Source organism: Acrocarpospora sp. B8E8, from assembly GCF_039871605.1.
Taxonomy (GTDB): Bacteria; Actinomycetota; Actinomycetes; order Streptosporangiales; family Streptosporangiaceae; genus Acrocarpospora; species Acrocarpospora macrocephala.
Map to the genome: position 1 here is coordinate 1 of NZ_JBDPLV010000054.1, position 84,885 is coordinate 84,885.

At 68.5% G+C, this 84,885-nt stretch carries 64 protein-coding genes, 1 tRNA gene and 7 pseudogenes; 36 read left to right on the forward strand and 36 right to left on the reverse strand.

The features are described from left to right. From ABGB08_RS38040 to ABGB08_RS38065, 6 genes and pseudogenes are all read left to right on the forward strand, one after another. Positions 1-194, forward strand: a pseudogene (locus ABGB08_RS38040) (hypothetical protein); the annotation flags it as partial. A gap of 165 nt (positions 195-359) precedes the next feature. Continuing rightward, a pseudogene (locus ABGB08_RS38045) lies at positions 360-860 on the forward strand (ABC transporter permease subunit); the annotation flags it as partial. Further along, entirely contained in the window at positions 857-1,357 is a 501-nt protein-coding gene (locus tag ABGB08_RS38050) for a hypothetical protein (RefSeq protein WP_347600918.1), read from the forward strand. The pseudogene ABGB08_RS38045 and the gene ABGB08_RS38050, both read left to right, overlap by 4 nt. A 193-nt stretch (positions 1,358-1,550) precedes the next feature. After that, a complete protein-coding gene (locus tag ABGB08_RS38055) occupies positions 1,551-3,011 on the forward strand; it encodes a benzaldehyde dehydrogenase (RefSeq protein WP_347600920.1) in 1,461 nt (486 codons plus the stop codon). Between the two features lie 166 nt (positions 3,012-3,177). Further along, on the forward strand, positions 3,178-4,356 hold the full coding sequence (locus tag ABGB08_RS38060) for an MFS transporter (protein WP_347600922.1): 1,179 nt from the start codon (positions 3,178-3,180) through the stop codon (positions 4,354-4,356). A 22-nt stretch (positions 4,357-4,378) separates the two neighbouring features. Beyond that, a complete protein-coding gene (locus ABGB08_RS38065; protein ID WP_347600924.1) occupies positions 4,379-5,098 on the forward strand; it encodes a (2Fe-2S)-binding protein in 720 nt (239 codons plus the stop codon). Between the two features lie 31 nt (positions 5,099-5,129). On the opposite strand, the gene ABGB08_RS38070 is transcribed toward ABGB08_RS38065, so the two are convergent. Both ABGB08_RS38070 and ABGB08_RS38075 read right to left on the reverse strand, forming a co-directional pair. Next, positions 5,130-5,663 carry a cysteine dioxygenase family protein gene (locus tag ABGB08_RS38070; protein ID WP_347600926.1) on the reverse strand — a complete coding sequence of 178 codons (534 nt, stop codon included), beginning with the start codon at positions 5,661-5,663 and terminating at the stop codon, positions 5,130-5,132. Next, on the reverse strand, positions 5,660-6,607 hold the full coding sequence (locus ABGB08_RS38075; RefSeq protein ID WP_347600928.1) for an amidohydrolase: 948 nt from the start codon (positions 6,605-6,607) through the stop codon (positions 5,660-5,662). The genes ABGB08_RS38070 and ABGB08_RS38075 overlap by 4 nt, the downstream gene beginning before the upstream one ends. Before the next feature lie 147 nt (positions 6,608-6,754). Here ABGB08_RS38075 and ABGB08_RS38080 point away from each other — a divergent pair, with 147 nt between their 5' ends. Continuing rightward, positions 6,755-7,741: a LacI family DNA-binding transcriptional regulator gene (locus tag ABGB08_RS38080; RefSeq protein WP_347600930.1), complete on the forward strand. Its 987-nt coding sequence runs from the start codon at positions 6,755-6,757 to the stop codon at positions 7,739-7,741. Here ABGB08_RS38080 and ABGB08_RS38085 read toward each other — a convergent pair. Then, a complete protein-coding gene (locus ABGB08_RS38085; protein ID WP_347600932.1) occupies positions 7,724-9,013 on the reverse strand; it encodes an aromatic amino acid lyase in 1,290 nt (429 codons plus the stop codon). The two genes, ABGB08_RS38080 and ABGB08_RS38085, sit on opposite strands and share 18 nt — an antisense overlap. Beyond that, entirely contained in the window at positions 9,000-9,374 is a 375-nt protein-coding gene (locus ABGB08_RS38090; RefSeq protein ID WP_347601039.1) for a phage holin family protein, read from the reverse strand. Before ABGB08_RS38090 ends, ABGB08_RS38085 begins: the two co-directional genes overlap by 14 nt. A gap of 138 nt (positions 9,375-9,512) precedes the next feature. Here ABGB08_RS38090 and ABGB08_RS38095 point away from each other — a divergent pair, with 138 nt between their 5' ends. Beyond that, complete coding sequence (locus tag ABGB08_RS38095) at positions 9,513-9,812, forward strand: hypothetical protein (RefSeq protein WP_347600934.1); 300 nt, start codon at positions 9,513-9,515, stop codon at positions 9,810-9,812. Position 9,813: 1 nt separating this feature from the next. On the opposite strand, the gene ABGB08_RS38100 is transcribed toward ABGB08_RS38095, so the two are convergent. After that, positions 9,814-10,629, reverse strand: a complete 816-nt coding sequence (locus ABGB08_RS38100) for an FAD:protein FMN transferase (RefSeq protein WP_347600936.1) — start codon at positions 10,627-10,629, stop codon at positions 9,814-9,816. 101 nt (positions 10,630-10,730) lie between these two features. On the opposite strand from ABGB08_RS38100, the gene ABGB08_RS38105 reads away from it, so the two are divergent. After that, the gene (locus ABGB08_RS38105; protein WP_347600938.1) at positions 10,731-11,126 is read left to right on the forward strand and encodes an OsmC family protein; all 396 of its coding nucleotides are present in this window, start codon (positions 10,731-10,733) and stop codon (positions 11,124-11,126) included. Positions 11,127-11,467: 341 nt separating this feature from the next. On the opposite strand, the gene ABGB08_RS38110 is transcribed toward ABGB08_RS38105, so the two are convergent. Further along, entirely contained in the window at positions 11,468-12,547 is a 1,080-nt protein-coding gene (locus tag ABGB08_RS38110) for a monooxygenase (RefSeq protein ID WP_347600940.1), read from the reverse strand. Between the two features lie 218 nt (positions 12,548-12,765). Here ABGB08_RS38110 and ABGB08_RS38115 point away from each other — a divergent pair, with 218 nt between their 5' ends. The 4 genes from ABGB08_RS38115 to ABGB08_RS38130 all read left to right on the forward strand — a co-directional run bounded on the left by ABGB08_RS38115 (position 12,766) and on the right by ABGB08_RS38130 (position 16,975). Then, positions 12,766-13,470 (forward strand): siderophore-interacting protein, encoded by a 705-nt coding sequence (locus ABGB08_RS38115; RefSeq protein WP_347600942.1) that lies wholly within the window; start codon positions 12,766-12,768, stop codon positions 13,468-13,470. Continuing rightward, positions 13,470-14,966 (forward strand): ABC transporter ATP-binding protein, encoded by a 1,497-nt coding sequence (locus ABGB08_RS38120; RefSeq protein ID WP_347600944.1) that lies wholly within the window; start codon positions 13,470-13,472, stop codon positions 14,964-14,966. The genes ABGB08_RS38115 and ABGB08_RS38120 overlap by 1 nt, the downstream gene beginning before the upstream one ends. After that, positions 14,911-15,570, forward strand: coding sequence for a TetR/AcrR family transcriptional regulator C-terminal domain-containing protein (locus tag ABGB08_RS38125; protein ID WP_347600946.1), 660 nt, complete (start codon positions 14,911-14,913; stop codon positions 15,568-15,570). The genes ABGB08_RS38120 and ABGB08_RS38125 overlap by 56 nt, the downstream gene beginning before the upstream one ends. Positions 15,571-15,652: 82 nt before the next feature. Beyond that, positions 15,653-16,975, forward strand: a complete 1,323-nt coding sequence (locus ABGB08_RS38130; protein ID WP_347600947.1) for an FAD-binding monooxygenase — start codon at positions 15,653-15,655, stop codon at positions 16,973-16,975. Here the strand turns inward: ABGB08_RS38130 and ABGB08_RS38135 are convergent. After that, entirely contained in the window at positions 16,956-18,137 is a 1,182-nt protein-coding gene (locus tag ABGB08_RS38135) for an MFS transporter (RefSeq protein ID WP_347600949.1), read from the reverse strand. The two genes, ABGB08_RS38130 and ABGB08_RS38135, sit on opposite strands and share 20 nt — an antisense overlap. On the opposite strand from ABGB08_RS38135, the gene ABGB08_RS38140 reads away from it, so the two are divergent. From ABGB08_RS38140 to ABGB08_RS38150, 3 genes and pseudogenes are all read left to right on the forward strand, one after another. Beyond that, on the forward strand, positions 18,136-18,237 hold the full coding sequence (locus ABGB08_RS38140; protein WP_347600951.1) for a hypothetical protein: 102 nt from the start codon (positions 18,136-18,138) through the stop codon (positions 18,235-18,237). The genes ABGB08_RS38135 and ABGB08_RS38140 overlap by 2 nt on opposite strands. Position 18,238: 1 nt before the next feature. Continuing rightward, a pseudogene (locus tag ABGB08_RS38145) lies at positions 18,239-18,760 on the forward strand (sugar phosphate isomerase/epimerase family protein); the annotation flags it as partial. A gap of 398 nt (positions 18,761-19,158) precedes the next feature. Further along, positions 19,159-19,554 (forward strand): hypothetical protein, encoded by a 396-nt coding sequence (locus tag ABGB08_RS38150; RefSeq protein WP_347601041.1) that lies wholly within the window; start codon positions 19,159-19,161, stop codon positions 19,552-19,554. Here the strand turns inward: ABGB08_RS38150 and ABGB08_RS38155 are convergent. The 3 genes from ABGB08_RS38155 to ABGB08_RS38165 are packed head-to-tail and all read right to left on the reverse strand — an operon-like array spanning position 19,540 to position 23,784. After that, positions 19,540-20,841 carry a hypothetical protein gene (locus ABGB08_RS38155; protein WP_347600953.1) on the reverse strand — a complete coding sequence of 434 codons (1,302 nt, stop codon included), beginning with the start codon at positions 20,839-20,841 and terminating at the stop codon, positions 19,540-19,542. The two genes, ABGB08_RS38150 and ABGB08_RS38155, sit on opposite strands and share 15 nt — an antisense overlap. Before the next feature lie 10 nt (positions 20,842-20,851). After that, entirely contained in the window at positions 20,852-22,705 is a 1,854-nt protein-coding gene (locus ABGB08_RS38160) for an ATP-binding protein (RefSeq protein WP_347600955.1), read from the reverse strand. Then, positions 22,702-23,784, reverse strand: a complete 1,083-nt coding sequence (locus ABGB08_RS38165; RefSeq protein WP_347600957.1) for a hypothetical protein — start codon at positions 23,782-23,784, stop codon at positions 22,702-22,704. The genes ABGB08_RS38160 and ABGB08_RS38165 overlap by 4 nt, the downstream gene beginning before the upstream one ends. Positions 23,785-24,026: 242 nt before the next feature. Here ABGB08_RS38165 and fxsT point away from each other — a divergent pair, with 242 nt between their 5' ends. Continuing rightward, positions 24,027-26,915: an FxSxx-COOH system tetratricopeptide repeat protein gene (gene fxsT / locus ABGB08_RS38170; protein WP_347600959.1), complete on the forward strand. Its 2,889-nt coding sequence runs from the start codon at positions 24,027-24,029 to the stop codon at positions 26,913-26,915. A gap of 119 nt (positions 26,916-27,034) precedes the next feature. After that, a complete protein-coding gene (locus ABGB08_RS38175) occupies positions 27,035-29,083 on the forward strand; it encodes a serine/threonine-protein kinase (protein WP_347600961.1) in 2,049 nt (682 codons plus the stop codon). Positions 29,084-29,182: 99 nt separating this feature from the next. On the opposite strand, the gene ABGB08_RS38180 is transcribed toward ABGB08_RS38175, so the two are convergent. Next, positions 29,183-31,501 carry a helicase-associated domain-containing protein gene (locus ABGB08_RS38180; RefSeq protein ID WP_347600963.1) on the reverse strand — a complete coding sequence of 773 codons (2,319 nt, stop codon included), beginning with the start codon at positions 31,499-31,501 and terminating at the stop codon, positions 29,183-29,185. Between the two features lie 172 nt (positions 31,502-31,673). Between ABGB08_RS38180 and ABGB08_RS38185 the strand changes: the two genes are divergently transcribed. Together ABGB08_RS38185 and ABGB08_RS38190 are read left to right on the forward strand one after the other, a co-directional pair. Further along, positions 31,674-32,159, forward strand: coding sequence for a hypothetical protein (locus ABGB08_RS38185; RefSeq protein ID WP_347600965.1), 486 nt, complete (start codon positions 31,674-31,676; stop codon positions 32,157-32,159). After that, positions 32,156-34,504, forward strand: coding sequence for a bifunctional polysaccharide deacetylase/glycosyltransferase family 2 protein (locus ABGB08_RS38190; RefSeq protein ID WP_347600967.1), 2,349 nt, complete (start codon positions 32,156-32,158; stop codon positions 34,502-34,504). The genes ABGB08_RS38185 and ABGB08_RS38190 overlap by 4 nt, the downstream gene beginning before the upstream one ends. A gap of 11 nt (positions 34,505-34,515) precedes the next feature. Here the strand turns inward: ABGB08_RS38190 and ABGB08_RS38195 are convergent. Then, positions 34,516-35,323: pseudogene (locus tag ABGB08_RS38195) on the reverse strand (histidine kinase). Then, positions 35,303-35,845: pseudogene (locus tag ABGB08_RS38200) on the reverse strand (sensor domain-containing protein); the annotation flags it as partial. The pseudogenes ABGB08_RS38195 and ABGB08_RS38200, both read right to left, overlap by 21 nt. 732 nt (positions 35,846-36,577) lie before the next feature. Between ABGB08_RS38200 and ABGB08_RS38205 the strand changes: the two are divergent. Together ABGB08_RS38205 and ABGB08_RS38210 are read left to right on the forward strand one after the other, a co-directional pair. After that, complete coding sequence (locus ABGB08_RS38205; RefSeq protein ID WP_347600969.1) at positions 36,578-38,128, forward strand: pectate lyase; 1,551 nt, start codon at positions 36,578-36,580, stop codon at positions 38,126-38,128. A 303-nt stretch (positions 38,129-38,431) separates the two neighbouring features. Next, the gene (locus tag ABGB08_RS38210) at positions 38,432-38,713 is read left to right on the forward strand and encodes a metal-sensitive transcriptional regulator (RefSeq protein ID WP_347600971.1); all 282 of its coding nucleotides are present in this window, start codon (positions 38,432-38,434) and stop codon (positions 38,711-38,713) included. Positions 38,714-38,732: 19 nt separating this feature from the next. Here the strand turns inward: ABGB08_RS38210 and ABGB08_RS38215 are convergent, their stop codons facing one another. The 4 genes and pseudogenes from ABGB08_RS38215 to ABGB08_RS38230 all read right to left on the reverse strand — a co-directional run bounded on the left by ABGB08_RS38215 (position 38,733) and on the right by ABGB08_RS38230 (position 41,385). After that, a complete protein-coding gene (locus tag ABGB08_RS38215; RefSeq protein WP_347600973.1) occupies positions 38,733-39,089 on the reverse strand; it encodes an SHOCT domain-containing protein in 357 nt (118 codons plus the stop codon). Positions 39,090-39,219: 130 nt separating this feature from the next. Beyond that, positions 39,220-39,810: pseudogene (locus tag ABGB08_RS38220) on the reverse strand (cation transporter); the annotation flags it as partial. A 49-nt stretch (positions 39,811-39,859) separates the two neighbouring features. After that, complete coding sequence (locus ABGB08_RS38225) at positions 39,860-40,069, reverse strand: copper ion binding protein (protein ID WP_347600975.1); 210 nt, start codon at positions 40,067-40,069, stop codon at positions 39,860-39,862. A 368-nt stretch (positions 40,070-40,437) separates the two neighbouring features. After that, on the reverse strand, positions 40,438-41,385 hold the full coding sequence (locus tag ABGB08_RS38230) for an NlpC/P60 family protein (protein ID WP_347600977.1): 948 nt from the start codon (positions 41,383-41,385) through the stop codon (positions 40,438-40,440). Positions 41,386-41,578: 193 nt separating this feature from the next. On the opposite strand from ABGB08_RS38230, the gene ABGB08_RS38235 reads away from it, so the two are divergent. The 4 genes from ABGB08_RS38235 to ABGB08_RS38250 all read left to right on the forward strand — a co-directional run bounded on the left by ABGB08_RS38235 (position 41,579) and on the right by ABGB08_RS38250 (position 44,126). Beyond that, positions 41,579-41,947, forward strand: coding sequence for a BlaI/MecI/CopY family transcriptional regulator (locus ABGB08_RS38235; RefSeq protein WP_347600979.1), 369 nt, complete (start codon positions 41,579-41,581; stop codon positions 41,945-41,947). Next, positions 41,944-42,894 (forward strand): M56 family metallopeptidase, encoded by a 951-nt coding sequence (locus ABGB08_RS38240; RefSeq protein WP_347600981.1) that lies wholly within the window; start codon positions 41,944-41,946, stop codon positions 42,892-42,894. Before ABGB08_RS38235 ends, ABGB08_RS38240 begins: the two co-directional genes overlap by 4 nt. A gap of 98 nt (positions 42,895-42,992) precedes the next feature. Continuing rightward, positions 42,993-43,418, forward strand: coding sequence for a DUF6153 family protein (locus ABGB08_RS38245; protein WP_347600983.1), 426 nt, complete (start codon positions 42,993-42,995; stop codon positions 43,416-43,418). 87 nt (positions 43,419-43,505) lie between these two features. Next, complete coding sequence (locus ABGB08_RS38250; RefSeq protein ID WP_347600985.1) at positions 43,506-44,126, forward strand: DUF305 domain-containing protein; 621 nt, start codon at positions 43,506-43,508, stop codon at positions 44,124-44,126. Positions 44,127-44,175: 49 nt separating this feature from the next. Here the strand turns inward: ABGB08_RS38250 and ABGB08_RS38255 are convergent, their stop codons facing one another. After that, positions 44,176-46,638 carry a tetratricopeptide repeat protein gene (locus tag ABGB08_RS38255; RefSeq protein WP_347600987.1) on the reverse strand — a complete coding sequence of 821 codons (2,463 nt, stop codon included), beginning with the start codon at positions 46,636-46,638 and terminating at the stop codon, positions 44,176-44,178. Between ABGB08_RS38255 and ABGB08_RS38260 the strand changes: the two genes are divergently transcribed. Then, a complete protein-coding gene (locus ABGB08_RS38260; RefSeq protein ID WP_347600989.1) occupies positions 46,529-49,246 on the forward strand; it encodes a toll/interleukin-1 receptor domain-containing protein in 2,718 nt (905 codons plus the stop codon). The two genes, ABGB08_RS38255 and ABGB08_RS38260, sit on opposite strands and share 110 nt — an antisense overlap. Before the next feature lie 7 nt (positions 49,247-49,253). Here the strand turns inward: ABGB08_RS38260 and ABGB08_RS38265 are convergent, their stop codons facing one another. Next, positions 49,254-53,072, reverse strand: a complete 3,819-nt coding sequence (locus ABGB08_RS38265; RefSeq protein WP_347601043.1) for a hypothetical protein — start codon at positions 53,070-53,072, stop codon at positions 49,254-49,256. A gap of 133 nt (positions 53,073-53,205) precedes the next feature. Beyond that, a complete protein-coding gene (locus ABGB08_RS38270) occupies positions 53,206-54,204 on the reverse strand; it encodes an ABC transporter permease (RefSeq protein WP_347600991.1) in 999 nt (332 codons plus the stop codon). A gap of 187 nt (positions 54,205-54,391) precedes the next feature. On the opposite strand from ABGB08_RS38270, the gene ABGB08_RS38275 reads away from it, so the two are divergent. Both ABGB08_RS38275 and ABGB08_RS38280 read left to right on the forward strand, forming a co-directional pair. After that, the gene (locus tag ABGB08_RS38275; RefSeq protein WP_347600993.1) at positions 54,392-54,514 is read left to right on the forward strand and encodes a hypothetical protein; all 123 of its coding nucleotides are present in this window, start codon (positions 54,392-54,394) and stop codon (positions 54,512-54,514) included. Positions 54,515-54,596: 82 nt separating this feature from the next. Then, on the forward strand, positions 54,597-54,734 hold the full coding sequence (locus ABGB08_RS38280) for a hypothetical protein (protein ID WP_347600995.1): 138 nt from the start codon (positions 54,597-54,599) through the stop codon (positions 54,732-54,734). Positions 54,735-55,458: 724 nt separating this feature from the next. On the opposite strand, the gene ABGB08_RS38285 is transcribed toward ABGB08_RS38280, so the two are convergent. From ABGB08_RS38285 to ABGB08_RS38300, 4 genes are read right to left on the reverse strand one after another with little or no spacing between them, the layout of a single operon-like run. Next, positions 55,459-56,682 carry an OmpA family protein gene (locus ABGB08_RS38285; protein WP_347600997.1) on the reverse strand — a complete coding sequence of 408 codons (1,224 nt, stop codon included), beginning with the start codon at positions 56,680-56,682 and terminating at the stop codon, positions 55,459-55,461. Positions 56,683-56,697: 15 nt separating this feature from the next. After that, entirely contained in the window at positions 56,698-57,549 is an 852-nt protein-coding gene (locus tag ABGB08_RS38290) for a hypothetical protein (protein ID WP_347600999.1), read from the reverse strand. Between the two features lie 13 nt (positions 57,550-57,562). After that, positions 57,563-58,018, reverse strand: coding sequence for a hypothetical protein (locus ABGB08_RS38295; RefSeq protein WP_347601001.1), 456 nt, complete (start codon positions 58,016-58,018; stop codon positions 57,563-57,565). Beyond that, entirely contained in the window at positions 58,018-59,181 is a 1,164-nt protein-coding gene (locus ABGB08_RS38300) for a hypothetical protein (protein WP_347601003.1), read from the reverse strand. Before ABGB08_RS38300 ends, ABGB08_RS38295 begins: the two co-directional genes overlap by 1 nt. Positions 59,182-59,407: 226 nt before the next feature. Here ABGB08_RS38300 and ABGB08_RS38305 point away from each other — a divergent pair, with 226 nt between their 5' ends. Continuing rightward, positions 59,408-59,725 (forward strand): hypothetical protein, encoded by a 318-nt coding sequence (locus ABGB08_RS38305; RefSeq protein WP_347601005.1) that lies wholly within the window; start codon positions 59,408-59,410, stop codon positions 59,723-59,725. A 315-nt stretch (positions 59,726-60,040) separates the two neighbouring features. On the opposite strand, the gene ABGB08_RS38310 is transcribed toward ABGB08_RS38305, so the two are convergent. The 4 genes and pseudogenes from ABGB08_RS38310 to ABGB08_RS38325 all read right to left on the reverse strand — a co-directional run. Beyond that, positions 60,041-61,633 carry a serine/threonine-protein kinase gene (locus ABGB08_RS38310; protein WP_347601007.1) on the reverse strand — a complete coding sequence of 531 codons (1,593 nt, stop codon included), beginning with the start codon at positions 61,631-61,633 and terminating at the stop codon, positions 60,041-60,043. Positions 61,634-61,766: 133 nt separating this feature from the next. Beyond that, on the reverse strand, positions 61,767-62,204 hold the full coding sequence (locus ABGB08_RS38315; RefSeq protein ID WP_347601009.1) for a hypothetical protein: 438 nt from the start codon (positions 62,202-62,204) through the stop codon (positions 61,767-61,769). Positions 62,205-62,266: 62 nt separating this feature from the next. Then, the gene (locus ABGB08_RS38320; protein ID WP_347601011.1) at positions 62,267-65,041 is read right to left on the reverse strand and encodes a BTAD domain-containing putative transcriptional regulator; all 2,775 of its coding nucleotides are present in this window, start codon (positions 65,039-65,041) and stop codon (positions 62,267-62,269) included. Between the two features lie 349 nt (positions 65,042-65,390). After that, a pseudogene (locus tag ABGB08_RS38325) lies at positions 65,391-65,750 on the reverse strand (CHAP domain-containing protein); the annotation flags it as partial. A 9-nt stretch (positions 65,751-65,759) separates the two neighbouring features. Between ABGB08_RS38325 and ABGB08_RS38330 the strand changes: the two are divergent. From ABGB08_RS38330 to ABGB08_RS38345, 4 genes are all read left to right on the forward strand, one after another. Continuing rightward, positions 65,760-67,094, forward strand: coding sequence for a BTAD domain-containing putative transcriptional regulator (locus ABGB08_RS38330; RefSeq protein WP_347601013.1), 1,335 nt, complete (start codon positions 65,760-65,762; stop codon positions 67,092-67,094). Continuing rightward, a complete protein-coding gene (locus ABGB08_RS38335) occupies positions 66,992-68,647 on the forward strand; it encodes a tetratricopeptide repeat protein (protein WP_347601015.1) in 1,656 nt (551 codons plus the stop codon). The genes ABGB08_RS38330 and ABGB08_RS38335 overlap by 103 nt, the downstream gene beginning before the upstream one ends. A gap of 76 nt (positions 68,648-68,723) precedes the next feature. Next, positions 68,724-69,386 (forward strand): M15 family metallopeptidase, encoded by a 663-nt coding sequence (locus ABGB08_RS38340; protein ID WP_347601017.1) that lies wholly within the window; start codon positions 68,724-68,726, stop codon positions 69,384-69,386. A 128-nt stretch (positions 69,387-69,514) separates the two neighbouring features. Continuing rightward, positions 69,515-70,882 (forward strand): DJ-1/PfpI family protein, encoded by a 1,368-nt coding sequence (locus ABGB08_RS38345; RefSeq protein ID WP_347601019.1) that lies wholly within the window; start codon positions 69,515-69,517, stop codon positions 70,880-70,882. Positions 70,883-71,268: 386 nt separating this feature from the next. Here ABGB08_RS38345 and rpmB read toward each other — a convergent pair whose 3' ends face one another. Both rpmB and ABGB08_RS38355 read right to left on the reverse strand, forming a co-directional pair. Continuing rightward, positions 71,269-71,727 (reverse strand): 50S ribosomal protein L28, encoded by a 459-nt coding sequence (gene rpmB / locus ABGB08_RS38350; protein ID WP_347601021.1) that lies wholly within the window; start codon positions 71,725-71,727, stop codon positions 71,269-71,271. Beyond that, on the reverse strand, positions 71,727-71,972 hold the full coding sequence (locus ABGB08_RS38355; protein WP_347601023.1) for a type B 50S ribosomal protein L31: 246 nt from the start codon (positions 71,970-71,972) through the stop codon (positions 71,727-71,729). The genes rpmB and ABGB08_RS38355 overlap by 1 nt, the downstream gene beginning before the upstream one ends. Positions 71,973-72,000: 28 nt before the next feature. Between ABGB08_RS38355 and ABGB08_RS38360 the strand changes: the two genes are divergently transcribed. Next, positions 72,001-72,714, forward strand: a complete 714-nt coding sequence (locus ABGB08_RS38360) for a hypothetical protein (RefSeq protein WP_347601025.1) — start codon at positions 72,001-72,003, stop codon at positions 72,712-72,714. 397 nt (positions 72,715-73,111) lie between these two features. Here the strand turns inward: ABGB08_RS38360 and ABGB08_RS38365 are convergent, their stop codons facing one another. The 6 genes from ABGB08_RS38365 to ABGB08_RS38390 form a co-directional block, all read right to left on the reverse strand. After that, complete coding sequence (locus ABGB08_RS38365; protein WP_347601027.1) at positions 73,112-74,566, reverse strand: non-reducing end alpha-L-arabinofuranosidase family hydrolase; 1,455 nt, start codon at positions 74,564-74,566, stop codon at positions 73,112-73,114. Positions 74,567-74,701: 135 nt separating this feature from the next. Continuing rightward, entirely contained in the window at positions 74,702-76,387 is a 1,686-nt protein-coding gene (locus tag ABGB08_RS38370; RefSeq protein ID WP_347601029.1) for a cellulose binding domain-containing protein, read from the reverse strand. Between the two features lie 462 nt (positions 76,388-76,849). Continuing rightward, positions 76,850-78,283, reverse strand: a complete 1,434-nt coding sequence (locus tag ABGB08_RS38375; RefSeq protein ID WP_347601031.1) for an RICIN domain-containing protein — start codon at positions 78,281-78,283, stop codon at positions 76,850-76,852. 732 nt (positions 78,284-79,015) lie between these two features. Continuing rightward, positions 79,016-82,198 carry a glycoside hydrolase N-terminal domain-containing protein gene (locus ABGB08_RS38380; protein ID WP_347601033.1) on the reverse strand — a complete coding sequence of 1,061 codons (3,183 nt, stop codon included), beginning with the start codon at positions 82,196-82,198 and terminating at the stop codon, positions 79,016-79,018. A 524-nt stretch (positions 82,199-82,722) separates the two neighbouring features. Continuing rightward, positions 82,723-82,796, reverse strand: a tRNA-Lys gene (locus ABGB08_RS38385). Positions 82,797-82,866: 70 nt separating this feature from the next. Then, positions 82,867-83,643, reverse strand: a complete 777-nt coding sequence (locus tag ABGB08_RS38390; RefSeq protein ID WP_347601035.1) for a hypothetical protein — start codon at positions 83,641-83,643, stop codon at positions 82,867-82,869. A 415-nt stretch (positions 83,644-84,058) separates the two neighbouring features. Here ABGB08_RS38390 and ABGB08_RS38395 point away from each other — a divergent pair, with 415 nt between their 5' ends. Next, on the forward strand, positions 84,059-84,694 hold the full coding sequence (locus tag ABGB08_RS38395; protein ID WP_347601037.1) for a TetR/AcrR family transcriptional regulator: 636 nt from the start codon (positions 84,059-84,061) through the stop codon (positions 84,692-84,694). The last annotated feature ends 191 nt before the right edge of the window (positions 84,695-84,885 follow it).

An 84,885-nucleotide genomic window follows, 5' to 3' on the forward strand; every position in this document is an offset into this window, starting at 1 on the left:
TCGTCGAGCATGTTCTGGCCCGGCTCAAGGACTATCAGATCCTGCGGCAGTGCCGCCGGGAAGGAGATGCGATCAACGATGCGGTGCGCGGCGTCGCCGCGCTACACAACCTGAAGATCGACGTCCCTGCTTGTACAGCCAGGTCACGCGGGCGGGAAACGACGGCCTCAACCGATATACGGGGCAAGTATTAGCGCCTCCCTCTCAGCGCGCTAGCGGACATATGTTCATGATGCGAACAAATAGGACGCTTGTCGTTGACGGTGGCAAGCCTTCGACCTACGTTCCCTATGAGCACTCACGTTCGTATGACGAACATCTGGAGTGAACCCATGCGACGTCGCGGTGGGCGTGGTCATCCCGCGCTGCGGGCCGCGTCCAACTCGACCATTGAGTTCCTGCGGCCGATCCCCTCGGTGGCGCTGATCCCGCTGGCCACCCTGCTGTTCGGCGCGTCCCTCGGCTCCACCCTGCTGCTGGTCGCCTACGCGGCCTTCTGGCAGGTCCTGTACGGTGTCGCCGACGTGGACACCGTGGCCAGGGACACCGCCCGCTCGTACGGCCTGCGCCGGTGGTCCGTCATCCGGCACCTGGTGTGGCCGACCGCGTTGCCGTACATCATGACGGGGTTGCGGCTGGCGGCGGCGGTGGCGTTCATCCTGGCGATCACCGCGGAGCTGGTGATCGGCAGTCCCGGGCTCGGGCTGGAGATCCAGACCGCGCAGAGCGGCGGCGCGGTGCCGACCGTGTACGCGCTGGTGCTGACCGGCCTGATCGGGATCGCGGTGAACGCCGGCGTCCGGATGCTGGAGCGCCGGGTTCTGGCCTGGCCTCGGTCCGTGCGGGGAGCGACACGGTGAGGGCGATCGTGCGGGTGTTCGGGCTGCCTGCGCTGCTGGTGCTCGCCTGGTGGGCCTACGGCGCGGTGGCGGGCAACTTCTACATGCCGGACCCGCTCCGGGTCGCCCAGGCCTTCGCCGAAACCTGGTTAGGGCAGCGCTTGCTCGATGACGCGCTGCCGAGCGTCGGACGGCTGGCGGCCGGATACGTGGTGGCCACCGTCATCGGGGTCGGGCTCGGCGTGCCGATCGGGCTGTCCATGCGGCTGCGGGCCACGGCGGAGCCGGTGCTGGGGTTCTTCCAGCGCGGCTTCCAGATCGCCGAGATGTGGAGCGGCATCCTGCTCCTCGGCCTGCTGGGCTTCGCGCTGTCCTCGGCCTTCCGGTGGCTCGAACGCCGGATCCTATGGACCGGCTCGCCGAACGCAGCGGCCGGGGCAAGGCGCCCTGGTCGGCTTTCGACGAGGTCAGCCTGGCCGCTCTCGCCAGGTCCTTCGGCTGCCCGGCGCGCCGCGTGAGCGGCTACGACGGCCTGATCGCCGCCCTGGACGAGATCGTGCCCACGCTGCACTCTCGGGAGGAGCCCTTGCTGCTCGACGTGGCCGTAATTCCCGACACCGAATTCCATCCCTGAACCTGTGGAGCCTCCGCTGCTCGATGTGGCTGTGGTTCCGACGCCGAAATTCCACCCCTGAACCTGTGGAGGATCACATGTCGCTCATGGACCCCAAGATCTGGACCGGCCAAGTTTTCAGCGGCGGCTGGACGAACTCCCGCGCGGGTGACGCGGCCGTCGTCGAGCCCGCCACCGGCCACGAGATCGGCCGGACCGGCATCGCGGACGCCGACGACATCGCGGCGGCCGTGACCGTGGCCAAGGCCGCGCAGCGAGAGTGGGCGGCCACCAACTTCGAGGAGCGCGCCGCCGTGCTCCGCCGCGCGGGCCACCTGTTCGAGCAGCACGCCGAGGACATCCACCACTGGATCATCCGGGAGGCCGGGTCGATCCCGCCCAAGGCGGGTGTGGAAACCCATGTCGCCTCGCAGGAGTGCTACGAGGCCGCCGCGCTCGCCTCGGCCCCGATCGGTGAGATCATCCCGACCGCCAAACGCCGGATGAGCCTGGCCCGGCGCATCCCGGTCGGCGTGGTCGGCGTGATCGCCCCGTTCAACTTCCCGCTCATCCTCGGCACCCGCTCGGTCGCCCCCGCGCTCGCGCTCGGCAACGCCGTCGTACTCAAGCCCGACCCGCGCACCGCCGTCTGCGGCGGCGTCGCCATCGCCCGGGTCTTCGAGGAGGCGGGACTCCCGGCAGGCCTGCTCCACGTCTTGCCCGGCGGACCCGAAGCGGGTGAAGCCCTGGTCGCCCACCCCGACGTGCCGGTGATCTCGTTCACCGGCTCCACCGCCGCCGGACGCACGGTCGGCGAAGCTTGCGGACGCCTGCTCAAGCGCGCCCACCTGGAGTTGGGCGGCAACTCGGCGCTGATCGTGCTGGAGGACGCCGACCTGGACCTGGCCGCCTCCGCCGGAGCCTGGGGTTCCTTCCTGCACCAGGGCCAGATCTGCATGACCACCGGCCGCCACCTGGTCCACGCCTCGATCGCCGACGAGTACGTGGCCCGCCTCGCCGAGAAGGCCGACCACCTCCCGGTCGGCGACCCGGCCACCGAGCGCGTCGCCCTCGGCCCACTGATCTCCGTCGGCCAGCGCGACAAGGTCCACGCCCTGGTCACCGGCAGCGTCGACGGCGGCGCCCGCCTGGCCGCCGGCGGCACCTACGAGGGCCTCTTCTACCGCCCGACCGTCCTCACCGGAGTCACCACCGACAGCCCCGCGTACGCCAACGAGGTCTTCGGCCCGGTCGCCCCCGTCATGCCCTTCAGCACCCCCGACGAAGCCGCCGCCCTGGCCGGCAACAGCGAGTACGGCCTGTCCCTCGGCATCCTCAGCCGCGACGTCATGAAGGCCGTCGACCTGGCCGAACGCATCCCCTCCGGCATCGTCCACATCAACGACCAAACCGTAGACGACGAAGCCGTGGCCCCCTTCGGCGGCGTCGCCGCCTCCGGCACCGGCTCCCGCTTCGGCGGCCTCCGCGCCAACGCCGACGCCTTCACCCACACCCAGTGGCTGACCATGCAGGGCGACATCGCCGGCTATCCGTTCTGACCGGCAGTTCCGGCTGACCTTGGACTTAGGGCCGGTCGGCAGTCAATGGCGGGCTAGGTTCCGAGGCGTGGCCACTGATCACGGGATGGCCTCGCCTCCGGCCCATGGGTGGGAGAACCACGGTGCCGGGGTTGTCCGTCAGCCGGGGCAGTAGGGTTTGGTGCCTATGGGGCGTCCCGGCTGGTTGCTTCTGGTTGTTGGGTTTGTGTTGGCTGCGTTGAATTTGCGGCCTGCGTTGGCGGGGTTGTCGCCGGTGCTTGGGGCGATCATGGACGATCTCGCGCTTGGGCCGGCGGCGGGTGGGGCGATCACCACGGTGATGGTGGTTTGTCTTGGGTTGCTTGGGCCGGCCGCGCCGCTTATTTCTACGCGGTTCGGGCTGGATCGGGCGCTCCTGGTGGGGTTGCTGGTGCTCGCCGTGGGTGCGGTGTTGCGTAGTTCGGATGGGTTGTTCGGGCTTTATGGCGGGGCTGTGCTGGTTGGAACGGCTATCGCGATCATGAATGTGGTCATGCCGGGCCTGGTCAAGCAGCATTTTCCCGAGAAGATCGGGCTGTTCACGGGGATCTACGTCTCGTGTCTGGTCACCGGTGCGGCGGGGGCCTCGGCGTTGGCGGTTCCGCTGGCTGATGCCTACGGGTGGCGGGTGGCCGCGGGGTCGGTCGCGCTGCTGGCCGTGTTGGCGGCGATTGTCTGGATTCCGCAGGCGTGGCGGCCGGTTCCGGTGGCGAGCACCGGTCCGCGGCCGTTTCGGCGGTTGCTGCGCAGCCGGGTGACCTGGTTCGTGACCGCGTTCATGGGCATGCAGTCCATGTCGTTCTACATCATGCTCGCCTGGCTGCCGACCATCTTCCAGGACGCCGGTCTCCCCGCCGACCAGGCCGGATACCTGCTCAGCCTGACCAACCTCATCCAGATCGCCGCGACCCTGTCGGTGCCGATCATCGCCGGGCGGGCCCGCTCCCAGGTCCCGCACGTGGCCGCAGCGGCCGTCCTCACCCTCGCCGGATATCTCGCTGTATTACTCGCCCCGGCCACACTGCCCTGGCTCTGGATGATCATCCTCGGCGTCGGCCAGGGCGCCTCGATCGCGCTCGCCCTCCTGATCATCACGCTGCGCGCCCCCGACCCCACCTCGGTGACCGCCCTCTCGGCGATCGCCCAGTCCTTCGGCTACCTCCTGGCCGCCCTCGGCCCGTTCGTGATCGGCCTGCTCAACCAGCTCACCGGCGGCTGGACCTGGCCCCTGGTGGCCGGCCTGGCCGTCTGCGTGATCCAGCTGGCCTTCGGCCTGATCGCCGCCCGCCCTGTCGTGATCACCAAGGAAGAGGCTACGATTAGGTAAGGCTAACCTAAAGGAGCATCCCGTGCTGGCCGAGCTCAACGCCACCCTGGAGAAAGCCGCGGCCGAGCAAGACGGCATCCTCGGCGTGCTACCGGGCCTGGTGGCGGAATCTTCGTCGGGCGACGGCTGGATTCCGGCCCCGGAGCTGGCGCGGGAGCCGTACCAGGCGCTGGCCGGGTTCGTGGATGAGACGGCTGAGCGGTGGAACGCGCCGCGGCATGTGGCGGCGGCCGTGTTCTGGAAGACCTACACCTATTGGCACATCTTTCCGATCGCGCTCGGGTGGTCGATCAACCGGCGGGTCCCGTTGATGCGGCTTGAGCACACGATGGTGCGCCCGTCCGACGCGGGAGTGACGATCGCGGCCACCGAGATCACGGTCGCCGTCGAACCCGGGGATCCCGTCGCGGGAACCCCGGGCACGGTGGTGAGCGACGATCTCGGCGCGACCATCAGGGAGGCGTTACTCGACGGGCAGCAGCCGCTGATCGAGGCGATCTCCAAGCTGACCCGGATAGGGCGGCGCAACCTGTGGGGCTCGACCGCCGAGGCCTTCGCGGGCCCGCTCCTGGAGACCGGCCCCTACCAGCGGGCCGAGGACCTGCTGCGATCGATCGGCCGCCCGGTGGACGGCCTGATCGAACCGCACGAGGACGGCTACCGGCGGCGGACCTGCTGCCTGTGGGTCACCCTCCCCGACGAGGAAGCCTGCTCGACCTGCTGCGTGAAGAGAGTGTTTTGAGATGCACCTCGTGCCTCTCAAAACACCCTCTTCAGAGCGGGCGCAGCTCGTCGGCGTAGCTGACCGACTGGCGGCGCATCATGCCGTCGTCCCGGATCGAGTACTGCCCCAGACGCCATAACGGCGGCGAGTACGCGTGAATCGACACGCTGCCGTGCTCCGCGCCGGTCAGCCGGTGGATGTGATCGGGGCCGAAGGTGAACGACTCGCCCGCGCTGACCGTGGTCTCCAGGTGCTCGCCGCCGATCCGCGGGTTGCACTCGGTCAGCGCGCCGTTGACCACCCGGACCGCGCCCGAGGAGATGTCGTGGTCATGCCAGCCGGTGTCGTCCTCGGGCCGCCAGCAGAGCAGCCAGACATCCACGTACGCGTCCCGGTAGAGAGAGGCGTAGTGCCGCCCCCCGTCCTCCGCGCCGTCGAAGCCGAGGTGCTCCTCCCACAGCTCGGGCTGGGCGGCCAGCTCGTTGACGAGCGCGGAGAGTTCGCGCCGATCCAGGGCTCGCGCGGGCAGCTCGTCCAGGGGAGTCGGACATGTCTGAGGAACCGGGATAGTGGGCGTGCTCATGAGGGCGACTCCTTTCGGGACAGCAGACGGGCCGGATTGGCCACCTGGATGGCGTGGCGGGCGGCGTCGCCGAAGTCCAGCGACGCCGATTCGGCATAGGGCTGGTCGGATCCGTTCACGACCACGTCGATGCCGAGCTCGCGGATGACGGCGTCGATGGCGCGCGGGCCGTAGGAGGACGTCTCGACGTAGAGGCCGGAGTCCACCTGGCCGCGGCTGGTGCCGCCGCGATTGATCTGCCGCTCGGAGTGCAGCGGGGCGAGCCCGGCCAGCAGCGAGAAGCAGACTTTGAGGTCCGGGTGGCGGGGCCGCCCGAAAGCTTGGAACGCGTACCAGGACGCGTGCATTTGCTGGACATACGGGACCACGGCGGGCCACCAAGCGGGGGTGTCCTGGCTTGGCCGATCAGGAGCGGCCAAGCCCGCCGAGCCGGAGGCTCGGCCATGAACGCAGTTCGTCGCCGGGCCCGGGTGTACGAACAGGGGGAGGCCGCGGGCGGCTAGTTCGTCCAGCAGGGGAGCCACGTTCGCCAACCCCGCCTGGTCGGAGATCGCCGTCGCCGGGAGTTGGAGCCCGGCGAAGCCCGCGTCGAGGGCGTGCGCGAGCCGTACCGAATCGATATCGGTTACCGGAGCCGACGCCCAGGCCTGGAACGGCGCGGGGAGGGTGGCGGCGCCGGTGTGGAAGGCGTCGATGAGCGGCCAGGCCTCGTCCGGCGGGAGGTGTTCGATGCCGAGCGGGCTGGACAGGGAGACGAGCGCGAGGTCCAGCCCGGCGTTGCGTTTCACCCGGAGGTCGATGTCGTGGTCGTCGGGATTGACCTGGTAGGGAGGCTCGCCGTCGAGGACGAGGGTCCAGCCGTCCAGGTAGGGGGGCGCGGTGCGGGCGCGCAGCGCGGCGACGAACGAGGACGGCCAGATGTGCTGGTGCACGTCCACGCCCATGGCCCTCCTCGATAACCCCTATTCCCGACTGATATTACAGGGTATCCGCACCACAACGGAACACTCGTGAGGTGAAACGGTTCACTGATACGCTTCAGTGAAGCGTTTCACCTCATTTGTGTCAAGGAGCGGGCGTAGGCTGATTCGATGCCTCAGCGCAAGAGGGCGACGATCCGCGAGGTGGCCAAGGCGACCGGCCTGTCACCTGCGGCGGTCAGTTACGCCCTGCGGGGCATGCAGGTCTCCGAGGAGACCCAGCGGCGGGTGCGCCGGGCGGCGGCCGAGCTCGGCTACGAGGCCGACCCGATCGCACGGGCCCTGGCCAGCGGCAGGACCGGCATGATCGGCGTGCTCTGCTCGTCGCTCGAAGACCTGTGGCAGCAGTCGCTGGCCGTCGGCATCGGGCGCACACTGCGGGAGAAGGACCACTACGCGCTGATCCTGGACGCGGCGGGCGACCCCGACCGGGAGAGCACGCTCGCCCGCCAGCTGCGCGGTGTGGACGGCCTGATCGTCCAGCCGGTGGACCCGGCCGCGGCCTTCTGGCCCGCCCTGGCCGAATCCCTGCCCGTCGTGGTGATCGGCGACGCCCTCAAGGACGCGCGCACCGCCGCCGAGGTCGTCTTCGACAACCACAGCGGGGTGACCATGGCGCTGGAGTACCTGCGCGCCATGGGGCACCACCGGGTCGCCGTGCTCACCCCCACCCAGGCCAGCACGCCCGACCGGCCCGCCGACCGGCTCGTCAACGACGAGGCGCAGCGGCTCGGCCTCGACATCGAGGTGCTCACCTGCCCGCAGGGCCTGGCCCCGGCCACCGAGGTGGCACGCTCCCTGCTGTCGGCCGATGTGCGGCCGAGCGCCGTGTTCTGTTTCTCCGACTCCATCGCGTACGGCGTGCTGATGGCCGCCAGCTCCCTGGACCTGAACGTGCCGCGGGACGTGTCGGTGATGGGATACGACGACCATCCGATGTCCGAGCTCCTGGGGTTGACCAGCGTCAACTGGAACCTGGACGGGATCGTGCAGGCCGCCGTACGGCTGGTGCTCGGCGCCGCCGACGGGACGATCCGGAGGCGCCGGATCACGCAGGAGCCGTTCCTGCGGGATCGCACCTCAGTCGGGGCTGTGTAGCCGTCGCCTGGCCGCCTCGATGTCGATCGGCCGGTCGGGTTCCGGGCCGCTCAGGGCGCGGTCGGCCGCGATCAGCTCGCAGGCCAGGACGATCTCGTACGGCTCACGCGCGGCCAGACAAGCCCGGGCCGCCTGAGTGGCGAAACCGGCGTGATCCTCGACACCTCGGGAGATGACGGCGCTGCTCGTCGTGACGGGGGTGGCGAGCTGGCGGAGGGCGGCCAGGGCGTCCTGGGTGACGTACTCCAGGATCAGCAGTCCGGAGGTGCCCTCGGTGGCGGCCAGGAACGGGAGCCTGCCGGTGTAGGCGGGTTCCATCAAGGTGGCGAGGCGGGCGGCGGACAGGGACGCGGTCTGGGTGAGGGCGACGCGCAGGGTGTCGAGGGTGAGGGCGATCGGGCCGGTGTGGAAGTTGCCGTTGTGGAGGGCTTCGGTGGCGATAAGGGGATTTTCCAGGGCGGAGTTGATCGCGGTGGTGACCGAAATTTCAGCGTTTTGTAGGGCGGTGAAGGCGGCTTGGTGGACTTGGGGGAAGGCGCGGTAGCCGTAGGGGTCCTGGATTCTGCGGGGCGTCGTGGCGGGGAGGATCGCGCGGAGTTCGGCGGCGACGTGGGTGTTCTGGACAGATTCGGCGAGGGGTTCCGTGGATGCTTGGACGGCCTGCCAGGTGCGTGCGGTGATTCTGATCGATGATTCCAGGAGCCTCCGCAGGTCGTGGAGGGCGAGGGCGGCATCGGCCAGGGTGAGGGCGCTGGAGCTGATGAACGGGAGCGCGTCGGTGGGCTCTAGTGGAAATGTCGGGCCGTTCCACGAAATTTCGCCCAGGAGGCAGAGGGCGGTGGTCGACAGGGCGGTCAGGTCGCCGGTGCCGATCGCGCCGTACTCGCGGATGGGCGGGACCGCGCGCCCGTTGATCGCGTCCGCGAGGACCGGGAGCAGAGCCGGGTCGAGGCCCGAGCCGCCGCGGAGCAGTTGATTGAGGCGGACCGCCAGCATGGCTGTGGCCCGCTCGGGACCGATCAGCGGCCCAGCCCCGGCCGCGTGACTGCGCAGCAGGTCCAAGCCCTGCTGTCCGGCCACGTCCTTGTTCGCGCCCACGCCGGTGGTCCGGCCGTACACCGGTCCGGCCAGGGCCGTGGCGGCGCGCCAGGAACGGTCGGCGGCGGCGGTCGAGCCGAGCGAGACCGTGGCGCGGCCGGTGCCGATCGCGCTGACCTGCGCGCAGGTCAGTGAGGTTCCGTCGAGGGGGACGACGCGGTCAGTCGTTGACACCGATGATCAGGTCGAGCAGCCAGGACACGATGCCGATGATGATCGCGCCCCAGAACGCCGCCCAGAAGCCGGCCACGTGGAACGGCAGGTCGATCTTCCCGGCGATCCAGCTCGTCAGGTAGAGCAGGCCGGCGTTGACGACCAGCGCGAACAGGCCGAGCGTGAGCACGTAGAACGCGCAGCCGACGACCTTGATGATCGGTTTCAGGAGCGTGTTGATGATTCCGAAGATCAGCGCGACCGCGAGGAGCGTGCCGATCTGCCTGGTGGTGTCGCTGCTCTCGACGGTGATGCCGTCCACTACCTGAGTGGCGACCCAGAGGGAGGCGGCGACTACCACGATCTTGAGGATGACCTTAATCACAGCTGTGATCCTTCCACGCTCGCACCCCGTTTGCGCAGTGCGAATGCGGATGCGTCATAGCGCGAACACATCGTCACACTATGTTTGCATAAGTGGTGATCCTGGGGGAAATGTCCAATTGGGGGTGGGTGAGAGATGGACGTCGACCAGTTGGCGCAGCTGTCCGCCAAAGAATTGCACGACCGCGCCGTGCGCTACGCGGTCCGGCACGGCGACTTCGGATTCCTGTGGGAGCTGCTGAAGGTGATCCCGGCCGCCGAAGCCGCGAGCGGACACTCCGACGAGACCGCGAACGATCTCAGCCGGGTGTCCGCGCTGCTCAGCGACGCGCTCGGAGCTGGGGAGGGCGAACTCGGCGAGGCCCTCCGCCCGATCTACATCGACTACCTGGCGCGGCATCCGGACGCGCTCAGGAACGCCGGCGAGGACGTGTAGCTCACCCCGCCATGCTCTCGGGGGCGTACGCGAGGAAGCCCGGCGTGGTCACGCCCTGGCCGTCGGAGGTGATGATCAGCACGTCGTACGGGGTGGCCTGGGTGTCCTTGGGGAGGGCCAGCAGGCGGGCGACGTGTTTGGCGCGGGCCAGGCTCATGCCGTACAGGGCGGCGGCGTACGCGCCCGCGTCCGCCAGATCCGGCCCGACCACGGTCACCCCGGCGATCCCGCTCGCGCGCGGGCGGCCGTCGTGCGTGGCGACGGCCAGATCGTGGGCGAACAGGACGGTACGCATGGCGTAGCTGTCGAGGTCGCGCAAGCCGCGCAGCCGCTCCCGCGCGCTCCGGACCGGATCGCGCACCCCGATCCGCCACGGCACGCCCGGCCGCGCAGAACCGCGCACCCGCACGTTCCCGCCCGCGCTCACGCAGTGATCGACCGCGCCCGCCGCCGCCAGCGCCCGCGAGACCCGCTCCACCGCCCAGCCCTTCACGTATCCGGCCGGCGCCGGCTCCTTGCCGATCGAGGCGCGCAACTCGCTCCGGCGCTTGAGCACCTCGGCCAGCTCCGGCGCGCACTCCGCCAGCGAGAGCTCATCTCGCGCGAGCCGGCTCACCTGGCTTCCCGCGTCGCTCCCGTCGAAGGTCTCGTCCACCCAGCGCAGCCAGGTGAACGCGTCGTCCAGCAGCGGCCGCAGCTCCCGCTGGGGCAGCGCCGTCCGGATATCTATGCCGACCGGGGTGCCCATCACCATCTCGACTCGATGTGCCCCGGGGAAGCGGGCACTGCGGTGGGCCTGGTCTTCGTTGATGTTCATCGGTCTCCTTCGCTCTGCACCCTGAGGTACGCGGGAGCTCCCGATCCTGTTCACGACTTCCGCGAAAGATCTCAGAATGATCTCGGGGTACTGTGCTGCGTATGGCGCCAGTACACGTAGAACGCACCCCCGAAGGCTTCGTCGCCAGCAACGAACGCGGCGCGCACCTCAAAATCGGCAGTGCCACCGACGAGGGCGTCTTCAGCCCCGTCGAACTCCTGCTGATCGCCGTCGGAGCCTGCAACATCGTCACCGTCGAACCCCTCACCGCCCAGCGCGGCCACCGCCTGCCCCGGCTCGCCGTCTCCATCACCGCCACCAAAGCCGAGCCCACCCTGCTGGACACGGTGACGGTCACGTACGAGGTCGAGCTTCCAGAAAGCCTCACGCCGGAGAAGTTCGCCGAGATCGCGGAACGCGTGCACCAGCGGCATTGCACGGTCAGCAGGTCCTTGGAGCGGGGGACTGAGGTCAAGCTCAACCTGCCTCAGGCCTGAGATCCAGACCAACTATCCACCCGTTCATGACGACTTCCATAAAGTCGGTTCTGTAGCGTGGAAGCAGGTCAAGGGGGCTGGAAAGCCACCACACAGGCTATATGTCACAAGGATGCGGGAGGGGAACCGTATCCCAAGCGGGGGAACCCGCCCAGAGCGCCTTTGGGGGAGGGCGCCTCGGCGGTACCGCTTAGTGAAAGTCGGGACCGGACAGTTGGGGGACTGTCCGGTCCCGACTGTATTTTGAGCCAGGCCGCCGCTACCAGGACGGCTACACCTTCGTCGACATCCACGCGGACGGACCGTGGACGCTCAGCCGCAACTGAAGCGGCTCGGGGCACTTAGCGGGACATGATGGCGATGCCGAGGCACATTTCGTCGCTGGTGCCTTCGCCCCAGACCACGTAGCGCGGGGGTTGGTTCTGGAGTTGGGGGAGTTGGGCGCGGAGGGAGGCGTCGTGGGTGCAGGTGACGCGGATGGTGTCGCCTGCTTTGACTTCGACGGGGGATTTCAGGGGGCGGAGGGCCTGGTCGTCGAAGTTGTAGTTGGGGACGTCCAGGAGGGTTTGGGCGGTTGGGGTGCCGGGGTTGAGTTCGACTTTGATGGAGCGGCCCAGGAGGTGCATGTGGCCGGCCAGGGCGTGGAGGTGGCCGGGTTGCTCGACGGGGACGTCGCAGTGCTGGGTGGGGCCGGGGGCGGGGGAGCCGCACATTTGGGTCAGGTGGTCGGGGGTGGCCATGGATTCTTCGCCGAAGCGTCGGCCGATGTCGGTGACGGCTGCCGCGCGGTCACAGAGTGGGCCTGATTCCTTGGCCGTACAGGGGAGTTCGACCTGGGCGGGGAACAGCGCGGTGCCGAGCGGTTCGAGAGCCTTGTCGCTGACCCGCAGGCGGATTCCCGACTGGTCGGAGCCGGTCCCGCCGAGGGTGTTGTAGTGCACCTGCATGACCAGCTGGCTTCCGCCGGGAAGCGGATGCCCGTACTTGGGATCGAGCAAGGTCTCGTTGGTCCCGGGCGCCCAGTGTGAAACCCATCCGGCTTCCCGTACGCCCGCGTCCGCGAAACACGTCCAGCCCTGACCGGGAGTGCTCGCATCCAACGCCTTGGCCTCCGCCGCCTGCTCAGGACTCAGCCTGAAGAAGATCGCATGATGCACGATCGCCAAATTCTCCGGTATGAACTGCGCCCCGGTAAGGAACCGCGCCCCCTCCCCCAGCGCCGGATCAATCAGAAAGCACCGATAATCATCGGTCCCCCCATTGGGCTCCTTCGGGGTATACGCCTCCGCCATCTTCAGCGTGACGAACCTCTCCCCGTCCCGCAACGGCTGCTGCACCACCGCCGTCCCCGAATGCCCCCCATGCCCCGAGACGACCGCCGCCTGCCCCCCGCACGCCACGACCACCATGGCAACCGCCACAAGAACCAGAATTCCCCGAATTCGACCCATGCTTCCACAGTTACCGATTTCCGCCGCCGCGCCATCCTCCTGGGGAAGGTTCCTCCTCTCCTCCGGCAGCAGGGTCCAGGAGCCTTCCGTATGACGGTGGGCCAGAACTCGGCGTGGTCTTGACGGTGGGGCGGTGATTGCAACATCCTGTCGCGTATAGGTAAGGCTTACCTAATTGAGGAGGGTGTATGCCTACGGTGCCGGCGTTGATTGCTGACCCGATGACGCGGTGGATGGGGCGGCGGGCTGTGGTGGTGGGGGTGGAGGTGCTGTCCGCGGGGTTGGTGCGGGTTCGGTTCGCTGGGGAGGCGTTGCGGGGGAGGGCGTGGCAGCCGGGGTGTGAGATCGAGTTCCGGGTGGGGGAGCGGGAGCTGCGGCACTACACGCCGGCCGCGTTCGATGGGGCGGACGGGTGGATCGACGTGGTCTTTCAGCTGTACGGCGCGGGTCCGGGAAGCCAATGGGCGCGTGGCCTCACGGTGGGGGACGAGACGCTGGTGCTGGGGCCGGGGGGCAAGTCGTGGGTGCGGGATGGGGCGACGCACTTCATGGCGGGGGACGCCAGCGCGCTGGGGTTGTTCGAGGCGCTGACCGTCGGGCTGGGGCCGGAGGCGAAGGTTTCGGGCGTGGTGGAGGTGTCGCCGGAGGACGCGGAGGCGGCGAGGGTGTTGCTGCCGAGGCTGGAGGTGGTGGCCGAGGGCGAACGGCCGGGGGATGCGATGCTGGCGCGGGTGCGGGAGATGGCGGTTGAGCGGCCGGACGCCGCCTACGTGGCGGGGCACGCGCGAAGCGTTCAGGAGGCGCGCGGGCTGCTCTGCGCCGAGCGGGTGGGCATGCGGCGGAAGGACGTCGTCACCAAGCCGTACTGGGCGACCGGGAAGAAGGGGTTGTAGTGCTGGGCCAACTGCTCGCACCGGTGCGAGGGCGGCTCTGGGCGGCGGCGGGGTTACAGGTCGTCGCGGCCGTGGCGGGGCTGGTGCCGTACGTGATGGTGGCGGAACTGGCTCGCGAGCTGCTGGGAGCGGGCGACGCGGGGCGGGCCTGGGCGATCGTGGGGGTGGCGGTCGCGGTCGGCGGCCTGGTGCTGGCCGGAACACATCGGTACACGGCCGGACTGATGGAGCGCGTGGACCATTCTGTGGATGCCGCCAGTGCGGAGGCGGGCAGCAGGGTGGTGGAGTTCGCCCAGGCTCAGGCCGTACTGCGGGGCTTTGGCAGGACAGGTCCGGCGTACACCGAACTGGAGTCAGCACTCCGCCAGCAGTATCGGGCCGGGCGGCGCTCGGTCACGAGCGCGATCCCGGGGCTGGGCCTCAACGCGCTGGCCGTGCAGGTCCTCTACACGGCGCTGATCGCGCTCGGCACCTACCTGACGCTCGGCGGGTCGCTGGATCCGGCCGGGCTGATCGTGCTGCTCGCGCTGGCCACCCGCTTCACCGAGCCGCTGCTGCTGGCCGCCGAACTGGGCGGCGCGCTCCGGATGGGCCGCAACAACCTGGCCCGCTTCGCCGAGATCCTCGCCACCCCCACCCTCCCGGAACCCGCCCAGCCGGTACGGCAGCCGCCCCCCGACGCCCCCGCCATCCAGCTCGACCACGTCGATTTCGGCTACGACGACACCCTCGTCCTGAAGGACCTCTCGCTGACCGTCCCGCCGCGCACGATGACCGCGCTGGTCGGGCCGTCCGGTTCCGGCAAGACCACCGTCACCCGGCTGATCGCCCGCTTCTTCGACGTACGGTCGGGCGCCGTCCGGGTGGACGGGCACGACGTGCGCGACCTCGGCACCGAGGACCTGATGTCGCGGCTGTCGCTGGTCTTCCAGGACGTCTACCTCTTCGACGACACGATCGAGGAGAACATCAGGCTCGGCCGTCCCGGCGCCACCGATGAGGAGGTCAGGCGGGCCGCCGCGCTGGCCAGGGTGGACACGATCGTGGACCGGCTGCCCGACGGCTGGGCGACCAGGGTCGGCGAGAGCGGCGCCGCGCTGTCCGGCGGCGAGCGGCAGCGGGTCTCCATCGCGCGGGCGATCCTCAAGGACGCGCCCATCGTGCTGCTCGACGAGGCCACGGCCGCGCTCGACTCCGACAACGAGGCCGCCGTCATCGAGGCGCTGCATGCGCTGACCGAGGACAGGACGCTGCTGGTGATCGCGCATCGGCTCGCCACGGTCCGGGCCGCCGATCAGATCGTCGTCCTGGACGGCGGGCGGGTAGTCGAGACAGGCGATCACGATCGGTTGCTGGCGGCGGGCGGCCGGTATGCCGCGTTCTGGCGGGAGCGCACCCGCGCGGCCGGATGGCGGCTGATCTCGCGCGAAGATGGGCGGTATGACCACGCCGCGTCCGAGCCCTCGTCCGGGACGACGTCCCAGCTTCAGTCTTGACGACATCGCCGAGGCCGCGCTGGCGGTGGGGTTCCGCGACCTGACCATGACGTCGGTGGCCGACCGGCTGGGGGTCCGGCACTCCTCGCTCTACCGGCGGGTGCCCAGCCGGGACGACCTGGTGATCGCGGCGATGGATCTGGCCGTCCAGCGGGCGGACTGGCCGCGGCCGGGGGCGGATTGGCGGGCCTACCTGGAGGAGACGGCCGATGTCGTCTGGGGCGTGTTCGCCGCGTATCCGGGGATGGCGGACCTGATCCGCGACCTGCCCCGGACCCCGCCGAGCGTGACCCGGGTCTTCTACCGCACCGCGCGGGCGCTCACGGAGTTCGGGTTCGGGGACGACGACGCGGTGCTCGTCGTCGACACGCTCACCGACCTGGCCGCCGATGTGTACGCCGGGTGGGAGCGCCTCGTCCGCGTACGCGACGGGGATCCGCTGACCGCCCGGGACCGGCTCCGCGCGTCCTGGGCCGCCGAGCAGGCCGATCCGGGCGCCGCCGCCTTCGCCGTCGTGGTCCGGCAGATCATCGACGGCGACCCCCACGAGTGGTTCCGGCGCAAGCTGGCCCTCGTGCTCGACGGCGCCGCCGCACGCCTCTAAGAGAGCACATTTCGGGATGTACGCCCCCTGCCGCCCCTCGCACAATAACGCTGTCATGTTATTCGTCCGGAGGAGGTGCGCCATGGGGCGTGGTCACGCCGTCGTCCTCGGCGCGAGCATGGGCGGCCTGCTCGCCGCGCGAGCGCTCAGCGAGACGTTCGATCGGGTGACGCTGCTCGAACGCGACGAACTCCCCGCGGAACCCCGCGATCGTCGCGGCGTGCCGCAGGGGCGTCACGTGCACGTCCTGCTCCCGCGCGGCTCCCAGATCCTCGGCTCGTTCTTCCCCGGCCTCGCCGACGAACTGGGCGCGCTCGGCGTCCCGCGCACCCAGTTAGCGCGGCAGATCCGTTTCGTCGTCTCCGGCCACCGCCTCACCCGTGGCCATCCCGGGCCCATCATGCTTCAGCCGACCCGGCCCACCCTCGAGCACGCCGTACGCCGCCGGGTCGCCGCGCTGCCGGGCGTGGAGTTCGTCCAGGGATGCGATGTCACCGGCCTGACCACCACGGCGGGCCGGATCACCGGAGCACGCTTCGCCCGCCGCGCCGGGGGCGGTCCCGAGGAGACCGTCGAAGCCGACCTCGTCATCGACGCGCTGGGCCGATCCGGCCGCTCCCTCGACTGGCTCTCCCGGCTCGGCTACGCCCGTCCCCCCGAGGAACGCATCCAGGTCGGTATCCGGTATGTCAGCTGTTTCATGCGTACTCCACCCGACGCGCTCGCTCCCGAACAGGGCATTCTCGTCGGCCCTGTCCCCGGCCGCCCCAGCGGGATGGCGTTCATGGCCTGCGAGGGCGACCGCTGGCTGCTCACCGTCGCGGGGATGGCGGGCACCCAACCGCCCACCGACGTGGACGCCCTCATCGCCTTCATCCAGAAGATGACCCCGCCGGACTTCCACGAGGTCATCGCCAAGTCCGAACGCCTCTCCGACCCGGTCGTTCACGCCTTCCCGTCGAGCCTGCGCCGCCGCTACGAGAAACTTCGCGCGTACCCGGAAGGTCTGCTCGTCTTCGCGGACGGCCTGTGTAGCTTCAATCCGATTTACGGCCAGGGGATGACGGTCGCCTCCCTGCAAGCGGAAGCTCTCCGTACCTGCCTGGAGGCCGGAGAGCACAACCTCGCCCGCCGCTTCTACAAGGCCGCCGCCAAGGCCATCGACCCGGCCTGGCAACTCTCCGCCGCCGGCGACCTGGCACTCCCGGAGATCAAAGGCCCCCGCCCACTGGCCACCCGCCTGATCAACCGCTACGTCGCCAGACTGCACCGCGTCGGCGCCACCGACATCGCCGTGGCCGACGCCTTCTGGCGCGTGACCGGATACCTCGACCCGACCCCGGCGCTGCTGCGTCCACGCGTGGCTCTCCGGGTCTTCAGGAACCCTAGGCGACCGAGGCGGTGACGGAGGCGCGGCCCAGGTCTTCGGTCGGAATCTGGTACGTCTCCCGGGCCGAAGCCACCGCGATCACGCTGACGGCGCACAGGATCGCGGTGAAGATCCCGACTCCCACCCACCCCTGCAGCCCCAGCCAGCCCTCCGGGGAGACGATGCCCGCGGCCGACGCGACCGCGAAACCGGCGACCGCGAAGCCGATCTGGGTGCCGATGGCCATGCCCGAGAGGCGGACGCCGGTGGTGAACATCTCGCCGTACAGGGAGGGCCAGATACCGTTGGCGGCGCTGTAGACGACGCCGAGCGTGATCATTCCGACCAGGAAGATCAACGGGTAGTTGCCCGAGTTGATCGCGGCCAGGTAAGCGAAGATCATGATGGGGCTGCCGATCGCACCGACCAGGAAGACCGGCTTGCGGCCGATCCGGTCGGAGAGCCTGGCCCACAGCGGGATGGCGATCAGAGCGACCCCGTTGGCTGCGCTGCTGACCCAGAGCATGGTCGCGCGGTCCAGGCCGATCTCGTCGCTGGTGGCGTAGTTCAGCGCCCAGACCGTGAAGATCGTGCTGACGGTGGCGATGAGGGCGGCGCAGACGACGCGGAGCACGCTGGTCCAGTGGTCGCGGAAGAGCAGGGAGAGCGGCATCCTCGCGACGGTTCCCTCGGCCACCGACTGGGTGAAGGCGGGGGTTTCCTCGACGCGGCGGCGAATGACGTACCCGGCGATGGCGACCGCGACGCTCAGCCAGAACGGGACGCGCCAGCCCCAGCTGAGTAACTGGTCCTCCGGCAGGGCGGCGACCGGGATGAAGACCAGAGTGGCCAGGATCTGGCCGAACTGGGTGCCGTTGAGGGTGAAGCTGGTGTAGTAGCCGCGGCGGTTCGCGGGGGCGTGTTCCAGCGTCATCGAGTTGGCGCTGGCCTGCTCTCCGGCCGCGGACAGGCCTTGCAGGATGCGCAGGACGACCAGGAGGGCGGGGGCCAGGCCGCCGATCTGGTCGCGGGTGGGCAGGCAGCCGATGAGGAAGGTCGGGACGCCCATCAGGACGAGGGTGAAGACCATGATCTTCTTGCGGCCGAAGCGGTCGCCGACGTGGCCGAGAATGAACGCGCCCACCGGCCTGGCGGCGTAGGCCACCCCGAACGTGGCCAGGGACTGCAGCGGCGGCATGGTCGTCTTCCAGGCCGCGCAGGCGTTCCGCCTGTTCACCGGCCGCGAACCGGACGCCGAGCGCATGTTCGCCCACCTCACCAGCCTGGTCACGGCCTGAGATGCGGACGTCCATCGCGACCGTGTCGGTCGGCGGCACTCTGGCGGAGAAGCTCACCGCGAGAGCCGCCGCCGGATTCGACGGCGTTGAGATCTTCGAGAACGATCTGCTCGCGTCGCCGATGCCGCCCGCCGAGGTCCGGGCGCGGGCCGTCGATCTCGGCTTGAGCATCGATCTCTACCAGCCGTTCCGCGACTTCGAAGGCATGCCGGCCGACCTCCTGGCCGCGAATCTCCGCCGGGCCGACCACAAGTTCCGCCTCATGCGGCAGCTCGGGGCCGATCTGCTGCTGGTCTGCTCGAACGTGTCCCCGGCCGCGATCGGCTCCGACGAGCTGGCCGCCGAGCGGTTACGGTCGCTGGCGTCCCTGGCCGCCGAGTACGGCATCCGGATCGCGTACGAGGCCCTGGCCTGGGGGCGCCACGTCGACGACTACCTGCACGCCTGGCGCATCGTGCACCTGGCCGACCACCCCAACCTGGGCACCTGCCTGGATAGCTTCCACATCTTGTCCCGCGGCTCGGACCTGGTCCTCAACATCACCCAGGTCCAGGGCATCCCCACCCAGCACATCGCCCTGGCCTGCGACGACCTCGTCGCCACCGCCCGCGCCCTGCCCTCCGACCTGCTCCTGGAGATTCCCGCCAACTACCACGACGACCTCGACGCCCGCTACGACCTCCCGTTCGACCATCGCGCCCTCGGCATCATGTACGACCGCGACGACCACGGCGAATTCCTGCACCTCTACACGATCACCATCGGCCGGGTCTTCTTCGAACTCGTCCAGCGCGTCGGCGGCTACCAGGGCTACGGCGCCGTCAACGCCCCCGTCCGCCTGGCCGTCCAGCACAGCAGCTCTACATCGCGGTCCTGGAAAAGGCGTACACCGAAGTCCGCACGGTCGAACGAACCGTGGACGTGGCCCACCTGGCCCCCACCGCCGCCATCCGCACCCTCGCCGAACTCACCTTCGACCACCATGACGCCCACCGCGAGTTCATCAAACTGGTCGCCATCGAGAACATTCACCGAGGCGAGCACATCCGTAAATCCGAGGTCCTCGCCAACCTCGGCACCCCGGTCCTGGACCTCATCACCCGCATCCTGGAAGCGGGCCGCGTCAGCGGCGAATTCGACACCGAGGCCGACGCCATCGACGTCCACATGATGATCAGCGCCTTCTGCGTCTTCCGCGTCGCCAACCAGCACACCTTCGGGGCTCTGTTCGGCCGCGAGATGACCGCACCCCAGCATCGCGCCAAGCAGCGCCGAATGCTCGGAGAGATGATCGTCTCCTACCTACGCGGCAGCTGATCCGTAGACCACGTGCTCCCGCACCCCGGCCTTCCGTGGATCGCTGGAGAAACGCCCGCTCTTCGGGTCCCGCCCGGGCGGCAGAATCCGCCGCCCGGCCTGTACGCGGGGTACGGCATGCACATCGACGAAACCCGCCTCAGCCAGAAGCTGCGCGAACCCCGACACCAGATCGAAGATCCGTCCGGCTCGTACGGAGTTGGCCACGGAATACGCCACGAGCCCACCAGGGGCGACCACCCGGGAGATCTCAGCGAGATGGGTACGCAGGTTCTGGGCGTAAGCGCGTAGGGCGCGGCCGAGGAAGGTCCGTTCGGCGCCGAATTCGGATTCGTACCAGGCATGAAAGGCGGGCGGCAGGTCGATCGGACCGTCGATCGGCTGATGTCCGTACTTCGCGCCGACCTGATCGTTCCTCGGCATCGGCCAGCCGAAGGCCAGATACGACAGCCGCTGAATCTCGAAGTAGTCATATGTCACGAAATATGGCGGAGAAGTCACCACAGCATCGATGCTGGCATCGGCGAGGGGCAGCGCTCTCGCGTCGCCGCGAATGACCGTGGCCGGGGTGCGGAGATCGGTGAACTGCCCCTGTTCGGTGCCGCAGTCTCTGGCGAGCTGGCGTGCCCATCGCGGCAGGCTGTGCCGGAGCGGAATGGGCTCGCGGGCTGGGTCGGCGGTGGCCTTCACCGATCCGGCCAACCACCGGGATGACGGACGCAGCGACTGCGAGAGGGCGACGGTCACGAATCGCCTCGTTCTTGGGTCTTCGATACTCGCCACGACCGGTCTCCATGCGGTCAGCAGCCGAGCGTTCGCGTCTCCGAGCCAAGCGCTGAGATCGTCGTCGAGCTGGGAGGCCCGCGCCGGACCGACGAGGGCCAGCCGTTCGCAGACGGCGGCGGCCTCCCATGGATCCGGCGGCGGATCCAGGCGCAACCGCCCCACCGTGACGCCCAGCGTGCTGAGTTCCAGCCCGATCGCGTGCAGGCCGAGCTGACGGCTCGCGGACACGACCGTTCCGGTTCCGCAGAAAGGGTCCAGGATCGACATGACCGGCCGTTGGGCGACAGTGATGGCGCGGGCGAGGATGCCGGTGACGACGTCGGCGGCGAATCGTGCCGGATAGCGGTGGAACCAGCCCAGAACCACGTGATCTTCCGCGCGTACCAGACGATTGAGGGCGAGAGCCGGAACCGCCGCGCGGCGCGGACTGAAGGCGGGCTGTTCACCTGATTCCCAGTCCCAGGCGATCTCAGGGGTATCGGCTGAGGGCTGTGCCGTCAAGCGCGTCTCCTTAGGCGGTGTGCATGCGGCGAGATCGTGCCGGGCGCATCTGGACGAACACCGGATTGCGGAACACCGATCCGGTCATCAGGCACTGGCCCTGGCCGAGCGCGGGGACGGTCGACCAGAGCGCTTCGTGGACCCCGCCGGTGGTGGCCCGGACCGGGGCCAGATTTCCGGCCGACTTCAGCTGGTGGATGAAGCGGGTGTTCGCCAGCTCGAACAGCTCTTCGGGGACATGGCCGGGTTGTTGTGACACCAGCGCCAGGCCCATCCAGCGTTTGCGGCCGCGGCGGCTGATGACCTGCAGCTGGTCCAGCACGGCTCGCATCCGGGCGGCGCTTGACCGGGAAACGAACGTGTGCACTTCCTCGATGACCACGAGCACCGGTGGGCGCCTGGGAAGGCCCGCACCCAGGGGTTGATCACGTGGTACGGCGATGACCCGGTCGAACAGCGCCTGCAGGAGAAACGAAATGGCGATATTCCGGGCGGTGTCATTGGTCTCGCTCACGTCGAACACGCTCAGCCGTCGCGCGACGAGCAGGTCGTCGACGTTCAGATAGGGGGTGTTCCAGGTGGGCCCCCAGTCGAGCATGCCGGAACGACCGAGTTTGTAGAGCTTGTTCCGCAGCGTGGACGCGGTGCTCTTCTCCGGTATTCCGATCTTGCCGGTGAGTAGGGGAATGGTGCCGTTCTGGTCCTCCCGCAGGCCGTCGATCAGCGCACTGAGTGTGTACGGGCGATCCGGTTGCGGTGGCGACGGTGGGGCCAGCGCGCCCATCTTGCTCGGCCGGTTGGCCCGGGTCGCGTCCCGGCGCGCCTGGGCTGTGATCGCGCCCCACATGCGGACCTGCGGCTCGCTGAGTTCGAGGATGTCGGCCACGATCTCTTCCGGCACATCGGCGATCGGCACCTTGAAGAACACCGGCTCCGGGGCGTCCGTCTCTCCCGCGCTCGGCACGTACACGCGGCAGTCCGGGATCCCACGCGCCATCCTGTCCTCGAACCGCTCATTCAGGAGCGCCTTGAGGTGCGGCTCGTCGTTCGCCTGATCCATCCGGACGTACTCGCCCTCGACATCGATGGCGACGACCGCCCATCCGGCCCGGAGCGCCTCCTCCATCAGCACCTGGGTGGTGTTGGACTTTCCCGAGCCCACCGTGCCGAAGATTCCGACATTGCGCGGCAGGAATCCTTTGTTCGTGGAATCCGCCTCCACCGGCACGCCTTCGTACCCGAGCAGCGACCCGAGCCGCATGTCCCCCTCCAGCCCCAGCATGCGCCGGAGCCGATCGCTCGGATAGATGAACGCCTGCGAGTACGGCCGGGGCCGCGTCGACGTCGGCAGGACCATCTCCGATTCGGTGACCTCGCCCAGGATCTCGATCGTGCCGGACGCGTAGTACGTGGGCCGGAACTGGGTGCGATCCGGATGCAGCAGGGTGGTCCGGCTGATCGCCGAGTCCGGCCCAATCTCGTGTGGACTGTGAAACGGCCCTTCGACCACGCGGCCGAGAAATGTGATGCCCTGCTCCGTGTCGTGGATTCCCACGTAGGCGTCCCGCCGGAAATGCCTGCGCAACTGCTCGGACACCATGATGCCGGTGCTCGTGTTGTCGGTCCCCTGGCCGTCGAAGGCCACGAACCCGAGCGTGATGAGCGACCGCGAGAGGCTCTCCTCCGCCTCCTCGTGTCCTGACGCCGCTGGGTCCGCGTCATCCAACGGCGGTGGTTCCTGCGGTGTTTCCGCTGCCACGTCCTCGCCCGCCTCCTCATCGGAGTCACCATTGCCGTTGCCGTCATCGGTCAGGTCGTCGCTGTAGTCGTCTTCGGGCTCGGGGGCGCTCTCGTCCGTATTCATCCGCGGGTCCTTCGCGGGTCCAGATCGGCGATTCCCTGTTCCACACCCAGTTCCATGAGCCGGGTCTCCACAAAGCTCCGGAATTCGCCCCCCTTGAACATCGTGCGGGCGACGTTGTCGGCGAGGTCGATATGGAACGGGAAACCACGCGCGGTCGCCGCCGCACCTTCGTCCGGCAGCCCGCGCGTCCACAGCGCGTCGGACAGGAATAACGCCGCTGCTTCTTCCACCCGATCGCGATGGCATTCGAGCAGGAAAGCACGATGCCCCGCCTTCACCAGCAAGATGCTCACCTCCGGCCCCACCTCCGTGATGAACCCGCGAAAGGTGTCGCGATCCCTGTTGTTGAAGCCGGCACGCGTGGTCCCCCCATCCGCGTCGCCGTCCAGGAAAATCGTGAGGTCGTCCCGCAGCGTGCGGAGTTCCAGGAACTCGCCTGGCTCCAGAACGATGGCGGCATTGAGCACATCGATGTCCTCCGGACTTTCGCTGATCGCGACGAACCGCTGGTCGGCCACATAACGCCGGACAAGATCGAAGACCGGCGGCAGATTGTGCTCGGGCTTGCCCACGCCGGTGCGCAACTCGTAAGGGATCAGCTCGCCGTGGATCATCCGCCAGTCCGCCTCCTGGGCGAGCAGGATCTGACGTTCGCCGAACAACATCAGCGCCCGGCTGGCCAGATTCGAACTCCCGTGCACCTTGCGGAGGTTGTCGAAGAACTCCCGCGCGCTGTCTCCAGTGGCGGTCAGCTCGTGCTCGAATACCCTCGTCACCAGCCGGACGGACTCCCCGGTATTCGTCACCACGACAACACCGATCTGAATTTTGGTGCCGCTCAACAATGGCACCGCCGCGATGGTCCCATCCGCCGCGGCCACGATCCCCGAACGCAACAGGCTCTTCGCCCACGCCAGCGTTTCCGGCCGCGGCCGCCGAATCCGGGCGCGAATCGCGGGATTGTCCGCCAGGATCTCGGTCCGCAGCCGCTCCCGCCGCGCATGCGACGCGAGTACCGCCGTGTCGACGCGTTCCCTCAGGTGGTTGATGTGCTCTTCAAGTTCCGCCCACGGCGCCACCGCAAGAATGTCAGCGAGACTACGCACATCAGGTTGCCCTGAACGATCCTCCAACCAGCCTCCCACCACTAGGGTGACGCTTCGTGGTCGATCTTGACATTCTGGTACACGGTAACCGACATGTCAGAAAAAGATCCAGTCCTGACGCGATTCCGTGAACAAGCCAACGCGTTCTTCTCACGCGATAACTAATTCGGTGTGCCGATTGAGTGCGCCTGGCCATGGATTTGGAGGAGCGTCGCATGGAGGTGCTCAAGCCGCCGCAGGACCCCTCGACAGGGAAGCCCCGCATGACCCGTCGGCGCGCTCTGCTCGTCCTCGCCGCCACTGCGGCCGTAGCCGACGGAGCCTTCTGGCAGCTCCGCGGACCCACTCCGGTGTGGGTCTTCCGCACTGGCGGCTGGGTGGACTCCTCGCCGGTGGTGGTGGGTGATGTCGTCTGTGTCGGCAGCGAGATGACGCCCCTCGGTAAAGCTGGGAGAGGCGAACTGCCGGGAATCACGAAATCACATCCTGGTGCGGATCCGTTACTCGCTTCGTACAGTCAAGGTATGGATCCGGTGACCCTGTTGACCGTCGTGGGAACGTGCGCGGGTGTCATGGCGGCGGTCGTGGCCGTACTGCAATTACGGCGCACGCCGACATTGTCTGACGCGGAGTCATTGGGGGTGGAATCGCGGCCGCAAGCCGTACTGGCTGGTGAGGGAGGCGGAATGAGCGCCACCTCCCCTTCGCCGGTCGTCCTTCGGGCTCCCACCGGCCGCCTGGGCGAAGTCCGCGGACGCGATGAGATCCTGTCCGTCCTGGACCGATTGCTCGCCGCCCCCGACAGCCGCTTCCATGTGCTGACCGGCTTGGGCGGCGCGGGCAAGACGACGATCGCGCTCGCGCTGGCCGAGCGCGCCCAAAGACAGGGCCGTGCGTCATGGTGGGTGAATGCCACTCATGGTGCCTCCGTGACTGGCGCTCTGCTCACTCTGGCAGCGGATTTGGGAGCGCCTGTCGGCCAGGTGGAGGAGGCGCGGGCCGGGCGCCGCAATCCCGCCGATGTGCTTTGGGACAGACTGCAGGGCCGATCGGGCTGGTTGCTGGTGGTGGACAACGCCGACGATCCAGGTGGTTTGACCATTGGCAACGGCGAAGTGGGCGATGGGACCGGGTGGCTGCGGCCGACCACGGCCGGATTGATCGTAGTGACAAGTCGTGTCGCCGAGCCCAGGGTGTGGGGGCGGTACGGCATGACCCACACGATGTCCTCCCTGCCGGAACCTGACGGAGCGCGCATCCTGCTCGATCTGGCTCCCGGCGGCGGAACCGAACAGCAAGCTGCGGCGCTGTCCAGGCGTCTTGGAGGCTTGCCTCTGGCGTTGACGCACGCTGGAGCCTATATCGCCGCCCCGTTCTCCGAAGAGCGGACATTCGACGCATACTTGCACGCCCTGAACGACCGGCTGCCGCTGTTGATGGGCGATACCCCGGTTGTGGACACCTGGGAGGTGTCCCTGGATGCCCTGGCGGCGCAGGGGTATGAGCAGGCGCGCCCATTGCTCCGGGTTTTGTCATGCTTTGCGCCGTCAGTGGAGGTCAACTCGGTCGTTTTGGATTCGATCGTGCTGGGCGAGATATGTGGTGGGCCGTCGCGCGTCCGGCCCGGCCTGGACGCGCTGTTGTCGCTCAATCTCATCGGTATCCGGCCCGTACCGGGCCAGGACCGCCCCGGTGTGGTGGTGCATCCGATCGTCGCCGACGCCTGTCGGCTCCAGCTGACCACGCAGATCACCTCAGTGGCGGCGAGGGCGATGGACGCGGCTGTCCGAGGGTTGAAGCATGATCACCCTTCTGACTGGCCGACCTGGCTGGGCGTTATGCCGCATGCCGTTGAGTTGGTGCACATCGCCCCGGCGGTACTGGACGATTCCGGTCTAGCCGCGGTGGCGAGATCGACCGCCCGTGTCTGCCGTGCGCTGAAGCGAACCGGTGCCTACGGCGCCGCCGCCGACATCGCCGCCGCGGCTTTGTGGCACGCGGAGGGACTCGGCGCCGCCCACCCCGCTGTCTTGGATGTGCGGTACGCCCTGGGCGCCGCCAAGAGTTGCCTCGGGCGCAGTGTCGAGGCCGAGCACGACCTGCGCGACACGCTCAAGGCCCGGGCCCGGATCCTTGGCCCGGAACATCCCGATACCCTCGCGGCGCACCATGAAATGGCTCATGCCCTCATCGGCCAGGGCCGGTACGCCGACGCGGTGGCGGCCTACCAGGAGGTTCTCGAGTTGCGCGAGCGCGTGCTGGGCAAGGATCATCTGGACACCCTCAGCACCCGTCATGAGGTGGGGCGCACGCTCGGCAATCTGGGCAGGTTCGCCGCGTCGGAGACAGCCTGCCGTGACGTCTTGGTGGCTCGCCTGCGCGTCCTTGGCCCCGACCACCCCGACACCCTGGAAAGCCGCTATTACCTGACCCGCGCAATAGGCGAACAGGGCCAGTACGCGGCTGCGGAACGTGCGTTCAGCGAACTGGCCGCTGACAGAACCCGCATCCTGGGCGCGGAGCATCCGCAGACGCTGAAGACGCGCTTCAACATGATCTGGCAGATTGCTTCCCAGGGCCGCCACCAAGAGGCTGAGACCGCCTACCGGGAACTGTCCCAAGTCCAAGGGCGCGTCCTCGGCCAGGACCATCCCGACGCCCTGCTGACCCGTCTGAATCTGGGCATGGCCATGATCGACCTCGGGCGGCCCGCTGAGGCGGAGTCCGAATGCGCCGATGTGTTCAGCGCCTGGCGGCGGGTCGGGCAACCCGAGCATCCCTTCGCACTGGGCGCCCGATGGGTCAAAGCGCTTGCCGTCGCGTCTCTTGGTCGGCCAGCAGAAGCCGAGACGGAACTGAGTGCGGTGCTGAAGATCCAGCAGCAGGTCCTGGGCGACGACCACCCCGACGTGCTGGACGCTCGCCGCGACCTGTGCCGAATCCTGGTCCAGCTTGGGCGCGATTTGGACGCGGCCTGCGAACTCGACAGCCTGGTGGGCGCATACCGGCGGGTACGAGGGGTTAGCCATCCCGACACCCGGATGGTCGAAACCGAACGTGCCGCTCTCCGCAGCGGAGAAACCGGAACTGGCCTGCACAGGTAGACATCGCCGACCGGTTTCGAACTGGTTGGCCGGATGTGGTCGCACACGAGGGTGGTTCGGCGGTTGAGGGTTTGCGGAAGTATCGTGTGGATCGCCGAAGCAGTAAGGGAGGGAGCGGGATGCCGGATGTTCGCCCGCTCCGGCCGGGTGATCCTGAGCGGATCGGTGGCTACCGGCTTGTCGGCGTGCTCGGCTCCGGTGGCCAGGGAGTGGTCTATCGCGGGGTCGGCGAGGACGGGCGCGAGGTCGCCGTCAAACTGATCCACAGTCACCTGAGCCGCGATGACGACGTGCGGAAGGGTTTCCTGCGCGAGGTGGAGGCGGCGCGCAGGGTGGGCGCGGTCTACACGGCCGCCGTGCTGGATGTCGGGATGCTGGACGAGCGTCCGTACATCGTGAGCGAGTACGTCGCCGGTGACACGCTGCAGGCGTACGTACAGTCCTCGGGCCCGCGCACGGGCGGCGCGCTGGACCGGCTCGCGAACTCCACCCTGGCGGCGCTGGTCGCCATCCACAACGCCGGGATCGTGCACCGCGACTTCAAACCGGCCAATGTCCTGGTAGGACCCGAAGGTCCGATCGTGATTGACTTCGGGATCGCCAAGGCGTTGGACTCCACCACGCAGGCCTCGGGGCCGATCGGCACACCTACCTACATGTCGCCCGAGCAGTTCAGGGGCGAGCGCGTCGGACCCGCGTCCGACCTGTTCAGCTGGGCGGGCACGATGGTGTACGCCGCCACCGGCCGCCAGCCCTTCCCGGGGGACACGGTCCCCGCCATCGTGAACGGCGTCCTGAGCGGCTCGCCCGATCTCTCCGGGATGCCCCCTCATCTGGTGGACTCGATCCAGGCGTGCCTGGCCAAGGATCCCGCGGACCGGCCGGTCGCGGCCGACCTGCTACGACAGCTGATCAGGCGCACTGGGCCGACAGCCGGGCCGTTCCCGGAGCCTTCACCGGCACCGGACGCGGAGGTTCCGCCACGCCCGCCCAGGCAGATCAGCCGTCGAGTCCTGATCGGCGGCGCCGCCGCGGCCGCCGCGGCGGCGGTCTCCGCCTTCGCCGTTCTCCGGCCAGGAAGTGGTCTCTTCTCCCCGGGTGGAGAACAGGTCAATCCGCCAGGGAGGGACAGCGGTCCCTCCCTGTCCTCATCCTCATCCGCGTCCCCCAGCTCCTCGCCGACCCCGGCCGCCTCGCCCGAGCCCTTCGGCGCGCAGGTCAAGGACCCCGTCACCCTGACCGCGGGCAGCGGTGAGCCCACCGCCCTCGCCGCCGCCGGGGCCACCGTCGTCTGCGGTACGGCCAAGGGAACGGCACTGTTATGGGACATGAACACGGCCACGGCGGTCACCGAACTCGGCGACGGCGGAGGCTCGGTGACCTCGGTGGCGTCCGGCATCGTCAGCGGGACGCCGGTGACGGCCTCCGGCCACGCCGACGGCAGGATGCGGCTGTGGACCCAGACGGGTGCGGAACACGCCTCGCACCGGGCCGGCGACCCCATCATCGCCGTCTCGATCGGCGACCGAGCGGTCGCGGTCTCACAGAAGTACGACGGCATGACCGACCTCCACAGCGTCGTACGGCTCTGGGACATCGCCACCGGCAAGCAGATCGGCGCCACGATCACCGAACACTTCCAGGGTGTCAGGGGCCTGACATTCGGCAGACTCGGCCAGAACGACGTGCTCATCACAGGAGACGGCGGGGAACGAATCCGGGTGTGGAACCTGTCGACGGGAAAGCTGACACGCTCGTTCCGCACCGGCGAGATCGGCGGCATCGAACTGCTGGCCTGCGGCCAGATGAACGGCAAACCCGTCCTCGTCTCCACCCACCTGGACGCCACCCTGCGCGTCTATGACCTGGCCACCGGCAAGCGCAAGAAGCGGTGGACCTTCAGCGACGTGAGCCCCGACGACCGGGGCACCGCCGCCCTCACCGCGGGCCAATTCGGCGACGTGCCCATCGCGGTCGTCGCCCACTCCCCGGCAGGCGCCGACATCACCGTCCGGATCTGGAACCTCGACGACGGCGAGACCATCGGGACACTGGGTTCCGGCGGCGCGACCGGCACGCTAACACTGGCCGAGTTCGCCGGCCGCCCCATCGTCGTGACGGCCGGCGAGGACAGAATCCTCCGAACCTGGAGCCTCGGCCGAACATAACGGACACACTCGCTGCGCCGGCAGGCCGCCAGAAGTCCACCTCGGCCACGGCGGGACGGGCGGCGAGGAAACGGTACCAGCCGTCGTCGGTGGCCCGGATTACGTGAGGATGGCGCTGATCTTGGTCAGGGCGAGGCTTTGGAACTGGGCTAGTTCGTGGCACCAGACGTCGAGTTCGGCGCCGTGAGTCTCTGGGTTGCTGATGGTGAGATCCTCGCCGTCGTAGGTGACCCGGATCGTGCCGTGGTACTGCAAATCCATCGCTGCCCGCTCGCGCGCCTCAGCCGTCAGCCCGGTCGCGTGCTGGGCGAAAAGCTCACGTAGCCTGTGGTGGTTTGGCCTGGGCTCTGGAGCGCTCGCCGTGTCGATCAGCCACCTGGCGGCACTCTCCGCGCTGGCCGCCGCGGCTTTGGGCCGGAGCCGCCGCTGGGGGGCGCGCCGGGTGGGCGCCGTTGCGACGACCAGCGATCCGTCCGCCTCCTTCACGACTGGTGCGTACCCTGCTTCTCTGAGGAGAGCCAGGGTCTGTGCCGGATCGAGCGCGCTGGCGAGGACGGTGGGCGCGAGCAGCCGCGGACGCAGTTTGGCGAGCTTGCGATGTACGGCGAGCTCGGCCAGCAGACCCTGATCGTCACCCACCACACAGCAGCCCAGCGCGACCACGCCGATCTCCCCGTGCCGGCGAGCGACGTCATTGATCAGATATGTCAGCGCCTGCGGCAACGCCCCCGAGGCCACCGCTGTCAACGCGGCCAGCAGGTCGTCGGCCCGACGCCCGGCGTCCAGCGCGCGCCGTACAGAAGAGGGACTGAACCGCCAGGTGCCGCCGGATTCGCGGTCGGCGGCCCGGTCGAGGAGCTCGGCCAGGTCGGCGGAGGGTGGTCCGGTGACCACCGCGGTCAGGTCTGCCCCGAACAACGCCTGCTGCCGGGCGGCCGCGAGCAGGTCGCCCGCTGCCTTGGCCACCGAGTCCGTACGCAGGGCCAGGCCGAGCGGGCTGAGCGCGTCCGCGCCGACCAGGCCCAGCAGGTTGGCCTCGGCCAGGACCGCCGAGACAACCTCGGCCGCGCTCGCCGGCGAAAGCAGCGGCAGATGCCAGCTCGCTGCCGCCGCCACCTCCCGCGGCGACCGTACGGCGGCGTCGGAGGGGAGCAGCCCGAAAACCACCTCGCGGATGACCCTGGACGGAGTCCCAGGGCCGGGCGGGGTGATCGGGGTGCGTGGTTTGCCGTCATAGCGCCGGGTGGGGCTGATCGGCAGCCCCCACCAGGTCTCGATCAGCACGGCGAAGCGCTCCGCCTGTTCCAGAGCCAGCCATTCGTCGTAGCCCTCGGTAGGCGAGATGCCGTTGCGCCGCACCTCGGTCGTACGCCGGGTTCGTACCTCGGTCACCGGATTGGCGGCCAGCAGCCCGGCCCCGTGCGAGAGCTCCAGCAGCAGCCGGATCTCATCCTCGGCGCAACCGAGTTGCCTGGCCAGGCGACGGACCTCCTTGGCACCGACGCCACCGCCCTTGAGCTCTGGCAACGGCTCCGCCGACACGGCCTCCAGCAGCGCCGCGGCCCGGTCCAGAACCCGGAGAGCCGCGACCGACGACTCGTGCGCGACGAGTTCGGCGACGACGGGACCAGTGGTGATCTCAGGCTGCTCAGCCGGGATATTCACCCGGTAGTCGCGCCCGCGCAAGGCAAGTGCGACCTCCATGGGCATGACATAGGTGCCCTCCCAGTCCACATTCCAGACAAGCCCGTGCTCGCGGGCCCACCGAGCCGGGGTCATCGGGCGCTGCTGGTAGTAGCTGACGTGCGGGAACTCGTCGAGCGTCTGGACGGGCCCCTGCCACACGAAGCCGTCGAGCAGGTCGCGGGTTCCCTCGGGCGCCCGGGTGATGAGCGCCGCCAGCCGCTCATGGTCGGCGAGGATCGCCGCGACCGAGTCGACGAGCACCGCCTTGCGCCCTGTGCCCGCGCCGCCCAGCCGCTTGAGCATCTCAGTCAGGTCGGCGACGGTGACCTGTGCGAGAACCTCGGCGAGGCCCGGACCAAGCCCCAGCGGGGTGGGCAGGACCTGGAGCAGGGCAGAGCAGATCCGCAGCCCATCGCCGTCCCGCCACACCAGCGCACGCCGCTCGAGCTGGTCGAGCAGGTCGTCGCAATCGAATCCGTCGGGCAACAGGCCCATGAGGGGCCGACCAGCGCGAGCGGCCACCAGAACTGTCTCAGCGAGCAGCAGGCAGGGAAGCGGCGACCGGGACAGCGCCAGATACACCGAATCTGGGGCGCTCAGCCGGCCTGCCAGCTCGGCCAGCCGCCGCGGCGGAACCGGCCGCAACACATCCGCCCGGACGGCCAGCAGGCCGGCCAGCCTCTTCTCATCCAGCCCCGCCAGCCACCCCAGGAGCGCCTCGTCCACATCCACCTGCCGATTATCGCAGGCGCGACCGCGAGGGTGCCTGACGCGCTGATCGCATATCGACACCCTCGCTCTATCTAGCGGAACGCCTCGGGACCACCGCCGGACCGAACCGTGACATCCCCCTCGAACACCACTAATTCCCCCACAAGTTATCTCCGGTCACTACGATTTCTCCGTGTCCCCTGAGCAACACCACACGACAGCCGTCTTCGTCGACCAGAGCGGACGCCGTCGACGGCTGATCATGATCGGCTCGATCGTGTCGAGCGTGCTGGTCGTCGCGCTGCTCGCCGTCGTGATCGGAGGCATGTTCTCCGACACGACGCTCTCGGTGAACGGATGGCCGGGTGATCAGCCGGGAGCGGTGGGCGATACGGCTTCACCCAGTCGTACGGCGACGCCTCGGCCGAGCCTGTCGGAGCGGCCGACCCCCTCGGCGACACGCCCGCCAACGCGTCCGACCTCCAGCGCCACCGGCTCGGCCGCGCCATCGGCGACCCCGCGGCCCTCGCCCAGCCCGGTGCCGAGCGAGCGGCCGGAGTCGAGCCCCGACCCCACGACCGACCCCACCGCCGACCCCACAGACGGCGACGTGCCGCCCGGCCAGGACAAGACGCCGCCGGGACATGACCCGAACCGGACGAAGGGCCCGAAGCAGTGAGTGGCCTCGCCGATGAGGACGGCCAGATCTGGCCGCCCGCGCCGGTCCCGGCCTGGCAGGACTTCCGCTCGGCTCAGCAGCGGAACGAAACCGCGCAGGACCCGCTCGCCGCATTGGCGACGCCACCCCCCACGGACTCTCCCGCACCATCCCCGATGCCGCCCCCCGCGGCGACCGCGAGGACGCCGGCCGCCCCCCGAGGGCACTGGTTCCTCCTCGCCGTCGGCATGCTGCTGGTCGCCGCCGCACTGATGCTCAACGGGTACGTGACCAACGTCGTCGGCGAGACGCACGCGACCCCGCCCGCCGCCGACCGCCCCTCCGCCGAGTTGGAGAAGGTACGGCACGGCGGTCCCATCCTCAACATCACAGGAAACGAGCCCGCCAGCGCGCGCTTGCCGAGCAGGACCATCGCGCTGACATTCGACGACGGCCCCGATCCCGGCTGGACGCCGCAGGTGCTGGACACGCTGAAGAAGTACGGCGCCAAGGCGACGTTCTTCGCGGTCGGCTCGAAGGTGGCGAAGTACCCCGAGCTGGCGCGGCGCATTGTCGCCGAAGGCCACGAGCTGGGCAACCACACCTACTCGCACGCCGACCTGACGGCGGTGCCCGGCTGGCGGCTCAGGCTGGAGTTGTCCCTTACGCAGCGGGCACTGGCGGGAGCGACGGGTCTGCACACGACGCTGGCCCGCCCGCCGTACTCGTCCACACCCGCGGCGATCACCGGCCCCCAGTGGGCGAGCATGAAGGAGCTGGCGGCCCAGGGGTATCTCCTCGCGCTGGCGGACCTCGACACCAGGGACTGGAGCCGCCCCGGCACGGCGAAGATCGTGAAGTCCGCGCTCCCCGCGAGGGGTCGGGGCGCCGTCGTCATGATGCACGACTCGGGCGGCGACCGGCGGCAGACCGTCGAGGCCGTCGATCATGTCCTGAAAGATCTGACGGGCAAGGGCTACCGGGCCGTCACGGTGACCATGGCGCTCGGTATGCCGTCGGCGCACCGACAGGCCGGCGCGGCGGACCGGTTCGTCGGCTCCGCGCTGAACCTGGCCCAGCGCGCCGCGGAGACGTTCACCGACGCGCTGTCGTGGGTGCTGTTCGCCGCCGGGGCGCTCACGCTGGGAAGGCTCGGCTTCTTCGCGGTGCTCGCGTGGGCGCACGCGCACCGCAGGAGGGGTGGAAAGCGGCGCAGGGGCCGTGCGCCCGCATGGCCCACGCCCCCGCCGGTGACCTTGATCGTGCCCGCCTACAACGAGGCGGCCGGGATCCAGGCGACGGTACGCTCACTGGTCTCCACCACCTACCAAGGCGAACTCGAGATCCTCGTCGTCGACGACGGCTCGACCGACGACACCGCCGAGCTGGCGGCGGCGCTTGGGCTTCCCGGCGTCCGGGTGATCCGCCGGCCCAACGGCGGCAAGCCGGCCGCGCTCAACACCGGCATCGCGCAAGCCGCGCACGAGCTCCTCATCATGGTGGACGGCGACACCGTCTTCGAACCCGCCACGATCGGGCACCTGGTCCGCCAGCTCGCCGACCCAGCGGTCGGTGCGGTGAGCGGTAACACCAAGGTCGGCAACCGGCGCGGCATGATCGGACGCTGGCAGCACATCGAGTACGTCATCGGCTTCAACCTCGACCGGCGCGCCTTCGAACTGCTCGACTGCATGGCGACCGTGCCCGGCGCGATCGGGGCGTTCCGGCGTTCGGCGCTGGTGGCGCTGGGCGGGGTCAGCACGGCCACGTTGGCCGAGGACACCGACCTCACGATGACGCTGTGCCGGGCCGGATGGCGCGTGGTCTACGAGGAGAAGGCGCTGGCCTGGACCGAGGCGCCGACCTCGCTCGGCCAACTGTGGAAGCAGCGCTACCGCTGGTGCTACGGCACCCTGCAGGCGATGTGGAAGCATCGGCGCGCCGTCCTCGAACGCGACCCGTTCGGCCGCCGCTGCCTCGGCTACCTGACCCTGTTTCAGGTGCTGCTGCCCCTGCTTGCCCCCGTCGTCGACCTCATGGCGATCTACAGCACGGCCGTGGGCGACCCCCTGCCGGTCGTGGCGGTATGGGCTGGTTTCGTGGTGGTGCAGGTGCTGACCGGCTGGTACGCCCTCCGCCTGGACGGCGAGCGCGCCTCCGCGCTGTGGGTCCTGCCGCTACAGCAGTTCGTCTACCGTCAGCTCATGTACCTCGTGGTCATCCAGTCGCTGGCGACGGCGCTGCTCGGCGTACGACTGCGCTGGCACACCGTTCGCCGGGAGGGCACGTTCAGCGATCCCGGCGACACCGGCAAGCAGACACGGGAGATGCCGCCAATGCGCCCAACGGCCGACCTCCCCCGATGAGGTGGCCGTCGTCATGGCTGGTTGTTGAGGAAGGTGAGGACGGCGAGTACGCGGCGGTGGCCGCTGTCGGTGGGAGGTAGGGCCGAGTTTGGCGAAGATGTTGCCGATGTGTTTGTGTACCGCGTTGTCGGTGATCACCAGGTGCTCGCCGATGGTGGTGTTGCCGAGACCTTGTGCCATCAGGGCTAGGACTTCGCGTTCACGCCTGGTGAGCGTCTGGATGGTGTTCTTGCCCTGGCTGGTCATGAGCTGGGCGATGACTTCTGGGTCCATGACCATGCCGCCCCTGGCGACCCGGTGCAGGGCGTCAACGAACTCGCCCACCCGGCTCACCCGGTCTTTGAGCAGGTAACCAACCGCTCCGTGACCGTCGGAAAGCAGTTCCTTCGCATACACCTGCTCGACGTACTGCGACAGGACCAGAACCGGCAGGCCAGGCCGGGCGCGGCGAATCTCGAGCGCGCCGGCCAGCCCTCGATCGGCGAGGATCGGCGGATACATCGTCCGGATCACATCACGCAGCTCCGACATGGCCTGCTCTGCCCCCTCGTGGGCATGTCGCAGGAGCTCCGCCAGTGCCTTGGAGCCATCGGGGAGCGTCTCTCTGGCCATGCCCAACTGCATGGCGATGGCCACCAGCCGGGCCTGCGTGCCGTCGTGGAGATCCCGCTCGATGCGGCGCAGCTCGGCCCCGTGGGCATCCAGCACGCCCGCCCGGCTCTCGCTCAGCTCGCCGACACGCTCGGCGAGCTGGTCGGCGTCCGAAGGCTCGAGCGCGGCCAGACAGGTGCGCGCGTGGAAGCGCGCCAATTTCGGCACCGCCCAGAACGCCGCCAGCGCCGAGATCACGATCTGCACGCCCCCCAGGGCCAGCGCCCCGCTCCAGCTGGTCACGGGGATGGACGCCAGCAGCTGGAGCGGCGCGTCGGCGGGAAACAGCCACCACAGGGACGCCGCGACGACGGTGAACACGGCGGTGCCGATGCAGGCCAGCGCGGCAAGGCCGGCGGGAATGCCGGTGGCGATGTGCCGCCACACCCACCCGATGTCTCGTCGGGTCTCAGGGTCGTCCAGCACCTGACGCCATTGCGCGCGAATGCCCTGGCTCAGCGACACATATCTGGAGGACACCGGCACGCCGAGCAACCCGGCGGCACGGCGGCGATTCCACTCCGCCCACCGCCGCAGCGCGACCAGAGCCCGCGGGAAAATCACCAGGCCGGCGCCGGCCAGGCCAGTGGACAGCGCCGCCGCCGCGAGGAGCGGCGGCACAACATCGTCGCGATGGCACCCGGCAGCCCGAGCAACAAGTACCTGCCACCGCGCCACACATCTCTCCATCGCTCCCGCATGGCGTCCAGTCTGCAAGCCGGGCCGCGCGCCCGGCACTACAGCAGACTCCCCTTTCTTCCTCCCCTCCTGGCCGAGCCGGCGATGCCACGCAGTGCCGTACTAGCGCGTGGCAGTGCCGGTGTCCCAGGCCCAGGCGGCGATGCCGACGCGGTTGCGTTCGGGCGAGTTTGCGCTGGATCGCCGCGAGGTGGTTCTTCACGGTGCGACCACGCACCGCGATCATCCCGGCGACGGCGGTCGCCGGGACACTGGGTTCCGGCGGCGCGACCGGCACGCTAACACTGGCCGAGTTCGCCTCTCGCCCCATCGTTGTGACGGCTGGCGAGGACAGAATTCTCCGAACCTGGAGCCTCGGCCGAACGTAACGATCCTTTTTACGACGCCTCCATTCGAAGGATGCTGACTGTCGGCTGAGGTCGTCGGGGATGCCTGTTGCAGGTTTGTTGCAGGATTCGCACTTTCCATTGACGCCTTTTGACAGCCGCCGTTATGGTCCGGCTAAGTGGAAAGCGCTTTCCGTCAGCTTTTCGGCGTACGGCTCTCGGCGTTCCCCCTTCGCCGTGGGGCCGGCACGCCGCATCACGTCACCGGTCTTTACGCCGCCCCGCGCGGATTTCGTGTGCCAGCACTTCTACGGCATAGCCACCCGGCAGCAGGCCCGCAGCGCCGACCGGAGAGAGAAGAACGCACCCAGCATTCGAAGACGAAGGTGAGAAGAGGATGAGACGAGCAGTCGCATTGCGACTTCAGGCGGCGCTGGCCACGGCGGCCATTGTGGCCGCGGTTGGGGTGGCCTTACCGGCACTCCAGGCGTCGGCAGCGGTCGGCAGCGCCACCGGCTACGCGAGCGCCAACGGCGGGACCACCGGCGGTGCGGGCGGGCAGACGGTGCGGGCCACCACGGGGACCGCGATCCATGCGGCTCTGTGCAGTCGGGCCAGCAGCAGCACCCCGATCACCATCGAGGTCGAGGGGACCATCAATCACGGCAACACCAGCAAGGTGTCGGGCGCAAGCTGCAACACCGCCGCCGGCCTGATCGAGCTCAAGCAGATCAGCAACGTCACGATCATCGGGGTCGGCAACGGGGCGGTCTTCGACCAGCTGGGCATCCACATCCGCGAGGCCAGGAACATCATCCTCCAGAACGTGACCATCCGGAACGTCAAGAAGTCGGGTTCGCCCACGTCCAACGGTGGTGACGCCATCGGCATGGAGAGCGGCGTCCGCAACGTCTGGGCCGATCACGTCACCCTGGAGGCCTCTGGTGGAGAGTCGGAGGGCTTCGACGGCCTCTTCGACATGAAGGACGACACCCAGTACGTGACCCTGTCCTACAGCATCCTGCGCAACTCCGGCCGCGGCGGGCTCATCGGGTCCAGCGAGAGCGACCGCTCGAACGGCTTCATCACGTTCCACCACAACCTGTACGAGAACATCGACTCCCGTACGCCCCTGCTGCGGGGCGGCATCGCGCACATCTACAACAACTCCTACGTGAGCCTCCACGAGTCCGGGATCAACTCCCGAGCCGGGGCTCGCGCCAAGGTGGAGAACAACTACTTCAAGGACTCCAAGGACGTCCTGGGCACCTTCTACACCAGCGAGGCCGGCTACTGGCAGGTCAGCGGCAACATCTTCGACAACGTGACCTGGTCCAGCCCCGGCGGCGAGAACAACCCCGCCGGCCCCAACCCGCAGTCCAACACCACCGTCAGCGTTCCGTACTCCTACAGCCTCGACGGGGCCAGCTGCGTGCCGAACATCGTCCGCCAGACCGCGGGGGCCAACAAGGGTCTGCAGGTGTCGAACGGCAGCTGCTCGCCGCAGACACCGAGCCCAACGCCGTCAGCCAGCCCTTCACCGTCAGCTAGTCCTGCTCCGTCAACCAGCCCTTCACCCAGCGGAACCAACCTCAGCATCGGGGCCGGCTCCGACGGCTCCAGCAAGGCTGACGGGACGAGCTACGGCAATGTGCGGGACGGCGACATGAGCACCTACTGGTCGCCGGTCGGCTCGACCGGTGACATCTCGATCAAGTGGAGTTCCGCCAAGACCGTGTCCAGGGTCATCATCCGTGAGGCGTCAGGCTCCGCGGGCAGCATCGGATCCTGGCAGGTCATCAACGGCGGCACTGGCGCCGTCCTGAAATCCGGCAGTGGGGCGGGCGCCATCACCTTCGCCCCGACCTCGCTGAGCAAGATCACCTTCAGGATCACCAGCTCGACCGGCGCGCCGAAGGTCGCCGAGTTCGAGACCTACGCCGCGTAGCGGACCTGTCCCGCCGGAACGGGGCCCGTCAGACGACGGGCCCCGGCACGGTAAGCCTCGGCCGAACGTAACGACACCTTCACCGCCTTCCCGGTGGGCACGGTCAGATCATGGTCACGAACAGCGCTCCCGCTCCAGTACGACCATCAGCCGCCGCGCGCATGACGGCTGATGAATGGGGCTCGTCGGCCGGCCTCAACGCTGATCATTCCCGTCGACGCGGCGTCCACGGACCGGACGAGTCGGTGAAATACCGTACACGGGTATGCTGCTGAGCATTGTGTGGGAACGGGAGGACGACAGATGGCCGGTTACTCGCACAACAAGCAGGACCACGCGCGGCGGCTTCGGCGGGTCGAGGGGCAGGTCCGCGGGCTGCAGCGGATGGTCGAGGATGACAAGTACTGCATTGACGTCCTCACGCAAGTGTCGGCGGCCACGAGCGCTCTGCAGTCCTTCGCCTTGTCCCTGCTCGAAGAACATCTGGCGCACTGTGTCGCTGAAGCCGCCCAGAAGGGCGGAGCCGAAGCCGACGCCAAGGTCAAGGAAGCCGCTGAAGCCATCGCGCGGCTCGTCCGTTCCTGAGTTGCCATCAACGCCCGTCCTATCCGGTCGTGCCCCGCGCTGAAGGCGCGGCGCCGACCAGCACCTGCAGGCGCTGGGTGTACTCGTCCTCGTCGATCTCGCCGCGAGCGAACCGGTCGGCGAGGACCTGTTGCGGCGTCAGTGTCTGGGCGGCCACCGCCCCCGGCCGGCCGCCGCCACCCAGGGACCGGACCAGCAACACGATGCCGGTGATAATCAGGCCCCAGAAGAGCAGGCCGCTGACAGTCATGAGCACCATGCCCCAGCCGCCCATGCCGTTGCCCCAGTACATCATCGTGATCTCCTCCATCCACCGGCCGGACTTGCGGGATACCTCCACCGTGCTCTCGACTGCCCGGGCCGGGTATGGGCGCACGTCACGTGCGGCAGGGTCAAAGGTCCTACCCCCTGGGGGTAGGGACCGTGGGAGGTCTTCGCCCCCTGCCGCGCTGCCCGCCTTCACCCGGACCACGGTGCGCTGAAGCGGTAACGCCGGCGGCGGCCTACAGGTAGATATTGCCGCTGCCGTCGCCGCGCGCGATGGTGAAATCGAATCCGTGTGTCATGCCGGGGGTGCCCGCCGTACCGAAGAACAGCGCCCACAGTGACCAGCCGAGTGCGGCGATGGTGCCCAGCGACACCAGGGTGTCCATGGTCGCGGCGCCATGCCGCAGGTTGGTCCAGGCCGCCTTGTGGAACGGCCAGCCCGCGTACACCACCACGGGCGCCGCCAGTGTCAGCGACAGCCACTGCCAGTTGGTGAACTGCAGCGCGGGGACCATCGCCATGGCGATCACTGGAACCGCCAGTACCAGCGAGGTGATCAGCCTGGCCCGCAGCGGGGCCAGTTCGTCCCCCTGCTCCTGCGGGCCGGTACCGGTCTCGCCGACGGGCGCAGCGGCGAGCTGGGCCGTATATCCGGCTTTGGCCACCTCGGTGATCAGGTCCTGTGGATCGACTTCCGGCGGGAACAGGACTTTGGCTTTCTCGGTGGCGTAGTTGACCGTCGCGGTGACGCCGTCCAGCTTGTTGAGCTTGCGTTCGATCCGGTTCGCGCAGGACGCACAAGTCATGCCGCCGATCGAGAGTTCGGCCACTTTGCCAGTGGCAAGTGGTGTGTCATTGGTGAGGGGTTGGCGGCGGAGTTCATGACGGATCCACTTCGTATCCGGCCTCTTGGACAGCGGCCTTGATCTGCTCACTGTCGATCGGGTCATCGCTCTCCACGGTCAGGAGCCCGCTCGCCAGGTCGACCTCCACCGCGGTGACACCAGAGATCTCCCCGACCTCTTCCTTGACGGAGCTGACACAGTGACCGCAGGTCATTCCCTTGACGGTGTAGGTGGCGGTGGCCATGGCGATCATTCCTCTTTCTGGGTTGATCGAGAACGGACGAGGCTTCGATTACCCCCATGGGGTATGCCAACGCAGGGAAAAGTAGCATACCCCCCGGGGGTTTGCGCAAGATTGCCCGGGTGCTGCAGCCTTCCTCCCGTTCTGTGGACAGGTCACAGCAGAGGGAACGGGAAGTCTGCGCAGGCAGCTAGAGGCGCGGAGGACGCAAGAGATGCGCCTGCGCGGATGTCTTCTTCATTTCGGCGATGGTGTCGACCGACCAGGCGAAAGGGTCATGACGCGCAACCTCGCCGGAGCGATCCGCGTGAGTCTCGGGGGCGCTGAGTCGGTTGCCGCTCCGCGTCGAGGCCGTTGACCTCTCGTCGAGTTCAGGGGCGGACGGCGCCGAGGAAGCGGCCTCGCCAGTAGCCGTCAATGTTGACCACCTTGACGACGTCGCCGGTCTGCGGAGAGTGGACCATCTTCCCGTCACCCGCGTAGATGCCCATGTGTCCCAATCCCCGGCTGAACAGCAGATCACCCGGTTGCAGTGCGTCCAAGGGGACTCGGCGGCTGGCACCCCAGGCCCACTGCTCGTAGGTGGTGCGGGGCAGTTGGACACCCGCGGCTCTCCAGGAAGCCTGGGAGAAGCCCGAGCAGTCGTAGGAACCCGGGCCCGTGGCGCCGTATCTGTACGGCTTGCCGACCTGAGCGAAGGCGAACTCAAGGGCCACGCGCGCGTCCCCGGAGGCGGGCCCGGTGTAGGCGATTCCCGTACTGTTCGGGTCGCCGACATTGAAGGCACCCAGCTGGCGCAGGAGTTTTGTCTGCTCTCTTACCAGCTGATCAGCCTTCTTCTTCTCCTTGCCCACCTTGTCGCGTTCCGTGTCCGCCTCAGCGAGCACGACCTTGGCCTCGTCGCGCTGGGCGCGCAACTCCACGGTGGTCGCCTCGAAGGAGCGCAGCGCTTCCGACTGGGTCCGGGCCATCTGGTCGATGGAGGTCATCCGGCTCAGCATCGCGTCAGCGTTTTCAGAGTCGAGGAATCCCTGCATGCCGGACAGCCCGCCGAACTGGTAGCTGCCGACCGCCAGCGAGACGAGACCCTCGCGGAGGGCGTCGAGTCGTGCGCGCTTGCGTTCCAGTGCGGTGTTGAGACCCTGGTACTTCTTCCTGGCCTTCTGGTACGACTCGGTGGCTTGGTTGTACTTCTCGACCACCTCGTCGGCCTGCTCGTTGAGCTTCACCAACTTGGCACGGGCTTGTGCGATGGTCGGCCGGGGTTCGGCGGTCGCACCGCCTTGAGCGACCAGCAGCGCGAGTAGGAGAAGACCCACGGTCACTGGTATTCGCCCAAGTCTCACCGACGCAGCCACTACTATTTCTCCTCGTATTCCCGACTTGGGCGAATAGTACAGAAGATCGCAGAGCTGAATCGGCTGTTCGCCGGATCGCAGGTGTGACGGTCAGTCGGCGCAGCTACGATGCGCGGTAGCATTCCGGGACCGGAGGCAGGGGGTGCGGCAGGCGATGCGTGGTCTGGGAGACCTGGAATCAGTGATCATGGACCGGCTGTGGGCCTCCCGCCGGCCGGCGTCGGTGCGGGCCGTGCTCGAAGAGCTGCGCAGGGAGCGGGAGATCGCCTACACCACCGTCATGACGGTGATGGACAACCTCCACACCAAGGGGCTGCTCCGTCGAAAGCCGGTCGGCCGGGCGTACGTCTATGAGCCGGTGGCCAGCAAGGAGGCCTACACCGCCCAGCTGATGCGCGAAGCCCTCGCCTCGGGTGGTAACCAGGCAGCCACGCTGGTCCACTTCCTGGAATGGCTCACCCCCGAGGAAGCGGCCGCTCTGGAGGCTGCCCTCCAGGTGTACCCGCCGCAGGGCCGCTCATGATCGTCCCCCTTGTTCTCGCCGGGTACGCCGCCGCAGCGGTGATCGTGTTGCCTCGCCTGCTGAGCTGGGGGGAATGGGCCGAACGCGCCCCCCGCCTGGCACTGGGGGTATGGCTGGCCTCCTGCGCGTCGGCGGTGGCTTCGGTGATACTGGCCGCGCTGGCGGCCGCGGTGCCACCTTCGGTGGTCGCCCACGGGCTGGCGGGTTTCTTTCAGGCCTGTGCCGCGATGTTCTCCCACGGCGCCGTCCCGGCATCCCCTGGATTGCTCGCCGCTCTGGCCGGTGCCGGACTGATCGCAGCCAGGTTGACGTACTGCACGGCGGCGGTGCTGGTCATGGCCGGGCGTGAACGACGTGAGCACAGCGACATGCTGAACCTCCTCGGCCGTCATGACGGCGAGTTGGACGCGGTCGTCCTCGACCACGAGGTGCCTGCCGCCTACTGCCTTCCCGGTCGGCAAGGACGCGCGGTCATCACGACCGGCGCGATCCAATCTCTGCCTCCCGAGCAGGTGGCCGCCGTTCTCGCTCATGAGCAGGCCCACCTGCGAGGCCGCCACCATCTGGTCATCGCGATCGTCGAGGCGCTGGTGCGGGCGTTTCCGCGGCTTCCCCTGTTCATTCGGGCCAGGAGCGAAGTGGTGCGCCTGGTCGAGTTGCTCGCCGATGACGTCGCGGCCCGCCGCCACGCTCGCATCCACATCGCGGGCGCGCTGGTACGGCTGGCCACCGGACGGGCACCGGCCTTCATGCTGGGCGCGGGCGGCGAGACGGCACTGACCCGAGTGCGCCGCATGCTCAATCCCGCCACCCCATTGGGCCGGCGCGAACGCCTGGCGGGCTTGGCGGCCATCGGCGCCCTGCTCCTGGGCCCGGCGATCGTGGCCGCCTTCCCCGGTGTGACGGCGTTGCTAGCCCATCACTGCCATCATCTGTCGATCTTCTAGTTCGCGGCACGCGCCGGGAATCGTCCGGTACTCTCAGGTGAAGCAACCTACTAAGTCAGATAGTAGGAGTTGGGCGTGGAGCGATCCTCAGGGGAGCGATGGACAGCAAGGCCGCTCGGCGTCTAGAAGCGTCGCGCTGGCTGCTGCTCCTCGCGCTGGTCCTGGGCGTCTTGGGGATGCACACGCTCGGGCACATCGACGCCGAGCATGCTCACGCGGAAGTACCCCCGGCATCCGAGCATGCCGTCAATCCTCACGGATCCCAGGAAGCCCCTGTCCTCATCGCCGGACCACCAGCGGATGACATTTCTGTGGCTGGCGGCCAGGTGCCGGGGCCGGATCCCACCTCGGTGTGCGTGGCCGTGCTGACCGTGCTCACGCTGCTGCTCGGCCTGTCGTCGACCTGGTCACGGCCGCCCACTGGGATCGCGGCGGCCAGCGGTACATCGGGTCCGTTGGCCGCCCGGCCACCGCCGGAGAGAACCGCTCTCCGCTTGGCACGTCTTTCGGTTCTGCGTATTTAGGCCGACTCGATGGCGGGCGCTTACAGGCGTCTGCCCGCACATGGCCGAAATAACAGGATTCACGAACCGGAAAGAGACCACATAGTCATGTTCATCAACCGTTCCGACCTGCGCGGTCTCGCGCTGTCCGCCACGGCGGGCGCCAGTGCCCTCGTCCTGCTCACCGCCTGCGGGGCTGATAAGGGATCGATGGCTGGACCCGGAGCGACCAGCGCTCCGCCGGCAACCGCGTCCCCCCAGTCCACGCTCACCGTCAACGACGCCGATGTGCGGTTCGCGCAGATGATGATCCCGCACCACGAGCAGGCGGTCGAAATGACCAAGCTCGCCGCGACCCAGGCCGCCGACCCGGAGGTCAAGGACCTAGCGGTGAAGATCGAAGCCGCGCAGGATCCGGAGATCAAGACCATGACCGGCTGGCTGTCGGCATGGGGCAAGCCCGCTGTCCCCGAAGGAGGGCACAGCGGACACAGCATGCCCGGGATGATGGCCGAGGAGGACATGGTCAAGCTTCAGACCGCCCGGGGCACGGAGTTCGACAAGCTGTTCGCCGAAATGATGATCGCCCATCACCAGGGCGCGATCCAGATGGCGGTCGAAGAACAGGGCTACGGCAAGAACCCGCGGGCGATCGAGCTCGCCAAGACGATTCAGACGAGCCAGCAGGCAGAGATCGACCAGATGGAGAAGCTGCTCCAGCGCCTCTGACGTCAGGACCGGCCGGATGCCGGGGAAGCGGTTCCTGGCATCCGGCACCTCAATTCGCGACCGGAATCTCGCGGCTGCCGGCGGAGAGGCGGCGGCGGATCTTCTCGGCCTCCGGGGCCTGGAGAGCCGCGTAGTGGCGCAGTGCCCGCTCCCAGTGGTGCGTCGCGGTGGCGCGATCCCCCTGATCCGCGGCGAGGTTGCCGAGTTGTCCGTGCGCGCGTGCCTCCTCGTACGAGCTACCGCAGGACTGGCTGTGCTCAAGACCTTGGAGGTGCCAATGCCGGGCATTCTTCAGGTCGCCCAGGCGGTGGTAGGTCTCGCCCAGGCAGTTCTCCGCCATGGCGGCGTCCAGATGAAGTCCGAGTTCGGTGAACACGCGCAGGGCCCGATGAAGATGCTCGATCGCCTCAGTGAAACGGGCCAGCTCCACCTCGACCAAGGCGATACTGCGCAGGGTGATCGCCACGTTCCGGAGCATGCCCATCCGTTCGTAGAAGGCCAGGGCGTTCTTGTTCTCCAGCAGCGCCGCGCCGTGGTCGCCGCGGTAATAGAGCACGGCGGCATGGTTGGCCAGCGCGTTGCTCTCCCCGAACTCGTCGCCGAGCTCGCGGAAGATCTCCAGCGCGCTCTGGTAGTGCTGTTCCGCGGCGTCGAATGAGCCCCGCTCCAGCAGGGCGAGACCCAGATTGTTGAGCGTGCTGGCCTCGGCGTGCCGGTTTCCCGAGTGCCGCGCCGCGGTGATCGCGAGGGTATGCGTCTGGATCCAGTCGTCCCACTGCTTGGTGAGGAAGAAATAGCCCCGCAGCAGGTACGCCATCTCCCAGCAGAAGGCGTCGAGGTTCAGCTCGACCGCCGCGCGGCAGAGCGCGACCAGGTTCGTCCGTTCAGTCTCGGCCCACGCCAGGGCCTGCTGGTAGCCGGCCAGGGCCGGGGTCGCCGGTGGCTTGTCGACGATGGCCGAGGGCGGCAGGTAGCGGTGGGGTGTGATGACCCGGTCAGCCTGGACCAAGGTGGCCAGGGAGAAGACGAGCAGCCGTTGGACCGCCGCCCGCTGTTCCTGCTCGGGGATCACCGATCGGGCGAGCCTGCGGGCATGGAGGCCGACGAGATCGTGGAAGTGGTAGCGGCCGGCCGAGTCCTCGATCACCAGGTTGGCCCGGAGCAGCCGGTCCAGGTCGCGTTGCGCCTCGGGCACGCTCAGGTCGGCGAGGGCCGCTACGGCGTACGCGTCCCAGTCCGCGGCAGGATGCAGGCCGAGCAGCGCGAAGACGCGCCGTGGCCGGGCGGGCAGGCCCTCATGGGAGACCGTGAAAGCGGACGTGACACTGCGCTCGCCGTCATCGAGTTCGTCGAGCCGGCTGTGCCGGTCGGCGACGCGAGCGCTCAGATCCGCCAGCTTCCGGGTGCTGCCACCGCGGCATCGAGCCGCGATGATGCGGACCGCGAGGGGCAGGCGCCCGCAGGCTTCGACGATCTTCCCGATCATCTCCTCCCGGTCCGGCGCGTCCTGACCGGCCACCGAACGGAACAGAGCCGTGGCCTCGGCCGTGGGGAGCGTGTCCAGGGTGAGATGGCACGCGTCGTCCAGCGAGGGGAGGCGGTCCCGGCTGGTGATCAGCACGCGGCAGTCCGGCGTGGCCGGCAGCAGGGGGCGTACCTGGTCCGCGCTCACGGCGTTGTCGAGCACGATGATCATATTTTTCCCGACGAGCCGATCGCGGTACAGCGCGGCGCGGTCGTCGACGTGATCGGGGATCTGCTCTCCGGGTACGCCCAAGCGGCGAAGCAGCCGGTCGAGCGCGTCCGCGGGGGCCACCGGAGGAAGCGTCGGGCTGTAGCCGTGCAGGTCGAGGAACAGGCATCCGTCGGGGAAGCTCCGCTCGATCCGATATGCCACACGAGTCACGAAAGCGGTCTTGCCGACGCCTGCCATACCGGACACAACCACTATGTTTGGGATAATCGGGGTATTCCGCTCATGGTGGAGGATCGAAATGACCCGCCGAAGCTCCTCGGCCCGTCCGGTGAAGTGGACGGAATCCGGAGGTAGCCCGGAGAAAGGCTTTGGATCTTTAGGATTCTCCTTGGCCGGTTGGAGATCGACGAGCGCGGCCAGCGCGCCGTCCGTGCCCAGCGCGTTGTCGCAGGCCCAGGCCAGCTTAAGATTGGCCGGCCTGGCGCCGGATTCAATCTTGCTCAGATATCCCTTGCTGTAGTGGATCAATTTCCCCAGTTCGGCCAGTGACAAGCCCGCGGCCTCCCGCACTCGCCGCAACTCATTACCGAATGCCGGATGACCTTCCATAGTGGGCCTTCCAACGCCACCGTACGGACCGAAAACCCAAATCCTCTTAAAATAGATTATGACCCCAAAAGGCAGTAAGCCGCCGTACGACGTCTTCATGTCTCTGGCCGGTTGTGATCGGGAGCCCGTGCGAAAGCTCTGCCGCGAGCTGGAAAAGGATCTCAGCGTCTTCATCGACGAAGACGGCTTGGGGTACTTCGCCGGCATCTCGGCCGGACTCGAGGAGGCGCTGCGTTCGTCCAAGACCCTGGTGGCGTACTACTCGGCGGCCTACGCGGTCAGACCCGCCTGCCAGTGGGAACTCACCTCGGCGTTCCTCGCGGGCCAACGGGAGGGAAACCCCGTCGGCCGGATCATCGTGATCAACCCCGAGGAGGAGACCGATCACATTCTGCCGGTGGAAGTCTCGGACGCGCGATTCGCGCTCGCGCCGACCACGGCGGAAGAAGTGCGCCGGCTCGCGGATCGGATCCGGTCCTGGGTCGCCGCGATCTCCGGGCACATCGGCGACGTCCCCTTCCACGACCGCCCGCGCTGGTACGGCAGGCCCCCCGGCCAGGCCGGCTTTCACGGCCGCTACCGGGAACAGTGGCTGCTGCACAGCGCGCTGCACGGCAGCGATCTCGCGATCACCGAGCCCACCTGCGGTCCGGTCGCGGCGGTGGCCGGAGCCGCGGGCATGGGGAAGACCTCGCTGGTCGCCGCGTACGCCTGGCAGTACGGCGCCGCCTTCCGGGGCGGTGTCTACTGGCTGCGCCTGACGGACGCCACCGAGCGGGACGTGCTCGCCAGATACGCCGTCGAGCTGCGGACGATCGCCGACATGCTGGGACTTGACTACACCGGAGCCGGTCAGAATCGGCTGCCGCACATCTTCGCCGAGTATCTCGCCGCCCAGCCAGAGCCGAGCCTGTGGGTGATCGACGACGTTCCGCCCGATCTGGATCCAGAGGTGGCCGACCAGCTGCTCATCCCCGCCGAGCAGCGCATCCGGACCGTGCTCATCTCGCGTAGCCTCGCCTACGGGCTGACCACGCGCGAGAATCCGTACGGGAGAGCTGTCACCAGCATCGAAGTCGGCCCGCTGACCTTGGCCGACGGGCGCCTGCTGCTGAGCGGCTACCGCCCCGCCACGGATTCCGGCGAGGTCGAGGCCCTGGACCGGATCGTGGGACGCCTGGGTGGCAACGCGTACGCCGCCGCGCTGGCCGGACTGGAGCTCCGCGATCGGCAAGGGCTGATTTCGTATCAGGACTACGCCGACCGGCTGATGACCGACCATACGGTGCCGGAGCCGGTGACAGCCATGTTCCATGACGCGGTGGTCGCCCTGGACGACACGCAGCGGCTCATCATCGAGGTCGCGCTGACGGTCGCGCCGGCCCCGCTGCCAGCCCGCTTGATCGACTTGGCGGCCCGTTCGCTGCGCCCCGATGCGACGGTGGACACCGCGCTGGAGGGTCTCCGGCAGCGCTTGCTCGCCACCCGCACGGGCTCCTCCTGGCAGATCCATCCGCTGGTGCTGGACGCGGCGCGGCGCTACCTCCAGCCGCTCCAGCCCCAAGCCGAGCTCGCGCCCGCGATGGCAGGCGCGCTGACCACGCTGGCGGCCAAGACCGATCGAAGCGAGTTGCTGCCGCACGCGGACGTCTTGGCCGGGCGCGCCGAACTACCCGCTGAACTGACGGAAGCTCTTCTGCTGCTGCTCGCCGACCACTACGAGTCGTGTGGGGAGGCGGTGTCCTCCGCGCGGTACCGCGACCGGCTGATCGAGGGCCGGCCGGATGATCCGGACCTGGTCCTGGCCGCGGCTCGCGCGCACTACGAGGCGGGCGCCTACGACACGGCGATCACCCGCGCCACGCGCGTGCGGAGCCGGCAGGCCCTGCTCATCCACGCCGCGTCCCTGGACGCCCTGGGCCGGTTCGCCGAGGCGGAGCCGTACTGGGCTGACCTGCTCAGCGCCCCGCCCGAGCTCGCGACCGGACTGGCCCATCTGCGCGGACTGCGGCTGCGCGGGCGGCTCCGCGACGCCGAACGCGAGGCCAGAAACCTGCTGGCCCGGCATTCGGTCGAGGCGGACGGGCTCCAGCAGGTGCGGCTGGAGCTGGCCCGGGTACGGCTGGCCCTCGGCGACTCGCCCGGCGCCCGCGCGCTGGCGGAGTCCGTGATCGGGCACTACCGGGACCTGGAGCTGCCGCACCACCTCCGGTGCTCGGAGGCCCAGGAGGTCCTGGCCGAGGCGCTGCTCACCCCGCACCTGACCGACCTGCGTCCCGATCACAGCGGCTGGGAACGCGCGGAGCGGTCGCTCCGCCGGCTCGGCGACGAGTACCGCCGTAGCCACGGCGAATATCACCTGGTGACCCTGGGCGCGGCCGTGGGCCTGGGCTACGCGCTGGTCTCGCGCGGCGAGCCGGAGCGGGGACGCGCCGAACTCACCCGCACGATCGCGTTGCTCCGGCGGCACGCGGGCGACCGGCATCCCCTGCTCCTGCGCGCCATATTTCTGCTGGGACAGACGTTCGAGCAGACCGGCGACTGGGAGTCAGCGCGCGGCCTTTTCGCCCAGGCGCTGGACGGACAGCTCGCCGTACTCGGTCCCGGGCATCCGCACACGGCCGAGACCCGCCAGGAGTACGGCGTGGCCCTCAAGCTGACGGGCGACACCCGAGCCGCGGCGAAGATGTTCGCCGCAAGCCGGCGGGCAGCGGCTGACGCGGTCGGCCGTTTCACTGACCTTTACATCCGGGCGGGCATCTCCACGGCTCTGGTCCGCTTACCCACCTGGATGTGGCGGAAGCTGGGCGAGTGAGCGACCGTCAGCCCCCCAGGCGGCACGGCGGGTTGTACGGCAGGCCGGGGGCGTCGGGGGACGACGGGTCCGATACGTAATCCTGCCATTCGCGCACGGTGATCGGATCACCGCTGATCGCGCAGACGTACGCGGCGACGGCGTCGAAATCGAGGTTGTACAACCGCACGGTGCCGTCCATCCCCGCAGCGGCCAGCACCCTGCCCTTCGGGGCGAAGGCCACGGAGAATACGGTGCCGCTAGGTCCGGACAGCACCGCGATCGTGCTCGGAGCCCCGCTAGCGGGCACCTGCCAAACTGGCACAGTTCCGTCGGAGGCGGCCCCGGCGAGCAGCCGATCCGGGCCGAACGCCACGGCCTGCACCTGCCCCTTCGGCCCGATGGAGAGGTCCTTGCCGAGCTGGCGCGGAGCGCTCGGATCCGTAACGTCCCACAGCCGCACCCAGTGGTTGAGCGGTGCCGCCAGCACCCGCCCGTCGTCGCTGAAGGCCACGTGGTTGAAGGTGTACTTGGAGTTGCTTGGCACGACGGCGATGGCTGCGGGTTTCGCGGGATCCCGCACATCCCACAGGAGAATGCTCTGGTGGGACGCCGCGGCCAGAGTACGGCCATCCGGGGTGAAAGCGAGGGATATCACCCCGCCCGGAGCCTCCAGCTTGCCGAGAAGCCGGATGTTCGCCGGATCACGGGTGTCCCACAGTTGCACGCCGCCGTCCCGGCTGCCCGCGGCCAGTACCGTGCCCTCCGGGTTGAACGCCACCGCGTCGATGACGCCGGTCAGATTGCTCGCCGGGACCATCGGATCGCCGGGGTGCTTCGCGTTCCACAACGCGACGGTCCCGTCCTTGCGGCCCGCCGCGAGCCACCCGGTCGAGCTGTAGGCGAGCGTCCCCACCAGATGCGGATCAGAGAGCTGGCCTTGCGCTGGAGGCCCTTGAGCCGGGCTGCCTGCAGTCGCGGGATCCCAGAGCCGGATCGGCTCTCCCGGTTTCGCCGTCCGCCACAGGCGCACTTTCGTGTCGCCGGACGCGGCCGCGAGTGATTCACCGCTGGGGTCGAAGGCCAGCGTGAAGATCGTGCTCGACCCGCTCAGCATCGGACCGGGCAGCGTCCAGAGCCGCACCGCGCCGTCCGCGCCGCCCGACGCCAGTTGGCCGTCCACCTCTTGCGCGACGGAGGTGACGACGTCGGGGTGGGGCAGTTCGGCGGTGATCTGCCGGGTCGCGAGGTCCCACATGTAGACGTGCGTGTCGGCGGATCCGGCGATCAGGCCGCGCCCGTCCGGGGTGAAGGACACGGAGTACACCCAGCTCGTCGGACCGGTCAACGGCTCGCCCATGGGCGCCGGCTTGGAGCCGGTGAGATCCCACAGCCAGACCTTGTCGTCCGTCCCTCCTACGGCGAGCATCCGCCCGTCCTTGCTGAACGCGACCGACCAGAGCGCCCTGCCCGGTCCGCCTAGGGCGGATCCGACCTGGTCGCCGGAGATATCCCAGCGCCAGACCAGCCCGTCTTCCCCGACCGCTGCGATCGTGTGGCCGTCCGGGCTGAACCTGACAGAGTTCAGCCCGTCGCGCGTCGCGTCCGCCGGTCGGCGTAGCCTCGTGGGCCGGTCGAGCCGATCCCGGTGCCAGAGCCGTACCTGGCCATCGGAGCCGGCTGCCGCGAGCAGGCGCCCGTCCTGGCCGAACGCGACCGAGTTGACCGCAAGCGGCGATCCGGTCTGAGCCGTCCCCGCGGCGACGGGATGCGCTGGATCCTGGAGGTCCCACAGCCGGACCACGCCGTCTCCGCTGCCGCTGGCCAAATAGCGCTTGGCGGGGTCGAAGGCGAGCGTGGTCACGTTGGGGGTGCCGTTGTCGATGGGCGTGCCGATCAGGACCGGACGCCCGGGTTGCGCCAGGTCCCACAGCCAGATCTTGCCGTCTTCCCCGCCGGCGGCGACGATGCCACGCCCGAGCGCGACCGCGTGGGTGAGCCCGCCAGGGCCCACCATCCGCGTCACCGCCGGGGCGGCGGACGCGTCCAGCACGCGAGACCTGGCGGCCTCGGTGTCGGCGATCTGCCGGGAGACGAGGCTGAACTGCGCCGCCAGCGCGGGATCCGTGCCGTACAGGGCCCCGGCGCGTGTCGCCATCAGCTGTGACTCCGCCAGCGCGCCCTTATGGCTGGCCTGCGCACCTTGCTTGATCGCCTCATTACGCTCGCGGAAGGCGACCCAGCCCGCGCTCGTGGCGACGATGGTGAGGGTGGTGAGCAGGCTCACCGCCGAGCGCAGAATGCGCCGCCGCGACCGCTCCTTACGGGAGCTCGCGCGCAGGAATTCCCGCTCCAGCGGGGTGAGCGCATGGCCGCGCGCCTCGGCCCACTCCACGGCGCCGCGCAGGACGACGCCCTGATAGAGCGCGTCTGACGCGTGCTCGTGCTGTGCCCATTTCTGCGTGGCCACGGTGAGGTCCTGGGCGATGATCAGGCCGATCCGGTCACTGTCGATCCACGCGCGCAGCCGCGGCCACTCCCTGATCAGCGCGTCGTGGCTGATCTGCATGCCCTTGTCGTCCCGCGTGACGAAACGCTGATCGACGAACTCCTCCAGCGCGTCATTGAGTTCGTCCGGGGTCACGCCCGGATAGCTGGGGATCTCGTTGAGCAGGAGCCTGCGCCGGACTACCGGGCCCTCGCTCGTGACGTGAATCATGCGGAGGAAAAGGTCCCGGATCACGGCCTGCTGGTCGGAGTTCAGCTGATCGTAGGCTTGGTCGGCCGCGTCCTTGACCGCGCCGGCGAGACCTCCGGCGGCGAGGTAATCGGTCACGGTCACCTCCCCTGGCGAGGGGTTGCGCTTCCAAGCCATGCGGAGCGCGTGCGACAGCAGCGGCAGCGTGCCGTCCTCGTGCCCTGCCTCGGTGTTGGTGGGATGCGCGAGTTCGTCGAGAAGCATGGTGATCAGTTCGGGCTGGATCCTGCGTCCCGCCTTCCGGGCGGGCTCCTCGATCGCCTCCCGGAGTTCGTCCCGGTTCATCGGCACCATGCCGAACAGCGGGCCGTTCAGCAGCGGCAGCATCGCGTCCGGCCAGAACAGGTGGGGCAGGAAGTCGGACCGCACCCCCAGCACGATCACGGCCCCGTCCTTGACCATGTCGCTCAGCCGGTTGATGAGGGTTGCCCGATTGGGGTCCGCGATTCCGGTGGCGTAGACGTCCTCGAACTGATCGATGATCAGCAGGAGGTTTTCGTACGGCTTGCCGCCCGCCGTACGGGGCAGCTCGGCCAGTTCCGCAACCAATCGCTCCCTCGGCGTGTGGGATGTCACGGTCCAGGCAGGCCCGAGCGCGGGAATCAGACCCGCGTGCAGCAGGGAGGATTTCCCCGACCCGGACGGCCCCACCACCGGAATCAGCCCGCCGCCCGCCGCCCGCAGTCCGGCGATTCGCGTGACCAGCTCCTGCGTGAGTCTCGCCCGGCCCATGAAAAGCTCGGCGTCCGCCGCGACGAAGCTCGTGAACCCGGGAAACGGGCAAGGCACCGGATTCCATCGAGAGGCGCGTTCCCGGGCGTTCTTCCATGCGGTCCGAAGCTCCGGATCGGTGACGTCGCAGGTGTCCAGGATCACGTCCAGTGCCTGGGATTTGGGGACGGATATCCCCTTGAACCAATTGTCGATCGCTGTTTTCGTCCGGCCGTGGATGGCGTCCCGCTTTATGAGCTCATCTGCGATCGCCCGCAGCGTCATGCCCTCCGGAAACAGCCGACGTAACGCGGCACCGAATTCCGGCCTGGTCTTGATCGTGTTCAGGGTGTCGAGATCAACCTCGTTCGCTCGCATGCGCACCCGCCCCGTCCTTCAGGACCCGCAATCAGCCCTGTCACGCCAGATCGCTTTCTGGCGTCATCTTGGTGCCCGGGGAGACCGTCCGGATGGTTGCCTTGTTGCCTATCTGGTGCGGAAACCAGGAAACTCATCGGTCCGGCGTGGTGAGGCGGTACCGCAGCAGCACTGTCGCGATCGCGAGGAAGGTCGCGGACATGACGCCCAACATGGCCAGGTCGAAAAGCCACTGGCCGGTGGTGTGCCGCCACAGCGCGTCGGGGGCGGCGCCGGGCCCGATTCCGCGCAGGTCGATTGAGGCGGCGGCCGCGGCCAAGCCCCAGCGAGCCGGGAGCAGCGCGGCGAACACGCTCGCCACCGGCTCATCCGAGAGGTTCTTCGTGACCCCGTTGAACACGATCTGCGCGATGGTCAGGAACGTGACCACATTGACGGCCTGCTTCAGCGTCTTCACCGCCGCGGAGATCAGCAGCCCGAGCGACATGGCGGTGATCGTCATCGCCCCGAGATCGCACCACAGCTCGACCGCGGGACTGAACGCCACGGAGTGCACCGGACCTGGCCGTATCCGGGTGAACCCCCACACGATCACCAGTGCCTGCGCCATGGCGATCACCGCGTAGACCAGCCACTTGGACAGCGTGACCGATGCGGTCCGCACGCCGGTCCGATGCTCGCGGCGGAGGATCGGAAACTCGGTGACCAGGTCGCTGTAGGTCAGCGCCTGTCCCGTCAGCATGCTGAACGTGACGAGCAGATTCAGCGACCCGGCGCTGGACGTCGCCCCCGCGCCCAGGCCCTTCGCGTCGCCCGCCAGCGCGGTGAGCACCGCGCCGCCGAACGGCACGGCCCACAGCCAGACGCGGCTCCATACGCTCCTGACCCAGTCGGAGATCGTCGGCGTCTCGCGGCTCTTGGTGGTGCCGCGGGCCGCCACGAGCGCGGCCTGCCTGGCGATCAGCACCGGCAGCTGATGGGCGAGCACCGCTGGCGCACCTCGCTTCCTGCGGACCAAGGCGGCGGCAGCGGAGCCCGCCCGGGCCTGCCGGGCCGCGTCCCGGACGGTGGCCGCCGAGCTCGCCGCGTACGCCTCCGCCTTGGGTCGCGGGTCGGCCCGGATGCCGTCCATGACGTCGGCATGATCGGCTCCGCCCAGCGCGGGGCACAACCCGTCCGGGGGCCCGGAATAGACGGGGCGTCCGAAGCTGCCGGCAGACCTCGGCGATGCGCGCGTCTCGGCCCGCGCGTCCGGCGGCGCGGAGCCGGTAGGCGTAGCGCAGCAGGCTGCGGGTGCTCAACGTCGTGTGCAGGTCGTCATGCTGCGGCACGAAGCCGAGCTGCTCGCGGATTTGGCCGCTGTGCTTACGAAGATCCAGGCCCCGGAAGTAGACCTCCCCTGCGGCGATGGGCAGTTCGCCCAGCAGGGCCCAGAACAGTGAAGTCTTCCCGGCTCCCGACGGCCCCACGATCGCCAGCAGGTCCCCGGCGTGCTGAACGAACGACATTTTCGTCAGCCGGGGCTTGTCCTTGAACTTGGCGTCCACCTCGGACACGATCAGGTCGCAGCGGCGCGCGGTCAGCGTGACCTCGCCGTCGCGCGCGGGCACCGCGCCCAGCGGGATCTCCCGCAAGGCGTCCCCGCCGTCCAGCAGCCAGTAGCGGAACGCGCCCACGTCGAAGTGCCCGCCCGGCCGCAAAACCGCGTTTCGGGCAATCCGCCCATCGATGTAAGGCCCGTGACCATATCCGAAGCCACGCACGCGTACCCCATCCGCCGCGCGCTCCAGACGGAAGTGACGGGGCGCGAGACCGGGAGTGGGGAGGACCTCGTCGGCGGGGGGAGCTGCGGACCCGAACACGGTCACCGGCCGGAGAGAGATCACGCGCCCGCGTAGCGTGACCTTTCCCGATCCAGGTCCGGTCGGGCCCGCAGCTGTGCGGGACGGATCGTCATAGGGGGCGAGCGGGAGCGGAAACGCCCAGCTAGGCCGGTCCAGCCGGTCCTTCGTCATCGCGTCGTTGACCCACACACCGTGCCGGTGCCAGCGCACCAGCGAACGGCGGTAGGCGGCGATGCGCATGCTCGTGTGTTCGTAGATCCGCAAGGCCCTGATCCGGGCGGCGCTGAGGCCTCGGTTCTCACGCCGACCGCCGTCGACCTCCTGGTCATCCCACTCCGCCAGCAGGTGGAGGTGCTCGTGGTGGAGCGCGTCCTGCGCGCGATGGACCAGCATGTCCATGTGCCCGGTGCTGACCGGGCGCGGGGGAGCGCCCTGCGGAGGCCGGGCGGGAATGCCCGCCCGGCCATCCCGCCACCCCTGATACCAGTCAGACATCCGGGCGAACGGCCCATAGCCGATCGTCGGCAGCCGGCGCGGGATCATCAGGGCTCGCAGACCAGTTCGGCGATGACCTTGCGGTTCTGCTCGGCCGCCGCGGACAGCATCTCGCCGTTGGGCCCGTGGTCCTGCTTGAAGCCGGGGAAGTGGGTGCCCACACCCGTGGAGGAGATCCTCTCCCTGGGTACGCCCATGTCGTTGACGAGGGCGTTCTCCACCGCTTTCGCACGATCATTTGAGAGCTGGATCCGGCCGGCCTCGGTACCGAAGTTGGCCGATGTTCCAGTGAGGCGAAGATGTTGCCGAGGGTCGCTGAGAAGAGCCGCGGCCAGCTCTTTCAAGGTGGCCCTGGCACCCCTCGGATTCCGGAACACATCCTGGTTCGGCAGGAAGCCGACATTGTTGTTGTCCGCCAGATCGACCGTGGAACACGGGGGCGGTTGGGTCGGCGGAGGCGGCGGAGGCGGTGGATTGACCACGCTGACCGATGGGACTCCGGTCCGCGCGTCCCGCGTGGTGGGCTGGGAATCGACGTCTACGCAAGCGCCCCCCGCTTTCGCGATCCCCCGCCAGAGGGCCACGATGTTGGCTCGGTACGCCTCGAGTCTGGCTTGCGGGAGGGCAGTGTCGCCCAAGCCGGAGAACAGCACCTGGCGCCCTTTGGCATCGGGCAACAATTTGATCTGCTTGACGTAGTCCACCAGATCAGCCGGCTCTACGGCCAGCATGCCGTCCCCCTGGAAGTTGAGCGGCTCCACGGTCTGCACGCCTGAATCGACCACGATGACCGTGCCCTTCTCGGGCACCGCACGCACACCCAGCCGGAACGCCAATAAGACGTTGGCCTCGGGCTGCTCCGCGCCCACCGGCAGCCAAGGGGAAGGGGGCGTGCCACGCAGCACCGAGCGGATTTCCCCGAGGAAACGGTTCAACTCGTCCCTGCGGCTCTCGTCATTTTGTGCGGTGTGTTTGAGCTGTTTCTGGAAGACGATCCTCGGGCTTCCATCGATCCGTACGATCGTGACGAGCTGACCGTTGTCCGCGGCAGCGGAGACGAGTTCTTGGGCTTTCCCGGGTAGCTGCGGTTCGGGGCTGTTGGCCCGAGCTCCGATGACGAGGGCGACCGGCGCGTTGTGGTTGTAGGCGCACTGATAGCCGTCGACCTCCGGGTTGGGGGAGGCCACACTTTCCGTGCAACCGGTGGCCACGATCGATACGGCGGCCACTGCCAGCAGCACTGTGACCTTGCGCGGATGAGGCGTTTTCATTTCCCTTTTCCCTTGTCACGGGCCGGTGGGGGGACGGTTCTGGAACAGCGATCCGGTGACCACCGGATCTTGCGCGCGGATCGCCACGAGCAGCTTGGCCAGCTCTTTGAGTTGCCGTCCGTACGCGCGGCGCGACTCAAGGGCCTGCTCGTAGATCGCCAGGCTGGCCGCCTGTTGCGTGCCGATGGCCAGCATCTGCTCATTGGCCAGCGCGAGGCTGGCCGCTGAACTCGCGGCCTCCCGCGTACGCTTGCGCCGGGCCCGCAGCGTCTCGCGCGCGTCCGCGCGTAGAGGATTGTGGGTCAGGTAGGCGCCGATGATCGCGACGACTCCGGTGACCAGGTAGAGCGCCAAGAAGAACACGGCGCTCGCGAAAGCGGTGTCGTGATCTGAGTCGGTCGTCAGCGTGGTGTCCAGCAACAGGGGGGAGCTCCCGGCCGTCTGCGGCACCCAGAGCCGCACGAGGAACGCGGTCAGGCCAAGCCCCGCCCAGGCCATCAGGCAGAAGTACGCGGCCATCCGCCGGGCTATCGGGTTCCTCGCCTTGACCTCGCGGAACAGCACCCCGGACATGTGGGTGACGAACAGCGCCATCGCGATGAACCCGGTGACGAGGATGCCCGCCTGCCAGTTCGTCAGCTCCGGCTGGGCGCGCTCCACGACAGGAAGGAACTGCCCGAGATCGGCCAGCGCGGCGAGGAAGAGGGCGATCAAGTAGCGGAGAGTCGCCTTTGAGTGGCCGGCGAGCAAGGCGGGATCCTCGTAGCCCGTGCCCCGCCGGGACGGGCGTTCGGGAAATTGCGGTCTGCTGGGGATCATTCCCCGCTCCGGCTCGCCTGGGTTCGGCGGGAGGCGATGCTCTGTCATTCTCGATCTCCTTTCAGCGATCTGAAGCGCCGTCGCCGAGCAGGCGGCGCACGACGATTTCGGCTGCCTGGTTTATCTGCTGAAGATTCCGCACGTTGTCTTCGTGAATTGCGCTCCACCACGCGAGATCGGCCACCGCGGCACCTGCTTTGCCGAACGCCGCGGATTGTCCGAGATAGAGCTGGTAACTGACCTGGAGCTCGGTGATCAGCTGGTCGGTCAGCGCGTCGATGAAGGTGTCGAAGATCGGACCGGTGCCCTCGTCCACCCCTTCCGGGGCCAAACTCTCGATCAGTTTCGCGAGGTACGTGTGCAGGCTGGCCGCATCGATGGGGGGAGCCTGGAACAGCGGCATTTCCGGCGGGCCGGCACCGCGCTTGGACCGGCGGCCCCAGCTGAACCAGCCAGGCTTGTTCCGCCAGGAAGCCGCACGCCAACGCGGCTTTGCCTGGCTCAGTGAGACTTCCATCAAATCACCCTCTTTTCGACCGCTCGCTGCGGTTCCAGCACCCAGCTGGGCACTTCGGGCTGTGGGGGACGGTAGTAATTCAGCGCGGCGCCGTACGGGTGAGACCTGGTCAGATAGAGCCAGTAGACGTTCTCTCGCGTTCGCGCATGCGCGTAAATACGGAGGACGCGCAGCTGATATGCCTCCTGGCAGATTCTGATCTTCTCCGCCAGCCGCCGAATTCTGCCGCGCGATTTATTCAGACTCCGGCGCACCTCGTGGAAAGGCCCCTGAGCTTTCTTCAGTTCATTCGCAAGCTCTCGCTGCCGGCGCCGGACGATGAGTTCATCGGGCAGCCCGTCCTCGCCGATTCGGCGCGGGGGAAACACACCCAGCGCGATGTCGTCATTCAGGCTCTCGATCCGCTTCCTGATGAAGTTGAGCTGAGACTCGAGGAAGGCCTCTTTCGCCACGGCCTCTTCGATTTCCCCCTGGATTTCGGCGAGATCTTCCCGGAGCTTGTCGCAATGAATCTGGCAGGCGATCCACTCGCTGGCGGCCTGCTCGTCAGCACGGGAACGCAGATAGCAGACCCAGAATGTGCGCAGCTCGAAATCTCCGGCAGACCCGCAGCCGAAGCCATTCACAGCGGTGGGGGCCTCATCCACGATGATGTGCAGGTCAGCCGGACCTTCGATTCTGGTAATCGAAGCCGTGCCTTCAGGCTCGGCGTCATCCCGGGCATCGCTTTGCGGCTCGGCGTCATCCTGAGCACTGCTTTCAGGCTGGGTGTCATCCCGAGCGCCGCTTTCAGGCTCGGCGTCCCGGGCACCCTCACCATCGAGATCCGTGGCTTCGTGGACCACGTCATGAGGTTGCGCAGGGTCCGTGTCGTCAGGTCTCGCGCTGCCGGTGTCCTCACGCGGCCCCGCCTGGCCGTCCGCGCTCAGGCCCGTGCCGAGTTGCTGCCTGCCGTAGGGCGGATCAACTTCGGCCGTTTCCTGAGCGCCGAGCTCGACACCGGGAGCGAACCGCACGGTCGACCCAACGTGCATATGCCGCAGATCGGGCACCATCGGGGATTCGAGCTCTCCGTCCCGGCGTCCGTTGAGCATGTCGAGCAATCGCGCCATGGGACTGTAGAACACAGGCCGCTTGTGCTTGCGCAGGTAGGGATGCGTCACAGGTCCACTCCCCAGGTGAGGTCACGTCAGCCCCGCCAGGCCGCTCCGCGGAAATCACTTCCGCGGACGGTCCGGCGTCGTACTTGAGCCCCACCTTGAGAGGGCCGTGAGCTGGGGGTCTAGGCCCACCGGGTAGTTAAGGACAGAACAGGACAAGCTCAGGACAAGACCGGACACGGACAGCGGCGTCGTGTCGTTGTCCGTGGCCAGGCAAAGTGTTCAGGCAGTGAAGATCAACGATCTCCGCGAATGCGGCACCGATACGATCGAGCACACCGAAGATCAAAAATGCCGCAGGAACCTGATTCGGCCTGGCGAAGTCGATCACGAGGCGAAGAAACTGCAGCTCACAGTATGTGAACTGGGGCTTCCGCCAACCGTGCGGGAGCCGTACCCAATCATGGAATTGTCGGTGGGGGACCGCCTGATGTGGATGGCCACCATGCCGTGCAGGACTTGCTTCCCTTTACGGGCGTGCCGCAGGATCTCGCCTGCCGAGATCCCAGGGTCAGCGACGCTGTTATCGCCGTGGTCCGGCCGCTGAGGACCTTCGCCGACTTGGCAGGGCCAGACCGGATTTCGAGCCTGACCACGTCTCCGGCCCTGCCGCCGGTCAGTGTCGCGCGGATGCTTCCTCCGCACTTCTGCAGTCGAATGGTCCGGGTGCCCACCGCTTTCTTCTGCCCCCGCGCGACCAGCGTCCATGAGCAGGCCGTTCGGGCCTCCGCGGCCGGGACGACGACGAGCCAGGCACCGCCGACGAGGAGCGCGGAGGCGATCGTGATCAGTTTCATGACGCTCCCTTCCTGCCGCCGACAGTAGGCCCGCGATTGGTGCCGGTCGAGGCCCAGAATCGCGTTCACCCGGGGCTGACGGTCACGTTGCGCACCTTGACCTCGGCTAGCCAGGAGCGGAGCACGAACGAGCTGTCCAGGCAGTCGGCCAGCAGCGGAGGGTCGCCGGTGACCGGATACCAGGCGGTCTGAAGCACGCCGTAGTCCAGCTGGTAGGCCACCCTGTCCTGGTCGAACATGATCCGCCAGTGGTGGGTGCCCTGGTCCAGGCCCTGGGGTGGATCGGCGGGTTGGGGGCCGGGATGGGCGTTCGCGGCTGGCAGGCGTACCACCTTGATGTGGTTCTCCTGAGCTTCTTCCCCTTGGTAGAAGGCGTACTGGAGGGACAGGCCCCGCGGCTGGCTGCCGTCGAAGCGGGAGCATACGCCGATGCCGTACCCCCAGCCCATGCCCAGGAAGGGTTCCTCGGTCGGGCCCTTCACCTGGACGTCCAGATCGACCTGGAGGCGGCACCAGGCGGGCAGCCGCCCGTGGACGCCGGTCCAGGTGTAACCACCCGGGGACGCGACCGTCCAGCTGCCCTCCGTGGCGGCCACCTGGCCCTTCCTCGTGGTGTCGAAGTCCGTCAGCGAGAGCGGCAGGGCCCGGGTCTCGCCGGGGTCGGCGCAGCCGGGCGCGCCCAGGGGCACCACTCCGGTGAGGACGTTCAGCGGCAGCAGCAGACCGGTCACCGCCAGTCCCACCGCGACCAGCCGCACCAGCCGCTTGGCCAGGCGGCCACCCGCCGGCGGGCGGCCGGAAGGCCCGGGCGGCAGGTGCGGGTCCGGTACGGTCCACCCGCTGTCCACGGGGATCAGCACGTCACCCGGCGCACCGGTGAGCGCCGCGTACAGTTCGCGTGGAGTCGGGCGGCGTTCCGGGGCCTTGGTCAGCGCCCACGCGATCACGTCGCGCAGGCGCCCGTCGACGCCCTCCAGGTCGGGCTCCTCGTACGCCACCCGGAAGGTGACGGCGGGCGAGTTGCCCTCCCCGAAGGGACAGCGGCCGGTCGCCGCGAACGCGGTGACCGCCCCCCACGAGAAGACGTCGGCGGCGAAGGTCACCTGGTGGTCCAGCGCCTGTTCCGGCGACATGTAGCCGGGGGTGCCGACGAGGGTGGTCGTGAGCGTGAGCGAATCCGCCATCTGGGCGATGCCGAAGTCGATGACCTTCGGCCCGTCGGGGCCGAGCAGCACGTTTCCCGGCTTCAGATCGCGGTGCACGACGCCCGCGGCGTGGATCGCCTCCAGCGCGAGCAGCGTCCGGGTGGCGAGGTCGAGGAGATCGGGCTCGGTGAGCGGGCCGTACCGGGCCACCCGCTCGGCTAGATCCTGCCCGTCCACGAACTCGGTGACGAGGTAGGCGCGGTCCCCCTCAGTCCCCGAGTCCAGGATGGGCACGGTGCAGAACCGCGCGGATTCGGCCACCCGCCGAAGGATCCTCACCTCACGCTGGAATCTGCGCCGATACCTGGGATCGCGGGCCCACTCGCCATGGATCACCTTCACCGCGACCCGGGTGCCGGACTCCGCCTCGGCGAGGTAGACGACCCCCATCCCGCCCTGTCCCAACCGCCGCACGATCCGGTAACCCCCGATTCGGTACGGCAGGTCGGGCACGGTCGGTTCCAACCCTCGGTGTCGGCGCCCAGACGCAACAGGTCGCGTCCATGTCGACACCAGGATCTCCCATCCATCCGTTAATCGGGAAATGGTGATGGCGTGGCCTTTCGCCACGCCATCACCTCGAACTTCAGTTCTTGCAGTACCTTGCGCTGCCCGAGGGCCACCATCCGACGATCACGGCTGGCGCCGCCTTCTGGAAGCGGATCTTCAGACACCGGTTGGTTCGGGCTGCGGTTTTCACCGTCTTCTGCACGGACCTGGCCACGACGACGAGCCCGAAGCAGGCCGCCTTCGCCTTCCAGTCGGACAGCTTGTTGCACTCTCCGAGGCTCGACCGGCCGATGGACGGCAGCTTCGCGAGCTTGCGGGTGAGGCTGCGGCTGAAATAGAGGTTGCACGTCGCGTTGTACCAGTGGCCGCAGTCGAGCCCGAAGGACGTGAGGCCCCTCGTGGCCGCCCCGGTGGTCGTGGTCGTCCCGGTGGCGGCCTGCGCGCCGGCCGCGGCCCCGATCATGAGGCCGACGGTCAGGGTGATGGTCGCGAGCAGCTGGAGGATGCGTTTCATCGCTCTGCCCTTCCTCTGCGCGGGCGGTTCCCGCGTCCTGGACAGCGTGCGATCAGGGGGGTTCAGGATCGTTTCAGTCTGCGTGAAGTCTCGGCGAGGCCGTAAGAGTCGCCGAGTTCGCTGAACATCGAGTAGGCCAGGTCCAGTTCGTCCGCTCGGCCGGTGATGTCGCCGATCGTGGTGAGCGCCCACGCGTGCCCGTAGCGATCTCCCAGGGCGCGCAGGCGTCGGGCAGCCTCGCCCGCGTGCTCCCCGGCCTCGGGATCACCCTGGGCCGCCAGGACCATGGCGATGCTGAGTAGCGCGTTCGCGGTCAATCTCGGGTCACGCAGGCGGCGTTCCGCCAGGTCCCGCTCCTCCTCCGCATGCTGGCGCGCCGCGCTCACCTCTCCCCGCGCCAGCCGTACGGAGACCAGGCCATGCAGGCAGGCGGCCTGGCCGTAGCGGTCGCCGAGGTCGCGGGCCGAACGCAGCGCGCTGAGGAGGCAGGCGAGCGCGGTTTCCTGGTCCCCGGCCCGGTGCCGGACGACGCCGAGCGCACGCACGCAGGCGGCCTCGCCGCGCCGGTCGCCGCAATCGCGGAACTCGGCCCGTCCCTGGGCGAGCGAGCGCTCCGCCTGCTCGAGCCGGGACTGGTCCAGCCGGGCCACACCGAGCCGGAACAGGACCCGGGCGCGCTCCATGGCATCGCCGTACCGGATCAGTTGCCCGAGGCTCGACTGGTAGGTCTCGATCGCGCCCGCGAGGTCGCGCTCGGCCCGCTGCTGGTCGCCGAGATCGCGCAGGACCAGCGCCGCACCGAGCGGGTCCCCGTCGGCACGTGCGGCGGCGAGCGCGTGCCGGTTGACGGTCCGCCATTCGTCCTGCTGGTGGCGTACCTCCAGGAAAGGCGTCAGGGCGTGCGCGAGCCGCCACGCGTGTCCGGGCAGGCCGTGCAGGTCGGCCACCAACGCGGTCAGGAAGCCGAGTTCGGCGTCCAGCCACTCGATCGAGTCACGGATCTCGGTCGTGCCCATGCTGACCGCCTCCGGAACAGGGCTCGCGCCGAACCCCTCCGAGGTCAGCGGGAGGACGGCCGCCCGCACCCGGGCCAGCGCCACCCGCGCGAGGCGGGACAGGGCCGGCGCGGCGCCGGAGGGCGGGAGCCGTTCGCGGGCCATCAGCTGGGTGAGCTCGTGCATGCGGAACCGGTCCTGGCCCGCGTCGTCGCAGGCCAGCCGCTGTAGCAGGCCGCAATCGGCGATCACTTCGAGGGCGGCGGGACCATCGGCGAGGGGTTCCGCGATCCAGGCCGCGAAGCTCGGGGCGGTGATCGCGGTCAGCCGCGCGAGCAGCGCCTGCGGCCGGGGGTCGAGGCCCTCGTAGGCCAGGCTGAGCAGCGGCCGGACCCCGGTGTCGCCCGCGCGGAACTCGTCCAGGCGGGCGGCCTCGTCCCGCAGCCGCCGGGCGAGCCCGCGGGCAGAACGGTCCCGGCTGGCCGCGAGCCGCGCCGCCGCCGCGCGGACCGCGATGGGCAGCCCGGCGCAGGCGTCGAGCACGCTCGCGGTGGCCTCGCCGTCGGCGTCGGCCCGCGCCCGCCCGGCCATCCGCTCCAGCAGCTCGCGGGACTCGGCCGCCGTGAAGACGTCCACCTCGAACGGCTCGGTTCCGGCCAGCCCGGCCAGCGCCGAGCGGCTCGTGATGATCGCCAGTGAGCCCGGGCCGGTCGGCATCAGCGGGCGCACCTGCTCCTCGTCGGTCGCGTTGTCGAGCAGGACGAGGAGTCTGCGATCCGCGGTGAGCGTCCGGTAGACCGCGGTCCGCTCCTCCATGGTCGCGGGGATCGAACCGCCTGGGTAGCCGAACGCGCGCAGGAACCGGGCGAGCGTCCCGGCCGCGTCCGGCTGCCTGCGCAGATCCGCGAACAGCTGGCCCCCGGGAAACCGTGCCCGATGCCGCCAAGCCGTGTGTACGGCGAGCGTGGACTTGCCCACTCCCGCGTGGCCGTACAGGACGATGGGGTGCGGCCCGTGCGCGGGGCTGCGGGCGATCGCGGCCGACAAGCCGCTGAGAAGCTCGCGCCGGCCGACGAAGGAGCGGTCGTCAGGGGGAAGCTCCGCGGGGGTACGGACCTCCTCCGCGTCCAGGGCCGGGTCCTCGCGGAGCATGCGTTCGTGCACTCGGCGCAGTTCGGCGGACGGCTCGGCGCCGAGTTCCTCGGCCAGGACCTGGCGCACCCGGTGGTAGTGGGAGAGCGCCTCGCCGAGGTTGCCGGAGCGGTACAGGGCGACCATCAGGAGCAGGTGGACGTGCTCCCGCAGCGGGTACCTGCGGGCCAGATTTCTGAGCGGGACGACGCACTCGCGGTGGTGACCGAGCCCGATCCGGACGTCGCAGAGCTCCTCTTCCACGGCCGCGCGCTGTTCCTCCAGCGCGGCGGCCTCCATCCGCCGCAGGTGATCGGAGTCCACGTCGGCCAGCGCCGGACCGCGCCACAGCTCCAGCGCCTGCTCCAGGGTGCGGATGCGGGTGACCGGGTCCTCGTCCCGGCGGTCGGCCAGGTCGCGGAACCGCCACACGTCGACCCGGTCCGGCTCGACCCGCAGCCGGTATCCGGCCGGGACGGTCTCGATCAGATCCCTTGGCAGGATCTTCCGCAGGTCGCTGACGTAGACCTTGATCACGCCGGTGGTGATCTCGCGGTCACCCGTCAGCGCCTCCTGCAACAGCTCGAGGGAGACGGGGCGTCCCCCTTCAAGGGCGAGTACGGCGAGGACCGCGCGATGGCGCGGTACCCGGATCGGGATGATCCGATCGCCGTCCACGACCTCGAGCGGGCCGAGGAGGTTGAAATCCATGATGTCCACATTTGACAACGCTTCGCCCACCTTGCAAGCCCAACGCAGGACCCGCCACCCCGGTTTCACGCAAGAAGGCATGGCGACTCCCGGTCGCCATGCCTTCTCCTCGGTCGCTTCGTCAGGCGCCGTTCCAGTCGCCGATGAGGACGACCGCGCCGGGAACGGTCTCGAGTGAGGTGCCCCACGCGTAGTCGGAGGCGCCGTCGTCATGCGTGTTGCGCAGGTGGAACGTGCCGTCGGCGGGGTTGTAGTAACCCGTCGAGTCCCGGCCCTCCGGGGGCGCCTCCGGAGTGGACGTGCCATTGACCGGGGCGCTGTAGCCGACGATGTCGACGTTCGACCGGGAGTACGACTTGGCCTGGATCTTGTCGCCGCTGTTGCCCTCGATCGTGTAGACCGTTGAGCCGTCGGCGCTCTTGACGATGCCGACGTGGTCGATGTCGCCGCTCTGGTCCCAGTCGAAGACGACCGCGTCGCCCGGCTGCGGGGTGTACCCGCTTCCCCTGGTGTGCCACGTTCCGTACGTGGTCCCGTAGTTCTTGAACGAGGCCGCCCATCCGTCGAGGACGCCGCCGCTGCCCTCGGGGATGTCGGCGTACTGAAGTTCCGGCTTCTCGGCCCGGTCGAGGCGTGGAACGGGGGACAGCAGGCGAAGCTCGGCGGAGCCAAGCCGCGCGCGCTGCTCGCCGCGCTGCTGCTCGATCACCGCCGGATCGTGCCGGTCGAACGGCTCATGGAGGCGATCTGGGGCGAGAGCCCGCCCACCACCGCGCGAGCCGTTCTGCAGACGTACGTCGCGTCGCTGCGCCGGTCGCTGGAGAGCGCCGGCATGACCGGCGTGATCGTCTCGCACCCCGTCGGCTATCTCGCCGAGGTGCCGGCGGACGAGCTCGACCTGCGGGTTTTCGAGCGACTCGTGGATGAGGGGCGGCAGGCCGTACGGGACGGCCGGCACGAGGAGGCGCGCGAGAGCCTCCGCGCCGCCCTGGCGCTCTGGCGGGGACCGGCGCTCGGCGGGATCACCGACTCCTTCCTGCGGTCCGAGGCCATGCGGCTGGACGAGCTCAGGGTCACCGTCATCGAGGAGCGGATCGCCGCCGAGCTGGCGCTGGGCCAGGGCGAGCGCCTCCTCGACGAGCTGGCCGAGCTGGTGGCCCTCCATCCCGCCCGCGAACGGCTGCGCCGCGACCTCATGGTGGCCCTCTACCGGGCGGACCGGCAGGCGGACGCCCTGGCCGTGTACCGCGAGGGCAGGCAGGTGCTGATCGACGAGCTCGGCATCGAGCCGGGGCCTGAGCTGCGGGAGGCACATGAGGCGATCCTGCGGTCGGACCCCGCCTTGCTGACCCCCGCCCGGCGCAGGAGACTGCGGCAGCTGCCCCCGCCGCCGGCCGACTTCATCGGCAGGGAGGAGGAGATCGCGACGCTGCGCGCGACGCTGACCCTGCCGGAGGCGATGCCGATCTGCGTGATCTCCGGTGCCGGCGGCATGGGCAAGTCGGCCCTCGCCCTCCGGGTGGCCCACGAGGTCGCCGAGCACTTCCCCGACGGCCAGCTGCACGTCGAGCTGCGCGGCACGAGCGACGCCCCGGCCGGTGCGGAAGAGGTCCTGGGCCGGCTGCTGCGGGAGCTCGAGCCCGACATGGCGCGGCCGCCCGCCACGCTGGAGGAGCGGGTCGGCCGCTACCGCTCGCTGCTGGCGAGCCGGCGCAAGCTGGTGGCCTTGGAGGACGCCGCGGCCGAGGCGCAGGTGCGGCCGCTGCGGCCCGGCGCGCCCGGCTGCGCGGTCCTCGTCACCTCACGCAACCGGCTCGTGGGCCTGGCCGGGGCCACGTTCGTCGAGCTGGGCGTGCTGCCCTCCGGCACGGCGATCGACCTGTTCGCGCGGATCGCGGGTGAGCACCGGGTGGCGGCAGAACACGACGCCGCGTCCGCCATCGTCAAGCTGTGCGGCCGGCTCCCGCTGGCCATCCGCATCGCCGGCGCCAGTGGCCGCTCGCGCGGCTGCTCGACCGGCTGGCCGACGAGCGGCGCAGGCTGGACGAGCTGACCGTCGGAGACCAGCAGGTGCGGGCCGGCATCAGCCTGAGCTACGCGCTGCTGCCGCCCCAGGCGCGGACGGCGCTGCGCCGCCTCGGCCTCATGGGCCTGCCGTCCTTCCCCGCCTGGGTGGCCGCCGCCGCCCTGGAAACGGACCTGGACGAGGCCGAACGCATCCTGGAGCACCTCGTGGACGTCTCTCTCGTCGACGTCGAGGGAGACGACCCGATCGGGCAGCTCCGCTACCGGCTCCACGACCTCATCCGGCTGTTCGCCAGGGAACGTGCCCTGGCGGAGGACGACGCGCCGGCGCGCGCCGCCGCCGTCAGCAGGGTCCTGGGCGGGTGGATCTGGCTGGTCGAGCGGATCAACGAATCGACGCCGCCGTACCTGATCTCGGTGTCGGCCTCCTACCGGCTGGCCCGCCCGGTGGACGACAGTGTGGCACGGTCGGTGGTGGCCGATCCGCATGCCTGGTTCCGCTGCGAGCAGGAGGCGCTGATCGCCGGCGTCGAGCTCGCCGCCGGGATGAACCTGGACGAACTCGCTGTCGAACTGACCGCCGCGCTGTCGTGCACCGCCTTCGGCGGCCACCAGTACGTCTTCGACGACCCCTTCGCGAGCTGGCACCGGACGCATGAGGCGGCGCTGTCGGCCGCCCGCCGCATGGACAACGCCCTCGGCGAGGCGACGCTGCTGGCCGGGCTCGGGCAACTGCACTACGAACGGGACTCGTTCGCCGAGTCGCGGGCCCACCTCAGCCAGGCGCTGTCGATGTTCCGCGCGGCCAAGGACACCCGCGGCGAGGCCGCCGCGCTGGCCTCACTCGGCGCCGCCTGCCGTGAGCAGGGGTACCTGCCGGAGGCGCTGCACTTCCTCGACCGGGCGCGGGAGCTGCTGGCCGACTTCGACGACGCCTCGGCGCTGGGGCACGTCAGGCGGCTGGCCGGCACCGTACGGCTGGAGACCGGGGACTATCCCGGCGCGTGGGCCGATCTGGAGGAGGCGCAGGCGCTGTTCACCGCCGCGGGTTCGCGCCGCGGCCAGGGCCTGACGCTGCGCAGCATGTCGCTCTACCACCGCGCCAGGGGCGAGGCGGCCCGGGCCGAGGAGGTCGCCAGGCGGGCGCTGGCCATCTTCCAGACGGCCGACGACCGGATGATGACGGCGTACTGCGAGCGCGCGCTGGCCAAGGCGCTGCTGCGGCAGGGCAGGTTCGACGAGGCCAGGAAGCCGCTGCAGGAGGCGCTGACGGTCCTGCGTACGCTGCAGGACTCCTTCGGCGAGGCCTGCACGCTGCGCACGCTCGGCGAGCTGCACCTGGCGGAGGGGCGGCTCTACCAGGCCAAGGACTGCCTGGAGGAGTCGCTGCGGAGCTGGGAACGCCTGCGCGCCGCGCTGTTCCGCGCCCGCACCCTCCGCGACCTGGCCCGGGTGCACGAGGCCCTCGGCGACGTCGCCACCGCCGAGCGGACCGCCGCGGAGGCGTTGGAGATCTTCCGCCTGCACGGCTCCAGGGAGTACGACGAGCTGTCGCCGCAGAGCGGATCGAATCCGCTGTAAAGCGGATTACAGCGGATTCGAAGCGCCCCGGTCCATGCTGCGTCGGACCCTTTCGTCTGTCCTCTTGGAGAGCCCCATGGCGCAGCACGTACTTCTGTCCGACCCGCGCATCGCCGCCATGCCGGTGAGGGAGTGCGACGAGCCCCTCATCGACCTCCGCGGCGAGAAGGTCATCCACGTGGACCCCCGGCTGGCCGACCCCGCGGGCGCCTACGCGCACGTCCGGCTCGGCGTCGCCGACCGCCTGACGGGCGCGCAGACCCAGCTCCCCCGGGGGCTCCGGCTGCTGCTCGTGGAGGGGTACCGCCCGTACGCGCTCCAGGAACGCTATTTCGCCGACTGGCAGGCCAGGATGCGGCGCATCCACCCCGACTGGACGCGGGAGCGGCTGCGCGCCGAGGCGGGCAAGTACGTCGCACCGCCCGAGGTGGCGCCGCACGTGGCCGGCGGAGCGGTCGACGTCACGCTCTGCACCGTGGACGGAACCGAGCTGCCGATGGGCGCGGAGGTCAACGCCACGCCTCCGGAGCACGGCGAAGAGTGCTACACGGACGCGCCGGGGATCTCGGCGGAGGCGCGGCGCAACCGGCAGATCCTGATCGTCGCCATGACGGCGACGGGGTTCGTGAACTATCCCACGGAGTGGTGGCACTGGTCGTACGGCGACCGGTACTGGGCGTTCGCCGTGGGAGCACCCCATGCCCGGTACGGCCCGGTCGCCATGCTCAACGGTCGCTAGCGCCCACATCGGACATGAACCCCACCCTTTCGGACAACCGTGCGGCGGCCGCTTGCCGGGGCCTGACCGAAGCGCTGAACTGGCGTCGGCCGGCCAGGGACATCACGTTCTTCGATAGGAGCCTGGCGATGACAGTTCATGAGGCGGGCACCGGCAAGATCCGCGTGTGGGTCAGGAGGGCGGCCGTGGTGCTGGTCGCGCTGCTGGTCCCGGCCGGGGTGTCGGCGGTCAACACCGTCGGCAGGTTCGGCGACCTGTACCGGGCGCGCGCGGACGTGGTCTCGGTTCAGCCCGCGGCGAAGGTCCACGATCCGGCCAAGCCCACGGTGGCTCTCCTGGTCGGCGGCAGCGGCACCAACGTGGCCGACCTGCTCGGCCCGTATGAGGTGCTGGCGGGCACCGGCAGGTTCAACACCTACGTCGTGTCGGCCGGCTCCCGGCTGGTGCCCCTGACCGGTGGCCTCGACATCGTGCCCGACCTCACCTTCGACGAACTGGGGCGGCTGCTGGGCGAGCGGCGGGACAAGCTCGACGCCGTGGTGATTCCAGCGCTGCAGCCACCCGCGCCCGCCGAGTTCGACTCCATCAACGCCTGGCTGCGGCGGCAGTCGGCCGCCGGCACGCTGACCGTCAGCGTCTGCGCCGGGGCGCGCACGCTCGCCGCGACCGGGCTGCTGGACGGCAGGCCCGCGACCTCGCACTGGACCCGGCTGGCCGGCCTGCGCGACGACTTCCGCGACGTCAACTGGATCAGTGGCGAGCGATATGTGGACGACGGCAATGTGATCACCACGGCGGGCGTGCTGTCCGGCACCGACGGCGCCCTCAGGATCGTGGAACGGCTGGTCGACATGGACACGGCCCGCGAGGCGGCCCAGGCCGTCCACTGGCGCCACTATTCGCCCGGCGTCTCCGCGCGGATCCCCGTGTCCGACTGGGCGGCATCAGACGTGGTCGTGGCCCTCAACTCCTCCTACCAGAGCAGGCCGTCGACCATCGGCGTACGGCTCACCGAAGGTATCGGCGAACTGGAGCTCGCCGCCACGTTCGTCTCCTACACCGAGGAGTCCATGGTCGGGCGGACCGTCGCGGTCGGCGACGGCCCGGTCCGCTCCCGGCATGGCCTGACGTTCGTGCCCCGCTCGACGGTCGCGTCGGCCGCCGCCGACCTCGATCGGCTGCTCGTGCCCGGCCTGGACGCCTTCAGGCTCCAGGTGCCGGGCGCCGCGGGCCTGCGGCCCGAATACCTCCACACCACCGAGGAGTTCGCCTTCGATCCGGTGCTGCGCGACATCGCCCGCACGTACGACGTGCAGACCGCCCGGTTCGCCGCCAAGACGCTGGAGTACCCGCTGCTGGACGTCGAGCTGACCGGCCGCGCGTGGCCCTGGACGGAGACCCTCATCCCCGCCGTACTCGCGCTGCTGGGCGCGGCGGCCGCCATCACCACCGGCATGGTGTTCCGCCGATTCCGAGCCGCCGGTCGGCGTCCATAGCCGTCCGCGCGCGTTGTCAGCCGAGGTCGGGGTGTGGGATGTAGCGGCTGGGGTGGGAGCTCTCGACAGCCGCTGGGGGTGCAGAGGTCGCAACCGGTGCCAGACGACGGTGACGACATCGCCGGTCCGGGCATCGCAAGGGAGTTGCGCGGTGGCCGGGTCGACCCGGGCGGCCAGCATCTCCACGTCGACCGCCGCGCCGGTCACCTCCGGCAACGCGAGGACACCGGCGGGGCTGGCCGGGGCAAGGTGTTCGAGTACGGCCAGGGCCAGTTCTACGTCCTCGTCGTCGATGCCGGACACGATGATCGCGGTGGCGTACTCGATCTGCCGGGCGAGTGCCTCGGCGACGGTGCGCGGCTCGACCGAGTCCCACAGTTCGGCGATCAGCAGCGGCGCGGTCGCGGCCCTGGAAAGCAGTTCGGGGATGAGGTCCTCGCGGACGGTGCAGGTGACGCATCCGTGCGCGAGCCGGATCTGTTCACGGTCCAGTACGCCGGTGGAGTCGCGGACGACGCGTTCCACCCGGCCCGTGGTGACGTCACGCAGGTCGTGATGGACGGCGACGGAACCGGGGTGCTCGGCGAGCAGGCGGCCGACAAGCGCCGACCGTGCCTCGGCGTGCAGTCCCGGATGCGGGCCACGGCCGCTTCGACGCCGATCTTGTCGACGGTTTTGATCGCGCGGGCGGTGAGTGTCAGCCGGACGAAGCGGCCTTCGCTTTCCAGCCAGTAGCGCCGGTGCTGGATGTTGGGATTCCACCGGCGGCGGGTGCGCCGATGGGAGTGGGAGACGTTGTTGCCGAACACCGGTTTGGTACCGGTGAGCTGGCAGTGCGCCGACATCACGGCCTCCCGTAGCGCTGCTTGAACCGCTCCACCCGGCCGGCGGTGTCCAGCACACGGGTCTTGCCGGTGTAGAAGGGGTGGCTGGCGGCGGAGACGTCCACGTCCACCAGCGGGTAGGTGTTGCCGTCCTCCCATTCGATCTGCTTGTCGCTGGTGATGGTCGAGCGGGTGAGGAAGGCGAAGTCCGCGCTCGGATCCCGAAAGACCACCGGTCGGTAGTCGGGGTGAATGTCCTTCTTCATGGGGTTAGCGGTCCTCTCGGAACAGCACGTGCCTGGCGGTGTACGCGGCCCCAACCCCGCCAGTCGCCGCACGCTGATCGTGCTCGCTCTGGTGCTCGCACCGCTCGCGCTGGCGACCGTGGTCGGCATGGTGCTGCTCTGGCATGGGCAGGCGGACCAGCTGGCCCCCGGCACCGCGAACCCCGAGCCCGCGCGAGTGGTCACCCATTCTGAGGCGACGGTGCTGACCACTAGGCCGTACGAGTGCCCGGCTATCAATCAGCGCCCCGGTCCCAACAACCCGCCCCGAACGGTGACCTGCGCCAGCGTGGATGTCCTGCTGGAGACCGGGCGGGATCAAGGCGAGCAGGTCAGCGTCGACGTGCCCGCCGAGAGCTACCGGGCCGGCATGCAGGCCGGCGACCGGATCAGACTGACCCGCGTCTTCAACCACTTGGCCGGTCCGCCGACTTACGGCTTCTACGACTACGCCCGCCAGCCACGCAGCATCGCCTCGAACATCGCGTCCTCGGGACGGAGCTGGACCACACCCGAGACGAGCTCCAGATGCGCGGCCCCAGCCAGGTCCGACCGTCGCATACCGCCCCTTCCGCCCCACCAAGCTCACCTATCAGAGGGTCGGATCCTGCATCTGATGGGAGCCAGCCGCAAGCAGTTCAGGTCAAATGGCATGAACGATGTCACCGCCGCCGCTATTCGGAGGCCGCGTTCAGCAGGCGACCTGCAGTTTTCGCCCATCTGATGCAATTCCCAAGGGTTGGCGTAGCATCCGGCCCGGTCCCGGCAGATGACCTGCACGCCGGGGTGATCGGCCAGCCAGGTGGCCAATGCCTGGCCGGAGCGGCTGTCCAGCAGATCGACCGGCCTGCCGGTGGCAATGTCGATCAGCACGCTGCCGACAGATAGTGGAGCTGGAGGGTGCGGGACGGTCGCTGGAGGAACTCGCCAAGGAGTTCGAGCCTTCCGCTCAGCCGAACCTCAACCAGGGCCCGACCCGGGCGGGCTCGGCCTTGCACCGAGCCCGCCGCTCCAGCGCCACGCGGTCCTGATCGTGTGCTGTGATAACGCTCACCCGATTCGGCATACGCCGCCTTTGCCGTGAACGTCAGGAACACCCGAGCTGGACCCGCGTCACGCCATCAGCGCTGCAGTGTCAGCAGGCCCGGCCGGTAGGGCAGGAGGCCGTAGTCGCCGCCGGAGCTGGGGCTACGTCCCTGGTAAAGCAACCGCAGATTGCAGGGATCAACGGTCATGGTCTGATCGGGGTTGCTGCGAACCAGCTCGCCGTGGCTGATGTCGTCGGTCCAGGTGGCGCCGCTGTTGACCTTGCCGGCGAAGGGATTGCTCGAGGTTGCGGCCTGCGGTGTCCACGAACCGCCCAGACTGGTGGCCGTGAACGAGCGGAAGTAGCGACCCTGCGAGCCGATCGCCTCCACGAGCATAAGGTATCGGTTCTGGCCCTGGATCTTGTAGACCTGAACGGCTTCGAACAGACTGTGCGCCGTGTCGCTCATGATCACCGTTGATGTCGTGCCGAAACTGCCCGGGAAATTCCCGATGGGCATGCTGGCCCGGTAGATCTTGCCGTTGTCCCCGGCGAAGAACAGGTACATGTTCGTGCTGTCACCGATGAGTGTCTGGTCGATGGGTCCTGTTGAGGAGCCGGTGATGCTTCCGGAGAAGAGTGCCTGCTGCGCTGACCAGCCATTGGGGTTGGTGGGGTCGCTGGAGGTCCGGTAGGAGAAAGCGGTCGCACCCCACTGGTAGGCGAGTACCCAGATGTTCCTCGGGGCGAAGTAGAAGAGCGTGGGCGCGACAGTGGAGACAGACATCGTGTTCTGGCTGGCCGAGGCCATGTCGGACCAGTTGGTGAAGAGGCCGAAGTTCATCGAACCCCACCGCGTTCCCGTGTCGTGCGTGGTCGCGTAGACGAGATGCCTGCCGTTGTAGGGGGCGATGGTGAAGTCCTTGAGCGAGACCCACCCCGACTTCGGGGTCGCCAGCGGGCCCGTCGAGGTCCAGCGGTACGTCGACGGAAGAGCGCACGTGCCGGTCGGCGTCGGCGTCGGGGTGGGAGTCAGTGTCGGGGTGGGGGTCGGCGTGGGGTTGGGCGTGGGGGTGCCGGGGTTGCCGCAGGTCACGCCATTCAGGGCGAATGACGTGGGCACCGGGTTGCTGCCGTTCCATGAGCCCGTGAACCCGAAGTTGGTGCTGCCGCCGGAGGGGATGGAGGCGTTGTAGGAGACGTTGGTGGCGGTCACCGCCGAGCCGGACTGGGTCTGGGTGGCGTTCCAGATCTGGGTGATCTGCTGTCCGGCGCCGAAGGACCAGGTCAGCCGCCAGCCGTTGACCGCGTCACCGAGGTTGTTGATGGTGACGCTGGCGTTGAAGCCACCCGACCAGCTCGAACTGATGGTGTAGTCGACCCGGCAGGCGACGGCGGCCTGGGCGGGCTGTGTGGTCAGCAGGCCGGCTCCGGCCAGCAGGACCGAGATGGCGCCGATCACGAGGCCGCGGCGCGAGGCCCGCCGGGGCGGCGCCGCGATCGTGACGGCGAAGGGGCGCGGTGACCGCGCTCGCCAGGGCAGACTCATCTGTATTCTCCTCATCATCATGCCCGGCCACCAGCCGGACCCAAGAACTGACACTTCGGGATGTGACCCCCCCTCGTCGGAGGGGCCCCACCTTCCCTTCGCCGGTCGGGCTTCGGGTTGCTTCACGTGTGCCGGTCAGACGACGGTGCAGGGGATGCCGTTGAGGGTGAAGGCGGTCGGTTCGGCGGTGTTGCCGGTGTGGGTGGCCTGGAAGCCGATGTCGATGGTGGCCCCGGGGGCGAGCGTGCTGTTGTGGCCGACGTTGCGGGCGCTTACTTGGCCGCTGGAGGGCGTGTAGGTGGCGTTCCAGCCTGAGGTGATGGACTGGCCGGAGGGCAGGGTGAAGACCAGCGTCCAGCCGTTGATCGTCGAGGTCCCGGTGTTGGTGATGCTGATGTTGGCGGTGAAGCCGTTGTTCCAGGAGTTCATCGTGTAGGCGACCCGGCACGGCCCGGTGCTGCCGCTGGGTGACGGGGTGGGCGTCGGCGTGGGCGTCGGGATGGGTGAAGGGCTGCTATTCACGCCGGTCACGATGGTCGTCATGCTTCGAGCGGGAAGGGTGACGGTGATGGAGCCGTTCGACATGCTGGTCGTTCCCTGGGGTGCGACGTTCCTGCTCGCGTCGGTCAGCCAGGACGAGACACTGGATGCGGTGCTGTTCGCCAGGGTGAACTGCTGGCTCACCGCGGAGGTCCCCTTGTTGATGGCGACGATGACGACCGTGTTGCTACCGCCTCGATACGCCGAGACGTAGACATTCGACGCCGGGTTCGCCGTCGCGTCGACCCGCACATATCCGGGGCGGACGAACCTCGCGAACTGCGCCATGACAGCGCCGCGCTTGCTGATCTGGCCGTCCTCCCGCATGGGGCCGTAGCTGCGCCGGATGTACCACCAGATGTACGCCTGGAACTCGGCGTCCACCATGGCGCGGTGGATGTGCTCCCCCACGTCGAGCGCCTGGGGCCAGAGGTCCGCCGAATCGCTGCTGTTGGGGTAGTAGACCTCGGTCATCCAGAGCTCTTTGCCCGCCCCCCTTTGCTTGAAGAGGGGATAGGGGAAGTTCGCGTACGACGTGCCGTAGAGGTGAGCCCCGATGATGTCCACGTTGGCGAGCGCCACGGAGTCGTTGAGGATCGGGTCGGAGATGTTCTTCAGGTACTGGAAGGATTCGGGCGCGATGACCCTGGTGCCGATCGAGCTGGCGTTCTCCCGCAGGAACCGGACCATTTCGGCGGGAGTCCACCATGTCCAGTCATGCGCGTAATCGGGCTCGTTCTGCACCGATATGCCGTACAGGTTCACCCCGTTGTTCCGCATGTGCGTGATGAAGTTGTTCAGGTGCTGGGCGTAGGCGCCGTACATGTCGTACCTGAGGCGTTTCGCGTTGGTCTGACTGCCACGGACGAAGGTCTCGACCATGCTGGCCGGGGGATTCCACGGCGACGCGATGACGGTCGCCCCGAGTTCGATCGCGCGCCTGGCCGTGGCCAGATCACGGCTCCAGTTCGCCTGGTTCTCGGGGACGGGGATCCTCAGCACGGAAAATCCCAGCCGACCCTCGCTGGTGCCGAAGGCCGTGTCCCGCTGAGCGGCTGTCAGGTCGCCGATCCAGGCCGTGTGGGTCATGCCGCCGAAGCCTCGGATCGTCTGCCGCTGCACCGACGGATTGATGACCGCCGTCGCGGCCGCAGCTTCCGACGCCCCGATGACCGAGGCGGTGGCCGTCAGGACCGGCAGGGCCCCCATCGTCACCAGGACGTTTCTCCGGCTCAGCAGTCGTCGCTCGCTGCTGTCGAGCTTATTCTGATCTTGCGTCATGTTGCTCCTCTGTTCTTCGTGCTGATCCGCGCCTTCTCCGTCCCGTTGGCCCGGTCTGCGCTGAAGTGGTGATCCGCGAAGTGGCTGGCCGCGGATGAGGCTGCGGAGGCGAACGCATGATGTCTCGAACATGTACGGAGCCGCGCCCCGGTCCGGCTCCCGCACGCGGGTCATGGGTGGGTGAGGTTGAAGCGGCGGATGGTGGCGGCCTCAGGGCTCTTTGGCGGCCGGTGACACGCCCGTTAACAGCACCCACACTTACCGCAGGCGACGCAATCGCGTGTACCTGGTGGCGCGAGTCTTACCGACACCCCAAGTTGAGCCGCGACCAGCCCTCAGCCGGTCACGGCTTTACTCCTTGGGAGGTTGGCTGCTTTAGGTGTGCTTCATGAAGTCCCCTTCGACGGTCTCATCGAACAGATGATCGCGATGGGTGGCCGGCGAGTGCGAGCCCAGGACTGATCAGAGGCCGATGTTGGCCTGCGGTCCGGAGCCGTTGCGTACCAGGTTCGGCACGTTGTTCGCCGAGTCGAGCGTGTACGAATAGAACGAGCTCGGCGTGAACGCCGAACCGCCGGTCTCGCGCTGACCGGTGCAGCTGACGCAGACGCTGCCGCTCTGGCGGAGCTGGGCGGCGTCGTCGCGGTAGTAAGGGTCCTTCACGCTCTCGAAATAGCTGTTCTCGATGACCATCTTGGTGGCGCCCCGGGCGTAGTTGCCGTACCCGGTGATGTTCTGCAGGTAGTTGTTGTACAGGTGCGCGTAGGCCACGTTGTCAGTCGACGGGTTGCGGGAGGCGTTGTTGCGCAGCCAGTTGTGGTGGATGGTCATGCGCGCGGTGACATTGGGGGTCCAGCCGATGCCGAAGGCTTTGCGGCCCTCGGCGATGATGTTCCAGGACACGGTCAGGTTGGTGGTGTCCTCGCGGCTGTCGATCAGGCCGTCGTTCATGCGCGTGATGTGGTTGTGGTCGATCCAGATGTTGTGGGCGCCGTCCATCTGGATGCCGTCGTAGTCGTAGGTGTCGTCGCCCGGGTCGTCCTCGGGCATCAGGGTGTCCCGGATCGTCAGGTTCCTGATGATGACGTTGGAGACGCCGTCCAGGAAGAAGCCGCCGCCGACGATGGCGCCGTTCCTGCCGACGCCGACGATGGTCTTGTTGGAGGTGACCCGGATCTCGTTGCCCTTGGGTGAGGCGTTGAGGGTGGCATTGACCCGGATGACGTACGGCTGGCTCGCGGTGGCATAGCGCAGCAGGTCGGCGTACGTGGTGACGGTCACGGTCTGGCCACCTGCTCCACCCGTCGTGCCCGCAGCCCCGGCGAACCCGTCGGCGGTGCCCGGCCAGCCGGTGCCCGGCGTGGGCGTGGTGGTCGGGGTTCCGGAGGCGGGGTTGAATCGCCATTGCATGCGGGCGATGTCGGAGCAGGTCTCCTGGACGATCGGGTTGTTGCCTGCGGTGGAACCGCCCTGGTTGCTGACGCACAGGCCGTTGAGGTTGCTGCGGACCAGGTAGCGATCGGATGTGCTGGAGGGCGTAAGCGTCCAGGTCTGGTTGCTGCTGGCCCCGCAGGTCCACTGCCACAGCTGGACGCCCGAGGCTGTGGAGTAGTTCGGTACGTCAACGCACTTGCCGCTGTTGAGGTTGACCAGCCCGAAGGCACCGTTCTGTGAGACGGCGCGGAACTGCTGCTCGTCGGCTGCGGCGTTGCACGTCACCTGCGTCAGAACCGCCGCGTTGCCGGTTCCCGCACCACTGACGGTCACGCACTTGCCGCTGGACGCGCTGGCCAGCGTGTAGACGCCATTGGCCACCGGCGTCGCCGCCTGGGACGGCCAGGCCGTCAAGCCGACCAGAAGCGCCGCCGCAGTTGCCACGAGGAGGGCATGTTTCACGATCCTCCTCTGAACGTGAGATGAGGCGCTTGGGAGCGGACCGTCCTTCGACGGTGAATGTTCAGGCATGACCCTGCCTCCTTGTCCGGAAATTAACTGGGAGCGGCCGAACGGTCGGCCAGAGTTGTGCCTTCGAGGCCCCGGGGTGGCTTCTCGCCCGGTGTGCCCACCGTCGCGGGACCTTGTGGCACTTCGCGTTTCCGGTCGGAGCGAAGCACGCAGCCGAAGATCCGGTCAACGGACCGCGTCAAAGGTGGCGTCGTCCAGGCAAGCCCATCGGCTCTTGGACCTGGGATGTTTCGAGTTTGTCGACAGTTGGCATCGATGAAAGATTCACAAATCGAGGTAGCGAACAGAGTCAATACATCCGATGTATCCCCTGCTTCTACGAGATGTTATTTGAAATGTGACCCCAACACATCGATGGGCTGTTGTCGAAAACTTCGAAAGCTCTAGATTTTTGACCAGCTAATACTTGAATATACAATGATTCGACTACAATAAGTAGCGTCCGGCGGGCGCACATCGGCCCCGATCAACGAATACGAGACGTCCGATACCGAGTTCTTGTTCTATCTGGGCTTTGGTGCTATCTCCTTGGGTTGCCCCTCATAGTGATCGGAGGAATCCGTGATCGACTTCTTACGCCCATGGTCAGCGATCGCTGTACTGGCGGGCTTGGCGACGTCCATCCCCGGGCGGTCACCCGCCCGGGGATGGACTGACGTCATCTCACGTCGTGACGGTGAAGGTGTCGATGTCGAATAGGTAGTTGGTGCCACTGCCGACGAGGGTCAGATACAGAGGCCCGGAGGCCGACCCGGTCAACGTCGTAGACACCGTCGCGTAGGTGTCCCAGCCACCTGTCGGTGACACGGTGACCGAACCCAGTAACGTTCCTGTCGGCGATCCCGACCTGACCTGGATCGTGCCGCCGGATCCCGCGGACGACACCCGGGCGCTGAAGGTCCGCAGCCCCGCGGTGTCCACCGCCGAGTACGCCGCCCAGTCACCGTTGTTGATGAACCCCACCGAGTTACCACCACTGGCACCTGGGTGACCGGCGACCTGCACACCCGACTGCGAGGTGAACGCCTCACCCTCGACGGTCTGGCTGCCGGTGCTGACAGTAAAGGTGTCGATGTCGAACAGGTAGCCGCCGCTACCCACGAAGACCAGATACAACGGCCCCGACGTCGACCCGCTCAAGGTTGTCGACACCGTCGCGTAGGTATCCCAGCCACCTGTGGGCGACACCGCGACCGACCCCAGCAATGTCCCAGTGGCCGACCCCGACCGAATCTGGATCGTCCCACCGGACCCGGCGGAGGAAACCCGGGCAGCGAAGGTCCGCAGTCCAGCGGTGTTCACTCCGGAGTACGCCGCCCAATCACCGTTCTCGATGTAGCCCACCGAAGCTCCGCCGCTGGCGCCTGGATGGTCGGCCCGCTGCACACCGGACTGCGAGGTGAATGCCTCACCCTCGACCGTCTGGCCGCCGGTGCCGCCGCCGGTCGGGAAGGTGATCGTGTACGTCTTCCCTGCGGTGGCGTTCCAGCTCAGCGTGTCGCCGGTACGGGTGGCGGTGACGGTGGCGCCGGTCTCGTCCTTGACCTGGTAGGTGCCGGTGGCGGCGGCGGTCCTGACCTTGATCGGGGCGGTCTTGCCGGTGCGCAGGGTGATCGTCTCGGCCGCGCCGATCTTCCAGGTGGTGTCCACGGTGACGTCGCCGCGGGCGCGCAGGCCGGTCACCGAGCCGGTCGGCCACGCGGCCGGCAGGGCGGGCAGCACGTGCACGGTGTCGTGCTGGCTCTGCACGAGCATCTCGGCGACACCGGAGGTCGCGCCGAAGTTGCCGTCGATCTGGAACGGCGGGTGGGTGTCCCACAGGTTGTCCAGCGTGGAGGTCTTGAGCTGCTCGCTCAGCAGCTTGTGGGCGCGGGTGCCGTCGAGCAGCCGGGCCCAGAAGTTGATCTTCCAGGCCTTCGACCAGCCGGTGCCGCCGTCGCCGCGCGCGTTCAGGGAGACGCGGGCCGCCGCCGCCTCGGCGGTGCCGGGGAGGATCTGGTTGCCCGGGTGCAGGGCGAACAGGTGGGAGACGTGCCGGTGGGTGTCGGTCTGGGAGTCCCAGTCGGTCTTCCACTCCTGGAGCTGGCCCCAGCGGCCGATGCGCAGGCCCGGGTCGAGCCTGGTCAGCGCCGCGCTCACCTCGTTCTGGAAGGCGGTGTCCACGTTGAGCGTGCGGGCGGCGGCCAGCGCGTTGGTGAACACCTCACGGACGATCTGCTGTGACATGGAGGCCCCGGCGGAGAAGTCGCCGTTCTCCGGAGAGTAGCTGGGGGAGACCACGAGCCGGTTGTCGCGCGGGTCGGTGTGCAGGAAGTCGAGCCAGAACTCGGCCGCGCCCTTGATCGCCGGGTAGGCGGTGTTGCGCAGGTAGTTCACATCCCCGTTGAAGCGGTAGCTGTCGTACATGTGCTGGGTCGTCCAGGCGGCGGCCTCGGGGAACCAGAACGAGGTCGCCCAGTTGTGCACGCCGGTGAAACCGTAGGGGTTGGTCTCGTTGTTGACCACCCAGCCGCGGGCTCCGTACATGTTGGTGGCGGTCACTCGTCCGGGGGACACCATCGAGCTGATGTAGCGGTCGTAGGGGCGGGTCGTTTCGCGCAGGTTGGTTTGCTCGGCCGGCCAGTAGTTCATCTGGAGGTTGATGTTGACGTGGTAGTCGGCGTCCCAGGGTGGGTTGGTGACGTTGTTCCACACGCCCTGCAGGTTGGCCGGGAGGATGTCGTTCTCCCGTGACGAGGAGATCAGCAGGTAGCGGCCGTAGGCGAAGAACATCGCCTCCAGCGCGCGGTCCTGCGTCGAGGAACCGCCGGTGTAGTTGCCGCGCAGCGTGTTCGTCGGGACCGTCGGGTTGGTCTGGCCGATGTTCAGCTTCACCCGGTCGAACAGGTTCTTGTAGTCGGCGAGGTGCGCGGCCTTCAGTTCGTCGTAGCTCTTGGCCGCCGCCGTGGTCACCCGCGAGGTGACCCCGGCCTGCGGGTCGGTGCCCCGGTAGGTCGGGTAGCCGTCGGAGTAGTTGGTGCCCGCCGAGAGCACCAGCATGACGCTGTTGGCCCCGGAGACGGTGACACGGTCTCCGGAGTCGGTCCTGGTGCCGCCCTGGTTGACCACCTGCACCTGGGCCTCGAAGCGCAGGCCGTTGTTGGCGAGCTGGCCGCGGATGGTGAGCCGGCCGTTCGAGGCGGTCACGGTCTTGTCGCTACGCGGTGAGGTGTGCCGAAGCGTGAAGGAGACCCGGCCGGTCTGGTTGGCCGAGATCCGGGCCACGATCACGTTGCCGGGGTTGCTGGCGAAGTACTCGCGGGTGTACTCGACCCCGCCCGCCGTGTAGCCGACCCTGGCCACGGCCTCGCGCAGGCTCAGCTCGCGGCGGTAGTCCGTGGTGCTGGACGGCGGGTTGGCGAAGTCGAGGAACAGGTCGCCGAAGGTCTGGTGCGAACCGAAGTTGGTCTTGCCCTGACCGAGCGCGTTGGCGACCGTCTGCGGCGTGATCCTGCCGCTCTGGTCGATCTGCGCCTGTATGTTGTCGATGGCCCCGGGACGGGGGGAGGTCCAGTTGCCGTGGTTGTAGCCACCGGAGGCGCCGGGGCCGCCGGTCCACAGGGTCTTCTCGTTGAACTGGATCTGCTCGGAGGCCACCCCGCCGAACAACTTGGCGCCCAGGGGACCGTTGCCGATCGGCAGCGCCTGGGTCTCCCAGTTAGTGGCGGGGCTGTTGTACCACAGCGTGAGATCGTCGGTCGCGGGCAGCGCCAAGGCCTGCGCTGAGGTGGGCACATTCATACCGGCGAGCATCGCGGCCATACCTAACAGTGCGATGCCCAGTCTGGAGCGCGGGAACTTGATCACACAAATTCCTCCGATCAGCGAGGGTAGTAGACAAGGAAATAGCACCGAAACCAGGTCGAAACAAGACGTCACATCCGATGTTTCTCGACTGGGTGTCGGATCGACCCGTCGGCCTAGATGTCTCAAGATGAGATGGTCGCAGCTAGAACGCACATCGGCATGTCTACGTCGCATCATCCCTATGCATAGCGACAAGGGACTCGAACGATAGATCGGATGTTATCGGCTAGGCATCCAACGAAAGTTTCATGGACGAAGACCGAGGGCTTTGCCTCCGTCGTGTACTCGCTCACGCGAAGGAGGGGGCCGCCCGGCCAGCCGACTGCCCTGATTGCGCTAACATCCCTGCCTGCACCACACTGGTGACGATCAACGATCTCCATGAATACGACACCGATACGCTCGAGCACACACGGAGCACACCGAAGATCGAAAACGCTCGCAGGAACCCGATTCGACTCGCAAAGTCGATCAAGAAGCAAAGAAACCCCAGCTCACAACATGTGAGCCAGGGTTCTTCTGGGTGCGCCGCCAGGGACTCGAACCCCGGACCCGCTGATTAAGAGTCAGCTGCTCTAACCAACTGAGCTAGCGGCGCTTGCGTCCGTAACGATAGCAGTCCCAGGTGGGTGGTCGCACATCGAAAGGGACGCCGGGTGGGGTGGGGGTCAGGACTTCCAGGCGCCGGTGGAGAAGGGGACGGGGGCGCCCTTCTTGCCGACGCCGGGGCCCCACTTGGTGATCTTGTACGTGATGTCGATGTGGCCGAAGCCGCCGTTGTTCTTCACGGTCAGGGTGGCCGGGTCGAAGATGCCCTGGGTCAGGTCGGCGAAGGTCTTGGCGTCCAGGTCGAGCATGACGCCGCGCTCGGAGGGTTTGCCGGGGCCGCGGTCGCCGATGAAGAATTTTACGGTTTTGCCGTTGTAGGTGACGTAGCCCTCGGTGCCGAGGGGCCAGCTGGGGCTGGCGGCGAGGCCGCGCTGCATGGGCTTGCCGATGGCGGGCATGCCGGTGTCCCCGGCGCGGCCGGAGGAGTCGTCCCAGAAGTAGGACGCGGTGGTCTTGCCCATGTGCAGGGCCTTGGCGGCCTTCGCGGTGGTCTCGAAGTTCTGGGCCATGTCGGTGGATTTGAAGGCCGTGACGGGGGCGGCGTTGGCGGTCGACATGGCGGAGGCGGTGCCGACGGCGGAGACGGTGAGCACGGCGATGGTGGCGATGGCCACGGTGGCGCGGGTGTCCCGAAGCTGCGCGAGGTTTTCCAGCACGCCGGAGATGTTGAGCGGGTCGGCGGTCTTGAGCCGGTCGGCGAGCTCGCGCGGATCGGCGTTCTTGACCTTGGCCATGAGCTCACGCAGATCGGCGTTCTTGACGGTGGCGGCGAACTCGCGCAGGGCAGAGTGCTGGAACAGATCGGAGATGCGGGTCATGAAGAAGGGGTCTTTCATGAGACGACAGGGGCGGCCGCGTGCGTCCCGTTCGATCGGACCTGCGAGGGGCAAGAGCAGGCTGGGGCACGGGCGTGCCTACCGGAGGTTCCCGGCTCCGGCAGGGCCTGGACGGCTCCGCCGGACTCGGCGCCAAGCGGCTCCCGTAGGAAGGTCACCACTCAGTAACGAACTGGACTCTACCCACCAAGTCATGACAGAGCAAATGAAACACCCCAAAACGCCCTTAAGATCTCCCTTCGCATCCCAAGACCGACGCCGAACCCCTAAATCACCGGAAGAACGTCAACCACCAGCCCGGGAGGGTAAAGGCACCGCCAGGTGTTCCGACTCCATAACTGGCTCCGGGCGTTGATGGTCCGATGGGAGCTGTTTTGCCGTGGCGTGACCCGGTGGGTGGTGGACTGGATTTAACATGATCGACCGGGAGCCGCAGATGGAGACCCTCCTGCAGGGCGCGACGAGACTGTTCGCCGCGCTCGGGTACGATTCGACTACCCTCAGGCAGATCTCCGACGCCCTCGGGATCGACCCGGTCAAGGTCGGTTTCACTGGGAGCAAGCGCGACCTCTATCTCGCGGTCATCGAACGTGCGTACCGGATCGAGACCGAGGCCATGGGGCCCGCCATCACCGGTGTCGTGGTCGCCGACGCGGCCCAGGCGGCGGCCGCGATCCACACCATCGTGGACAGGTATCTGGACTTCTGCGTCGAGCACCCCGAATTCCCGGCGCTGTGGATCCACCGCTGGCTCTACGACGCGGCCGACCTCACCGGTCTGGAGCGCCAGTTCTCCCAGCCTCTGATCACCATGGCCACCCGGGTCCTCGAACAGGCGGTGGCCGACGGGTTCGTCGACTCCGGCGTCGACATGGAGTACTGCGTGTGGACGCTCGTGTGGTGCGTGCACGGGTTCGTGCAGGGTGGCGTCCTGGATCTCGAGGGGGAGCGGGTCGGGCCCGACTCGGCGGAGGAGCTGGCCCGGTTCCGCGGGCACCTGCATCAGCTGACTCAGCGCGTACTCTCCCTGCCTGAGGATGCCACTCCATGAAATGACATTGCGTCGTGGGCTGATGGCGCTCTGTTTCAGTTGTGTGACATTCCGGTACAGCCGCGCTACAGAGCTTGAAGTGCTAGCAATTGGCGATGGTACAAACACGTAACGCTACAGGTGAGTTACATCGTCGTATTTCAGCAGTACAACACTTCTGTGCGGTACCCCGACGGTGGCGGCCTGTCCGC

Bases quoted from the DNA above. Each gene is read 5' to 3' on its own strand.
- ABGB08_RS38055 (WP_347600920.1), top strand. From the start codon at position 1,551: ATGTCGCTCATGGACCCCAAGATCTGGACCGGCCAAGTTTTCAGCGGC.
- ABGB08_RS38060 (WP_347600922.1), top strand. From the start codon at position 3,178: ATGGGGCGTCCCGGCTGGTTGCTTCTGGTTGTTGGGTTTGTGTTGGCT.
- ABGB08_RS38070 (WP_347600926.1), bottom strand. From the start codon at position 5,663: ATGAGCACGCCCACTATCCCGGTTCCTCAGACATGTCCGACTCCCCTG.
- ABGB08_RS38075 (WP_347600928.1), bottom strand. From the start codon at position 6,607: ATGGGCGTGGACGTGCACCAGCACATCTGGCCGTCCTCGTTCGTCGCC.
- ABGB08_RS38080 (WP_347600930.1), top strand. From the start codon at position 6,755: ATGCCTCAGCGCAAGAGGGCGACGATCCGCGAGGTGGCCAAGGCGACC.
- ABGB08_RS38095 (WP_347600934.1), top strand. From the start codon at position 9,513: ATGGACGTCGACCAGTTGGCGCAGCTGTCCGCCAAAGAATTGCACGAC.
- ABGB08_RS38100 (WP_347600936.1), bottom strand. From the start codon at position 10,629: ATGAACATCAACGAAGACCAGGCCCACCGCAGTGCCCGCTTCCCCGGG.
- ABGB08_RS38105 (WP_347600938.1), top strand. From the start codon at position 10,731: ATGGCGCCAGTACACGTAGAACGCACCCCCGAAGGCTTCGTCGCCAGC.
- ABGB08_RS38115 (WP_347600942.1), top strand. From the start codon at position 12,766: ATGCCTACGGTGCCGGCGTTGATTGCTGACCCGATGACGCGGTGGATG.
- ABGB08_RS38125 (WP_347600946.1), top strand. From the start codon at position 14,911: ATGACCACGCCGCGTCCGAGCCCTCGTCCGGGACGACGTCCCAGCTTC.
- ABGB08_RS38130 (WP_347600947.1), top strand. From the start codon at position 15,653: ATGGGGCGTGGTCACGCCGTCGTCCTCGGCGCGAGCATGGGCGGCCTG.
- ABGB08_RS38140 (WP_347600951.1), top strand. From the start codon at position 18,136: ATGGTCGTCTTCCAGGCCGCGCAGGCGTTCCGCCTGTTCACCGGCCGC.
- ABGB08_RS38135 (WP_347600949.1), bottom strand. From the start codon at position 18,137: ATGCCGCCGCTGCAGTCCCTGGCCACGTTCGGGGTGGCCTACGCCGCC.
- ABGB08_RS38160 (WP_347600955.1), bottom strand. From the start codon at position 22,705: ATGAATACGGACGAGAGCGCCCCCGAGCCCGAAGACGACTACAGCGAC.
- fxsT (WP_347600959.1), top strand. From the start codon at position 24,027: ATGGAGGTGCTCAAGCCGCCGCAGGACCCCTCGACAGGGAAGCCCCGC.
- ABGB08_RS38175 (WP_347600961.1), top strand. From the start codon at position 27,035: ATGCCGGATGTTCGCCCGCTCCGGCCGGGTGATCCTGAGCGGATCGGT.
- ABGB08_RS38205 (WP_347600969.1), top strand. From the start codon at position 36,578: ATGAGACGAGCAGTCGCATTGCGACTTCAGGCGGCGCTGGCCACGGCG.
- ABGB08_RS38210 (WP_347600971.1), top strand. From the start codon at position 38,432: ATGGCCGGTTACTCGCACAACAAGCAGGACCACGCGCGGCGGCTTCGG.
- ABGB08_RS38225 (WP_347600975.1), bottom strand. From the start codon at position 40,069: ATGGCCACCGCCACCTACACCGTCAAGGGAATGACCTGCGGTCACTGT.
- ABGB08_RS38235 (WP_347600979.1), top strand. From the start codon at position 41,579: ATGCGTGGTCTGGGAGACCTGGAATCAGTGATCATGGACCGGCTGTGG.
- ABGB08_RS38240 (WP_347600981.1), top strand. From the start codon at position 41,944: ATGATCGTCCCCCTTGTTCTCGCCGGGTACGCCGCCGCAGCGGTGATC.
- ABGB08_RS38245 (WP_347600983.1), top strand. From the start codon at position 42,993: ATGGACAGCAAGGCCGCTCGGCGTCTAGAAGCGTCGCGCTGGCTGCTG.
- ABGB08_RS38250 (WP_347600985.1), top strand. From the start codon at position 43,506: ATGTTCATCAACCGTTCCGACCTGCGCGGTCTCGCGCTGTCCGCCACG.
- ABGB08_RS38260 (WP_347600989.1), top strand. From the start codon at position 46,529: ATGTCTCTGGCCGGTTGTGATCGGGAGCCCGTGCGAAAGCTCTGCCGC.
- ABGB08_RS38255 (WP_347600987.1), bottom strand. From the start codon at position 46,638: ATGCCGGCGAAGTACCCCAAGCCGTCTTCGTCGATGAAGACGCTGAGA.
- ABGB08_RS38265 (WP_347601043.1), bottom strand. From the start codon at position 53,072: ATGCGAGCGAACGAGGTTGATCTCGACACCCTGAACACGATCAAGACC.
- ABGB08_RS38270 (WP_347600991.1), bottom strand. From the start codon at position 54,204: ATGGACGGCATCCGGGCCGACCCGCGACCCAAGGCGGAGGCGTACGCG.
- ABGB08_RS38275 (WP_347600993.1), top strand. From the start codon at position 54,392: ATGCTGCGGCACGAAGCCGAGCTGCTCGCGGATTTGGCCGCTGTGCTT.
- ABGB08_RS38285 (WP_347600997.1), bottom strand. From the start codon at position 56,682: ATGAAAACGCCTCATCCGCGCAAGGTCACAGTGCTGCTGGCAGTGGCC.
- ABGB08_RS38290 (WP_347600999.1), bottom strand. From the start codon at position 57,549: ATGACAGAGCATCGCCTCCCGCCGAACCCAGGCGAGCCGGAGCGGGGA.
- ABGB08_RS38295 (WP_347601001.1), bottom strand. From the start codon at position 58,018: ATGGAAGTCTCACTGAGCCAGGCAAAGCCGCGTTGGCGTGCGGCTTCC.
- ABGB08_RS38315 (WP_347601009.1), bottom strand. From the start codon at position 62,204: ATGAAACGCATCCTCCAGCTGCTCGCGACCATCACCCTGACCGTCGGC.
- ABGB08_RS38320 (WP_347601011.1), bottom strand. From the start codon at position 65,041: ATGGATTTCAACCTCCTCGGCCCGCTCGAGGTCGTGGACGGCGATCGG.
- ABGB08_RS38340 (WP_347601017.1), top strand. From the start codon at position 68,724: ATGGCGCAGCACGTACTTCTGTCCGACCCGCGCATCGCCGCCATGCCG.
- ABGB08_RS38345 (WP_347601019.1), top strand. From the start codon at position 69,515: ATGACAGTTCATGAGGCGGGCACCGGCAAGATCCGCGTGTGGGTCAGG.
- rpmB (WP_347601021.1), bottom strand. From the start codon at position 71,727: ATGTCGGCGCACTGCCAGCTCACCGGTACCAAACCGGTGTTCGGCAAC.
- ABGB08_RS38355 (WP_347601023.1), bottom strand. From the start codon at position 71,972: ATGAAGAAGGACATTCACCCCGACTACCGACCGGTGGTCTTTCGGGAT.
- ABGB08_RS38365 (WP_347601027.1), bottom strand. From the start codon at position 74,566: ATGAGTCTGCCCTGGCGAGCGCGGTCACCGCGCCCCTTCGCCGTCACG.
- ABGB08_RS38370 (WP_347601029.1), bottom strand. From the start codon at position 76,387: ATGACGCAAGATCAGAATAAGCTCGACAGCAGCGAGCGACGACTGCTG.
- ABGB08_RS38390 (WP_347601035.1), bottom strand. From the start codon at position 83,643: ATGAAAGACCCCTTCTTCATGACCCGCATCTCCGATCTGTTCCAGCAC.
- ABGB08_RS38395 (WP_347601037.1), top strand. From the start codon at position 84,059: ATGATCGACCGGGAGCCGCAGATGGAGACCCTCCTGCAGGGCGCGACG.